General features: G+C 33.0%; 104 protein-coding genes, 1 tRNA gene, 1 rRNA gene, 1 other RNA gene, 2 pseudogenes and 2 riboswitches (1 of these 111 running past the window's edge). Of the genes and pseudogenes, 81 read left to right on the top strand and 28 right to left on the bottom strand.

What is annotated here, in order from left to right:
* Positions 1–1319: the 3' portion of a YhgE/Pip family protein gene (locus tag ER639_RS04235; RefSeq protein ID WP_129064524.1), read on the top strand. It extends 133 nt beyond the left edge of the window; the window shows 1319 of its 1452 coding nt (coding positions 134–1452); its start codon lies beyond the left edge, outside the window; it ends in the stop codon at positions 1317–1319.
* A gap of 205 nt (positions 1320–1524) precedes the next feature.
* Here the strand turns inward: ER639_RS04235 and ER639_RS04230 are convergent, their stop codons facing one another.
* Positions 1525–1899 (bottom strand): MFS transporter permease, encoded by a 375-nt coding sequence (locus ER639_RS04230; RefSeq protein ID WP_129064523.1) that lies wholly within the window; start codon positions 1897–1899, stop codon positions 1525–1527.
* A gap of 99 nt (positions 1900–1998) precedes the next feature.
* On the opposite strand from ER639_RS04230, the gene ER639_RS04225 reads away from it, so the two are divergent.
* A complete protein-coding gene (locus ER639_RS04225) occupies positions 1999–2574 on the top strand; it encodes a TetR/AcrR family transcriptional regulator (protein WP_164993358.1) in 576 nt (191 codons plus the stop codon).
* A 98-nt stretch (positions 2575–2672) separates the two neighbouring features.
* Here ER639_RS04225 and ER639_RS04220 read toward each other — a convergent pair whose 3' ends face one another.
* The gene (locus tag ER639_RS04220; RefSeq protein ID WP_129064521.1) at positions 2673–4109 is read right to left on the bottom strand and encodes a protein adenylyltransferase SelO; all 1437 of its coding nucleotides are present in this window, start codon (positions 4107–4109) and stop codon (positions 2673–2675) included.
* Between the two features lie 277 nt (positions 4110–4386).
* On the opposite strand from ER639_RS04220, the gene ER639_RS04215 reads away from it, so the two are divergent.
* The 8 genes from ER639_RS04215 to ER639_RS04180 all read left to right on the top strand — a co-directional run bounded on the left by ER639_RS04215 (position 4387) and on the right by ER639_RS04180 (position 13673).
* Complete coding sequence (locus ER639_RS04215; protein ID WP_129064520.1) at positions 4387–6714, top strand: MSCRAMM family protein; 2328 nt, start codon at positions 4387–4389, stop codon at positions 6712–6714.
* Complete coding sequence (locus tag ER639_RS04210; protein ID WP_129064742.1) at positions 6707–8149, top strand: SpaH/EbpB family LPXTG-anchored major pilin; 1443 nt, start codon at positions 6707–6709, stop codon at positions 8147–8149. Before ER639_RS04215 ends, ER639_RS04210 begins: the two co-directional genes overlap by 8 nt.
* 74 nt (positions 8150–8223) lie before the next feature.
* Positions 8224–9102, top strand: coding sequence for a class C sortase (locus ER639_RS04205; RefSeq protein WP_129064519.1), 879 nt, complete (start codon positions 8224–8226; stop codon positions 9100–9102).
* A 153-nt stretch (positions 9103–9255) separates the two neighbouring features.
* A complete protein-coding gene (locus tag ER639_RS04200; RefSeq protein ID WP_129064518.1) occupies positions 9256–9735 on the top strand; it encodes a pyrimidine dimer DNA glycosylase/endonuclease V in 480 nt (159 codons plus the stop codon).
* A complete protein-coding gene (locus tag ER639_RS04195; protein WP_129064517.1) occupies positions 9735–10631 on the top strand; it encodes a TIGR01777 family oxidoreductase in 897 nt (298 codons plus the stop codon). The genes ER639_RS04200 and ER639_RS04195 overlap by 1 nt, the downstream gene beginning before the upstream one ends.
* A complete protein-coding gene (locus ER639_RS04190) occupies positions 10618–10998 on the top strand; it encodes a YbgA family protein (RefSeq protein WP_129064516.1) in 381 nt (126 codons plus the stop codon). The genes ER639_RS04195 and ER639_RS04190 overlap by 14 nt, the downstream gene beginning before the upstream one ends.
* A 207-nt stretch (positions 10999–11205) precedes the next feature.
* The gene (arcD, locus tag ER639_RS04185; protein WP_129064515.1) at positions 11206–12627 is read left to right on the top strand and encodes an arginine-ornithine antiporter; all 1422 of its coding nucleotides are present in this window, start codon (positions 11206–11208) and stop codon (positions 12625–12627) included.
* 164 nt (positions 12628–12791) lie between these two features.
* Complete coding sequence (locus ER639_RS04180) at positions 12792–13673, top strand: SDR family oxidoreductase (RefSeq protein ID WP_129064514.1); 882 nt, start codon at positions 12792–12794, stop codon at positions 13671–13673.
* Positions 13674–13830: 157 nt separating this feature from the next.
* Here ER639_RS04180 and ER639_RS04175 read toward each other — a convergent pair whose 3' ends face one another.
* From ER639_RS04175 to ER639_RS04165, 3 genes are all read right to left on the bottom strand, one after another.
* Positions 13831–14541: a M15 family metallopeptidase gene (locus ER639_RS04175; RefSeq protein WP_129064513.1), complete on the bottom strand. Its 711-nt coding sequence runs from the start codon at positions 14539–14541 to the stop codon at positions 13831–13833.
* Between the two features lie 63 nt (positions 14542–14604).
* Positions 14605–17220, bottom strand: a complete 2616-nt coding sequence (gene adhE / locus ER639_RS04170; RefSeq protein ID WP_129064512.1) for a bifunctional acetaldehyde-CoA/alcohol dehydrogenase — start codon at positions 17218–17220, stop codon at positions 14605–14607.
* A gap of 482 nt (positions 17221–17702) precedes the next feature.
* The gene (locus tag ER639_RS04165) at positions 17703–18299 is read right to left on the bottom strand and encodes a PepSY domain-containing protein (RefSeq protein ID WP_129064511.1); all 597 of its coding nucleotides are present in this window, start codon (positions 18297–18299) and stop codon (positions 17703–17705) included.
* A 213-nt stretch (positions 18300–18512) separates the two neighbouring features.
* Here ER639_RS04165 and ER639_RS04160 point away from each other — a divergent pair, with 213 nt between their 5' ends.
* The 9 genes from ER639_RS04160 to ER639_RS04120 all read left to right on the top strand — a co-directional run bounded on the left by ER639_RS04160 (position 18513) and on the right by ER639_RS04120 (position 26173).
* Positions 18513–19013, top strand: a complete 501-nt coding sequence (locus tag ER639_RS04160) for an LURP-one-related/scramblase family protein (RefSeq protein WP_164993357.1) — start codon at positions 18513–18515, stop codon at positions 19011–19013.
* A 402-nt stretch (positions 19014–19415) separates the two neighbouring features.
* A complete protein-coding gene (locus ER639_RS12385; protein WP_205757688.1) occupies positions 19416–19847 on the top strand; it encodes a cytochrome c family protein in 432 nt (143 codons plus the stop codon).
* A gap of 10 nt (positions 19848–19857) precedes the next feature.
* Positions 19858–21732, top strand: coding sequence for a Sec-dependent nitrous-oxide reductase (gene nosZ, locus ER639_RS04150; RefSeq protein ID WP_129064509.1), 1875 nt, complete (start codon positions 19858–19860; stop codon positions 21730–21732).
* Between the two features lie 76 nt (positions 21733–21808).
* Positions 21809–22378, top strand: a complete 570-nt coding sequence (locus ER639_RS04145; protein WP_368665659.1) for a hypothetical protein — start codon at positions 21809–21811, stop codon at positions 22376–22378.
* Positions 22375–23670, top strand: a complete 1296-nt coding sequence (gene nosD, locus ER639_RS04140) for a nitrous oxide reductase family maturation protein NosD (protein ID WP_129064507.1) — start codon at positions 22375–22377, stop codon at positions 23668–23670. The genes ER639_RS04145 and nosD overlap by 4 nt, the downstream gene beginning before the upstream one ends.
* Entirely contained in the window at positions 23671–24471 is an 801-nt protein-coding gene (locus tag ER639_RS04135; protein WP_129064506.1) for an ABC transporter permease, read from the top strand. It abuts the gene before it with no gap.
* The gene (locus ER639_RS04130; protein WP_129064505.1) at positions 24464–25123 is read left to right on the top strand and encodes an ABC transporter ATP-binding protein; all 660 of its coding nucleotides are present in this window, start codon (positions 24464–24466) and stop codon (positions 25121–25123) included. The genes ER639_RS04135 and ER639_RS04130 overlap by 8 nt, the downstream gene beginning before the upstream one ends.
* 4 nt (positions 25124–25127) lie before the next feature.
* A complete protein-coding gene (locus ER639_RS04125) occupies positions 25128–25457 on the top strand; it encodes a FixH family protein (RefSeq protein WP_164993356.1) in 330 nt (109 codons plus the stop codon).
* A complete protein-coding gene (locus ER639_RS04120) occupies positions 25457–26173 on the top strand; it encodes a hypothetical protein (protein WP_129064503.1) in 717 nt (238 codons plus the stop codon). Before ER639_RS04125 ends, ER639_RS04120 begins: the two co-directional genes overlap by 1 nt.
* A gap of 32 nt (positions 26174–26205) precedes the next feature.
* Here the strand turns inward: ER639_RS04120 and ER639_RS04115 are convergent, their stop codons facing one another.
* Positions 26206–28497: a nitric-oxide reductase large subunit gene (locus tag ER639_RS04115; protein WP_205757687.1), complete on the bottom strand. Its 2292-nt coding sequence runs from the start codon at positions 28495–28497 to the stop codon at positions 26206–26208.
* A 240-nt stretch (positions 28498–28737) separates the two neighbouring features.
* A pseudogene (locus ER639_RS04110) lies at positions 28738–29127 on the bottom strand (Nramp family divalent metal transporter); the annotation flags it as partial.
* Positions 29128–29290: 163 nt separating this feature from the next.
* Here ER639_RS04110 and ER639_RS04105 point away from each other — a divergent pair.
* Both ER639_RS04105 and ER639_RS04100 read left to right on the top strand, forming a co-directional pair.
* On the top strand, positions 29291–29629 hold the full coding sequence (locus tag ER639_RS04105) for a PadR family transcriptional regulator (RefSeq protein ID WP_129064500.1): 339 nt from the start codon (positions 29291–29293) through the stop codon (positions 29627–29629).
* The gene (locus ER639_RS04100; protein ID WP_129064499.1) at positions 29619–30386 is read left to right on the top strand and encodes a hypothetical protein; all 768 of its coding nucleotides are present in this window, start codon (positions 29619–29621) and stop codon (positions 30384–30386) included. The genes ER639_RS04105 and ER639_RS04100 overlap by 11 nt, the downstream gene beginning before the upstream one ends.
* Positions 30387–30455: 69 nt before the next feature.
* On the opposite strand, the gene ER639_RS04095 is transcribed toward ER639_RS04100, so the two are convergent.
* Positions 30456–31793, bottom strand: coding sequence for a sodium-dependent transporter (locus ER639_RS04095; protein WP_129064498.1), 1338 nt, complete (start codon positions 31791–31793; stop codon positions 30456–30458).
* A 328-nt stretch (positions 31794–32121) separates the two neighbouring features.
* Here ER639_RS04095 and ER639_RS04090 point away from each other — a divergent pair, with 328 nt between their 5' ends.
* Entirely contained in the window at positions 32122–32478 is a 357-nt protein-coding gene (locus ER639_RS04090) for a hypothetical protein (protein ID WP_129064497.1), read from the top strand.
* 148 nt (positions 32479–32626) lie between these two features.
* Here the strand turns inward: ER639_RS04090 and isaB are convergent, their stop codons facing one another.
* Together isaB and ER639_RS04080 are read right to left on the bottom strand one after the other, a co-directional pair.
* Positions 32627–33118 carry an immunodominant staphylococcal antigen IsaB family protein gene (gene isaB, locus ER639_RS04085; protein ID WP_129064496.1) on the bottom strand — a complete coding sequence of 164 codons (492 nt, stop codon included), beginning with the start codon at positions 33116–33118 and terminating at the stop codon, positions 32627–32629.
* Between the two features lie 299 nt (positions 33119–33417).
* A complete protein-coding gene (locus ER639_RS04080; RefSeq protein ID WP_129064495.1) occupies positions 33418–34272 on the bottom strand; it encodes an NAD-dependent epimerase/dehydratase family protein in 855 nt (284 codons plus the stop codon).
* 460 nt (positions 34273–34732) lie between these two features.
* Between ER639_RS04080 and ER639_RS04075 the strand changes: the two genes are divergently transcribed.
* Positions 34733–36247, top strand: coding sequence for a M4 family metallopeptidase (locus ER639_RS04075; RefSeq protein WP_129064494.1), 1515 nt, complete (start codon positions 34733–34735; stop codon positions 36245–36247).
* A gap of 155 nt (positions 36248–36402) precedes the next feature.
* On the top strand, positions 36403–37251 hold the full coding sequence (locus ER639_RS04070) for a helix-turn-helix domain-containing protein (RefSeq protein ID WP_240663993.1): 849 nt from the start codon (positions 36403–36405) through the stop codon (positions 37249–37251).
* 179 nt (positions 37252–37430) lie between these two features.
* Here the strand turns inward: ER639_RS04070 and ER639_RS04065 are convergent, their stop codons facing one another.
* Positions 37431–38261: a YitT family protein gene (locus tag ER639_RS04065; protein ID WP_129064492.1), complete on the bottom strand. Its 831-nt coding sequence runs from the start codon at positions 38259–38261 to the stop codon at positions 37431–37433.
* 204 nt (positions 38262–38465) lie between these two features.
* Between ER639_RS04065 and ER639_RS04060 the strand changes: the two genes are divergently transcribed.
* From ER639_RS04060 to ER639_RS04035, 6 genes are all read left to right on the top strand, one after another.
* Positions 38466–38762 (top strand): HesB/YadR/YfhF family protein, encoded by a 297-nt coding sequence (locus tag ER639_RS04060; RefSeq protein WP_368665658.1) that lies wholly within the window; start codon positions 38466–38468, stop codon positions 38760–38762.
* A gap of 323 nt (positions 38763–39085) precedes the next feature.
* Positions 39086–40327, top strand: coding sequence for an arginine deiminase (arcA, locus tag ER639_RS04055; protein WP_129064491.1), 1242 nt, complete (start codon positions 39086–39088; stop codon positions 40325–40327).
* Between the two features lie 99 nt (positions 40328–40426).
* On the top strand, positions 40427–41446 hold the full coding sequence (gene argF, locus ER639_RS04050; RefSeq protein ID WP_129064490.1) for an ornithine carbamoyltransferase: 1020 nt from the start codon (positions 40427–40429) through the stop codon (positions 41444–41446).
* A gap of 69 nt (positions 41447–41515) precedes the next feature.
* Complete coding sequence (arcD, locus tag ER639_RS04045) at positions 41516–42946, top strand: arginine-ornithine antiporter (RefSeq protein WP_483306224.1); 1431 nt, start codon at positions 41516–41518, stop codon at positions 42944–42946.
* Positions 42947–43020: 74 nt separating this feature from the next.
* The gene (arcC, locus tag ER639_RS04040) at positions 43021–43965 is read left to right on the top strand and encodes a carbamate kinase (protein WP_129064488.1); all 945 of its coding nucleotides are present in this window, start codon (positions 43021–43023) and stop codon (positions 43963–43965) included.
* 9 nt (positions 43966–43974) lie between these two features.
* Entirely contained in the window at positions 43975–44670 is a 696-nt protein-coding gene (locus ER639_RS04035) for a Crp/Fnr family transcriptional regulator (protein WP_129064487.1), read from the top strand.
* A gap of 119 nt (positions 44671–44789) precedes the next feature.
* On the opposite strand, the gene ER639_RS04030 is transcribed toward ER639_RS04035, so the two are convergent.
* The gene (locus ER639_RS04030) at positions 44790–45908 is read right to left on the bottom strand and encodes an FAD/NAD(P)-binding protein (protein ID WP_129064486.1); all 1119 of its coding nucleotides are present in this window, start codon (positions 45906–45908) and stop codon (positions 44790–44792) included.
* 186 nt (positions 45909–46094) lie between these two features.
* Here ER639_RS04030 and ER639_RS04025 point away from each other — a divergent pair, with 186 nt between their 5' ends.
* The 11 genes from ER639_RS04025 (at position 46095) to ER639_RS03980 (ending at position 55984) form a co-directional block, all read left to right on the top strand.
* Positions 46095–46397 carry a hypothetical protein gene (locus tag ER639_RS04025; protein WP_129064485.1) on the top strand — a complete coding sequence of 101 codons (303 nt, stop codon included), beginning with the start codon at positions 46095–46097 and terminating at the stop codon, positions 46395–46397.
* Positions 46394–47212, top strand: coding sequence for a membrane protein insertase YidC (gene yidC / locus ER639_RS04020; RefSeq protein WP_240663989.1), 819 nt, complete (start codon positions 46394–46396; stop codon positions 47210–47212). Before ER639_RS04025 ends, yidC begins: the two co-directional genes overlap by 4 nt.
* 203 nt (positions 47213–47415) lie before the next feature.
* The gene (locus ER639_RS04015) at positions 47416–48993 is read left to right on the top strand and encodes an alanine/glycine:cation symporter family protein (RefSeq protein ID WP_129064484.1); all 1578 of its coding nucleotides are present in this window, start codon (positions 47416–47418) and stop codon (positions 48991–48993) included.
* 94 nt (positions 48994–49087) lie between these two features.
* Positions 49088–49813 carry an alpha/beta hydrolase gene (locus ER639_RS04010; RefSeq protein ID WP_129064483.1) on the top strand — a complete coding sequence of 242 codons (726 nt, stop codon included), beginning with the start codon at positions 49088–49090 and terminating at the stop codon, positions 49811–49813.
* Entirely contained in the window at positions 49813–50520 is a 708-nt protein-coding gene (locus ER639_RS04005; RefSeq protein WP_129064482.1) for a DNA alkylation repair protein, read from the top strand. The genes ER639_RS04010 and ER639_RS04005 overlap by 1 nt, the downstream gene beginning before the upstream one ends.
* Before the next feature lie 113 nt (positions 50521–50633).
* Entirely contained in the window at positions 50634–51776 is a 1143-nt protein-coding gene (locus ER639_RS04000) for an MFS transporter (protein ID WP_164993355.1), read from the top strand.
* Positions 51777–51894: 118 nt separating this feature from the next.
* Complete coding sequence (locus ER639_RS12495) at positions 51895–52020, top strand: hypothetical protein (RefSeq protein ID WP_255420562.1); 126 nt, start codon at positions 51895–51897, stop codon at positions 52018–52020.
* 15 nt (positions 52021–52035) lie between these two features.
* The gene (locus ER639_RS03995) at positions 52036–52272 is read left to right on the top strand and encodes a VOC family protein (protein ID WP_129064480.1); all 237 of its coding nucleotides are present in this window, start codon (positions 52036–52038) and stop codon (positions 52270–52272) included.
* Positions 52273–52451: 179 nt separating this feature from the next.
* A complete protein-coding gene (locus ER639_RS03990; RefSeq protein WP_240663988.1) occupies positions 52452–52748 on the top strand; it encodes a DUF485 domain-containing protein in 297 nt (98 codons plus the stop codon).
* Positions 52749–52752: 4 nt separating this feature from the next.
* Positions 52753–54300 carry a solute symporter family protein gene (locus ER639_RS03985; protein ID WP_129064479.1) on the top strand — a complete coding sequence of 516 codons (1548 nt, stop codon included), beginning with the start codon at positions 52753–52755 and terminating at the stop codon, positions 54298–54300.
* 295 nt (positions 54301–54595) lie between these two features.
* The gene (locus tag ER639_RS03980) at positions 54596–55984 is read left to right on the top strand and encodes an amino acid permease (RefSeq protein ID WP_129064478.1); all 1389 of its coding nucleotides are present in this window, start codon (positions 54596–54598) and stop codon (positions 55982–55984) included.
* A 112-nt stretch (positions 55985–56096) separates the two neighbouring features.
* On the opposite strand, the gene ER639_RS03975 is transcribed toward ER639_RS03980, so the two are convergent.
* A complete protein-coding gene (locus tag ER639_RS03975) occupies positions 56097–56906 on the bottom strand; it encodes a formate/nitrite transporter family protein (protein WP_129064477.1) in 810 nt (269 codons plus the stop codon).
* Between the two features lie 223 nt (positions 56907–57129).
* A riboswitch (TPP riboswitch) is annotated at positions 57130–57226 on the top strand.
* 85 nt (positions 57227–57311) lie between these two features.
* Between ER639_RS03975 and ER639_RS03970 the strand changes: the two genes are divergently transcribed.
* The 4 genes from ER639_RS03970 (at position 57312) to ER639_RS03955 (ending at position 61940) form a co-directional block, all read left to right on the top strand.
* Positions 57312–57896, top strand: a complete 585-nt coding sequence (locus tag ER639_RS03970; protein WP_129064476.1) for an ECF transporter S component — start codon at positions 57312–57314, stop codon at positions 57894–57896.
* A gap of 8 nt (positions 57897–57904) precedes the next feature.
* Positions 57905–59293 (top strand): ABC transporter ATP-binding protein, encoded by a 1389-nt coding sequence (locus tag ER639_RS03965; RefSeq protein ID WP_129064475.1) that lies wholly within the window; start codon positions 57905–57907, stop codon positions 59291–59293.
* Between the two features lie 5 nt (positions 59294–59298).
* Positions 59299–60090: an energy-coupling factor transporter transmembrane component T family protein gene (locus ER639_RS03960; RefSeq protein ID WP_129064474.1), complete on the top strand. Its 792-nt coding sequence runs from the start codon at positions 59299–59301 to the stop codon at positions 60088–60090.
* A gap of 914 nt (positions 60091–61004) precedes the next feature.
* Positions 61005–61940 (top strand): CAP domain-containing protein, encoded by a 936-nt coding sequence (locus tag ER639_RS03955; protein WP_129064473.1) that lies wholly within the window; start codon positions 61005–61007, stop codon positions 61938–61940.
* A gap of 775 nt (positions 61941–62715) precedes the next feature.
* Here ER639_RS03955 and ER639_RS03950 read toward each other — a convergent pair.
* Positions 62716–63171, bottom strand: coding sequence for an 8-oxo-dGTP diphosphatase (locus ER639_RS03950; RefSeq protein ID WP_129064472.1), 456 nt, complete (start codon positions 63169–63171; stop codon positions 62716–62718).
* Between the two features lies 1 nt (position 63172).
* Entirely contained in the window at positions 63173–63697 is a 525-nt protein-coding gene (locus ER639_RS03945) for a GNAT family N-acetyltransferase (RefSeq protein WP_129064471.1), read from the bottom strand.
* 86 nt (positions 63698–63783) lie between these two features.
* Between ER639_RS03945 and ER639_RS03940 the strand changes: the two genes are divergently transcribed.
* Entirely contained in the window at positions 63784–64902 is a 1119-nt protein-coding gene (locus tag ER639_RS03940) for a DUF418 domain-containing protein (protein ID WP_164993354.1), read from the top strand.
* Between the two features lie 13 nt (positions 64903–64915).
* The gene (locus ER639_RS03935) at positions 64916–65509 is read left to right on the top strand and encodes a YdeI/OmpD-associated family protein (protein ID WP_129064469.1); all 594 of its coding nucleotides are present in this window, start codon (positions 64916–64918) and stop codon (positions 65507–65509) included.
* 132 nt (positions 65510–65641) lie between these two features.
* On the opposite strand, the gene ER639_RS03930 is transcribed toward ER639_RS03935, so the two are convergent.
* Positions 65642–66847 carry a DUF819 family protein gene (locus ER639_RS03930; protein WP_129064468.1) on the bottom strand — a complete coding sequence of 402 codons (1206 nt, stop codon included), beginning with the start codon at positions 66845–66847 and terminating at the stop codon, positions 65642–65644.
* 81 nt (positions 66848–66928) lie between these two features.
* Positions 66929–67189 (bottom strand): metal-sensitive transcriptional regulator, encoded by a 261-nt coding sequence (locus tag ER639_RS03925; protein WP_129064467.1) that lies wholly within the window; start codon positions 67187–67189, stop codon positions 66929–66931.
* Positions 67190–67363: 174 nt separating this feature from the next.
* Between ER639_RS03925 and ER639_RS03920 the strand changes: the two genes are divergently transcribed.
* From ER639_RS03920 to ER639_RS03895, 6 genes are all read left to right on the top strand, one after another.
* On the top strand, positions 67364–69808 hold the full coding sequence (locus ER639_RS03920; RefSeq protein ID WP_368665657.1) for an FAD-dependent oxidoreductase: 2445 nt from the start codon (positions 67364–67366) through the stop codon (positions 69806–69808).
* Between the two features lie 266 nt (positions 69809–70074).
* On the top strand, positions 70075–71403 hold the full coding sequence (locus ER639_RS03915; RefSeq protein ID WP_129064465.1) for an MFS transporter: 1329 nt from the start codon (positions 70075–70077) through the stop codon (positions 71401–71403).
* Positions 71404–71528: 125 nt separating this feature from the next.
* Positions 71529–72998, top strand: coding sequence for a DUF6583 family protein (locus ER639_RS03910; RefSeq protein WP_129064464.1), 1470 nt, complete (start codon positions 71529–71531; stop codon positions 72996–72998).
* Positions 72999–73017: 19 nt separating this feature from the next.
* On the top strand, positions 73018–74163 hold the full coding sequence (locus tag ER639_RS03905) for an ABC transporter permease (RefSeq protein ID WP_164993353.1): 1146 nt from the start codon (positions 73018–73020) through the stop codon (positions 74161–74163).
* A complete protein-coding gene (locus ER639_RS03900) occupies positions 74160–75068 on the top strand; it encodes an ABC transporter permease (RefSeq protein WP_129064462.1) in 909 nt (302 codons plus the stop codon). The genes ER639_RS03905 and ER639_RS03900 overlap by 4 nt, the downstream gene beginning before the upstream one ends.
* Before the next feature lie 8 nt (positions 75069–75076).
* Positions 75077–75748 (top strand): ABC transporter ATP-binding protein, encoded by a 672-nt coding sequence (locus ER639_RS03895; protein ID WP_129064461.1) that lies wholly within the window; start codon positions 75077–75079, stop codon positions 75746–75748.
* Between the two features lie 2 nt (positions 75749–75750).
* Here the strand turns inward: ER639_RS03895 and ER639_RS03890 are convergent, their stop codons facing one another.
* A complete protein-coding gene (locus tag ER639_RS03890; protein WP_129064460.1) occupies positions 75751–76227 on the bottom strand; it encodes an SRPBCC family protein in 477 nt (158 codons plus the stop codon).
* A gap of 131 nt (positions 76228–76358) precedes the next feature.
* Here ER639_RS03890 and ER639_RS03885 point away from each other — a divergent pair, with 131 nt between their 5' ends.
* The 7 genes from ER639_RS03885 (at position 76359) to ER639_RS03855 (ending at position 83807) form a co-directional block, all read left to right on the top strand.
* Positions 76359–76739, top strand: coding sequence for an iron chaperone (locus tag ER639_RS03885; protein ID WP_483306223.1), 381 nt, complete (start codon positions 76359–76361; stop codon positions 76737–76739).
* A 201-nt stretch (positions 76740–76940) separates the two neighbouring features.
* Positions 76941–77699 (top strand): hypothetical protein, encoded by a 759-nt coding sequence (locus ER639_RS03880; RefSeq protein ID WP_129064459.1) that lies wholly within the window; start codon positions 76941–76943, stop codon positions 77697–77699.
* An 89-nt stretch (positions 77700–77788) separates the two neighbouring features.
* Positions 77789–78424: an FMN-dependent NADH-azoreductase gene (locus ER639_RS03875; RefSeq protein ID WP_129064458.1), complete on the top strand. Its 636-nt coding sequence runs from the start codon at positions 77789–77791 to the stop codon at positions 78422–78424.
* A gap of 234 nt (positions 78425–78658) precedes the next feature.
* Positions 78659–78757, top strand: a riboswitch (SAM riboswitch).
* Between the two features lie 68 nt (positions 78758–78825).
* Entirely contained in the window at positions 78826–79005 is a 180-nt protein-coding gene (locus tag ER639_RS03870; RefSeq protein ID WP_129064457.1) for a hypothetical protein, read from the top strand.
* A 48-nt stretch (positions 79006–79053) separates the two neighbouring features.
* Positions 79054–80082 carry an NADH:flavin oxidoreductase/NADH oxidase gene (locus ER639_RS03865; protein WP_129064456.1) on the top strand — a complete coding sequence of 343 codons (1029 nt, stop codon included), beginning with the start codon at positions 79054–79056 and terminating at the stop codon, positions 80080–80082.
* Positions 80083–80580: 498 nt separating this feature from the next.
* Positions 80581–82194, top strand: a complete 1614-nt coding sequence (locus ER639_RS03860; protein WP_129064455.1) for an SgrR family transcriptional regulator — start codon at positions 80581–80583, stop codon at positions 82192–82194.
* A 14-nt stretch (positions 82195–82208) separates the two neighbouring features.
* Positions 82209–83807: an ABC transporter substrate-binding protein gene (locus ER639_RS03855; protein ID WP_129064454.1), complete on the top strand. Its 1599-nt coding sequence runs from the start codon at positions 82209–82211 to the stop codon at positions 83805–83807.
* Between the two features lie 88 nt (positions 83808–83895).
* Here ER639_RS03855 and ER639_RS03850 read toward each other — a convergent pair whose 3' ends face one another.
* Positions 83896–85134, bottom strand: a complete 1239-nt coding sequence (locus ER639_RS03850; RefSeq protein ID WP_129064453.1) for an aminoacyltransferase — start codon at positions 85132–85134, stop codon at positions 83896–83898.
* Between the two features lie 120 nt (positions 85135–85254).
* On the opposite strand from ER639_RS03850, the gene ER639_RS03845 reads away from it, so the two are divergent.
* From ER639_RS03845 to ER639_RS03820, 6 genes are all read left to right on the top strand, one after another.
* Positions 85255–87024 carry a sensor histidine kinase gene (locus tag ER639_RS03845; protein ID WP_129064452.1) on the top strand — a complete coding sequence of 590 codons (1770 nt, stop codon included), beginning with the start codon at positions 85255–85257 and terminating at the stop codon, positions 87022–87024.
* Positions 87002–87724 (top strand): LytTR family transcriptional regulator DNA-binding domain-containing protein, encoded by a 723-nt coding sequence (locus ER639_RS03840; protein WP_129064451.1) that lies wholly within the window; start codon positions 87002–87004, stop codon positions 87722–87724. Before ER639_RS03845 ends, ER639_RS03840 begins: the two co-directional genes overlap by 23 nt.
* A gap of 138 nt (positions 87725–87862) precedes the next feature.
* Positions 87863–88276 carry an antiholin-like murein hydrolase modulator LrgA gene (lrgA, locus tag ER639_RS03835; protein WP_129064450.1) on the top strand — a complete coding sequence of 138 codons (414 nt, stop codon included), beginning with the start codon at positions 87863–87865 and terminating at the stop codon, positions 88274–88276.
* 1 nt (position 88277) lies between these two features.
* A complete protein-coding gene (gene lrgB, locus ER639_RS03830) occupies positions 88278–88985 on the top strand; it encodes an antiholin-like protein LrgB (protein WP_129064449.1) in 708 nt (235 codons plus the stop codon).
* A gap of 169 nt (positions 88986–89154) precedes the next feature.
* Positions 89155–89451, top strand: coding sequence for a hypothetical protein (locus tag ER639_RS03825; RefSeq protein WP_129064448.1), 297 nt, complete (start codon positions 89155–89157; stop codon positions 89449–89451).
* A 150-nt stretch (positions 89452–89601) separates the two neighbouring features.
* Entirely contained in the window at positions 89602–92289 is a 2688-nt protein-coding gene (locus tag ER639_RS03820; protein WP_129064447.1) for a YhgE/Pip domain-containing protein, read from the top strand.
* A gap of 209 nt (positions 92290–92498) precedes the next feature.
* Here the strand turns inward: ER639_RS03820 and ER639_RS03815 are convergent, their stop codons facing one another.
* The 4 genes from ER639_RS03815 to ER639_RS03800 all read right to left on the bottom strand — a co-directional run bounded on the left by ER639_RS03815 (position 92499) and on the right by ER639_RS03800 (position 96756).
* The gene (locus ER639_RS03815) at positions 92499–93275 is read right to left on the bottom strand and encodes a TerC family protein (RefSeq protein WP_129064446.1); all 777 of its coding nucleotides are present in this window, start codon (positions 93273–93275) and stop codon (positions 92499–92501) included.
* A 221-nt stretch (positions 93276–93496) separates the two neighbouring features.
* The gene (locus ER639_RS03810; RefSeq protein ID WP_164993352.1) at positions 93497–94249 is read right to left on the bottom strand and encodes a YibE/F family protein; all 753 of its coding nucleotides are present in this window, start codon (positions 94247–94249) and stop codon (positions 93497–93499) included.
* The gene (locus ER639_RS03805; protein ID WP_129064444.1) at positions 94246–95343 is read right to left on the bottom strand and encodes a YibE/F family protein; all 1098 of its coding nucleotides are present in this window, start codon (positions 95341–95343) and stop codon (positions 94246–94248) included. Before ER639_RS03805 ends, ER639_RS03810 begins: the two co-directional genes overlap by 4 nt.
* A gap of 66 nt (positions 95344–95409) precedes the next feature.
* The gene (locus ER639_RS03800) at positions 95410–96756 is read right to left on the bottom strand and encodes a PepSY-associated TM helix domain-containing protein (protein ID WP_129064443.1); all 1347 of its coding nucleotides are present in this window, start codon (positions 96754–96756) and stop codon (positions 95410–95412) included.
* A gap of 249 nt (positions 96757–97005) precedes the next feature.
* Here ER639_RS03800 and lepB point away from each other — a divergent pair, with 249 nt between their 5' ends.
* From lepB to ER639_RS03775, 5 genes are all read left to right on the top strand, one after another.
* The gene (gene lepB, locus ER639_RS03795) at positions 97006–97590 is read left to right on the top strand and encodes a signal peptidase I (RefSeq protein WP_129064442.1); all 585 of its coding nucleotides are present in this window, start codon (positions 97006–97008) and stop codon (positions 97588–97590) included.
* 12 nt (positions 97591–97602) lie between these two features.
* Complete coding sequence (locus ER639_RS03790) at positions 97603–98046, top strand: DUF1801 domain-containing protein (RefSeq protein WP_129064441.1); 444 nt, start codon at positions 97603–97605, stop codon at positions 98044–98046.
* Between the two features lie 130 nt (positions 98047–98176).
* Positions 98177–98269 (top strand) — tRNA-Ser (locus ER639_RS03785).
* A gap of 131 nt (positions 98270–98400) precedes the next feature.
* Positions 98401–99498, top strand: coding sequence for a dipeptide epimerase (locus ER639_RS03780; protein WP_240663987.1), 1098 nt, complete (start codon positions 98401–98403; stop codon positions 99496–99498).
* Positions 99482–100456: a C40 family peptidase gene (locus ER639_RS03775; protein WP_129064439.1), complete on the top strand. Its 975-nt coding sequence runs from the start codon at positions 99482–99484 to the stop codon at positions 100454–100456. Before ER639_RS03780 ends, ER639_RS03775 begins: the two co-directional genes overlap by 17 nt.
* On the opposite strand, the gene ER639_RS03770 is transcribed toward ER639_RS03775, so the two are convergent.
* Entirely contained in the window at positions 100430–101170 is a 741-nt protein-coding gene (locus ER639_RS03770) for a serine hydrolase (RefSeq protein ID WP_164993351.1), read from the bottom strand. The genes ER639_RS03775 and ER639_RS03770 overlap by 27 nt on opposite strands.
* A gap of 160 nt (positions 101171–101330) precedes the next feature.
* Here ER639_RS03770 and treP point away from each other — a divergent pair, with 160 nt between their 5' ends.
* The 7 genes from treP (at position 101331) to recR (ending at position 108514) form a co-directional block, all read left to right on the top strand.
* Positions 101331–102785, top strand: a complete 1455-nt coding sequence (gene treP / locus ER639_RS03765; RefSeq protein ID WP_129064437.1) for a PTS system trehalose-specific EIIBC component — start codon at positions 101331–101333, stop codon at positions 102783–102785.
* A gap of 91 nt (positions 102786–102876) precedes the next feature.
* Positions 102877–104514 (top strand): alpha,alpha-phosphotrehalase, encoded by a 1638-nt coding sequence (treC, locus tag ER639_RS03760; RefSeq protein WP_129064436.1) that lies wholly within the window; start codon positions 102877–102879, stop codon positions 104512–104514.
* A 38-nt stretch (positions 104515–104552) separates the two neighbouring features.
* On the top strand, positions 104553–105290 hold the full coding sequence (treR, locus tag ER639_RS03755) for a trehalose operon repressor (protein ID WP_129064435.1): 738 nt from the start codon (positions 104553–104555) through the stop codon (positions 105288–105290).
* A gap of 100 nt (positions 105291–105390) precedes the next feature.
* An RNA gene (gene ffs / locus ER639_RS03750) (signal recognition particle sRNA large type) lies at positions 105391–105655 on the top strand.
* A gap of 269 nt (positions 105656–105924) precedes the next feature.
* Positions 105925–107577: a DNA polymerase III subunit gamma/tau gene (gene dnaX / locus ER639_RS03745; RefSeq protein ID WP_129064434.1), complete on the top strand. Its 1653-nt coding sequence runs from the start codon at positions 105925–105927 to the stop codon at positions 107575–107577.
* 20 nt (positions 107578–107597) lie between these two features.
* Positions 107598–107918 carry a YbaB/EbfC family nucleoid-associated protein gene (locus ER639_RS03740; protein WP_129064433.1) on the top strand — a complete coding sequence of 107 codons (321 nt, stop codon included), beginning with the start codon at positions 107598–107600 and terminating at the stop codon, positions 107916–107918.
* Positions 107918–108514 (top strand): recombination mediator RecR, encoded by a 597-nt coding sequence (gene recR, locus ER639_RS03735; RefSeq protein WP_129064432.1) that lies wholly within the window; start codon positions 107918–107920, stop codon positions 108512–108514. Before ER639_RS03740 ends, recR begins: the two co-directional genes overlap by 1 nt.
* 46 nt (positions 108515–108560) lie before the next feature.
* On the opposite strand, the pseudogene phnE (ER639_RS03730) reads toward recR, so the two are convergent.
* The 4 genes and pseudogenes from phnE (ER639_RS03730) to ER639_RS03715 form a co-directional block, all read right to left on the bottom strand.
* Positions 108561–109304: pseudogene (phnE, locus tag ER639_RS03730) on the bottom strand (phosphonate ABC transporter, permease protein PhnE); the annotation flags it as partial.
* 59 nt (positions 109305–109363) lie between these two features.
* Positions 109364–110146 carry a phosphonate ABC transporter, permease protein PhnE gene (gene phnE, locus ER639_RS03725; protein WP_129064430.1) on the bottom strand — a complete coding sequence of 261 codons (783 nt, stop codon included), beginning with the start codon at positions 110144–110146 and terminating at the stop codon, positions 109364–109366.
* On the bottom strand, positions 110146–110919 hold the full coding sequence (phnC, locus tag ER639_RS03720; protein WP_129064429.1) for a phosphonate ABC transporter ATP-binding protein: 774 nt from the start codon (positions 110917–110919) through the stop codon (positions 110146–110148). The genes phnE (ER639_RS03725) and phnC overlap by 1 nt, the downstream gene beginning before the upstream one ends.
* A gap of 85 nt (positions 110920–111004) precedes the next feature.
* Positions 111005–111937 (bottom strand): phosphate/phosphite/phosphonate ABC transporter substrate-binding protein, encoded by a 933-nt coding sequence (locus ER639_RS03715; RefSeq protein ID WP_129064428.1) that lies wholly within the window; start codon positions 111935–111937, stop codon positions 111005–111007.
* Positions 111938–112172: 235 nt separating this feature from the next.
* On the opposite strand from ER639_RS03715, the gene ER639_RS03710 reads away from it, so the two are divergent.
* The 3 genes from ER639_RS03710 to ER639_RS03700 form a co-directional block, all read left to right on the top strand.
* Entirely contained in the window at positions 112173–113690 is a 1518-nt protein-coding gene (locus tag ER639_RS03710) for a DNA-binding protein (protein ID WP_129064427.1), read from the top strand.
* Positions 113691–113793: 103 nt separating this feature from the next.
* Entirely contained in the window at positions 113794–114645 is an 852-nt protein-coding gene (locus tag ER639_RS03705; RefSeq protein ID WP_129064426.1) for a patatin-like phospholipase family protein, read from the top strand.
* 495 nt (positions 114646–115140) lie between these two features.
* Positions 115141–115343 (top strand): 16S ribosomal RNA (locus ER639_RS03700); the annotation flags it as partial.

Below are 115343 nucleotides of genomic sequence, written 5' to 3'. Positions count from 1 at the left end.
ATTTGCCTATTGCGATTGTGAATAATGATACAGGTGCAAAGATTCAAGATAAAGAAGAAAATCTAGGTGAAAGAGTCATTAAGAAACTGAAGAAAAATGATGATTTTAAATGGGAGTTTGTAAACTCTAAAGATGCAGTTAAAGGGATTGAAAAGGGTCAATATTTTGCTGTGATTGAGTTTCCTAAAGACTTTTCAAAATCCGCTTCAACAATGCTCAATCCACACCCTAAACAAATGGAAATGCACGTTAAGACAAATCCAGGATATAGCTATTCTGGACAAAGTATTGGGGATAAGAGTATCCAAGCTGTTAGGGACAATATTTCATTGTCATTACGTGAAATTTATTTAAAGAAAATTTTTGGTTCGTTGAAAGATATGCGTGGTCAATCAGAAACGCTATCTGATAATTTGAAGAAGATGCAACAAGCAGATGTTAAACTTGCAAATGGCTCACAACAAGTGGACAAAGGTTTAGCACAAACACAAGCTGCAGTGCCACCATTACAAAATAATCCTGCATTTTCGCAATTGATATTGGGTTCTAACCAAGTGACGAATGGATTAAATGAACTAGCATCAAATACAGATAAAATTACTAAAGCAATTGATAAATCACTGAAACAAACAGATAGCTTATCATTTGATGAGGCGAATGCGATTGCTATTAGTGATCCAGTTCACACTGTAGCACACAATGTGACGGAAGTTAAAAACTATGGGCAAAGTTTTGCGCCGTATGTTTTGAGTTTAAGTTTGTATGTTGGTGCGGTTGCATTTGTGACGATATACCCGGTTGATAAAAGGGTTGGGGATTCAAGAAGTGCTGCGAACTGGTGGTTGAATAAACTAGGTTTAATGTTAACGCATGGTTTATTGCAAGGGATTCTATTATCGGTATTTACGCAATATGTTATTGATATTGAAATTGCGAACCGAGGATACTTTACATTGACGTTAGTAGTATGGTCAATTGCAGCGGTACTTATTGTATCGTGCTTAGTTGCGGCTTTCGGTAATATTGGTAAGTTCCTAGCTATTATATTATTGATTTTACAACTTGGTTCAAGTGAAGGTACATTCCCAATTCAATTAACCAATCACTTCTTCCAAAGTATACATCCATTCTCGCCGATGACGTATGTCATTAAAGCATTGAGAGAATCAATCTTTGACTTTGAAGGCAGTGTGCCGATTAATGAAGCGATTATGATTATTGGTGCTATCGGACTAGCATTTGGATTATTATTATACTTTGCATATCTAGGCCGATTGAACATAAAAAATATTCGACTGAATACACGTGATTTGGATTGATCATATAAAAGCCAATGCTCAGTTTTTGAGCATTGGCTTTTACTGTTTTTCCAAATTTACTATTTTGTTCATCGCTATGGCTATCCAACTGATCATAAATACAGGGAGGCATATAATACTTATAGGCGAGGTATAACATTGTGGCATAAAAAAATCAGACTGTATAGAACATACACTCTGAAATGTATCATTGATGAGGTAATATTTAATTGACTTCGCTTTGTACAGACAGTTTATTTCTAGTTGCAATCATTGTCATAATGATGATGCCGCAAACTAAGATGGCAATACAATTAATCATATATGCACGATCAATGGTCATAATAACATTTGTTCTGAACCAATTTTGAAATGGTAATCCTATACCGAGTAAACAAGCGAAAAATAATAATTTAATACCGATATGTTTACCTTTCATCTTTTTAATTGAATGATTTACGAATAATCTTAAGTAAGCTAAGCCACATCCTAAAACTAAAAATAATAATATGAATTTAATTGATTCTGGTTGAATCATTATTGCGTATCCTACTAATAATATTGCAATGATAGTGAAACTGATAAATGATAATTTCTTCAAAAATGACCTTCCTTTCAAATAGTGATATTATCACTATAAAGAGAATTCATTATCAGAGCAATGAACAAGTAAATGAGATTTGTTGAATGGAAGGTTAGTATGGAAACTTATAATCAAATGAATGAAGCAACACAAAGAAAAATACAAGAGACATTTATTCAATTAATACAAGAGAAGCCATTTAAAAAGATAACGATTCAAGATATTTCAAGTTCAGCGGGTATCAATAGAGGGACTTTTTATCATCATTACCTAGATAAGTATGATTTGGTGGAAAAAATCATCCAAACAACATTGGAAGATTTGGAAAATCATTTAAACAATATTGATGTAAATTTGTTATTAGATGATATGAATAACAATGGTTCTGATGTGTATTGTAAAACCATCTTTGATTTTATCGATGGACATAGAGACTTATTTGTAGTGCTACTTCATAACGATTTGCCGTACCAATTTGAACATCATTTGAAGTTATTACTCATTAAACAATTTAAATTAAGTAGTATGTCGCTCTTTAAAGAGATTGATGTACCAGAACATTATATCGCGAACTTTGCAGCATCAGCATTACTTGGACTGATTGATGAATGGCTAACACAAGACATGGAAACATCACCAGAAGCGGTGTCTACCTATTTCTTTAAAATCATTCAATCTTTGCGTAGTTTATAAAAAAGATTAGGTCATCTTATCCATAGAGACCTAATCTTTTTTGTTTTTATGCTTTTGTTTTAATATCAAAATAATTTCATTCTATTATCTTTAACACTTTATGTCCCACAGTAAGTTTGATAGACACGTTCACTTGGTGGAGCGGGGTTAAGGTACTGCGCATCATGGTCGTCGCTAAATGGATTTGTAATGGCTGATAGTAACTGTATTAACTTTGTATCATCATTTGCTAAAACCATGTCACTTAAAGCCTCTTCTACTAAATGATTTCTTGGGATTACTGCTGGATTTACAGATTTCATGAGTGTATATGAATCAGTAGATTGATTTTGATTATCCATAGAATTGAGCCATTCCTTGTACCATTGTTGAATATCGTCGTGTTTAAAGAATGATTGGTTTTTAAATGTATTGGTTGCAAGTGCTCTAAATGTACTTGTGAAGTCTAGGTGGTGTTTTTCAAGTATTGCTAATAAATCAATGACCAGTTGGAAATCTTGTGGGTTAATATTTTCGAAACCAATCTTTTGTCCAAATCGCAATTGATATTGTTGTACGTACGTATCTTGATAGGCTTTCAATGCAGTTTCTGCATATTGAATGGCCTTTGTTTCATCTGAATCAATTAATGGAATCAATGTTTCTGCAAATCGTGTTAAATTCCATAAACCAATGCCAGGTTGATTGTGGTAAGCATATCTACCTTGGTGATCAATAGAACTGAATACGGTAGAGGGTTTATAAATATCCATAAATGCACATGGACCATAGTCGATTGTTTCTCCGCTGATTGTCATATTATCAGTATTCATCACACCATGAATGAATCCAACAGCTTGCCACTTTGCAATCAATGCAGCTTGTTGCACAATAACTTTATTGAGTAACGATAAGTAAGGGTTGAGGTCATCCGCGCATTCTGGATAGTGACGCTGTATTGCGTAATCAGCAAGTACTTTAATATTATCCTTGTCTTCTGTACGGACAGCATACTCAAAAGTACCAACACGTAAATTACTCTTTGCGATACGCACAAGCACAGCGCCAGGTAATACTGTTTCACGGTAAACATCTTCACCAGTTCTTGATACAGCAAGACTTCTCGTAGTAGGTATATTTAAATGATGCATCGCTTCACTAATGATATACTCACGTAACATCGGTCCAAGTGTTGCACGCCCATCTCCACTTCTAGAGAAGATCGTACGACCTGATCCCTTTAATTGAATATCAAATCGCTCGTTGCCTTCAGTAACATGTTCCCCTAAAACATGCGCACGCCCATCACCTAACATAGTGAAATGACCAAATTGATGACCCGCATATGCATGAGCTGCAGGTGCACTGCCTGGGAATTGCTGATTACCAACCAAATAATCAACATGATTTTGTATATTTGAATCTATATTAAGTTGTTCAGCTAGTGAGCTGTTGAAGATAACAAGTACTGGATTTGAAGAGGATTGTGGTTCACATTGTTCGTAAAAGTCATCAGACAATTTAAGAAAAGTGTTATCAAAATTAAAATTAAACATATAGACCTCCCTTATATGCTTTTCATTATACTGATAAATAAATAACATGTTCAAATAAACGAACAATAAATATTATTCGATGAAAATAGATAATATTTAATTGAATAAAAGTGTATTAATTAAATTTTAACGAAATATTAATTCTAAAAGTTAATTGTATAAATTTTATGAATTTATACATATTTACAGTTAAATACTTACATTTAATAGATAATATTGTATAATAAATGTGAAAATATAGTGTGATATTTATTGTTAATTGAAAAAGGAGGTGTCAATGATTAAACTGGCAAAATATACGTTTGTAATTTGCCTAATTTGCTGTTTATTGTGTACTTCATTTGTTAATTCTACATCAATCTCTGCAAATACATTAGATGACCAAATGATTAGCGTTAAATATGTGTCACAGAAAGATAACGTTGTAAATTGGTCTATCACTATTAATAAAACAATGACTATACCTAAAGAACAAGTATTAAAACTCACTTTATCAAAGGGACATCGATTAACTTTAGATACTATTAAGCAGAAGTTACTAGATCAAGGTGTTTCCATTCATTCAACGTCAGATTCGAATACCTTTGAACTTCAATTACTTGAAAGTTATCAACCGCACGCGATTGATATTGAGACCAATATTGATGATGCGAATCCTTCAGATTTAAAGCTTGAGTTATCTACTACTATGAACGGGCAATTGATACAATCATCAGATATCATGCACCGTCTTACGAATGTAACGGGAGAATTGAAGTATGATGGCTTTCCGAGTGATACATTACCTACAACAGTCATTACATTAGTCAATGCTAGTACAAATGAAAGATTACAATCTATCAACCGAAATCAAGACGGTCAATTTGAATTTTCTAATTTAAGAATGTTCGATGATAGTGGTACCTTAATCAAATATCAATTGGATGCAACGTCGGAATCCAACGATGTTCAAGTCAGTGATAACTCCATCATCGTTAAACCAATGACTTCAAGGACTCAGTCGAGTACACTAGAAGACACTTCAACGCAGTCATCGAATCCATCAACATCAGAAGTCCCAAACGTAATAAACAGTACAACTGAGCAAACTACAACGACTACACCAACAACAAAAGCAATGCCGACAGATGGTGTTAGTTCTCAACCAGTGAGTGATGTGACATTAGTAGAGGAAGCACCTCAATCTATCTTATTTAGTGATGCATTAACAGGCGGCACTTTGCGAACTTTGACTGCACAAAGTACATACTTATCGTCTCCAATTAATCAAACTGTTTCAATTGGTACAAGTACGAGTGTGCTAGGAATAACAGGTACTATGAGTGCCGATCAAACTTATATCACTTGGGATGTTGTATTAGACTATCGAGCAACTGCTACAAAGAAGGTTTGGTACAACAACATAACGACGAGCCCAGGGATTTCATTACCAACATCTGTAACTTATTTAGTACAAAGTTCATCTGGTGGTTTAAGGGGAGGGACATTACCTGTTACGACAACTGGTGGATCAACATCGATTGCTTTAGGTAGTGTTAATAATTTAGATACATATCGAATCACATTTAAAACACCTGTCACAACACCAAACTTAAGTAAGTATACTTTGACAATTGGAGAACTAACTTACGATGAAATCGGTATACTTTACAACCGACCAGGTATTAGTAATAGTGTGACTAAGAAAACAGACACACCTACAATCAATACAGTTACTGTTTCAAGTACTACTGTTACAGGTACAGCTGAACCAGGTTCAACCGTTACGATAAAGAATTCATCAGGTGTTACTTTAGGAAGTGCAGTAGCAGATGCTTCTGGAAATTACTCTGTCCCGATTACACAGCAGCCGAAAGGAACAGTATTGCAAGCAACAGCTAATAAAACGAATCAAATTCAAAGTGATACAGCTACAACAACCGTTGTGGGGGAATTTCCATTTACGATTAAGAAGGTCAACCCTGGAGGGGTAGCACTAGCAGGTGCAACATTTAAATTAACAGGACCATATAACCTTACAGCGACGACGGATAGTACAGGATTAGCAACATTTACGAAATTAATTCCAGGGCAATATACATTGGAAGAAACAGTTGCACCGAGTGGATATGTAAGAAATACGACAACAAAAACGTTAGTTGTAGGTAATAATGGAGAGATAACTGTTGATAATGTAGCGATTAGCGGCAACTACCAATATGTCAATCAACCAATACTCGGTACTATTAAGGTGAATAGTTTAGACGGAATTACAAAGCAAATTATCAGCGGTGGCACATATCAATTGGTAGATGCGAATAATCAAGTGGTGAATACTTTAACAGTAGGGGCTACAGGAGAAATTATTTTTGATAAGCTATCACTTGGTGATTATACGTTAATCCAAGTCAAGGCGCCACCTGGATATAAACTAAGCAACAATAAGATAGCATTGTCTGTCACATCAGATACACCAGTAATTTATGATCACTTACAGTATCAATTTGTATTACCACAAACAGGCGGGTTAGGACCTATTCTGTTTTATGTACTTGGTACCATATTGATATTGACTGCAATCATATATCGCTTTACACAAAAAACAAGGAGGCACCATCATGTCTAGGAAATTTTTATCGATTTTAATTATTTTTACATTTTTACTGAGTTTATTACCAATGAATGTACACGCAGCAACTGTGAATACAAATGTAACCATTCATAAAATAACAGGAACAACTGAACATCAAGCAACATTTGGTGAACTTACAAACACAACACCACCAACAGGAGATCCAATCTCTAATATTTCATTTACGTATTGGAAAGTAACTGAAACACAATTCAACACAATGAAGAATAGTCCAGGAAGTTATCAAACAGTTGATCAAGTGACTGCACTTGCTGGTGCACCAGTTGGAACGACTGCTAAAACACAAGCTGACGGTACAGTAACAGTTAACGGACTTGCCGAAGGTTACTACTGGTTTATTGAAGATCCATCAACAGCTGTAGCAACATCAAACGCTGTACCATTTGGACTTGATTTACCTGTAACAAATGAAGCGGGTACAGGATATATTACAGATTTACACGTATTCCCTAAGAATACATTAGAAGCGACACCAATAATTGATAAAGATGTAGTAAGTGACGGCAATAAATCAGCAACATTTGACATTGGTCAATCATTTGATTGGTTAATCCAACCTACAACACCAAAAGGGATTAACGAATACACTAAATTTACTGTAACAGATCAATTAGATGCAGCATTAACGTTAAGTGATCCAAGTAAAATTACTGCAGCAATCGGAAGTACGACACTGACGCCAGGAACAGATTTCAATGCAACATATGATGCAGGTACCAGAAATTTAACAGTAGATTTTACAACTGCAGGTCTTCAAAAGATTGGCAGTACTAACCAAACAACAGGATTAACAATTACAGTACCTACTACAATTAATAACCAAGCTATTATGGGTAAAAACATTAGCAATACAGCGAAGCTTTTATACGATAATGGACATGGAACAACTGGAACAGAATCAATGGCAACACAAGATAACCCTGAAGTACATACTGGTGGAAAGAACTTTGTTAAAACAAATGGTTCAGGAACAAATTTACAAGGTGCCGAGTTTGTGGTGAAAAATGAAAGTGGTCAATATTTACAACAAGACAGTACAACTTTAGTGATTACATGGGGAGATAGAAGCTCTGCAACAACATTTACTTCTAATAGTAATGGTCAATTTGAAGTGAAAGGTTTAGCTTATGGTAACTATCAAGTTGAAGAAACTAAAGCACCAACAGGTTATACAATCCCAACGAATCCATTAACAGCCTTTACAGTAGATTCAACTTCTTACTATACTGATGCAACTGCTGTAACAGATGCAAGTACTGCAGCAACAGCAACACCGTTAGAAATCATCAATAAACAGTCATACATTCCGAACACTGGTGGTATCGGTACAATCATCTTCACAGTAGTAGGTGTGTTGTTAATGTTAACAGCAATCGTATTATTTAGAAAAAGAAACAAAGCTTCATAATATGATTAACAATTAGCAGAGGCATGCATGAAATTCATGCTTGCCCTGTTTTTTTATATTTGAAAGGTGATAAGATGTCAGATAAACATAAAAAAAAGCATCGTTTTTCAAACTTAATATTTTTTCTCATTTTTTTACTTGGATTATTAATATTGCTATATCCATTTTTTACGGCAGTTTATTATGATTATCAATCATCAAATGAAGTAGAAGATTTCACAAAAGGTTCTAAAACATTATCCGAAAAACAAATCGACAAACGCATTCGACAAGCAATGGCATACAATGCAACATTAACAAATAATGAACCATTAAAAGATACATTTACATCACAAGAGAAATCAGAAGGGCGACAGCTGTATGCAAAAATGTTAGAAGTAAACGAAAAGATTGGACATGTTGAAATTCCAAAAATTCATCAAGATTTACCTTTGTATGCGGGTACTACAAATCGAGTATTACAAATTGGATTAGGTCATTTAGAACATACGTCTTTACCAGTTGGAGGACCTTCTACACATGCAGTCATTTCTGGACACCGTGGATTACCGGATAAGAAAATGCTTCGAGATTTAGATGAGATGAAAAAAGGAGATATGATATTTATACACAATATTAAAGGGATACTTGCGTATAAAGTAGATCATAAAGAAGTAATCAAACCAACAGATTTTGAAAAGCTAAAGATAGAAAACGGTAAGGATAAGGTAACTTTATTAACGTGTACACCATATATGATTAATTCTCATCGATTGATTGTAACTGGACATCGTGTGCCATATACACCCGAAATTGCTAAACAACATGAAAAAATGCAAGACCCATGGTGGTATCGATTTATGTTTGTTTATTGGAATTATTTAATCGGATTATTGATTGTACTGATTTTGTACTTGTTATACAGATTATATAGACGTTATAAAGAGAAAAAGGAAGAGCAAAGAATAGAATGATTTAACTGTTTGAAAACATACGCGAAGACTTATAAAATATTAAAACTGATTTTGTAATTTTACATCCTAGCATTATATCGTTACAATGTTTCATTATTTATAAAACGTGTAGTATAAATATAAGGTCGATTTTTATATTTGTAGAGGTTATGTATGCAAATTTTTCAAGTGAGCAAAAGTCATATTGAGAGTGCGAAGTATCTAGATAATCGTCGGTTATCAAAGCAAGTGTTAGAATTGTATCAAATCATAAGGGTTTGTCTAGCAGAATTAAATATTATTGTTGGGAATACAAGGTATTTGAGTCATCCTATCGTAAAACATGTTTTCAATGATGGATACCCTTATGTCATTGATTGTTTTGATATGTTGAGCATCATGAATGAAGAGCATATCCGTCGAGGTGGTAAGCGTTCTGTTTCATTTAAGGAAGATATTCAATCATTAAAGCAATTGATAGAAACACATCAACATTTGTTTAATGATAAACCGTTACCTCCTTATTATGTTTATGGCGACGAAAAAATATATGGAGAAGCGGCTTATGATTGTTATAAGTTGCTACTTAATGAAAAATGGCAAAATGATAAGATTGCACCGAGATGTGGTGTGAAGATTAGAGAGGGTGATTAATGATGAATTATTTAGTTACTGGTGGTACGGGATTAGTTGGTAAGAAACTTGTTGATGCTTTGAAAAAAGATAACAAAGTTTATGTACTGACAAGAAGTGATTGTACTAATGAAGCGAATATATATTATATTAATTGGACTAATGAAGAGTTTGAAAAGTTGATTCCGAATATTGATGTTGTTATTAATCTTGCAGGCGCTTCCTTACAACATCGTTGGACAGCGTCACATAAAAGAAGCATTATGGAAAGTCGTATTAAAACAACTAATCTTTTGTTTGATTTATTTAAAGATAAATCAGCACCGAAAGTGTTATTCAATGCCAGTGCTGTTGGTTATTATCCACCTTCAAAGTCTATTGTTTATAGTGAACAGGATACGTTTTATCCACATGATTTCTTAAGTGAAGTGGTTTTTAAGTGGGAAGCTACAGCGAAAAAATTTGAATCGATTGGTACACGTGTTGTATTAGGTCGATTTGGTGTTGTCTTCTCTAATGAAGGAGGTGCATTGCCTATGATGGTGAAACCTTATCAATACTATATTGGTGGAAAATTAGGTGATGGGAAGCAATTGATGAGTTGGATTCATATTGATGATTTGATTCAAGCCATCTTATATATAATACATCATGATATCGATGGTGCGGTCAATTTAACGAGTCCAGAAGTCTTATCGCAAGATGAATTAGGCAAACATATTGGCAATGTACTTAATAAGCCTCATTATTTACCTGCACCATCATCAGCACTTAAATTGATATTAGGAGAACAATCGGATATGGTGCTAAAGACTCAAGGTGTTTTACCACAAAGATTAATGGACGCGTATTTTAATTTTGAGTACCCAACAATTCAGTTGGCTTTAGAAGATTTGGTGAAATATGAAGGGGAATAAACAGGCGGAATTATTATGGGCTAAGTATAAGTATGAAGTCATGTGGCACAGCCAAAAGCATTATCTCGCCATTCGAGAAGTGTTGAAACAAGAAGTAGATATTAATGACATACAGACCTTAATAGATGATGCACTGGTTATTAAACCAACTAAAGGTTCGATATTGAATACATTTGATCATTTGTGGGGATACTTTAAGAAAATATGTGAAGTTGATGAAAAACAGCAGTACTTAGCATTGAAAGAAAATTTTATGAATGATGAAGCAGCAGCAAGTGTATTGATTCAATTCATTCAAAAGTTAAGTGTACGTTATAATGTTGCTTATTTATTAAATTCAAGTTTGTTATTTAAGTTTGATAAATAGAGACTGTGTTGTTAACAATGCAATGTAAGCATTAAGCGTTATATAATACGATTAAATCAAGTTATCATGGGGAATAGCTTGATTTATTTTATTTTTGTAAACGCTTTAAAATTTTGTTGTTAATCATAAAAATTTGACTATAATATATAAGGTACGTCTAAATGGGGTATAGTTGTGTGATGAAATAATTTTTGTGGAGTGGACGTTTTGAATAATAATGAAAAGAAATTAGGTTTATTTGCGCTTGTCGCAATGGTGATTGGTTCGATGATTGGTGGGGGAGCATTTAACTTAATCACAGATATGGGTGCAAAGTCTGGTGGTTTATCCATCATTATTGGTTGGATTATTACAGGTATCGGTATGATCGCACTCGGTTTAAGTCTTCAAAATTTAACACGTGTGAGACCTGATCTTGACGGTGGTATTTATAATTATGCTAAAGCTGGTTTTGGTGACTATATGGGCTTTAACGCCGCTTGGGGTTATTGGTTTAGTACATTACTTGGTAACGTTGCATATGGTACGTTATTAATGACGGCACTAGGTACATTTTTTCCGATGTTTGAAGGTGGGAATAATATCCCAAGTATTATTGGGGCCTCGCTTCTTTTATGGAGTGTATTCATCTTAATTTCAAAAGGTGTAAAAAATGCAGCGATTGTTAATATTATTGTTACCATTGCAAAGCTGGTGCCTATTTTCGCTTTTATTGTAACGATGATTGTGGTATTTAACTTCGATACGTTTAAAGCTGGATTTTATGGTATGACAGGTCCACATAAGAATACATTCAATTTCTTTGATACAATGACACAAGTGAAAAGCACAATGGTAGTTACAGTTTGGGCATTTCTCGGTGTAGAAGGTGCAACAGTTTTTTCTAGTCGTGCGAAGAAAAGAAGCGATGTTGGTAAAGCGACTATTATTGGTTTAGTGAGTGTGTTGATTATTTATATTATGATTACATTGCTCGCTCAAGGTGTGATTTTACAAAGTAAAATTGGTGAGTTAAGCAACCCGTCAATGGCAGCGGTGATGGAGCATATTGTTGGTAAATGGGGCGCACATTTTATTAATATCGGGTTAATGATTTCGGTAATGGGTGCTTGGTTAGGTTGGTCTTTATTATCAGCTGAAGTACCTAACTTAGCTGCAAAAGATGATATCTTTCCAGAATGGTTTGGTAGAGACAATAAAAACAATGCACCTGTGAATGCAATGTTGGTCACATTCATTATCATTCAAGCATTTTTCATCTCATTACTGTTTACAGATAAAGCTTATCGATTTGCATTCAGCTTGGCCTCATCAGCCGTGTTATTACCGTATGCATTTAGCTCTTTCTATCAGCTAAAGTATAGTATCCATAAGAAGTTATCAAGCAGTCAAATTGTTATTGGTGCAATTTCTTCGATATATAGTATATGGTTAATCATTGCAGCGGGTATGGAGTATTTATTATTAATGATGGTATTATTTTTCCCAGGCATATTTGTATATTGTCGTGTTCAAAAGACACATGGCAGAACAGTGACGAAAGTGGATAAAATCATTTTCGCTGTGTTAAGTGTACTTACAATGGTTGGTGTATACTATATGTTGAGTGGTAAAATCACTATCTTCTAATATAACAATACGAAATTTTAACATGAAAATAATATAGAAGTTAAGCACTAGCAAGAGATTAAAGTCATTCGGAAAAGCCGAATGGCTTTTTTATTGCGCGGGAAATATTAATGAATGATTTTTGTTTGAAAGGGTAAAGTAAATTAATAATTTATTTAGGAGGAATGATGATGAATAACCCTATTAATAAATACTTTAATGAAAGTTTCGATAAACAGCCTCAAGAATATCCAGGCATTCAAAGTAAGATGACACCTGTACCAGACTGTGGTGAGACATCATATAAAGGTGCTGATAAATTAAAAGGTAAAAAAGCGCTGATTACTGGAGGGGATTCAGGTATCGGTCGAGCTGCAGCCGTTGCTTACGGTAAAGAGGGGGCAGATGTCGCAATCAATTATCATCCTGATGAACAATCAGATGCAGAAGAAGTAAAAGCAGTTATAGAGGCAGCAGGTCAAAAATGCGAATTGATACCTGGAGATCTTCGTGATAAACAATTTGCAATAGATGTGGTCGAAAAAGCCCATGAAGCATTAGGTGGATTGGATATATTGGTATTGAATGCAGGTATGCAACAGTACGAATATGACATCGAAAATTTAAATGAACAACAATTACGTGATACGTTTGAAGTAAATGTATTTTCAAATGTATTCTCAATACAAGCAGCGATGAAATATTTAAAACCAGGTGCGAGCATTATCATTACAAGTTCAATTCAAGGCGTTAAGCCGAGCTTACAACTTGTGGATTACGCAATGACGAAGAGTTGTAATATCTCAATGACAAAATCGTTAGCAGCACAATTAGGACCAAAAGGTATTCGCGTAAATAGTGTTGCGCCAGGTCCAATTTGGACACCGTTACAAATTTGTGGTGGTCAACATCAAGATAAAATTCCTGACTTTGGAAAGAAAGAACCGTTACAACGTGCGGGTCAACCTGTTGAGTTAGCTGATGTATATGTATTACTAGCTAGTGATAATGCAAGTTATATTACAGGGCAAGTATATGGAGTTACAGGTGGATCACCAATCAATTAATAGATGGTAAAGTCGTTTAAATTATGATGAAAGTTTTGGAATAGAATATTAAAATTTATATTAAATATACAAGAAGATCAATAGATTTATATATACAGTAAATACAAATAAAAAAGTGGTTATCAGCCTTTTTGACTGATAACCATTTTTTTATTTGTTAATAATTACAGATAACACCTTGTACTTTATGTTTACCTGCTTTTAATCGTTTTTTACCTTGTATGCCAAAGTATTCTTCTAATGTTACATTATTTTTCTTAATACGCGTTGCATGTGATGGACCAACATAACGGATATGCCATGGTTCGTACATAAAACCAGTGATTTTTTCTTTGCCTTTTAAGTAACGAATAATGAATCCAAACTTATGTGCATTTTGTTGTAAATACTTTGATGCACGTGTGTATTCGAAAGCTGTAGTTAATGTGCCATAATTTGTGCCATCTTTTATATCCATTGCAAGACCTAATTGATGCTCACTTGTACCTGGTTTTGCTGAAATACGATTGGCATATGCTCGCCCATATGAATAAACGTAGTTGTTATATAAATATTGTTGCGTTGCATAGGATCTAAAGCCATAAGCACCTGGTTGTCCTACAACATCTAATACAATTCCTTGTTTTTTTGCATCAGCTTTCATTTTCTTATACATGCTGATCATTTTTTTGTTTGCACCTGGATTATGGTTTTTAGACATAAAGTATTGTTTGTTGGCAATTGGAATCGAATTAATTCTTGAAACAGCTTTGTGACTTACAGTGATTTCACATGTCTTATTCACCTTTTTAGCTTGTACATCATGGGTTGGTACGATTGCCGTGAGTGATACTAAAGTAACTAGCGATAATTTAGTAAATGTGTTCATAAGGATGCTCCTTTATGGTATCTTTAAATACATTATACTAAATTTTGTTAAATTTTACGATGTTTATTGTTGATAATCAAATGCTGTTTGAATAATGCCTTTTAATTCGCTAATTAATGGTTCTTTAGGGTTTGCTGTTGTACATTGATCTTCATATGCAAGTTCTGCCATTTTATCGATTGTTGAAGCAAGTACTTCTTCTGTTACACCTTGTGCTTTTAAGTTCATATCAATACCGATAGATTTACCTAATTCATATACAGCTGTAGCTAGTGCTTCTACAAGTTCTTCTGTTGTTTCACCTTTTAAACCTAAGAATCTAGCAATGTCTGCATAATCAGTGTGTGCTCTAAAGAATTCATATTTAGGGAACAATGCATGTTTTTGTGGATCTTTCGCATTGTATCGAATGACGTGTGGTAATAAAATGGCATTTGTACGACCATGTGGGATACCATATTCGCCACCAATTTTATGTGCGATTGAGTGTGTAATACCTAAGAACGCATTCGCGAATGCCATACCTGCCATTGTAGAAGCGTTATGCATTTTTTCTCTTGATAATTTATCGCCTTTTTCAACAGATTGTTTTAAATATTCAAATGTTAATTTAATTGCTTGTAAGCTTAAGCCTCTTGTATAGTCTGAAGCCATAACAGATACGTAAGATTCAATAGCGTGAGTTAATACGTCCATACCAGTATCTGCAGTTACACTTTTAGGAACACTCATTACAAATTGTGGATCAATGATTGCAACATCAGGTGTTAATGCATAATCTGCTAATGGATATTTTACGTGTGTTTCACTGTCTGTAATGACTGCAAATGGTGTAACTTCTGAACCAGTTCCTGAAGTAGTTGGGATACAGATAAATTTCGCATTTTCAGGTTTGCCAATTTTATATGCACGTTTACGAATGTCTAAGAATTTTTGTTTTGCGCCAAAGAATGATGTTTCAGGGTGTTCAAAGAACATCCACATTGCTTTAGCAGCGTCCATTGCTGAACCACCACCAAGTGCGATGATTGTATCTGGTTTAAAGTCCATAATGATTTCTAGCCCTTTATAAACAGTATTTGTAGATGGGTTTGGTTCAACATCACTAAAGATTTTTACTTGCGGTTGGATATTTCTTCTTTGTAACACTTCTTGAACGAGCTTCGCATAGCCGAATTCAACCATGCCAGGGTCACATACAAGCATTACACGTTCTACTTTTTCCATTTCAGCAAGGTATAGTAAAGAATTTTGCTCGAAATAAATTTTTGGTGGTAATTTAAACCATTGCATATTGTTACGACGTTTCGCAATCGTTTTGATGTTGATTAAATCTTGTGATGATACGTTATGAGATACAGAGTTTTTACCGTGAGAACCACAACCTAAAGTAAGTGAAGGGATTAACTCATTGTACATATCTCCAATACCACCAGCAGCTGATGGTGAGTTGACTAAAATACGACATGCTTTCATGCGTAAGCCAAATGCTTTTTGTAATTGTTCATCTTCAGTATGAATCACAGCAGTATGTCCTAAACCACCTAAGTTAAGCATGCCTTCACATAATTTAAATGCTTGTTCAGTAGTTGCCGCTTTCATCATTGCAAGAACTGGTGATAATTTTTCACGAGATAAAGGATAAGCTTCACCAACGCCATCTAACTCAGCAATTAAAATTTTAGTGCCTTCAGGAACTTTAATACCAGCAAGTTCAGCAATTTTCATTGCAGAAGATCCAACGATTTCAGGACGAACTGCGTATCTACCTTCATTCATTACAGCTTTTTCAAGTAATGGTAATTCTTTTTTTGTTACAAAGTAGCATTGATGTGCAGCAAATTCTGCTTTCACTTCTTCATAAATGTCACTATCAACAATCACTGCTTGCTCAGAAGCACAAATCATACCATTATCAAATGATTTAGAAGCAATGACGTCATTTACAGCACGTTTAATATGAGCTGATTTTTCGATATAAGATGGTACGTTACCAGGACCTACACCAAGAGCAGGTTTACCAGTAGAGTATGCAGATTTAACCATGCCAGCGCCTCCAGTAGCTAATACTAATGCGATTTTCTCGTGATTCATCAGTTGTTGTGTTGCTTCTACAGATGGTGTTTCAATCCATTGAATCGCATGAATTGGTGCACCAGCTTTAACAGCTGCGTTTAATACGACTTGTGCTGCTGCTTTTGAAGATGCTTGCGCACTCGGATGGAAAGCGAATATGATTGGGTTACCTGTTTTGATGGCAATCATCGCTTTAAAGATTGTAGTTGAAGTCGGGTTAGTAGTAGGTGTTACACCACAAATGACACCAACAGGTTCAGCTACGTAAGTTAAACCTTTTTGAAGATCTTCACCAATCACACCAACTGTTTTATTGTCTTTAATTGAGTTCCAAATGTATTCAGATGCATATAAGTTTTTAATGGCTTTATCTTCATAAACACCACGACCAGTTTCTTCATAAGCATGTTTTGCTAGACTCATGTGATGTTCAACAGCTGCCATACTCATTTCATGAACAATATGATCAATTTCTTCTTGAGTTTTTGTTGCAAGTACACTTAATGCCACTTGTCCGTTTTCAGCTAAAGTATCGATCATTTGTTTTACTGTAATTTCTTGTGCTAACACTTCTTGTTCTTTTTTTTCTAATACTGCTACCATTGTAATGTCCTCCTATATGAAAACTTATTTTTGTTTGTGAATCATTTCACAAGTAATATAATACAGAATTTTAAGTGGGTAAATAGTTTAGCGACAGGTGATTTATAAATGTGACAGAAATGATAAGGGGAATAATGGTAAAAAAGAAGTGAATTTGTGGAAGCGTATGCAAATGCATATAAATATGACTTTTTGAATTTCATTAAAGTTTAAAAAAATCAGATGATTATTAAAATAGAGATGTACTGCTATTGTGATGAAAAATTACCAACGTAATCATCGTACTTTGCATACGCTTACAAATTTGAAGGAGCATCACAGAACTAAAAAAAAATTATAAAAAATAAACTTTGTGATTTAAATCACAAAGTTTTGGTTTGATTAAGGTATAAAAATATGAGATTTGGTTACTATGATAATAAAAATGTCTAAGCCCTTCTAACTATTAATGTAACTTAAATTTATACAACGAACTATCGAATTTATTTTTCAGTAGAAAGTAATTTTAAGTTTTTTGCATCAAATTCAAATTCTTTTGTTGTGCCATCTTTCTTCTGCAGCTCTAAACTATACTTATATGTGCCATCATCATGACTTAATGACCACTCTTTTAATTTACCGTCGAATGATTTTTTAGCGACAGCAAAGACTTTATCTATAGAAGTAAATTGTCCATAGTCAAATGTCTGTTCATTTTGTTCAATTTTATTATCTGTTTCTTTATGAATAACTTTGTTGTTGTTCGCATTAATCTTGATTTCATGTGATTTTTTCTGTTTGTCTATAATATTCACATCATAAATCCATTGATTGTTGTCTTTTTCAAAACTAATACTTTCTAATGCACCTGAAACTTCTTTTTTAGCAGTTTGAATCGCTTGTTCAGGTGTCGTTTTGATATCCTTTAAGTCAATCACTTGTTCATCTGAAGAAGACACATTTTTAGACGTACTATCTTTTGTTGTTGAAGTAGTCTTTGTATCTTCATTAGCTTTCTTACTATTAGTGTCATCACCATTATTACAAGCAGCTAAGGCTAGGGCAGAAGATAATAATAAACTCAGTACTTTAAATTTCATATATATTCCTCCTCTTTATCTCTATGTAAATACAATTCCCTAACTACATAGCCCAAAACATTTTGGGCAATTTGTTAATAGTGATGAAAAGTTATCAAAAGTAAAAGAACTTGGCAATATTTATCAAATGATTCACCATCAAATGCGATAAACTAAATTCATATTTTCAACGAAGATGAATGCAAATAATAAATAAAAAACGGGGTGTTTCATGTGAAATTGTATGCTAGAGAAAAAGTATTTTCGTTTAAAGGCAACTTTGATATTTTCAATGAATATGAAGAACCTGTGTATCATTTAGAAGGCGAGTTAGATTTATTAGGAAGAAGAAAGTTACATTTAATTCAAGATGGACGTGAGCTTGCTTTTATTAAAGAAAGAGGGGCCGCATGGACAACAACAATCAATGTGTTTGTAGGAGATAAAAATACTTTAACCATTCGTAAGAAAGCATGGGCCTTTAGACCAACATATCTTATCGATGGAGAAGATTGGATTGTTAAAGGCGACTTCATGCATTATAACTACGAAATTAGAGATGCATCAAATCGTGTCGTTGCAAGAATTGCGAAGAAATTAATCAGCTTTAGCGATAAATTTGAAATCGACATTATCGATCCAAATGCGAATATTGTACATATCATTAGTGTTGTCATGACGATACACACAGACATTCAAAAAACAAGAGCAGCTGGTGCAAGTGTGAGTGTATAAATGGGTGAAATACTCTTAATTTAAAAGAGTATTTCACTCTTTTTTTATTTTACTTTCACATTAACGCTATTTATTCTTATTTTTATACACCTTTTTAAATAATTTTTTCTCATATCAAATTACTCGGATTAAATACATTGATTTAATGTATTTAACATTTAGATTGTGAATCTATAAATTGTATTGTTAACAACACATCGATTTGTAATGTGAAACAATACAAGATATATTCATTATTACGAATAAATATACTGAAAATATTCAGTTTATAAAACTGTAATTAAAATTACAGTTATTTTTGATAAAAAAGCGTGATTAAAGTCACATTTTTGTAAGAATCAATTTGGTACACTTAATGCGAATTAAACATGAATTCAAAATGTATCTTTTAGGAGGGATAGCATGAAAAGTAATTGGAGTTACTTGATTTTAGGGTTTTTATTAACTTTTGCACTAGGTTCAATTGTCATATTAGGCACAAGAACATATGAACCTGTAAAAAAAGAAGTCGCGAAAACTGAAGAAACTACTGCAACGAAAACAACTAAAGAGAAAGAAACAACATCTGCTGCAGCAGGATCAGCTAAAATCTTTGAAAAGAAAAACTGTATTTCGTGCCACAGTATTTCAAAATTAGACTTGAAAGGAGGTACTACAGGACCAGATTTATCTATAGCGTTTAAAACAGTTGAAGGTAAGCATGGTAAACCAATTGAGGAATTTTTAAAATCACCGTCATCGGCAGTTATGAAAGGTGTTATTAAAGACAATCCTTTATCAGACAAAGAGCGTCAAGAAGTGCTTAAAGCATTAAAAGAGGCATCAGAAAAATAGGGAGGTAATTATTTTGAAAAAGTGGATATACAGCATTGTCGGTATACTTTTCGGCCTACTTGTTTCAATTCTCTTATTTGCAGATTTAACGCCGGGCAACAAAGGCAATAATGAAGAATCGTCAAGTGCAAATAAAAGTAATGCAGAAAAAGTATACGTTCCTTATGGAAAGAAAGACGATTATTACATGTTTGCATCGGGTGGACATTCTGGGCAGTTATTTGTTTATGGACTACCTTCGATGAGAAAAATCAGAACAGTACCTGTATTCACACCGGATCCTGCAACGGGTTACGGTTTCGATAAAGATACTAAAAAAATGCTTGGTGGATATACATGGGGAGATTTCCATCATCCTGCTAACTCTGAAACAAAAGGTGACTACGATGGTAAGTTCTTATTTGCCAATGATGTAGGTAACAACCGTGTAGCAGCTGTGGATTTAAAAACATTCCATACAGCTGACATCATGAAATTACCGAATATGGGCGGACCTCACGCAGGGGTGTTTGTAACAGAAAATACAGAGTACATTGCGTTACCAACTAGATTCGCAAGACCAATTGGAGATAAATACGCATCTTTAGATAAATATAAAGAAGAATATAAAGGTGTTGTATCAATGGCAAAATTTGATCAAAAGAAAAAGAAATTTTCTTTAGATTATCAAATGGTATTACCACCTTGGAGTTATGATTTATCAGATGCTGGTAAAAAATCAAGTTCTGATTGGATTGTAATGACGACATACAACACAGAATTTGCAACTACAAACTTAGAAATTAATGCTTCACAAAAAGATAGAGACTATGTTGTAATGATTAACTGGAAAAAGCTGGCGCAAGCTGCTAAAGAAGGTAAAGGTACAGTAGTGAATGGTGCGAGAATGATTGACCCACGTGATGTTAAAGGTTCAATTTATGCTATTCCAGTAGCAAAATCTCCACACGGTGTTGATGTTACACCAGATGGTAAATATTTTGTGGCAGCTGGTAAATTAGCACCAATTATGACTGTATTCTCTTTTGAAAAAGCATTCCACGCTATGGAAAAAAATGATGTTATCAAAGAGGAATTTGGTATACCAGTATTAAAATATGAAAGTGTTATGGAACGTGAAGTAGATCCTCCAGGTGCTTTAGGACCATTACATACACAATTTGACGATAAAGGTAATGCTTATAACACAATGTTTATCTCAAGTGAAATTGTAAAATGGAATTACAAAACTGGAAAAGTCATTGATAGAACACCAACTTACTATTCACCTGGACATGCATCTGCAGCAGAAGGTGATACAGTAAAACCAGATGGAAAATGGATTGTAGCATTGAACAAACTTGCTAAAGATAATTTCTTATCTGTTGGACCATCTCATCCAGAATCAATGGACTTAATTGATATTTCAGGAAACAAAATGAAACACGTTATGACTGCACCAGTGGATCCTGAACCACACTATGCACAAATTGTAAAAGCAGATAAGATAAAACCAATCAATGTCTATGAAAAAGATGAAAAACGCCCATTCTCAATATGGAGTAAAAAAGATGCACATATTGAACGTAAAGGTAATGAAGTCCATGTATATGGTATTGCAATGCGTTCAAAATATGTATTTGATGCTAAGGCTAAACGTCCAGATGAGGTAACAGTTAATAAGGGAGATAAAGTTTTCTTCCATATTACAAATATCGATTTAGATGAAGATATAACTCATGGATTTGGTATCAATGATTATGACTTGAACTTTGAAGTCCAACCAGGACAAACAAATACATTGGAATTTGTAGCAGATAAAGAAGGGACATTCCCAATTTACTGTACAAACTTCTGTTCTGCGTTACATCAAGAAATGAGTGGCTATTTACTTGTTAAGCCATAAACATGAATAAGGTGGGACATAAGTCTCACCTTTATTTGTATTTATCGCGACAGATTAAGAAGAAGGAGCGATTATTATGCGTGGTAAATTAAATTTATACAGCAGAGTTACTTTGGTAATTGCTGCAATTACAATGTTTAGTACATTATTTATGCCATGGTGGAAAATGAAATTCTATGCACCACAATATCCAGAAGGTTTAAATATCATTGTTCATCCCAATACTTTGAAAGGTGAAATTGATATTATTAATGGTTTGAATCATTACATCGGTATGAGTGAATTTAGTAATGCTTCATTCCCAGAACTGAAATATTTTCCAATTCTCGTTGTTGGATTTACAATTTTATTATTAATTGCCGCATTTATTAGAAAAAAAAGCGTACTTTTAGGTTTAATCATTATATTTATTTTTAGTGGTGTATTAGGTTTATGGGATATGTATCGTTGGTTACATAAATATGGTACTGAACTTGCACCAAACGCACCTATTAAAGTTGATCCATTTGTTCCTCCAATTGTTGGTAAAAATACTTTAGCTAATTTTACAACATATTCTAGTTTCTCTATCGGTGGTTATTTATTATTTGGCGTATTTATTTTAATGATTATTGCATATGTATTGAGTTTTAAGGAGTCAAAATGATAAAGAAGGTCCTTAGTACATTATTTATCCTTAGCTTTATTTCATCACCAGTATTAGCGAGTGAATTACAAGATAAAATCAATCATGCTAAATCTGGTGATGTAATTGAACTAGATAATAAAACATACCACGAACGTATTATTATAGATAAGCCAATCACATTAAGTGGCCAAAAAAACACTGTCATTGATGGGGAACATAAAGGAACAGTAGTAAAAGTTAAATCAAAACATGTCATATTGAAAAATATGACAATTAAAAATAGTGGACGATCACGTAGTAGTGCAATGGAAGCATCCTGTGTACGTAATATGGAAAGCCACAACCAATTTATAAATTTAAAGTTGCATACATGCTACCATGGTATGTATTTAAATATTGGTGATGATACAAAAGTTATTAACAATGATATAACAGGTTATTTGGATGGAAACACAGGTTCTAAAGGTTATGGTATCTATATAAAGAAAACTAATGGCAACCTTATTAAAGGAAATCAAATTAAATATTCCCGTGATGGCATATTCTTTGAGTACTCTAATGATAATAAAATTTATAACAATAAAATATTTAAAACAAGATATGGATTACATTACATGTATTCAAACTTTAATACTTTTAAAGGTAATGAATTTATTGCAAATATTGGTGGTGCTGCAGTCATGCATTCAGACAATATTGTATTGAAAAATAATAAATTCTCTTTCAACCAAGGGTCACAGGCATTTGGTTTAATCGTACAAGGTTCTAGAGATATTGAAATAAAAAACAACGAATTCCATTTGAATCAACGAGGGCTTTATATAGAACAATCAACATTAATTAATGTTCACGACAATGAATTTTTTAATAATAAAGTAGGGATGGAAATATGGGATTCTGCATCTGAATTAACCTTTACGAAAAATAAATACAATGAAAACAAAGTACCTGTAGTATTGGTAGGTAAAAGTAATAATTTGCATTTTAATAAAAATAAAATAGGTAACTATTGGCAAGAACCTGTATTTGATTTAAATCAAAATGGTGTGGGAGATACACCATATAAACAAAGCTCAACACTAGGTACATTGTTAAAAGAAAATGAACTGGCATATTTATTTATTAACTCACCAGCGATTAGTATTTTTGAACGTGGTAACCGATTATTAAACCCAAATATTTCAGTCATTGAAGATGATTTTCCACTGATTCAACGCCAAAAAGGTAATACAATCTTAATGGGCGGTATTATATTCGCACTTATGGGGATAATCATTTTTGTAATACGTAGTAGAAAGAAGGTTAAGTAGATGCACTATATTATAAAAGAATTTTTAGAATCATATCGTTCAAAAGGTATTTGGATTATGATGGGTATCTTATTTTTGACATCTATTTTTATACTCAGTGTCGCTAAAAGCTATCCTGTTGAATTAGGTTTTGAAACATTTCTACTTAATCTATTTGATATGAACATGCTAGTTTTACCTATTTTAGCCATCTTATTTAGTGGATTGAGCTTATTTAATGAAAAAGAGTCAAGATCTATGCAAATACTATTAACAAAAAAAGAATCTAAGTTGTCATTTTTATTAAAGAAAACTTTGGCAATACATATTGTTTTAATTATTAGTTATTTGATTTTACTGTTTATCTTATTTAGTTTATCTAAATTATTATTAGTAGTAGATTTTAAAGCAATTTTAATATTTGTTGTGAGTATGTCTACATTGATTCTTATTTGCAATCAACTGGGTATATTAATTGGTAAGTTTTCAAAAACTAAATTGGAATTAATGACTTTTTCAATCATTGCTTGGTTTATTCTAGTAATTTTATTAGATTTAGTCTATATGTTTAATATTCCAAGAGTAAACTATGATAATGCATCAATATTTGGATTTTTATATTTTATCGATCCACTACATACCATTCGTTTATTTTTAGAAGAACAATTAGGTTTATTTTCAATGAATAATTTAAGTGCCTTATTAACGAGTGTCATCAAATTTAGGCCTACATTATATATGGGATTAACGATTGTTATTTGGCCAATTGTACTATTCTTATTAACTTGGTTAATTCCAAATAGAGGTGATATCAATGATTAAAGTAACACAATTAAGTTATTCATATGGATCAAAGAAAGTATTAGAAGATATTAATTTTACCGTGGGGCAAGGTGAAAAGTGTGCACTTATCGGACGAAATGGTGCAGGGAAATCAACTTTGATTAAGTTAATGCTCAACATGGAAAAAACAAAAAAAGGTACGGTATCATTTAATGAACAGTCCAACCAACAAGAATCATGGAAAACCTTTGTTAGTTATTTACCTGAAAAGTTCAAACTATATCAATCTTTAACACCGATTGAAAATTTAGTATTCTTTAACCGTCTAAATCCAACGCAACAACCTATTGAAAAAATAGAGTCTATATTAAAACAAGTATCACTATTTGAAGATAAAGATACACCCATTCATCAGTTTTCTAAAGGGATGTTGCAGCGTTTAGGATTAGCGATGATTTTATTATTTGATACGGATATTATTATATTAGACGAACCGACCTCTGGTTTAGATCCAATTGGTAGAAATGAAATTTTGTCATTGATTAAACAAATGGAAGACAAGACGGTATTACTAAGTTCACATCATTTTGAGGAAGTAAAAGAAATTTGTACACATGTTTTAATGTTAGAAGATGGTCATATTTCAAAAATGGATATCGCAACATTTGAACATCAATATATTAGGGGGTAAACCAATGAAAAAAGTACTCGTATTACTTTCAATGTTGTTGTTTTTAACAGCTTGTAGTAAAGACTATTCTGTCAAGGTGACAGAAAAACCAAAAGCAATGCAAGACGCACCTTTTACTGTTCAAATTAAAGAGAATAATAACGCGTATCAAGATTATAAAGGTAAAGCAGTTTTTAAAATGAAGGGTATGGATCATGGTACAATTGAAGCACAATTAAAACATGATAAAGACGGAGAATATCACAGTAAAGTTAATTTACCAATGGCAGGTAAATGGACAATTTCATTTAAGGATAAAGCAATCGATAAGACGATTGATATAGATGTTGAATAATGAAAAAAAATATTGAGAGTATCATTATAGGGTTATTGTGCTTCGGGATTACGATATTAATTGCTTTTTTATTATTTGGTAACCATGAGAAAAAATCAGAGCAACACGATACAAGTGATACAAATGTTGCATCAAAAGATAAAAAAGATGAAATCAAAACAGTAAGATTGTCTAAAGGTGCTGTTTTACAAGTAAATGATAAAGCATACAAACAAGAAGACATTGATTTTTTAGCAAGTATGCAAAAAGCTCAGATTCAAAAAGAACAAATGAAACATAAAGATGATAAAGATTATGATAAATCATTTTATGAACAGAAAATCAAAGATCAATCATCGGATAATTTACAATTTCAAAATCGAATTGAACTGGATACTGTAACAGATTTAACAAAACAAAAAGGTTATAATGTCTCAGATGAACAATTAAAAGAAGCGGTAAATGCCTTTAAATCAAATTTTAAAGATACAGAAGCTTATAAAAGTATGCATCATCAACTAGGTGAGGATGTGTTCAATAAAAAATTAAATCAATTAGTATATGATTTTGAAATGCGTAAAAGATTAATTCAAGAAATAACAAAGATTGTAAAGGCGGATCATAAAGGCATTAAAGGACAAGAACTGGACTTGGAGATTAGAAAATACTTTGAAGATTTATATAAAGATGCAATGAATGATATGGAAATTGCCACTAAATATTCAGCACAAAAATAAGGGAAGTGATCATCACTTCCCTCATTTTTGTGTTATTTAATTTGAGCTTTTTTTAAGTTTCTAAATGCACCTACAACGATGAATAATAAGATGACAACACCTACAGTGAAGATGATATCCCATGGCATTCTACCCCACATGATTGCTGACACAATAGGTTGATGGTAGAAGTCTATTAGTCGAGCATGCCAGTAGCCATTTTTTAATGCATCTTCTAATTGAAGATATCCTGCAGGAATTAATGTGGCAAATACCATACCAGCAAGACCGATATTTAAACACCATGCAGCTATTTTAACCCATTTTTCTACTTTAGCTGTCCAATATGATTTCTCAGAAATGTTTCTAATGACATAAAGTAATATAGCAATTGAGAACATACCATAAACACCGGCCATTGATCCATGTGCATGTGCAGCTGTCCATTGTGTACCGTGTTCAAAATAGTTGATTGCTGGTGCATTGATTAAGAATCCTAAAGCACCTGCACCAATGGCATTCCATAATCCTGTTGATGCTAAGAAGATAAATGTACCTTTATAAGGAAATTCGATATTACTATGTTTGTATAAACGGTAATGTGAATATGCTTCCCAAACAAGTAAGCATAATGGAACAACTTCAAGTGCAGAGAAACATGCACCTAATGCTAGCCAAATTGAATGATCACCTTGCCAGTAATAGTGATGTCCAATACCTACAACACCTGTACCAAGTAGTAAGATTAATTGGAAGTACAATGCGCGTACTGTAGAATGAGAAGTTGTTAATTTCATATCTACCATAAGGAATCCTATTAATATAACTGCGAATGATTCAAAGATACCTTCAACCCATAAGTGAACAATCCACCAACGCCAATAATCTGCAAAAGTAACATGAGAGTCAGGCATAATAAATAATGACGCTAAGTAAAAAGCAGGGATTGCGATTGAACCTACAAATAATAAACCGATTAATTGTTGTTTATCTGTTTTAGCATTCACTTTACTTTTTAGTGCTGGGATAAGACCACGACATAAAATAAATACCCAAAGTAGCATTCCTATAATGAATAGTATTTGCCAAAACTTACCGATTTCAATATATTCGTATCCGAAGTGGCCAAATAACCACCATCCATCATTGACGATACCAAGTGTACTGCCCCATTCTCCTAACATACTTCCAACAGCGACAATAATAAGTGCAACAAATAATAAATCTACAAGCTTACCTTGATGCTTTGGTTCGCGACCAAGGACACGAGGTACAATATAAATACCAGCAGCTAACCAAGTTGTAGCAACCCAGAAGATAACAAGTTGTAAGTGCCACGTTTTAGCCATTGTGAATGGGAATATTTTTTGTAAAGGTATACCAAAGAATTCATTCTCAACATAGTAATGTGCCATTAATTCTCCGAGTAATATTTGTACTAAGAATAATAGCATGACGATAACAAAATACTTCGCTGTTTTACGTTGACTCGGTGTTATTGCAACATCGGGGTCTATAGTTGGTAATGAACTTTCATCTGAGTATGTTGGCTCCATATCAAATTCATATTTACGTTGGAAGTAAATAATAATCCCTAATCCACCTACAAGTAATGCAACTGAAACCGCTGACCAAATAATTGCTTCACTAGGCATCGTATTACCAGCATCTTGATCGTATGGCCAGTTGTTTGTATAAGAGAAATCTCTATCAGGTCGGTTGGTAGAAGATAACCACGCACCCCAGAAATAGAAGTTACTTAAATGTTTAATTTTATCACCTTTAACCATATAACCATTTGTTTTAAATTGATCAATCATGTTTTCGGGTAAACCAGCTTGATCTGGATTATTAATAAATTCTTTTTGATAGTAAGATTGTATATATTTTAAACCAGCAACTTGTGCATCAGTTAAAGTTAATGTTTCATTTTCTTTTGAATAGCGATTGATTCTAATTTCATGTTTTACTTTACCTTTAATACCTTCTTGTTGAAGTTCATTCAATGATTTAAACGGCTTATGATATAGCTTTTTACTATAATAATCATGCATGCCTATTAAATAATGATGAAGTGTTTCAGCAGTATAATCAGGTCCTAAATAAGAACCATTTCCTAAGTATGAACCGTAATCAGTAAGTCCGTATTTCTCGAAGATAGCTTGACCACTAATTAATTCGGATTTAGAGACTAAAGTATTTCCTTTAGAATCCACGATTTTAGCAGGTCTAGGAGCTTCATTTTTAAAAACAAGGAATCCTCCTACTAATAAGATAGAGAATACAACAATAAGTGTACTCACTAATATGCGCATCAGTTTTTTATAAGATGATTGATGATTCATCATGTTCCCTCCTAAATGATAATGATTATCTATGCAAGAAACATGTTACGCCTCATGAATATTTTTTCTAGAGGAAAAAAAGGTTGTTCAAATATTGGTCAAAAAGTTATTACGAATTTTAAACATATATCTAAAATATATGTTTAAAATGAAAAAATCGTGTAAATTTAAGATACGATGGGGGAAGACTATATAAAAAAGAGAAGATAATGGCGAGCATAGCCATTATCTTCTCTTTTTCTATATATTTATCAATGTTCGATAGATCAAAAATACATTTAATAAACATAATATTATCGTGAGTATCCATGCAACAACACTCATCCATTTAGGATTGATAAACTGCGCACCCATGATCTCTTTATTATTAGTCGCAATGATTAATGGAATAACACTCAGTGGTAATGAGATGCTTAAAAATACTTGTGTGAAGATTAACAGTTCTTCAATTTGTCCGGCAAGTGTACCAGTAATGGTTGAATTTTGTCCGGACGCGAGTAATGCAACAGAAAATAATGTACTCATAATAGCACCACCAACGATATGCCCTAAACTGCTATATCTTAGTGCATCATAAAGCGTATAGAAATGGCCGAGCTCTTGGTTTGTCCCATAAAATAAAGCCTCACCTCATAAATTAAAGTTATAACCACCTAATATTTTTTATTTATTATTTACTGGATTAAACTAGGAAGTAAATCAACTAACTTATAATATAAGATAGTTGACAAGATGTGAAAACTATACTATCTTATATTGTAAGATAGCTATCTGAAGTACGAGGAGGAGTCGCATGTCAGTTCATGATCAAATGATGAAAGGGTTATTGGATGGCGCGATTCTAGGTTTAATATCACAAGGTGAAACATATGGATATGAAATCCTAGAGAAATTGAAAGAGAATGAATTCCCAGAAATCAGCGATGGAAGTATTTATCCTGTTTTATTGAGATTAGATAAGAAAGGTTATGTTGCTACTAGAATGGTTAAGTCTGATAACGGTGGTCCAAAAAGAAAGTATTATACGATTACTGAATTAGGAATGAATGACTTAATGGAGTTCAAAAAGAAATGGAAAGATTTGAATTTAGGAATGAATAATTTAATGCGAGGTGTGCAAGATGTTGAGTAATGAATCAGAACACTTTTTGTTGCAACTTAGAATGGAGTTAATGTCGAAAGGTAAGAAAGACAAAGATATAGAAGCGATTGAAGAAGAATTGAGAGATCACTTATATGAAGCAGAATCGCGTGGGGAAAGTATCGACAGTATTACCGGTGGTTCAGTAAAAAGCTATATAGACTCTTTATCTAAAGAAATGCCTTTTGATACGAGTATGATATGGTTTGGATTTTTAATGGTCGTATCATGTATATGTTTCTTTACAGTTCCAAATATGATTGCTGGAACAGCAGATTTATCTGTTGAGTCCATTATATATTACGGGATATTGATGTTCTTTATTGCACCATTAGAACTATGGGCCATGAAAAAGATTATTGTGAAGTATGGGGATAAAAGAAAAACATATATATTGACTGGAATTGTAGCAATAAGTTTGTTGGTTTTTTGTTTGATAGGAGAATTTCTCCTTAGAAACATTAATCAACATGAATTAGTATCTTTAAATAACCATGTCAGCTTTTATTTAGGCATAGGAATAGCAGCACTATTTATTCTCATTTGTGTACTCGTTAAGTATTGGTTTTTTATTGGTGTGATGCTTTATACTATATTACCGGAGCTTATTGCCAAATTATTTGTTTCTGATGATCCAAAGAGTGAAGAATATGTCACTGCTTCGGGAATTACAATGACTATATTAAATGTGATAGCAGGTACATTGTTTATTCTTTATACAAGAAGACAGATGAAAGAAAACTCATAAAATCAAAGACGCCTAGGCTATGATGTCCTAGACGTATTGTTGTATGGAATTAATGTAGATCATCAATCATTATTTAATTAAAGAATTGATAAATACAATCACAATGACGATTGGAATGAAGTATTTTAACAAGAAGATCCACAATTTAAATAGTTTTTCTTGGTAGGGTTGTTTCACGAATTGTTCGTATTGTACGTGTTTATCTAATACATAGCCAGAGAATATCGCGAAGCATAATGCACCGATTGGTAACATGATATTTGATACTAAGAAGTCCATGTTATCAAAGAATGTTCCTTTTAAGAATTTCATCGATGCCATTGGTCCAAATGATAATGCTGATGGAATACTTACGATAAATAAAGCGATAGATACGAGTAGGACAGCCATTTTACGTTTCTCGTTCTTTTGTTTTGTGAAGTTAGAAACATTTATCTCAACTAAGTTGATTGAAGATGTAATGGTTGCAAAGAAAAACAATAATAAAAATATCAAGTAAAATAAATTGCCTAAAGGTAAGTGATCAAATACGTATGGTAATACGATAAATAATAATCCAGGGCCTTGTTCGTTTGCGATGCCTAATGATGCTGTTGCTGGGAATATTGCAAGACCGGCTAACAATGTTACTAAAATATTTAAACCAGCGATTGTGCCTGATGATGCAACTAAATCTGTTTTCTTACTAATATAACTTGCATACGTTAACATGCCCCCAAACCCAACTGATAATGAGAAGAATGATTGGCCTAATGCAAATAATATACTTTCTTGATTCAATTTTGAAAAGTCCGGTTGTAAGAAATATCGAACACCTTCTATTGCATTTGGTAATGTTAATGATCTAACAATGATAATCATAAAGAATATAAATAAGAGTGGCATCATTATTTTTGATGCTTTTTCAATACCGCCTTCAATGCCTTTGATAACGATAAATGCTGTAAGTGCAATAAAGCATAATGCACCTAATATTGTGTTTGTTGGATTAGAAATAATCGTACCAAATAATTGTGCATAGTCTTTCGTTGTCGCTCCAGTAATCATTACTTTGATCGTACGCATGATGTAAATTAAGATGAATCCACCAATGACACTATAAAAACTCATTAATAAAAATACACCTACATTACCAAAATGACCGATAATATTGTATTTCTTATTACCTGTTAAAACACCAAATGCACGTGTACTGTGTGTTTGACTTGCAGTCCCCATCACAAATTCACTTAATAATAAGGGTAGACCGATTAATACGGTAAATAAAATAAAGACAAATAAGAATGCAGCGCCACCGTTATCTGCCATTACATAAGGGAATTTCCACATGGCACCAAGACCTATTGCTGACCCTGCACTTGCAAGAATAAACCCTAACTTTGAATTCCATGATTGCTTTTGACTCATTGTAAATCACTCCTTTAATTTATTTCCAATAAAAAAGAGACCTATATACAATAGGTCTCCATTCAATAGAAAATAAAAAGAGACCTATAGTTAAAGGCCTCTAAACCGATAGAAGCCGTCATAGATACTTACATCTATAACGGACATAGAGTAAGTATTAAGACAGCTGCCACCAATTATTTAATTGTAAGTTTGCGTATGTCATAACACTTACTCCTTTTCTTTATTAGAATTGATATCATTCTAGCAGTGAAATTGTATTGTGTCAAATACATGATGTCACTTTTGCATGATATAATACATTTATCAAGATATAGGAAGTGACAAAATGACTTTAAAAACGGCATTAGATCAAGTGTTTCAGACTGAAGATAATCAATTGTTAGATGATGACGTGATTAATGGTCGTATGTTTGAAATCATTAGAAGATTATCATCTGATGAGGCGTATGCATTAATAGATGAAGCGGTACAATATTTATTGAATGCACAAGATAGCAATGTAATTTATCATACGATTCAACTGATTTCGAGTTTGTACGGTATTTCTGGTACGACGGAATTAACGGAGTTATTTGAAGCAAGACAATCATACATCGATCGCTATGTTGAACGTTACGGTGATAAAGCATGTAATGATGCGTTGAAGATGTTAAAACGTGATTTAAATATTGCTAAGATTTAGCGAAATAAATTATATTTTTCGTAATATCAGCGGAACAAAAGCAGCAACTACGATAAAGAACCTCACATTCATCCAAAATCAAAAAACGATTTTGATTCATGTGAGGTTTTTACTTGTTGCTGAGCGCTTTTGTCCCAGCCTCAACATATTAACGATTACCTAAGAAAACGTGTGATGCATATCCATCTTCTACTGAGAAGATGACATGTTTACCGTTAACGTTGTAATCGTATTGGTTTGTGAATTTAGTATATTTCATAGGATATTTACCATAAGCTTTTTTGACTGCTTTTAAAGGTAATGAGTGATTTAAATAAAAACTTACACTAAATGCTGTTTTTTTATGGTTATAAAAAGTGAAGTAATGGTCATGAATGAGTTTACCTTGCATTGTTTTCATTTTAACACCTTTTACTGATGCTAAATCCATTTTCACATTATTGAATGTTACATTGTTATGTTTTACAGCTGTAATGAAGGCATTTGATAACAAGAAGTTCGCTTGATTATCAATGCTGCCGTGGTAAACGTAATAAGGTTTAATCGCAGCTTCTGCTGTATTAGGTTGTGTCATTTGAGCGATTGTTAAACCACTTAATAGGATGTTCATTGATAAGAATACTTTAGCGAATTTTTTCATTGTTATGACCTCATTTCTTTGATGTCTCTACTATAAACCTTTTTTATTAACATTACAATAGTGTTACAAATGTTTCTTTATCATTTCTTAATTATTTCTTGTTTGTTACTCTCGATTTATAAATAAGGATAATATTCGTTGTTTAATACTGATTAAAATTGAATAAAAGATGTATATCTATTCGTTCGTGTCCTTCTGAAATAAACAAAAAAACGAGCTTTTATACTCGTTTTTGTCAGATTTATAGGTTTTAATATTGAATGTTTTACATTTCATTGTTATATCTTAAATTGAATTTATTATTTATTTTCAAAACCATCTTTCCAAGTAGGGTATTTTAAAGTACCTAATTGTTTTTTAAACTTCTCATTTGAAGCACCACGTTCATACGATTCAGCTTTCGTAACATTAATATCCGGTTTCTCTCCAAGCATTTCTGCATATTCATTTGCCCACTCATCATATTTAACTGGTGCATCGTCAACTACGTTATAAATACCTGGTTCAAAATTAATTGCATCTAGTGAAGCTTGTACCGCATCATCTAAGTGAATGAATGAGATGAATCCATCATGTACATGTAAAGTTCCATTGTAGAAGCGGTTATGAATCATACCATTTTTACCATACCACGTGCCTGGTCCATATAAATAGCCAAAGCGTAATATGACATGATCTGGTATGCGTTTTGTTTCTTTTTCTAACGCAACAACGCCATCTACGGTTGCTTTACGACTTGATTCTGTATTGTCTGTATCTAATGGTGTTTCTTCAGTTGCAAATCCCGGTCCGGGCGCATAAGTGAATGCTAAACTTTGTGCAATCATTTTAGAAACATTATTTTGTAATGCTGCATCTACTAAGTTTTTTGTACCTTCAATACGTACTTTAGCATTATCTTGCATATTAACTTTCTTTAAATCTGTGATTTGGTTAATCACAATGTCAGGTTGAAAGTCACTGATAGCTTGCATGACTTGTTGCTTATCTAAAATGTTACCAACATAACCCTTTACTCCAATGTCAGCTAACCGTTGCTTACCTGTTTCTGATGTCGTTAATCCTGCAACTTCATAATCCATTTGTACTAAACGTTCACATAAAGGATAACCAATTAAACCGGTTGCACCTGCAATAAATATTTTCTTTGTCATAATAACACTCCTAGTTGTTTGGCTTTAATAGTTATATATACCCATTAAAGTGAGGCATTACACAAATTAAGGAGCGAGTCGTTTATCATATATGAAAAAACATTGAGGTCGACATCATTTTTCTTTTTGTGCTGAATACTGTTATGTTCATGATTTGATAAGTGAGATAAAATTAATTAATTTCATATATGATAAAATTTCAGAATATTTAATTTTCTGGTGTATGATGATATCAATCATTGAAAAGGAGGAAACAATCATGAAATTAAAATTACAAAGATTAATGACTTTCGGCTTAGGAATTTTAATTGTTGTTACTTTAGATGATTCAATCTCAAACTTAGCGAACTTACGTTAATGATCAATAAAAATTAAGCATTCATATAGAGAGAAGTAATGCTTATTTTTTATACACTTTTTTAACAAAAACCAACCTTAAAAAGAGAAATGGAGTGTTTTTATGTCAAAGAAAGTTTTAGTACCATTAACATTATCGGCTGCATTACTAGCAACGTTAACACCAACGGATGAAACGTTTGCTAAGCAAAATGAATTCAAACAACAAAAATTTGAGCAAAAGGTTAATTCTAAAGCTGAAGCGAAAAGTGCTTTAAAGGAAGTTAAGGGATTAAAAAATTTATACAAGCATTATGAAGTTGTAAAAAGTCATAAAGATGATTTAGGTTTCACGCACTATACATTACAACCTAAGAAAAACGGTAAATTTGCGACAAATAAAGAAGTCAAAGTACACGTTAACAAAGCAGGTAAGGTTGTATTGGTAAATGGTGAAACAGATGCAAAAGAAGTTCAGCCAACAAATACTGTAACGCTTGATGAAAAATCGGCAGTTTCAAAAGCGTTTGAAGCGGTAAAAATTGATGAGAATAAAGCATCTAACTTAAAAGATAAAGTCGTTAAAAAAGCTAAAGTTGAAATCGATGGTAACAAAAATAAATACGTTTATAGTATTGAATTGATTACTGTAGCACCTAAAATTTCACATTACCAAGTCAAAATTGATGCAGAAACAGGCGATGTCGTTGAAAAGCTAAACTTATTGTCACATGCTGCAACAATAGGTACAGGTACGGGTGTATTAGGTGATACAAAAACAATTAATATTAACTCAATTACAGGTGGATATGCTTTAGAAGATTTAACGCATACAGGTAAATTATCTGCATACAGCTATAACGATTCAACAGGTCGTTATAATTTAATTACAGATACAGATCGTTATTTCACAGCATCTAATCAACGTGCGGGTGTAGATGCGAATTACTATGCTAAAAAAGCATATGATTATTTTAAAAATGTACACAACCGTGATTCATATGATAATTTAGGAAGCCCAATTTCATCAATTGTACATGTTAACTCGATTGATTATATCGACGATAACCGTAATAATGCGGCATGGATTGGTGATAAAATGATTTATGGTGACGGTGACGGACGCGTATTTACTTCGCTTGCAGGTGCAGATGATATTATTGCACATGAGTTAACGCATGGTGTAACACAAGAAACAGCTAACTTAGTTTACCGTGACCAATCAGGTGCTTTAAATGAAAGTATTTCTGATGTATTTGGCTACTTTGTAGATAGTGGCGATTTCTTAATGGGTGAAGACGTTTATACACCTGGTGTGTATGGTGACGCACTTCGCAGCATGAGCGATCCAACGAAATATGATCAACCAGCGCATATGCGTGACTATGTGTACACATCATCAGATAACGGTGGTGTGCATACGAACTCAGGTATCCCAAATAAAGCGGCTTACAATATCATCACTAAGATTGGTAAAGCCAAAGCAGAAAAAATTTATTACAGAGCTTTAACAAATTACTTAACATCTACATCTAACTTTGCAGATGCTAAAGAAGCATTCTCGCAAGCTGCATTCGACTTATATGGCGATGCAGTTGCTGACGATGTTTATGCAGCATGGACTGCAGTAGGTGTTTAAAACTCCCCCTTCATATACTTGAGCGCTTCGGCGCTCTTTTTTATTGCTACAGATTTATTATTTGAGTAATATAATTTGACCATGATTGTATTCGTAATTAATTCGGTTTATAGTTATGTATTATAGCGCTAAAAGGAGATGGTCAAGTGAAATATATGGGAGAGATTGTTAGAAACTTTAGAATATCCAGGGGACTGACGTTAAAAGAAGTCTGCTCAGAAAATTTCTCAGTGGCTCAGTTATCAAAGTTTGAGCGCGGTGATAGTGAAATAACGTTTAGTAAGCTATTAATCATATTAGAACGAATGAACATCTCTATGGAAGAATTTATGTTTTCGTTAAAGGACTTCGAATTAGGAGATTTAGAATTATTATTACAACAGTTAAATCAACATCATTTATCTCAAAATATAAGACAATTAGAACGCATGATAGAACATGAGGATAAATTATTTCATGAAACGCAAAATAAATACCACCACTTAAACAGTATTATGATAAAAGCTATGTTACAAGATGTAGATACAACATTTTGTGTGAATGAAACAGAAAAAGACATCATCACAGACTATTTACTTGGAACAGATGAATGGTGCTATTATGAAATGATTTTATTTGCAAACACCATTCATTTATTTAATACCAATATGTTAGTGATGTTATCAAAAGAAATGGTCACTAAAACGGTGTACTATAAAGAAATTGGTAAAAATCGAAAAATATTAATAAAAACATTGATTAATATTACTATCATTCTATTAGAGAGAAGAGCATTAGCAGAAAGTTTAAAGCTAATGAAACAAATTGAAAGATTGATTAATAAAGAAACATATTTATATGAAAAGAATGTTTTTATGTATGTGAAAGGCTTTTACTATTATCAAAAAGGGGATATTGAAACAGGTAAAAGCATGATGCAAGAAGCAATTCATATCTTTGAAGTATTAGAAAGTACAAACTTAGCAGAAAATTATAGAGAACATTATAAACAAATAACGGGATGAGGACGGGACAAAAGCGTTCAGCAACAAGTAAAAACCGAACATAAGCCAAAATCGTTCTTTGATTTTGAGTGATTGTGAGGTTGTTTACCGCAGTTGCTGCTTTTGTACCGCTGATAATACGAAAAAGGGTTGAGACAAATTATGCCTCAACCTTTTAGTTTACATATGTCCCATATATTTTATCGTTTCGCAAATTGTCCGTGTACTTCTGTTGTTTCATAAACGTTGATGAAGCAATTTGGATCGATTTCTTTTGCGATACGTACGGCGTCTTGTAGTTCATATCGCGTGAGTACCATCATAATCATCTGCCCAGGTTTGTTCGAATAGCCACCTTGTGTATCAACTATAGTCATGCCACGATAGATGTTTTCGATATAAGCTTGTTTAATGGCTTCTCCTTTTGTTGTAATGACGTTAATGGTTAATTTGATATGTGCGGTAAAGATGGTATCTATCGTTTTACCTGTAATATAAATTGAAAGTAATGTCATTAATGCAATATCCCAACCTAAAAAGAATCCTGAACACATTACGATAATACCGTTAAGGATGGTCATAATCAGTCCGATTGAAATATTGCTACGTTGACTGATTAGCATCGCAACGATATCCATGCCACCTGTTGTACCTGAATATTTTAAAATAATGCCTACACCTAACCCACAAAGTACCCCACCGAAGATGACGTCAACAATAGGTTCTTTAGATATTTGAACAACAGGTATAAGTGTTAAAAATAAACTGATGAACCCAACACTTAATATGGTATTGATCATGATGGAACGTTGTAATTTTAAAAATCCTAATATAACGAGTGGTAAATTCAGTAGTAAGTTAATGAGTCCTGTATCTATTGAGAACAGGATATGAAAGAGTAAAGCTAAACCGCTGATGCCACTACTTAACACACCATGAGGGATTAAAAAGAAATTAAAGCTTATGGCTGTGACTAATGAACCGATGATAGTAATAACAAGTTTGAATAGTGCATGATCTTGAAGTTTCATAGTTTCTCCTTTACGCGTGAAATGATACCTAATTGATTAAATTATAGCAATTACATGTGTGTTCGGATATATTCCGTTCATATCTCGAAATATTTTGATAACTTAATAATGGTATAGAAGTTAAATCATCATGTGTGCAAGTGTACCTGAATTTGATTTATAATAAGAATATATCGATATATCGTTATCAGGAGGAAGTAAATTATGATTAAAATTAATATCAGCGAAGATGCTTTAAAATGGTTCAAAGATGAAGTTGAATTAGGTGAGGGTAGTAAAGTACGTTTCTTCTCCCAAATCTATGGTACGAGTAAGATTCGCGAAAATTTTTCATTGGCATTTACAATTGATCCTGATGATGAAGAAGCAGCTTCAAGTGTTACAGTGGAGGGTATTACGTTCTATGTGAATGAATCGGATTTATGGTTCTTTGATGGACATGATTTATTTGTATTATATGATGAGAAGTTAGATGAAGTGACATACGATTATAAGAAATAATTGAATAAACTGCATAAGCAATTTTGATAAAGATGATATCTCTAAGGAGGTATCATCTTTTTTTATTTGATATTAGTTGGAACCCTGATATATCAAGGCTTTTTTTGATGATATGAGCATTGCTTTATTATGCTAATAGTATAAAAAATACACGCATAAACATTAATATTCAAAACTTTGCATAACAATACAAGAAAGTGTAAAATGTACTATTTTTTCTGTGAAATTTCTCACAAAAATTATGTGCATCTCGCCATGATACAAAAATGGAAGCGCTTTTATAATAAAGACATAAGGAACAAACAATAAGGGAGGAAACAAAAATGGTAAAACGTACAATCAATGTCACAAGTGAGATCGGAAAACTTAAAACAGTCTTATTAAAACGTCCTGGCAAAGAGTTAGAAAACTTAACTCCAGACTATTTAGGTGGTTTATTATTCGATGATATTCCGTACTTACCAGTGGCACAAAAAGAACATGATCAATTTGCACAAATCTTAAGGGATGAAGGAGTAGAGGTCCTTTATTTAGAAGATTTGATGACTGAAACAATTGCAGATGAAAAAATTCGTCGTCAATTTATCGATCAAATCTTAGAGGAATCTCAAAAAACAACTTTAGGTCACGAAGAAGAGTTAAAAGAATACTTTGCTAAACTTTCAAACAAAGAACTTGTTGAAAAAGTAATGGCAGGTGTTCGTAAAGATGAAATTCGAGCAAAAGGTAATCGTTTAGTAGAATTAATGGATGACCGTTATCCATTCTACTTAGACCCAATGCCTAACCTTTACTTTACACGTGACCCACATGCAAGTATTGGTAATGGTGTAACAATCAACAGAATGTTCTGGAGAGCACGTCGTCGTGAATCAATGTTTATGGATTACATTATTAAATACCATCCAGACTTCAAAGATTCAGAAATTCCTGTTTGGTTAGACCGTGATTGCCCATTCAACATTGAAGGTGGAGATGAACTTGTATTAAGTAAAGAAGTATTAGCAATTGGTGTTTCAGAACGTACTTCTGCACAAGCGATTGAAAAATTAGCACGTTCATTATTTGATGATCCAAATCATGCATTCAAAAAAGTCGTTGCTGTAGAAATTCCAGTATCAAGAACTTTCATGCACTTAGATACAGTATTCACAATGATCGACTATGATAAATTTACAATTCATGCTGGTATTCAGAAAAAAGATGGTCAAATCAACTGCTACATTTTAGAACAAGATGAAAACAACAAAAAAGAAGTTAAAATTACACATCGCACTAACTTAAAAGAAACTTTAGAAGAAGTATTAGGTATTCCTGAAATTGAATTCATTCCATGTGGTGGAGGAGATCCTATCATCTCAGCGCGTGAACAATGGAATGACGGTTCTAACACATTATGTATCGCACCTGGTGTTGTTATTACATACGATCGAAACTATGTATCTAACCAATTACTTCGTGATAAAGGTATTCGTGTAATAGAACTTACAGGTAGTGAACTTGTTCGTGGAAGAGGGGGCCCACGTTGCATGAGCCAACCATTATTCCGTGAAGACTTAGAATAATAAATTCAATGTTTGGGGCAAAAGCCCCAAACATTCAATAAAGATACGAAGAAAAACTTGAACAACACATATTCATACAAAAGTATTGGAGGAATTAACATGTTAACTGGAAAATTATTAAGAAAAGATTTATATGGACGTAACTTCTTAAAAGAAATTGATTTCACACATGATGAATTTTTATACTTCATTGAACTTGCTGAAACGTTAAAAGACATGAAGAAAAAAGGTATTCCACATCGTTATATGGAAGGTAAAAACATCGCTTTATTATTTGAAAAAGCATCAACTCGTACACGTTGTGCATTTACAGTAGCAGCAATTGATTTAGGTGCACATCCAGAATACTTAGGTAAAGATGATATTCAATTAGGTAAAAAAGAATCTGTTGAAGATACAGCGAAAGTATTAGGACGTATGTTTGATGGTATTGAGTTCCGTGGCTTCTCTCAAGATGCTGTTGAACAATTGGGTGAATTTGCTGGCGTTCCTGTATGGAATGGTTTAACTGACAAATGGCATCCAACTCAAATGCTAGCTGACTTCTTAACTGTAAAAGAAAAATTCGGCAAATTAGAAGGCATTACATTTACTTATGTTGGGGATGGCCGCAACAATGTAGCGAATTCAATTATGATTGCAGGTGCTGAACTTGGTGTTAACGTTCGTATTTGCTCACCAAAATCTTTATTCCCAGACCAAGAAATTATTGATCTTGCAAAACAACGTTGTGAATTAGATGGTGGTACTTTAATGATTACTGATAATGTTGAAGAAGCGGTGAAAGGTACAGATGTTATCTACACTGACGTATGGGTATCAATGGGTGAAGAAGATAAATTTAAAGAAAGAATTGAATTATTAACACCATATCAAGTGAACATGGACATGATTAAAATGACTGGCAATGATGATGTATTATTCTTACACTGCTTACCAGCATTCCATGACACAGAAACAATTTATGGTAAAGACATTAAAGAAAAATATGGATTAGACGCAATGGAAGTAACAGACGAAGTATTCAGAAGCAAACATTCAAGAGTATTCGATCAAGCAGAAAACAGAATGCACACAATTAAAGCGGTAATGGCAGCATTATGTGGCGTAGAGAAATAATGTTTTAGAGATTCCCTGTAAAGGAAGCATACGCTTCCTTTACGCCACATGTGCCTTAATAAGGAGGGAATGATCATGGAAGAACATGCAAGTAAAAAGTTAGGACTATTCGCACTGATTGCGATGGTAATCGGGTCAATGATTGGTGGAGGCGCATTTAACCTAATCAGTGACATGGGTAGCAGTGCAGGTGGCTTAGCGATTATTATTGGGTGGATTATCACTGGTATTGGGATGATCGCACTCGGATTTAGTTTCCAAAACTTAACGACTATGGAACCGGATTTGGATGGTGGTATCTTTAACTACGCTAAAGAAGGTTTCGGAGATTATATGGGATTTAACTCTGCGTGGGGTTATTGGGTAAGCGCATTTTTAGGAAACGTCGCTTACGGTACATTATTAATGACTTCAGTAGGTGTATTTATTCCAACGTTTAAAGGTGGTAACAATATTCCAAGTATTATTGTTGCATCAATATTACTATGGGGTGTACATTTCTTAATTTTACGTGGGGTACAAAGCGCAACATTTATTAATACGGTTGTTACAATTGCAAAAATGATTCCAATCTTTGTATTCATCGTATTATTAGTAGTTTCATTTAACTTTGATACATTTATGGCTGGTTTCTATGGCATGACTAAAGGTGTATCAAATGGCTTTGACTTTGGTAATGTAATGAGCCAAGTTAAAAGTACAATGTTAGTAACATTATGGGTATTCATTGGTATTGAGGGCGCAGTAGTCTTCTCAAGTCGTGCAAAAAAACGTAGTGATGTAGGTAAAGCAACAGTATTAGGATTAATCAGTGTATTGATTGTTTATATGTTAATCACTATTTTAGCGCAAGGTGTGATTGAACAAGGTAAAATTGCTGATCTTGCAAATCCTTCAATGGGTACTGTAATGGCAGCAATTGTTGGTAAATGGGGTGCATACTTCATTAATATCGGTTTAATTATCTCTGTATTAGGTGCATGGCTAGGTTGGACTTTACTTGCTGGTGAAGTGCCTTACTTAGCAGCGAAAGATAATTTATTCCCTGAATGGTTTGCTAAAGAAAATGAAAACCATGCGCCAGTAAATTCATTATTAATTACTAATATCTTAGTACAACTATTCTTCTTAACTTTAATCTTTACTGATAAAGCCTATAACTTTGCATTCAGTTTAGCATCTTCAGCAATCTTGATTCCATATGCATTCAGTGCGTTTTATCAAGTGAAATACTCTGCTGAACATAAACTCGGAGGCAAACAATTATTCATCGGTATCATTGCAAGTATTTATAGTGTTTGGTTAGTATATGCAGCTGGATTAGAGTACTTATTATTAACAATGATTCTTTATTTCCCAGGAATTATGGTGTACCAAAAAGTCCAAAAAGCGAACAACAAACCAATTACGAGCACAGATAAAATATTATTTGTTGGTTTAACAATATTAGCAATCATCGGTGTTTACTTTATGGTTAGTGGTAAAATTACAGTATTTTAAAGCATCCAAGGAAATAAAAATATAATTAGCTGAGGCGAAAGCCTCAGCTCACATGTTTAAAGGAGGTAAATACAATGATTAATAAACGTGTCGTGATTGCATTAGGCGGTAATGCGATTCAAACTGGAGAAGGTACTAGTGTTGCACAGCAACATGCGATTGAGGATACAGTGAGTGAATTAGAAAAATTCGTGATGAATGATGTTGAAGTCATCATTTCTCATGGTAACGGACCACAAGTTGGTGCCATGTTAATTCAACAAAAAGAAAGTGACTCTGAACGTACACCAGCAATGCCATTAGATGTATGTGGTGCGATGAGCCAAGGTATGATTGGCTATTGGTTCCAAAACGCAGTATCAAAAATGTTAGATCACTGTCATTTAGAACGTAATGTAGCAACAATTTTAACGCGTGTAGAAGTTGATCCAAATGATGAAGCTTTCCAAAATCCAACTAAACCTGTTGGACCATTCTATACAGAAGAAGAAGCTAAAAAAGAAATGGAAAGTAATCCAGGTGTGACATTTAAAGAAGATGCCGGACGTGGTTGGCGCAAAGTCGTTGCAAGTCCACATCCAATCAATATCATCGAAGCACCGATTATTAATGACTTAGTAGACCACGGCAACATTACAATTTCTTGTGGTGGTGGCGGTGTGCCTGTTGTTCGTTTAGAAGAAGGTTATCGTGGTGTAGAAGCAGTTATTGATAAAGACTTTGCAAGTGAAAAATTGGCAGAATTAGTGAATGCTGATATACTTTTGATATTAACAGCAGTAGATCATGTATATATTAACTTTAACAAGCCAGATCAAAAAATGTTAGAACGTGCAACAGCATCAGAATTAGAACAATACATTAAAGAAGGTCAATTTGCAAAAGGCAGCATGTTACCAAAAATAGAAGCAGCATTAGAGTTTGTTAATAGTGGCGAGGATAAAAAAGTCATTATTACCGATTTAAAAAATGCTTACCGTGCGTTTGAAGGAACTGCAGGTACATTAATTACTAAATAGGAGACCGTCATGATATTAAGTGCTAAAAGCAATTCGCCGTTATTTGAATATAAAGTAAAGCAGTTTGCAGATTTCATTAAAGCAGAGCGCGCAGAAATCGAAGAAATTAAACATTACTTGTATTATAAAGATGTCCCTAAAGGTCAGATCCTCTATCAGCAAGGAGAGCCGTCTGATAAATTATTTATGCTATTACATGGCTATTTAATGTTAGAATCGACAAATGCTGGAGGAAATGAAATGGATGTTTTCACACATCGCCCTCAAATATTACCTTTATCTTCTTTATTTGTACAAGGAGAATATCGACAAACAGCTGTAGCAATGCATGAAACACAAGTGCTTTATTTTCAAAAAGAGGCGTTAGAATATTTAGCGAATAAATATCACCACATCATGATTCATTTATTTAAAGAAATGAGTCGTGTGATGGAGTCTGAAGATAATCGAATGATATTGTATGCAAGTCGTTCGATTGAAGAAAAGGTAATCCAGTTGTTGCTGTATTTAGGTAAAGAAATTGGACATGAACATGACTTATATTATCGTGTACGTAATGTAATTAACGTAACACAATTAAGCCGTATGGCATGCATTTCAAGAGAATCAATGAGTAATCAAATTAATAAATTAAAACGTGCGGAACTATTAAATATTGATGGAGATCACTTAGTCATTATGAAAGAAATGATTGAGAGATTATAAAGTTTCGTGTGAAACGTAAGTGTTGGAACATCAGTTTTCAACATAAACAAAAATAAAGAACCAATAAATCACTTTTGATTTATTGGTTCTTTATTTTTTTCTTTTTCTAGTTTAATTTTCTATGCAATAGATGCAGCAATGATTTGAGATGCTTTTCTACCACCAATGATGTTGCGTGACATTGGACCAAGTTCAAGCTCAGCAAGTGGTCCCGCAACAAATACATTGTCGAACCATTCTAAAGTAGGCTCAACAATTGGATAGCCACATGGTGCGATGTTTGGATTAAAATGCTCGATGATTTGTTTTAAAAATGGGTCATCTGTAAGTTGTTTAGAACATCCTGTTGTTAATGCGATTTTATTGTAAGAGATATTTTTGTTTGTTGTTTGAATAGATGATTCATTGACTGATTGAATGTCGTCTTTAATAATCGTAAGTAAATTATTTTGTTGTAAATGTAATAGTGATTGTTTTAAATGCATTGGCATTGAGCCACTATGACGTGCCTCAGTAATGATTTGACGTCGTTCTTTATAGTCTTTCGCATTTTTTAATAGTGGCGCATTTTTAGGGCCTAACCATCCACCGTCAGCATCTAATTCATGTACACGAATATCGTGACGCATAATCAATGTAACAGGGTGTGTTTTTGTCAGTTTACGTACAGTATGTGCTGCTGTTATACCGCCACCAATAACAACATCGATTGAATGGTCTAATGGTTGATTATAATCAAAAACATGTGTAAATCTATTGTTATCAACATCTTGCATAAACTCAGGAATATGATGAACATGAATCATCCCTGTCGCTAGGATAACTTGCTCTGTTTTGTAAACACCATGTTCTCCTTGGATATGATAAATGTCGCCTGCTTTATGAAGTGCCATTGCTTTATCGTAGATATGACAATCTTCTAATTGATAAGATTTAATTTGATCATGTATATGCGTATTAAACATCTCAAGTTGAGGGCGTTTATAATAGCCACTGAAGCCTTGTGCATATTGGTTAAGTTTCGCATATTGCTTTAAATGAAAAGGATTTGGATGTACGTGGTGTACACTCGTTGAACGTAAATATTCCATTTCAATTTTATTCGTAATCGACATCCATTGATGACAATATGGATTTGGGTCGATAATACGTAGCGTTTTTGTCGTCGCGACTTTTTCATCTATTAACTTTAAGGCTATTGTGACACCTTGAATGCCACCGCCGATAATTGTAATCATACTATTTCCTCCACGCTAGATTTATTTTTTCCAATAAACTGTATTGTTATAAATCAATATTATAATACTTATGTCACCAAAACGTAAATATTACGATTTGAATAATGGAGAAATAGCAATAAATGTTATGCATTTCATATCATTTTATATTATGATAGTGAGGTTAATTGATAAGGAGGTGAGCGTATGATGGATTGGTTGTTAAGTGTATTAAGTGATGAATGGTTTGTAATGTATATTGCATTTAGAATGTTGCATTATTTACCGATAGTGATGACTTTGATTTATATATATATGCATATTAAGACAACGGTAAAGGTTCAAAAGTATACAAGGTCTACAAAGCAAAAACATCAAAAAGCACCGATCATATTGAGAGACGCTCCGCTCTTAAAGTGGCGTCGCCAAGCGCTGCCCAAACTATCTGATGAAACCCATCGTCCTAGTTTCTTAAATATAAAAAAATTACAAATGGAGGACGTAAAGTGAAAAAGTATTTATTAGGATTATTAGTTGTATTGCCATTATTTTTAGGAGGATGTGGGCCACAAGATAATGGTTTATTTCATAAAACATTAGTAGAACCGTTTATCGCAATGATTAAATTTTTTGCAGGATTTTTTGGTAATAGCTATGGTATGGGATTAATTATTGTGACATTAATTGTACGTTTTGTCGTAATGCCATTCATGTTCTATTCATTCAAAAAGCAAAAGAAAACACAAGTAAAAATGAAATTGATTCGACCAGAAATGGATGCAATCAATAAGAAAATTAAATCTGCAACAACTCAAGAAGAAAAGACACAATATACTCAAGAAATGATGCAATTGTATAGAAAGCATGATGTAAGTCCAGTGAATATGGGATGTTTACCAATACTGATTCAAATGCCAATTTTAATGGCATTGTATTTTGCAATATCACATAATCCAGAACTTGCGAGTCAAAATTTCCTGTGGTTTAACTTAGGAACGAAAGATTTAACGATGACGATTATTGCTGGGGCAATGTACTTAGTGCAATCACTATTATCATTAAAATATATGCCAGCACCTGATGAAAACGACAGTGATATGGCAAAACAAATGAATAGTCAAATGAAAATGATGGTATTTTTAAGTCCAGCAATGATTTTATTTGCAGGATTAAACATGCCTGCTGCATTGCCATTATATTGGGCTGTAGGTGCGGTCGTATTGATCTTACAGCAATATTTATCAAATAGATATTTCAACTATCATGAAGATGAATTAAAACATGAAGTTGAAGAAGAAGAAGCAAAATTAGAACAAACTAAATAGTACATAAGGTTAATAAGGATGAAGCATTTCATGATGCTTCGTCTTTTTGTTTTTTATTATGTTATTCATTGTAAAAAAATCTTATCTATTATAAATAATCAGAATAATTAGAAAACTCCTTGAAAAAACGCTTTTGAATATATATAATAAAAAAAGGTTTAATATTCAAATGATATTCAAAAAATATGCAAAGGGGTATGTATATGGAAGGGATTGTGAGTTTCTTAAATGAAATTGTTTGGAGTAAACCACTTGTTTACGGTTTACTACTGACGGGTATCTTTTTTTCTTTGATGATGCGCTTTTTCCAAGTACGTCATATCGTTGAAATGATTCGTTTGATGTTTCAAGGGGAGAAATCACCAACGGGTATTTCGAGTTTCCAAGCAATTGCATTATCTTTAGCTGGTCGTGTTGGTACAGGTAACATCGTCGGTGTATCAACAGCAATTTTCTTAGGGGGACCAGGTGCAGTATTTTGGATGTGGATGACTGCATTTTTAGGTGCAAGTTCAGCATTTCTTGAATCAACACTTGCACAAATTTATAAGCGTGAAGAAAATGGTGAATATCGTGGGGGTCCAGCTTACTATATCGAGCAAGGTATCAAAGGTGGATTTGGACGCATTTACGCCATTGCGTTTGCGATTATTGCAGTTGTTTCAACGGCGTTATTATTACCAGGGGTACAAGCAAATGCGATTTCTAGTTCAATGAAAAACGCATTTGGTGTTAATCAATGGGTAATCGCAATTATTTTAGCTGTGATTTTAGGTTTAATTATTTTTGGTGGCGTAAAATGGATTGCAAATGTTGCGACAGCAGTCGTACCATTTATGGCAATGGTTTATATTGGTATGGCACTTTTCATTATTGTTTTAAATATTGATAAAGTACCTGGATTATTTGTATTAATCTTTAAATCAGCGTTTAACATGGAATCAGCATTTGGCGGTATTTTTGGTGCGATGATTGAAATTGGTGTAAAACGTGGATTATACTCTAACGAAGCAGGTCAAGGTACAGGACCACACCCTGCAGCAGCTGCAGAAGTTTCTCATCCGACGAAACAAGGTTTAGTACAAGCTTTCTCTGTTTATGTCGATACGTTATTTGTATGTTCAGCTACAGCTTTAATTATTTTATTATCAGGAACATTTAATACAACTGACGGTACGACAAATAAAGATGGCACACCTCATTTAATTCATGACGGTGGTATTTATGTTGAAGCGGTAGATGGTTCGAAAGATGTTTCAGGAACAGCAATGTATGTTCAAGCAGGTATTGATAAAGTGTTACATGGTAGTGGCTATAAATTTGATCCTTCATATTCAGGATTTGGTTCATACTTTGTAGCGGTTGCTTTATTCTTCTTTGCCTTTACGACAATTTTAGCTTACGCATATATTGCAGAAACGAATATTTCTTATTTAACACGTAGTAAAAAAGCAAGTGTTACAAAACTTTGGATGAATATTACAAGGTTCTTGTTAATAGTAGCGGCTGTTTATGGTGCGGTTAAAACAGCTGATGTTGCTTGGGCGATGGGTGATTTAGGTGTAGGTACGATGGCATGGCTTAACGTCATAGCGATTTGGATTCTACATAAACCTGCAATTAAAGCCTTGAAAGACTTTGAAAGACAGAAAAAAGAAAAAGGATCAGGAAAATATGCTGTATATCATCCAGATCCGAAAGAAGTACCGAATGCAACGTTCTGGTTAGTAGATTATCCAAAACGTTTGAAAGAAGCACATTTTGATGAAAGTCAACATTAGAAAATAATAAATGATTGTTAGGAACTGGGCAAAATTGTCCAGTTCTTTTTTTCATATTTGATATACTAAAATAAATAGAATATCGGAGGCAAATATGAAGATAAAATCACCTAAACCTATCGTGTTAGAAGGGAATAAGCATGCGGTATTGTTATTGCATTCATTCACCGGCACAGTTCGTGATGTTAAAAGATTAGCAGAAGCTTTAAATGAAGTTGGATATACGGCAGTAGTGCCTTCATATCCTGGGCATGGTTTACCTATAGAGCAATTTATTCAATGTGATATAGATGATTGGTGGCAAACAGTTGAATCAACGTATTTAAAACTTGTCGAGACTTATGAAACTGTTGCTGTGATTGGTGTTTCATTAGGAGGATTATTTACTTTAAAACTGGCAGAAAAGTACCTAATCAAACGTACTGCTGTCATGAGTGTACCAATGAAGAAAGACTTAGACGGTTTGAAAATGCGTTTAGCACAATATGCTAGTAGAATGTATCAAACATTCGGTATGCAATTTGAAATGGCAGAACCGAATACTGGTCATATTGAAGCCTATACGGAAAGTATTCAAAAATTCATTTCGATGATTGATGACATTATGAGTCAACTTGATCAAATTCAAGGTGAAGTGATTGTGATGTATGGTGATAGAGATGATATTACATATAAAGAAAGTGCTGAATACATTCATCAGCACCTTAAAAAGAGTGTATTGCAAGCATATGAAAATAGTGGGCATTTAATGACACATGGTCAAGATAAGCAGGAAATTACACAAGAAATAATTCGTTTTTTAGGTGAGGGGGATAACTAATGGAATTTAAAGAAGTCATGGATAATCTTGAGGCATTAGGTAAAGAACGTACGAAAAAGATTTATATGTCAAATGGTGCAGTCGAGCCATTATTTGGTGTGACGACAGGTTCTATGAAGCCCATGCGTAAAGCCATTAAGAAAGACCAAGCTTTAGCAGAGCAATTATATGAGACAGGTAACTATGATGCGATGTATTTTGCAGGGGTGATTGCAGATCCTCAAGCAATGACAAAAGCAGATTTCAACCGTTGGATGGACCAAGCTTATTTCTATATGATTTCTGACTATGTCGTAGCGGTGACACTCTCAGAATCTGATATTGCACAAGAAGTGGCAGATGAATGGCTAGATCATCAAGAAGCATTGCATCGTTCAGGTGGTTGGTGTACATATACTTGGTTATTAGGCCATCGAAAAGACGACTACTTCGATAAAAACAAAATTATGTCTTTAATGCATCGTGCAAAACAAGAAATAAATGATGCACCAGAACGTGTCCAAATTGCGATTAAGAACTTTATTGTTGCAGTAGGTGTGTCTTATTTACCTTTACATGAAGAAGCCATACAGATTGCCCAGGAAATAGGTGTAATTGTAATAAGAAAAGATACAAAAAAACCAGGTCAACTTGATGCATTGAGTGAAATCAATAAAGCAGTTGAGAAAGATAGAATAGGCTTTAAACGTCGTTATGTTCGATGCTAATATTTACAAAATCAAAAAACACGTTATAATATTGTTGAATAGGTGACAATGAAAATTGTTGGCATTATGCAGCGCCTTCCATAATGGAAGGTGCTTATTTTTTTGGAGGGAACATGAATAAACAACTCATATTATTAGCAGTACTTACTTTTTTAGCAGGATTAACAGAACTTGTGTTATCAGGCATATTACCGTATATCGCTCAAGATTTTAATGTGTCAATACCAGTAGCAGGCAATTTGATTACGGTATTTGCAATCTGTTTTGCAATTGCTGGACCGATTATTATGGCTTATACAGCACATATGCAAAAGAAAAAGTTGTTAATAGGCTTTATCATTTTATTTATTATTGGCAATTTAGCTAGTGCTTTTAGTACGCAATTTTGGATGTTAATGGCATCACGTATGTTACTAGCGGTTTGCGTATCTATGCTTATTGGATTTGGGTTATCACTAAGCGTCCGTGTAGTTGAGGAAAGTTATCAAACAAAAGCCATTAGTGTCATTATGATGAGTATCAGTGGTTCATTGGTACTAGGGATTCCACTTGGTATTTTAATTACAGAGTATTTTGGTTGGCAAATGATATTTATTGGTACAAGTATATTATCTGCTTTGATTCTCATATTGATTGTTCTGTTAATGCCAGAAATCTCGGGGATTAAAACGGCGTCATTTTTTAAACAATGGGGTGTGCTAAAAGACAAACGTATTTTTTATACACATATGACATCGTTTTTATTTTTTGTAGGTCAAAGTACATTTTATATGTATTTAACGCCTTATTTAAATCAAGTGGGCTACCAAGCGGGTACAGTGAGTTTATTGTATTTAACTTTTGGTGTGAGTGGTATATTGGGTAGTGCGCTAGGTAGTACTTTTGTAGAAAGATTAGGCATTCAAAAGACGATGATCAGCCTATTAACCATTTATGTATTTGTGATGTTATCTTTTATAGTGACACATCATATATTGATATTACTCGTTATTAGTATGATTGGATTTGGTATGTTAGGTTGGGCATTAAACGCACCAACACAAACACGTTTAATACTTATTAATAAAAATAGTGCAGGATTTAATCAAACCTTTAGCACATCATCTACTCAATTTGGTATGGCGTTAGGATCGATGATTGGTGGGATGATTATTGCCAGTGGAGTTTCTATACAAATGTTGACCATTGTTGGTGCAGCGATTGTATTTTTAGCTTTAATTGCGATTATCTATTCTTTTAAAAATAGTGAAATATAAAAATGTATGGAAAAGTGGTATTGTAAAGGATAATTTACAAAATATTCGTGAAAAAATAATAATCGTCCTTTACAATATATTAGTGAATAATGGAATTAAAGAGAGTATAAGTAAGCATATGATTAATTCTATGTGGTTTAATATTGCAGTGTCTGATATCAAAAAAAGTGAAGCTTTCTATAGTGGCATGGGCTTTAATATTAATAAAAATCCAGAAACTGAAGCTGTGATGTGTGCGTTTTAGGTTGGTGCAACGGTAATGATTATGGTTGAACGTAGAGAACTTGAGAATGTAACCAATACGTTTGCTCAGCCACGTAAAGGAGAAGTACTGATTTCAATATCTGTAGATGCAGATGAAAAGATTGATGAATTGGTAACATTAATTCCAAAATTAGGTGGAAAAGTAGTGAAAAAAGCAGAGCATGTGAATGGGTTTTATAGTGCAATGTTCGAAGACTTAGATGGTCATTTAATTAATATTATTTCATGTTAATGCAATTAAAAATTAAAAGGATATGACATACAAAAATGAAAGGCTCAAGACGCTATGTCTTGAGTCTTTTTTATTTCTATAGTGGAAGCGCTATCATTAAATATTGACAATATTCTGACAATTTAATAACCTATAAATAGTTGTATATTTACAATAAATAAACAAGGGGGTTGGATATTGTGTATGATTACAATAAAATAGCGCAGAGTGAAAATTTTAAATCATTAGTAAAATCTAGAAATCAATTTATCTTTCCATTAACACTATTTTTTATTGTTGCAACACTACTTTTTCCAATATTAACAGGATATACAACGATTTTAAATACCATTGCATTTTGGAATATTTCCTATGCTTGGTTGTACGCTTTTTTATTATTTGTCATGGTTTGGACGCTTGTAACTTTGTATATGCGTAAGGCTAAGTCATTTGACATAGCTTCTGAACAAATTATTGCAAACCATAAAAGGGGGTAAATAAATGAATAGTACGGTTATTGTCATGTTTTTATTTTTTGTAAGTTTAACATTGATCATTACTTATTTCGCATCAAAAAGAACCAATTCGGCAAGTGATTTTTATACTGCTGGTGGCGGTCTTACAGGTTGGCAGAATGGTTTGGCCATAGCAGGAGATTATTTATCTGCCGCATCATTTCTAGGTATAGCGGGTGCTATCGCTTTATGGGGATTTGATGGCTTCTTTTATAGTATCGGTTATTTAACAGCCTATTTAGTCGTTTTATATATCGTGGCAGAACCACTAAGAAATTTAGGGAAATATACGTTGGCTGATATGATTGCTGCAAGATTTGAGTTAAAGAAAGTCCGTGCAACTGCTGCGGTATCTTCTATCACAATCGTAATATTCTACATGCTAGCACAACTTGTTGGTGCGGGAGCATTGATTCAATTATTATTCCACATTCCTTATACTTGGGCAGTAATTATTGTAGGTATTATGATGACGATTTATGTGTTATTTGGTGGGATGACAGCAACAAGTTGGGTACAAATGGTGAAAGCAGTGCTATTAATGATAGGGACTATTATTATTTCATTTTTAGTATTGATGCATTTTGATTTTAGTATTTCTAAAATGTTTGGTGCGATGCACAATATAAAGTCACCAGAATTAAAAAGTGATTTTATTAATCCAGGATCACAAGGTAAATCACCTTTAGATAATATCTCATTAATAATTGCCTTACTTTTTGGGACAGCAGGGTTACCACATATTTTAATGCGTTTCTTTACCGTAAAAGATGCAAAGACTGCTAGAAGCTCAGTCATGTGGGCAACATGGATTATAGGTATATTTTATATATTAACCATTTTCTTAGGGTTCGGAGCGGCGAGTTTATTATCAAAAGAGGAAATTATTAAAGCCAATCCAGCAGGTAATATGGCGGCACCACTGCTTGCAGATAAATTAGGTGGAGATTTGTTGATGTCATTTGTTTGTGCAGTAGCATTTGCAACCATCCTTGCTGTTGTAGCAGGGCTTGTTTTATCAGGTGCATCAGCTTTTGCACATGATATTTATGGCGAAGTGATTAAAAAGGGAAATGTAAGTGAAAAAGAACAAATGAAAGCAGCAAAAATTGCATCACTTGCAGTGTCAGTTTTATCCATTATTTTAGCGTTATTTGCTCAAAACTTAAATGTCGCATTCTTAGTTTCTCTAGCATTTTGTGTCGCAGCAAGTGCGAATTTACCTGTGATTGTATTTACAATATTTTGGAAAAGGTTCAATACACAAGGTGCGATTATTGGTATGGTTGTTGGTGTAGCAACATCATTAATATTGGTAGCATTAAGTCCGAATGTGATGAATCCAGCAGGTACCGCATTTATTAAAGCAGACCCAATATTTCCATTAGCAAATCCAGCATTATTCTCTGTACCAGCAGGATTTATTGCTGCATTTTTAGGTACTTATTTAGGTAGACAAGAATCACAAGAGAAGTTTGATGAAGTAAAAGTTAAATCGGTTACTGGTATTGCAACTTCTGAAGTGACACATTAACCACATAGATTAATTTACTTATTATATTAATAAAATGAGTTGTGCAAATATATAAAATATAAAATATTGGTTATTTCACAAACTTTCGATTCTTTTCATCCTTATATTAACAATTTAAAGAACATGTTGTAAAATAAAGCCTTGATTTTACTAAGGGAAAACCCTAATATTTCAACAATTTTACGCATTAAAGCGAAAACGCTTTCAATGTGAAGTGAGTTATAGTATAATTGCTTTGTTGAAAAAATTCTGAAAAGAAATTGTTATACTTATATAAGAGAGAAGGATGAAAAGAATGGAAGAGAATCATTTACAACGTGGTCTAAGTTCAAGGCAAGTACAAATGATCGCACTTGGAGGAACAATTGGAGTAGGTTTATTCATGGGTGCATCTAGTACGATTAAATGGACAGGGCCATCAGCTTTACTTGCGTATTTTGTTGCAGGTTTGTTTTTATTTTTAATTATGCGTGCTATGGGAGAGTTGGTTTATTTATATCCAACAACAGGTTCATTTGCTGAGTACGCAAGTGACTACATTCACCCTTCAATGGGTTATATTACTGCTTGGAGTAACATATTCCAATGGGTAACGGTAGGGATGAGTGAAGTTATTGCTGTTGGTCAGTATATGCAGTATTGGTGGCCAGATTTACCAAGCTGGGTTCCGGGTGTTATCGTTATTGTTACTTTGACTTTAGCGAACTTAGTATCTGTTAAAGCATTTGGTGAATTTGAATTCTGGTTTGCAATGATTAAAGTTGTAACAATTATCTTAATGATTGTTGCAGGTTTCGGATTAATTTTCTTTGGTTTAGGTAATAATGGACAAGCAATTGGTTTAGGTAATTTAACTGAACATGGCGGTTTCTTCCCTAAAGGCATCTTAGGATTCTTCTTTGCATTATCAATGGTAGTCGGCTCTTATCAAGGGGTTGAGTTAATTGGTATTACAGCAGGTGAAACGAAAGATCCACAAAAGAATATTGTTAAAGCAGTAAACGGCGTTATCTGGCGTATTTTAATTTTCTATATCGGTGCAATTTTCGTTATCGTAACAGTTTATCCTTGGGATCAATTAGGTAACGTAGGTAGCCCATTCGTAGCAACATTTGCTAAAGTTGGTATTACAGTTGCAGCTGGTTTAATTAACTTCGTAGTTATAACAGCAGCAATGAGTGGATGTAACTCAGGTATCTTCAGTGCGAGTCGTATGATTTTCACTTTAAGTAATAAAGGTCAAATGCCAAAGATTTTCTCTAAAGTTATGAAAACAGGCGTACCTTTCTATGCAGTATTAGCAATCTCAATCGGTATCTTTGTTGGTGTTATTTTAAACATCGTATTACCTATGATTGTAGACGGTTCAGAAAATATTTTCGTTTATGTTTATAGTGCATCTATCTTACCAGGTATGATTCCATGGTTCATGATTTTATTCAGTCAAATGTCATTTAGAAAAAGACATCCTGAATTATTAAAAGATCACCCATTCAAAATGCCAGGCGCACCATTTACAAACTGGTTAACTTTAGGGTTCTTATTCTTAGTTTTAGCAGGTATGTTAATTAATGCAGATACACGTGTATCAGTAATTATTGGTATCGTATTCTTATTAATTATGGAAGCAATTTACTTCTTACGTGGACACCATCGTGAAGAAGCAGCTTTAAAACAAAAATAATAAAGTAATAAAATAATAAACAAAAAAGAGTTTGGGTTTTCGAATAAAATCGAATATCCCAAACTCTTTTTTATTTGTTTTACTCGGTGCTGTACGCATTTTAACCGTTTTATTAGTCTCGTGTGCCGTTTAAATATGCAAAGTATAAACCAATTAAGATACCTCCACCGATATAGTTACCAATGAATGCAAATACGATGTTTTTAAGTACATCGATCCAAGATGCACCGTCAAAATTATAAAATACCATACCAGCGAATAATCCAGCGTTGTAAACAACGTGTTCATATCCCATAAATACGAAAATGATAACGCCTACTGCAATAAAGAATGTCTTTGTTAAGCCTTCTTTAAACATTAACGCAACTAATATACCGATATTGATAAAGAAGTTACAGAAGATACCTTTGATTAAGATGGATAACCATGTAGAGTCTACCGTTTTAACTGTAACTGTTTTTGTAAGTGCGGCAATCATTTCTGGTGTCATGACTTTAGTACCATACATCAAACCGAATAATACGAATCCACCTAAAATATTTCCCAGGAAACAATATAAGAATAAAGTCATTGCTTTTTTAAATGTAACTGTTTTGTAGTAAAGTCCAACAGTAAAGAACATAAAGTTACTTGTTAATAACTCTGCGCCTGTAATAACAATGAATACGAGGGCGATACTGAATGAAATGGCGCCAAGTAAATTAATTAGCCCAGGATTATTAGCACTTGCAAATTGTGTTTTAACAGCGAGCATGAGTACTGTCATGATTGAAAGTAAGAATCCTGACATCATCGCGCGTAATAAATAGCGAAATGGTGTTTTATCCATCATAACTTCTTTCATTGCGACAGATCCTACGATACCTTCGACGATTGGTTTTGTTGTGTACGTGTCTTCAATGGTCTTAACTGGTTTTTGCATAAGAACACTCCTTATTTATGATTAATCTCATTATAAAACAATAGATAAAATATATCATATATTTATACAAGGAATATTGGAATCTGTTAAGTTTGTTATAATGTTCATAAATGAAGTTGTTTTTATTTGAATTTGTGATGTACTTCACATATAATGATGTAAATTATATTCATCTTGACTTTAAATTGTAAGTTGGTTAAAGTATGTTTAACAAATAAATTAATTAACGCACTAGGGGTGTTTATACTGAGACGAGGAAACTCGAACCCTTTGAACCTGATCTAGTTGATGCTAGCGTAGGAAAGTGCTTATAAGTCATTGCATTTTTTGCAATGTTTCTTTATATGCCTTTTTACACGCAGCTCAATTTCAGAGTTGCGTGTTTTTTTAGGAGGAAATGGAAAAATGAAAGTTTCGAAAAAAGGGTTAACGTTATCAGATGTTTTAGTGACGGTAATGGTTGCAGTTGTTTTTGCAATCATTTATAACTTATGTTGGTTACCATATGAAATGCTACAACCTATAGGGCTTCACATTGAGCAATTGATGTATGGTATTTGGTTTATGGCGGCAATTGTTGCTTATTTAATCGTACCTAAGATGGGTGTTGCGTTACTTTCTGAATTTGCAGCTGGTGCTGGTGAAACGATTGTTATGGGGAAATTCGATATTCCAACATTTGTGTTTGCATTTTTACAAGGTTTAGCTTGTGAAATTGTTTTTATGATTTTTAAATATCAATCTAGAACTGCAATGGTTTGTATTTTAGCAGGTGTTGCTGCAGCTTTAATCAGCTTACCGATTGACTATTTCTATGGTTACATGGGAGAAGTTGCCGCTTGGAATTTAATTTTGTATATCGTGTTCCGTATTATTTCTGGAATTGTTGTTGCAGGACTATTGTCATACCTTATTGTAAAAGCATTAGAGAAGACAGGTGTTACAAGATTATTTAGTCCTGTTTCAAAAGAAGATTATGATGCACTGTAGGCGATTTTATGTTAAGTGTTAAAAATTTAAGATTAAAATATCCAGGAACAAAAACTAAAATATTTGATGGCTTAAACATTGAAATTCAAGATAAACAAAAGGTGCTATTACTAGGGCCTTCGGGGTCTGGTAAAAGCACATTATTAAATGTGTTAAGTGGGATTACACCGGATTTAATAGATTTACCGATGAAATATGATGCCTTAGAAGTAAGAAAAGATTGTGGTGTGATTTTCCAAAATCCAGACAGCCAATTTTGTATGCCTAAAGTTTATGAAGAGTTGGCTTTTATTCTAGAAAACAGAAATATTAACCGTAATGAAATGGATTATTTGATTCATGAAGCTTTACAAAAGGTTGGTTTGCAAGTTGATAAAGATCAGAAAATCAATCAATTGTCTGGAGGAATGAAACAAAAATTAGCAATTGCAGGCACGTTATTACAACAGTCTGATACGTTATTTTTAGATGAACCTACAGCGATGTTAGATGATGATGCGACAAAGCAATTGTGGGAATTGCTACGTATACTTTGGCAAGATCAGACTGTTTTAATTGTTGAACATAAAGTTGAACATATTTGGCAATATGTAGATCGTGTGATTTTGATGAACGAAAATGGTGAAATCATTCATGATGGAACACCGGTAGAGATATTATCTCAATATGAAGACATATTAACTTCATACGGTGTTTGGCATCCAAATGCTTGGCGTAATGCTCCGAGCAGCAGTGTAAGACCAAACCCTAAAGTAAAACATCATTTGCAATTAGAAGATGTTGTTACAAAAAGAGCTAAAAAAACGTTATACCACCTATCATCACTTACCATACAAAGTGGTGAATGGGTGGTATTAACGGGTAACAATGGTACAGGAAAGACGACGCTACTTGAGTCAATGATGCAGATGACACCTTATGATGGTCATATGTATTATAACAACCAAACCCTTTCGACAATTAAACAAGTGGCGCGTCACCTGTACTTGGTTTACCAAAACCCAGAATTACAATTCATCCAAAATAGTGTTTATGATGAGTTGTTTATTCATTATGCACATCAAGATAGAGAAAGTGCACATAACCAAACTTTAAAAATGTTAGATTTACTACAACTGACACATGTTCAAAACCATCATCCTTTTGAATTATCTATGGGACAAAAGCGTAGGTTAAGCGTGGCAACTGCTTTATCGACAAATGCAGAAATGATTTTATTAGATGAACCGACATTTGGTTTAGATAGTCACAATACATTTCAACTTATTGAACTTTTTCAAGAACGTGTAAATGCTGGGCAAACCATTATCATGGTCACGCACGATCAAAATATCATTAGCCGTTATCCAACAAGGCATTTGCATGTTGATAACGGGAAACTTTATGAAGTAGGTTGAGTAACATGTTTGAATTATGGAAAGTAAGACATACTTTTATGGATGACGTTAATGTCATCACTAAAATGAGTTTAGGAATAGCGCTGTTTTTCTTTGTCATTTTTATACATCGATTTGATTACATGGTATATCTAGCATTACTGATGCTTATGTTTTTATATATGTTTTCTGGCGCTAAATTTAAAGTAATTACCATCTTTGTATTAATAACCTCATGCTTTGCCGTAATGTCTTCATTATTTATGATATTTTATGGATCAGGACAGAATATATTATTTCAATTTGGATTTATCAAAATATCAGAAGAAAGTTTACTTAGAGGGTTACATTTATCGCTAAGAACAATGACGGTGAGTTACTTTGGATTAACCATTGCATTTACGACTGAAGTGGTGATGGTATTTTATAGCTTAATGCAACACCTAAAGCTCAATCCCAAGTATGCTTATGCATTTATGGCAGCGATTCGTATGGTACCGATTATGTTTGAATCATTCTTTCAATTAAGAAATGCGCTTAAAATGCGTTATGCCATGATGGATAAACAGCATAGCAATGCATGGTTAAGAATTAGACATATTTTAATACCGCTATTAAGTCAAAACATTAGAACATCCCACCGCTTATCTGTAGCGATGGAGAAAAAGGGATTTCATGAAGGTAAAAGAACATATTACTATTATGCACCTTTTAGCTATAAGGACATTATGCTGGTCTTTGTACTATTAATAATGATTTTATTGAGTTATTATTTAGCGATGAATATGCCAATATCAAACGTAGCGGATGTGAGGTAGTCTTAAAATATACTGTTATTTAAGGTATATGGTCTATTAAAGTAGGCCATACACTTTTTGGAGATTGAAAGATTGATTAGTATAATAGAAGAAAAAGTGGGCGAGATGTTTAACTTAACATCTCGCCTTTTTTTGTGTTCAAAAGTTAACTTTATGTTTTATTAATGTTATAAACAGCTAAAAAAATTTAAAATATCATCTTGATAAATGAATAAACCATTTGAAAGTAAACAATATGACAAATTGTTAAATGTTAACTGTTGTTGAAAATTCGTTCAAAATGATAAGAAAAAATGAATCAAAATAAGTACGATTTAGAGCTGAAATAACCGTTTTTCGACCTTATCTGTATTTAAAACGTATACAAGTTGAAAAATGATAAAAAAACTTTCATTTTTTAAAATTTTTTTGATCTGTTAACACTGATATATAAAATATACTAAGTTAACACTGTTAACTCAATTTTAAATGTTAAATTCCAAAAAATAGGTTAAATTTTTGATAGTTTACATCTGTTAACATATAAAAAATATAGCATTTGATTTATTAAGTAAAAAAGAAAAATCACTTCATAACAATATATTGCGTTAGAGGCTTTATTTATAAGATTTCATAGCGTTTTCACTAATTAAACATTATTTAAGAATAATAGTTTTCGCATAAAAAATACCTAAAAATCTGTAGATACAAGTATTTTCTGATATTAAATCTAATACAATGTAAATTTAACACTGTTAAAAACCCTTTAACATAAAGGGTTTTTGTTAATTTGTTATATAAAATTGTTAAAAGATAAAAATCGCAATCTTATTTATAATCATTATAAAATACAAACATAGATTTCGTTTTCTATATACGTATAATTAAATTTGTAATTAGGCGAATAACTAAAAATACTAAGGGAGTATACGAAAATGAAATCATTAGCGAAAATCATATTAGCAAGTTCATTACTACTAACAATGGGGTTAACAAATCAACATGAAGTAGATGCTGCTAAAAAAACGACAGTAGTAAAAAAGAAAGTAGTTAAAAAGTCAACAGTAGTAAAAAAGAAAGCACCAAAAAAGATTATCTCAAATAGAAATATTGTTAGAGTAGGAAGTAAATTTAAAGATGGTCGCTTTAATACAATGAATTTAGATGCTAGTCAGTCATATCGATCAGGTTTAAAATTATGGACTGGCGATACTGTTGAAAGAGTGATTATCAGAAACAACGTATCATTTGATCGAGCTGCCAGAGAATCAGATAATGCAAAATACAGAAAAGCTCAAAATGCTAGTTTACGTAATCAATTAATTGTATCAAGTGCTTCAACTGGTTCTGTATACGCACCAATGAAATTGAATTATGGTACACAAGAAGCATTCAATAAAAACGTTATTTTTAACAACAATAAATTCAATCAAGATTTATTAAAATTAGTAAACACAGAGCGTCGTGCAAAAGGTTTACGTCCATTATCATACTCATCAGCATTACAAAGAGGTGCTGATACTCGTTCCACAGAATTAGCGCAATACGGACATATCTCAGTGGATGGTATTCCTCACGTACGTTTAAATAAAGCAAGATTTTCTACAGCATTCGATGTGCCAAGAGCAATATATACAGTTGGAGAAAATTCAGCAATGAACTTCTTCCGTGGCAATCCTTATGAAATTGTTTCAGAGAAATATATGGCTGAAAAATTCTTTGCACAATGGAAAGCATCTTCAGGACATTATAAAAATATGATGCGTTCAGACTACAAAAAAATGGCTGTATCAATTAAAATTTCTCAATTCAACCGTATTGAAAAGGGTCGTTATAGCTACATTTTCGGAACACAAGCATTCAGCAGATAATATATAGATAAGCAATTAGTAAATTAAATTTCATAGTCTCCCTTAGTCCGCCTACTAAATGACAAATGAAATGAACCAAGTGCATTTTATAATGTATTTGGTTTTTATTTTGTAAAATTGCTAAAGAAATATGTTAACAATTTGTGAAATCCATAAACGTTAAATAGATGTTGTTAAATATTTTAGTTGATAATAATTTTAAATATCAAATGTAAACATATGTTTGAAATCAAGAACAACAAATGTTGTTTAACTATATTAGAATAATTAATGTTTTTATGAATTTATGAGATTTTAAGAGAGGTTATTGTAAAAATGTTTAATAAAAACATAAAACACGCCATATTTCAACAAATTGTCGTCTTTTATTTTTGTTGAACATGTATTAAGATGAATTGTGTGAAAAATTAATACGCACTAATGTTTTTATTATTTACATATAACTAAGAAGTTGATGTTTTGAAATTGAAGGAAAGAAATTAAGAATATTAAATACCGAAATAGTGCATATTAGTTTTTATTTTGAGTGTACTAGAAGCAATATAAAAATTCACAAACTAAATCATTAATAATGAATGGGAGTTATGAAAAATGAACTTAAAACAAATGACAACAAAATCACGTAATTCATTCCCAATGGATATGAGTAATACTAATGATGCTGACGATAACTTCGAGGATAGTCAGCGGGATGATAATAAACAAAAATAAAATGCATTATAAAAAGGTATAAAGCAACATCGATTTCGATGATGTCTTTATACCTTTTTTAAATTTAGTAAAGCTTAATATGCCAATCGGATTGATCTTTCTCATAGTAAAATTCAGAGCAATCAGGATTTATAAATAGTTGATACATTTCTAAAAAATCATTGGCAAGTGTATAAGAATTTAAATCTTCTTTGTTAATCCAAAATACATCGCCTTCTTCAGAGGGTTGTATATCACCTGAATATTGATTCGTTTTATAACATAGTACGATATAGCGTTCGTTATTTTCAGTTTCAAAATGTTTAACGCCACATAAAATCGGATGTTTGATATCCAGTCCTGTTTCTTCTTTAACTTCTCTTACTACGGCATCATGGAAGGACTCGCCAAATTCTACATGGCCTCCAGGAAATGTGATGCCCGGCCATGATTTTCCTTGTCTATTTTGGACAAGGATATGACCTTTGTCATTTTCAATCATACACATATTTGTTGTGATTGTTGGTACGGCTCTTGTCATATTATTCTCCTTTTAGTAAGTCTTTTTCCATAATGTAATCCGTTTGAGCATCGTGACCCATCATAAATGTATGTTCATCTATTTGTTTAAAGCCTTTACTCTTATAGAAGCCAAGTGCATTTTCATTTTTCTCCCATACACCTAGCCAAATTTTAGATTTTCCTTTTGATTTTGCGATGTTTATTGCTTTTTCATACATGACTTTGCCAAGGCCTTGCTTTTGGTATGAATTTAGGACATAAATGCGTTCTATTTCAAGGTGTTCGTCGCTCATTGGTTCTGTTTGGGCATCCCTTTCGTTTACCTTTAAATATCCTGCAATTTCTTGATTGACTTTGATGAAATAGAATTGAGAATAAGGATTGTTTAATTCATTCGTCATTTTATCGTCTGTGAATGCGTCTTTTAAGTATGCGTCCATCACTGCATCATCATTTTGTGGTCTGAATGTTTCATCGAATGTTTGGTACGCAATTTGTTGTAATGATTTTAGGTCGTCAATTGTGCAAGATTTCATCTCTATCATATTATTGCCTCCGTGTATGTTATTTATGATTACAAATAGTATATCATGGTATGATATTGATAAGTATTTTAACGAAGGGGATGGCTATGCAACGAATTATGAGTTTGGATGTCATGCGTGGTTTGAGTATATGTGGCATTCTATTTATGAATATTTTAGGGTTTCATTATTTGAATGTTTATTATGAGCCGTTTATTTATTATGATAACCGTATTAGCAGATGGTTGTACAAATTAAATGAAATATTTGTGTTCAATTCATTTTATCCAATCTTTGCATTTCTCTTTGGTATCGGGCTTGCGATAATGTTTCGTAATACACAATCAAGAAATGAAAATACACTATGGATTATGTACCGTAGAATTATTGCGATGTTACTATTTGGTGCATTGCATGGTTACTTATTATTTTATGGTGATATTATGAATGCATATGCAGTAATGGCGTTGTTTGTCATACCATTATTGTATTTACCGAATGTTATATCAATTATTGTTGCATCAATTTTAGGCATAATAGGTTTATTATCTTATGTTGCAACATATTTTATGACGGATTCAGGCGGTGATTTCATATCAGGAGCAAATGAAACTGTCTTATATCAAGCGATACAAGATGGTAACATTCGTGAAATCGTCCATCAAAATATGATGGAATTTAATGCATCCAATGCTTTAACGTTCATCGGGATTATTAGTAATGTCATCACATTATTACCTTTCATATTATTGGGAGTCATTTTATTTAGAAGTGGTGCACTTTCAAAAATCACTGCACATAGAAATATCAGTATGATCGTTGCAGCTCTAGCTACAGTGATAGGATTAGCGATTAAGTATCATGGTGTGAAGGGACAAATTACGATGACGCAATCGCAAATCTTTTTATATTATGGAGGTTCGATGTTAAGCGTTGGTTATTTTATGTTTGTGACTTTAATGTGTGAACATCCACTTTTACAAAAGATACTTAAACCGTTTCAAAATATGGGCAAATTGAGTTTTACGTTATATATTATGCAAAGTATGATTATGTTTATAATTTTTTATATTTGCAAAGGTTATGATCGAATACCGATAGACTTTTTATATTGCTTAGCTGGGCTTATTATCATCATGCAGTTGTTATTTAGTCATTTCTACTTGAAGCGATTTAAAATGGGGCCATTAGAATTTATTTGGCGTAAAATCACATATTTAAAATAAAGAGGTATAAAAAATGGATAAAGCAGATAAACTACTAAAAATAGAAGCGTTTTTTGAACGTAAAAGACAATGGAAAGAAGAATATAATGCGTTAAGGGCAATCATACAACAATTCGATTTAGAAGAAGATTATAAGTGGATGCATCCATGCTATACATTGAAAAATAAAAATGTAGTATTGATTCATGGCTTTAAAGAATACGTAGCGTTGCTGTTCCATAAAGGTGCGTTAATTGAAGATACATATCAATTATTGATACAACAAACTGAAAACGTGCAAGCAGCAAGACAATTACGCTTTAAAAGTTTAGAAGAAATACAAGCTCAAGAAACACAAATTAAATATTACATTGAACAAGCGATTGCAATAGAAAAAGCAGGCAAGAAAGTTGAAATGAAAAAGACTGAGCAGTATGAATTACCAGTGGAATTAGAAGATAAATTTAAAGAAGATCCGAAATTTGAAGTAGCATTTAAATCTTTAACACCAGGAAGACAAAGACAATATATTTATACGATTTCACAAGCGAAACGTAGCGCAACGCGTCAAGCGAGAGTAGAAAAATATTATCCACAAATCATAGCTGGTAAAGGATTGAATGATTGATGAAATCAGAGGGAGGCTGGGACATAAGTGTCCGCCGCAAACAAAGACCGAACAAAACGTATAAATCGCTTTTTGATTTATCGTTTTTGTTCAGTTTTTGTCGTAGTGGCAACTTATGTCTCACCTCTTTATTTATGTGTATTGACCGAGGAATATACCCATAGCAGTACCAACATAATTGCCGATAATGTAGCCTAATGTCCCAACAACAAGAATAGGTCCGATTAGTTTTGTCCAACCTTTAGCAATCGCAAGGGCGGCAGCTGTAGTAGGCCCACCAATATTTGCGTTAGATGCTAGCAATATCTCCTCTAAATCAGCACCGATTATCTTACCTGCAATCAGTGATATTAATAAGTTCATCATAGCAATAATGAAGACAAATACTAATAATAACGGTGCATTTTGAATGATTAATGGGATTGACGCCGGTATTCCTAGTACGAAAAAGAATAAATAAATCAAATATGTTCCAAATTCTGAGCTGCCATTTAAGCGTTTAAAGAATTTAGGGAATAACAGTAACAGGATAAATGTAAAGGTTGTTAATAGTAAATATTTATCTGTAAAAATGCCTCTAAATATTTCCAACGGGATATTATGTTTACTTTCTGGAATGATTTTCATTAATAGTTCTGAAAGTTTAAATGAAATCGCCACGATGAAAAAACTTGCACCAAAATTTAATGCAATATCTAATAAAGATATTTCTTTTCTGCTGAAATAATCTTCTGCACCATTATGGTGAGATGCCTCTACTTCATCAATGTGTGGTGTAGAGAATTTGTTTTTAATAAATTGAATTGTCGGTATTGTCATGAGCGTTAAAATAAATAAAGCGGTCATTAAGTTGTCTGCAACTACTGCAGCAGAAATTATATCCTTAGGTGGATTGAATTTTAATGCCATTGCTGCAAAGTTAACACCACCACCAATATAGCTAGCGCTCATCATGGCGCTTAATTTTTCTAAATGTGGAATATGATTGTGTAGTAAGAAGAATGCGATAAGTGTCCCAGCTACTGTACCAACAGAACTCAGTAAAAATATCCCGAGAAGTCTGCCGCTTTCTTTCCAAATGGCTTTAATGTCAATTTGAAACAATAACAATGGTAATGCGAGTGGAATGATAAAGCCCCACACTTGATCGTAGACTGGGGAAGCAGTCGGAATGATATTAAAATTAGATAATAATAAAGCGAATATTAAAGCAAGTATAGCTCCGGATAGTTTTGCTGCCCATTTAAATTTAAGTTCTAAGTAAATGCTTAAGCTGCTGAAAATAACAATAATAGCCCATAAACTCATTGTATCTTTGCTAGAAATAATCGTATCCATTGAATACCCCCATAAAAAAAGATAAATTAGTAAGTTAATACTAATTTATCAGAATTATCTAAAAATATTCAAGTTTTAATATTATCTACTTTTAATTAACAAGTTCACTGCCTCTTTTACAAGTTCGTCGGTGTCTTCATTATTTTTTACATTTTCTTTCACACATTCTGCAAGGTTTTCGCTGACGATAACGCCAATCAATTTCTCGATGCCACTTCTTGAGGCGCTTAATTGTGTCACGACGTCTTTGCAGTCTTTATCTTCTTCCATCATTTTTAGAATACCATTCAATTGCCCCTGTAGACGCTTTAAACGATTGATTTGTTTAGTAGTGTATTGCATATGGGCTCCTTTCTATTACTTGTTTTTTATTTCTCTCTCTTTTTATTATTCCACTATTCTATACCCCATCGGGTATTTGTGTCAACTTTATGAAATACCGTGCGGGGTATTTGACTTTGATTATATATACTGTTAGGATACCCCTATAGGTATTTAATTTGAGGAGGAACGATGATGAGAAAAATCGTTATTATTGGTGGCGTTGCTGGTGGTGCCAGTGCTGCAGCACGTTTACGTAGATTGAATGAAGATGATCAAATTACGTTATTAGAGAAAGGTCCGTATGTGTCGTTTGCAAACTGTGGTTTACCTTACTATATCGGTGATGAGATTAAGGATCGAAATAAATTATTAATTCAAACCCCTGAATTAATGAAAGGTCGTATGAATTTAGATGTACGAGTAAATACAGAGGCAGTTAACGTTGATCATGAAAGTAAGCAAGTCGAAATTCGTGATGTAGTAAGTGGTGAATTAACGCATCTTGATTATGATGTATTGATTATCTCAACAGGTGCAAAACCAATTATTGTACCGATGGAAGGTAAGGATCAAAGTCATGTGTTTACGCTGCGTAATATTCCTGATATGGATAAAATTAAAGCATATGTTAATGATAACAATGTAAAAACAGCAACTGTTGTTGGTGGAGGATTTATTGGATTAGAAATGGCAGAAAACTTACATGCATTAGGGATTCAAGTGAGTTTGTTTGAACGCGGTCCACAAGTGATGCCAAGTATTGATGAAGAGATGGCAGCTATGGTGCATTCGCACATGCTAGATAAAGGTGTGGATTTGCATCTTGAAGAATCTTTAACTGCTATTGGAAAAAATACTGTCACAACAAGCAATGATGAAGTAATCAATGCAGATATGGTTATTTTAGCTATCGGTGTGTTACCTGAATCAAGTTTAGTTAAAGGCATTGTTGATTTAGGCATTAAAGAAGCAATTAAAACAAATGACACATTTGAAACAAGTGTGAAAGATATTTATGCTATAGGTGATGTAGCAGAAGTGACACATAAAATCAGTGAACAAGATGTTCATATCCCACTAGCATGGATTGCAAATCGTCAAGGTCGATTATTAGCAGACCACTTGAATGGAAAAGTGATTGAGCCCCTTAAACCAATTGGGACTGCTATTGCTAAAGTATTTGATTTATCTGTTGCGAGTGTCGGATTAAATGAAAAAGCATTGAAGGCTTTAGGAAAAACATATCACGTATTACATACTACTGGCCAATCACACGCCGCTTATTACCCAGGTGCAACACCAATGACCATCAAAACAATTTTTGCAGAAGATGGTACAATTTATGGGGCGCAAATTGTTGGACGTAAAGGCGTAGATAAACGTATCGATTTAATTGCGAGTGCGATGACATTTAATCAAAAAGTAACAGACTTACAACGTATTGAAGTGGCTTATGCACCACCGTTCTCTAGTGCGAAAGATCCTGTCAATATTATTGGTTATGCCGCTGAGAATGTGTTGTCTGACGGTATGAGATTAGTGCAAGTGACTGATGTTCATGATTTTGAAGGTGAATTAATCGATGTACGTGAACAAGTAGAATTTGAAGTGGGTCATATAGAAGGCGCCAAGCATATTCCACTTGGAGAATTGCGTGAGCGTTTAGATGAAATTAATACAAATAAAGAAGTACTGATTTATTGCCAAGTAGGACAACGTGGTTACAATGCACAACGCATTTTAGAAAATGCGGGTATTCATGCTAAAAATTTAGATGGTGGTTACAAATTATATCAACAAGTTTATGGTGTCAGAAAAGAAGTAAAGCCAACTGTGAAAGTTGATGATAATGTTGCTAAAATTACAGAAACACATAATGTAACGAAAAGATTCGTTGAAGCAAGTGGATTACAATGTCCAGGGCCATTATTAAAAGTGAAAGAAAACATCGACCAAATGCAAGATGGTGATGTGTTAGAGATTCATGTAACTGACTTTGGATTCTGTACGGATATCGAAGCTTGGGCGAAAGCGATGGGGCACACAGTGTTAAGAAATGAAACGAAACAAGATCGTGTAGAAGTTGAGATTCAAAAAGGGCTTCACCCAGGAAATAAAATACCATTTAATGCATTAAATGATGCAAACGGCTATCAAATGGTTGAAAATAAAAATGGTGCGACAATGGTTGTATTTAGTGGTGATTTAGATAAAGCATTAGCGTCATTTATTATTGCTACAGGTGCAGCTTCTTATGGTAAAGAAGTAACGATGTTTTTTACATTCTGGGGATTAAACATCATTAAAAAACCAGGTGTAAGCATTAAGAAAGAAGGATTAGATCAAGCATTCTCTAAAATGATGCCAAGCCATGCAGGGAAATTGCCTATTTCTAAAATGAATATGGCAGGTATGGGTGCACGTATGATTAAGCATGTCATGAATAAAAAGAAAGTAGATTCATTAGAAGTGATGATTGAAAAAGCACAAAGTATGGGCGTAAAAATGATTGCATGCACGATGAGTATGGACATTATGGCGGTAACAAAAGATGAAATCATCGATGGTGTGGACTTTGCAGGTGTAGGTGCATATATCGGCGACACAGAAAAATCGAATTTAAACTTATTTATTTAGATTATATTTAGATTTTGTAAATTTAAAAAAACAACCAGTAAATTCTTGTATACTACAAGTGATTTGCTGGTTTTTTGTTTTACAATTTTGTTTTTTAAAGGTGTAATTCATTAGTTGTTTTATTATTAGTTAATAACAAAAATGTTTTAAATTTTATAGTTAATTACTATTATTAAGGCTTTTATGTTAAATTGGTATTTGTCTAATGTTTTTAAATGATATTAAATGTTGATTATTAATTTGAAAATGGATGTGGATAATATTTTATGAAAGAACATTCTAGGAGAACGAAATTACGTTCTGATATAAAAATGATGTTGAGTTTACCAGTCTTTAGTTGGGCTTTGTATGACTTCAGTAACACAATTTTTTCTGCTAACATTACGACACTTTTCTTTCCTCAATATGTTACGGATGTTTTTGGTAAGGATCCTGTTACTGAACAATTGGCATCTACTTGGATTGCCTATGCATCAAGTATTGCAGCATTATTATTAATTGTATGTTCACCTTTAATGGGTGTTTATATTGATCGGACTCAAAAGAAGAAAAAGTGGGTTGTGATATTGAGTTTAATTGTGTTTTTATGCACGTTTTTAATGGGTATGATTGATGGTTTAGACTTGTCTCAGCAAGTTTTTAGTGTTCCTTTATCCATGTTTTTAATAGTCGTTTTATTTACCATTGCGAAATTTATGTATAATGCCGCTTTGATATTTTATGATGCGATGATGAGTAACTTAGCACCTAAAAAGCATCATTCTGTGCTATCTGGTTTTGGTGTAGCACTAGGGTATTTAGGTACATTGTTTGGTGTGTTGACTGTGATGTTTTTAGTTGGTACTTCTGATGCTGGGAAAACATTTATACCAACGGCCATCATGTTTTTAATGTTTAGTTTACCCCTATTTTTCTTTACAAAAGACAAACGAATGAATGTAAATGATAATATTTCCAAAACGACTTTTAAATCGGGTTATCAAGAGATTATTCAAACGTATAAAGAAGCGAAGCATCATAAAGCGATTTATTTATTTTTAATTGTATATTTCTTTTTAAATGATTCATTGGCAACTGCGATTAGTATGATGCAACCATATGCAACAACGGTTGTGGGATTTTCTGGTAAGGGGTTTATAGGCATTTTTATGATAGCAACCGTATTTAGTGTAATTGGTGCGTTTATATTTGGGTATATTGCTGAACATGTGAGTTCAGTTGTAGCGATGTTATATGTTGCATTTATATTAATGACAGCGTTGATACTCGCGAGTTTACCGTTACCACAATGGACATTTTATATTTGTGCTATTCTATTTGGTATTGCGATGGGATCGATATGGGTGATTTCTAGGACGTTAATCATTGAACTTGCACCTGAAGGTAAAGAAGGGCAATTTTTCGGTTTATTCTCAATGAGTGGTAAATTATCAGCCGTTATTGGTCCGTTTATTTACGGTACAATAACTTGGGCATTGAGTGATTATGGTCCGCTCGCAAGTCGTGTGGCAATTTTATCTTTATTAGTAATGGCAATCTTTGCTGTGGTAGTACATATGAAAGTGTTAAAAGAGGTAAAGCAAAATTACACATAATTTTAAAAATGTTAAATAGGTATTGAAGAACCTTAAAAAAACCTTAAAATTTGATTTTATTATTACAATATCTGTATTAGTTTGATATATTAGTAGAGAGATCAACATAAATAGGAGGCATTACTATGAAAAAAGGTTTGATTATCGGTATTATTGTAGCATTATTGGCTTTAGGTGGAGGTGGTTATGCGGCATATAACTTCTTTACAAACACACCTAAGAATTTGTACTTATTGAGTGAACAACAATCTATGAAATCATTAAGTGAATATGTTGAAAAACGTTATCCTGAAGAAATGAAATTTCAAAAAGAAATGAAAGATAATAGTTATGATACAACATTAAATATTTCAGCAGATATTCCTGAAACATTGCTAGAATCAGCAAATGTACCAAAGTCAGTAGTTGATGCTTCTTCAATTCAATTCCATATGGCACATGATCCAAAGGCTGAAAATTCTATTCTAGCATTCAATCCAACGATTGCAGATGAGAAGATTGGTAGCTTTGAATGGCATGCAGATAATAAAAATCAATATTTCATGTCTCCTTTATTTGAAGCAATTTATAAGGTACCTAACGATAAGATAAAATCAACATTTGAAAAATTATCAGGTGGTTCTACAGATACTAAAGGTTTAACAAATGATTCATTAAACTTAAACCGTATTTTAGGTAGTCAAATGACATCTGAAGATTTAAATAAGATGTATGAGAAATATACAAAAGTAATTGTTGATGAGTTAAAAGACGATCAATTTAAAAAAGATAAAGAAAAAGTTGATGTTTTTGGAGAAGAGAAGAATTTAGATAAAGTAACATTAACGTTAAAGCCTAAAGAAGTGAAATCATTAATCATCAAAGTATTAGAGACAGCTAAAGATGACAAAGACTTAATTAAACAATTTAACGTTCAAGGACAAGAAAAAGAGTTCAAAAAAGGTATTGAAGATGCATTAAAAGAAGTGAAAGATGGTAAAGAATCTGACTTCCCAGATGTAAAATCAACAATTTATGTTGATGGTAAAGACATCTTGAAACGTGATATTACATTTAAAGCGGATGGTAAAACAACAAATATTGTTGGAACTAGCAAAATCGATGACAACATTCAAATCGATTATTCATTCAAATCAGATGATAAGGAAGTTGCAACATTTAAAGGTAGTTCAAAAGGAAAAGATGATGCAATTAAAGACGATTACAAATTTGCATCTAAAGATGAAGCGAATCCATTTGATTTATCAATCGTGAATGACAGTAAAAAATCAGACAATAAACGTACAGATAGTGGTAATGTTGAAGTGAAGTCTGGTATGAATGGTGCGTTTAAGTTTAACTTTGTAAACAAACTAGATACAGACGCTAAAAACAATACACAAAAACAAAAATTAGAAATTTCTACGGATCTTCAAGGTGAAACAATTAAAGTAATGTTAGATGGAGATTCAAAATTAAAATCAGATGTTAAAGTAAAAACAGATAATGCGAAAGATTTAAGTACAATGTCTGATAGTGATTTAGAAAAAATTCAAAAAGAAATAGAAGAAAAAGCGACAAAGATCTTCGAAAAAGTAGGTAAAAAACTTAAGTAATTAAAGGAGTGTGATGGATATGAAGACGTTAAAACTAATTCATATCCATCACGCTTTTTTGTTGAAAAAATGGCATTTATTTTTATATATTTTACTATTTATTCTCGTTCTACTAGGTGGTATTCACCTTTTAGAGAAAAACCAAGAAAAAAGTTTAGATATAGGTGTTGTAGACTTAGATCAATCTAAAGAGTCAAAAATTATTCTTAGAGTAGTAACAGCAGGTAAGCTTGGTAAAGATATTCATATTCAAAATATGTCTGAGAAGAAGGCACTAAAAGCATTAAAAGCACATCGTATTGATGGGTATTATGTTTTTAAAGAAGGGATGACGAAATCATTCTACAAAACTAAAAAAATGCCAATTGAAGTGATTACTTATGATGAAAGATCGATTGAAAGTGTCATGATTCATCAATTAACGGAGTCTGTATTTTCTAGGTTAATGTCTTCAATGAGTGGCATGATAACTTATATGAAACTCAATGAATCAGCATCTGAAAAAGAAATGTTGACAATGATGACGGATATGCTCATTACAGGGCTTGATCGCAATGCGGTATTTAATAAAGAACAAGTTGTCGTATACGATACACTCGGTTATATCAAGGTGAGTGTCTATGTACTATCAATCATTTTATTTTATATGAGTATGTCTCAAATATTGAAGATGAATACTTTTGGTAGTTTGTCTCACCGATTAAAGTTAATTCATTTTAGTAAAGAAAAGATGTTACTTACTAGAAGTATAATGAGCTTGTTTTACACTGCTCTTTTTACAATTGGGATTACATTTTTATTGATTAAATTAGGCTCACCATTTGAATGGTACAATATCACATATTTATGTATTGGGTTAATACAATTACTCTTATTCATATGGATGGTGAGTGTTTGTATTGAGTTACAGCAATCATGGGTACAAATGCTGTGTAAAGTGGTTTGTGGGGTGCTTATTTTGACATCTGGGTTACTGATTCCGACGATTTATTTCACAGATGCATTGCATTGGATGACGAATCAACCACTTCAATATATATTCTCTTATTTACTTGAATTATTACTCAATAACTATATTATTGATTTGCCAATCATGTGTTATTGGCTACTTTTAATTGTATTTCTCTGGATGGTAATTACATTTGTTTGGAGGTATAAAAAATGAAATCATTGTTCTATTTAATTGCCTACAAACAAAAGTTGCGTTTAGTGATTTTTGCTATCTTACTCGCTCTAACGTGTGTCATATTTGCTGGTGCGAAGCATTATGCGCAATCAGCGGTAAAAATACCCATCGCCATTCAGGATTTAGATAAAAGTGAAACATCAAAAGCTTTAGTAAAGACGTTAAAAGAAAATAAAACATTGAATGTGAAAGACTTAGAAGATGATGATGCTTTTATTGAAGATGTAGTTAAGAAAAAAACGGCTGTAATCAGTTTGTCTATTCCAAAATCATTTGAGAAAAATTTAAAAAAGCGACAAATTCGTAAGTCGGTTCAATTATATGAAAAAGGGGATTTTGTAAGTACGATTGGTGTTGAATTGATTAGTAAAACATTCTTTGAATTGCAAATTCCTTATATTATTAAGCATTATGAAATAGAACATCATGATTTAAAGGTCATTAAACAATATTATAAAGATAATAAACCGAAAGATGTGATTTCACATAAAGCAAAGTATCATTCAACTCAGTCTATCCAAATGGGATTATTATTATCAATAATTCTATTAGTATCTTTAGTACAGTTATATTTCAATCGCAACATAGCACAATTTGAAGTTTTAAAAAGAGTTTATTTCTTTCAATATACAAACATCCTATTACCTATCATTTATACATTAGTTAATGCAATGATAATATTTGGAATATTTTTTATAGGAAGTTTGTGGATAGACGGGCAATTAAACTTTCAATTTTATTTAGTCAGTTTATTGTTTATTTTGTGCCATACTTACTTTGTGTGCTTATGTTTAATTAAAATAAGAACGTTGAGTCATCGAACATTTATTGCAACAAGTTTTACATTCATGTTAGCGTGTTTTGTTATATTTATTCAATTGTAGGTGATGGAATGATTTTATTAGAGAATATAGATAAACGTTATGGGAAAAAGGAAGTATTTAAATCATTTTCAACAAAATTTGATGACAATAAAATTACCGTTTTGATGGGGGAAAATGGGGCAGGTAAATCGACATTACTCAATATGATTACGACGGTTGAAAAGCCTGATAATGGACATGTATTATATGATGGTAAAAAAATGAAACGACATGAAATTAGAAGAATGGTCGGTTTTATTCCCCAGGAAATAGCGTTGTTTACGCATATGTCGGTCGTGGAAAATATTCATTTTTTTAAATCATTACACAAAAATCCAATTAGTGATGAACGAATCCAATCATTAATGGATCAATTGTATTTGACGGATATTCATCAGCCAATTGAAAAACTATCAGGTGGAACAAAACGTAAAGCCAATATTTTAATAGGATTGTTAGGAGACCCAAAAATTATTGTGCTTGATGAACCGACAGAAGGTATTGATATTAAAGCACGTTTTGAAATTCACCAACTGCTCAATAAATTAAAGAAAAACCGCTTATTAATACTCACAACACATCATTTAGATGAGGTTATTAATTTAGCTGACCATATTAAAGTGATTGGGAAAGACCCATTTTACCAAGAAATATTAACAAAAGAAGGTTTAGCGTTTGAAGTGCTTAAAAATAGCAATTGATGCTATATTTCAAAGTCTTTTAAAACGCCATGTAGTATATCTTGTTCTTTATGAAATTTAGACATATCAAGTGGCAAAGGTTTGCCTGTTTCTGAAATGTGTTTAATGTTATCCATTTGACATAACCACCCTGTAAAATCTTTGACTAGCATGTCATATGAGAGAGGCATGACTTCGGTTAATTTCAATTCAGCAAAACTTTGGTGATCAATAACTTGTAAAGTAACCGTACCTTCACCCCAAGTGAAAGCAATGGTATTATTTGTTTCATCTAAAACAGACATTTGAATGGAAGTATTGTCCATATTAAACAAAAGGTACTTCTGCCCGCCTTCTTGATGAAAAGAAAGTTGTGGAAACCATTGTTGAATCCCTTGAGTAGTATTCAAATACGACATGATTGTATCCACTTTAGCATTTATTTCTATAGAGATTAATTGCGTGAAATGCAAATCTGTTTTTTGGTAGCAGCGCTTCATTAAGAACCTCCTCAATGTTATTTAAATTAGAGTAACATATTTGTTGATTGCAATTAAAGTGAAAATATATAATAATATTAAACTTTCTATACGATTGATGGTGGAAGTATATATTTAGAAAGAGGGATGTTATGTCGGTTATCACTGTTTTTTCTCCATTTTTAGAAAAAATCGAGAACGAAAATCATAAAGCGCAACTATTAGAAGTTTTAGAATATATAGAAGGAAAATTTCCTGAACTTGAGCCTGTTGTGAAATGGAATCAACCTCTGTTTCAAACTCATGGCACATTCATCATCGGCTTTTCTACTGCAAAAGCACATTTTTCAGTAGCACCTGAAAATGTGACAATGGAAAAATTTTGTGATCGTATTGCTGCAAATGGGTACTCTCAAACAAAAGGCATGTTTAGAATAAAGTGGTCAGATCAAGTAGACTATAATTTACTTCATGATATGATAGCTTTTAATATTGAAGATAAAAAAGATTTCGACTTATTTTGGCGTAAATAGTCGAAATCTTTTTTTGTTTTTTCTATTTTATTATTTTTTAATATATGAATCTATACTATCTTTTATATAAAGTTGTAAAAAATGTAAAATTTGTATTAAGTTATACACTATGCAATTGAGTTGAAAAGCAAATACGGTATAATTATATAAGGGTAAAAGAATATAAAATAAAACTGATATATTTGGATGGTGCATTCAACGATGAATTTGCATTTTAAATTACAAGCATTTCATCATCAATTTCCACATATTGCAGCTAATGATGATATGCTTAAAATTGTCAAGGCCTTGCTTTTGACAGGTGGAAAAGTAGATGATGTCCACTTTATTACTAACGCAAACGAAAAGATTATTATGGAGCTATATCAATGTTTAAAATTAAATCACTATTTTGAAGTACTCTCTAACCCTATAACAGAATCTTTAATGCATTTAAAAGAAACAGCCAAAAAGAAGATTACTAGAAAAGAAATGGCCGTCTTTTTACAGTCACGTTTATGCGATGAAAATGAAGATATCGAAGTGATTCATTTAAGATATAACGTGCTTACATGTCGATTAAATGGCACTCTTAAAACGGTTTACTTTTGTTCTTCGAAAGATTATGAATTTGATAAAGAATGTGCTTTGATCAATACAAAGCGTATTTCTGCGTGGCATAAAAGTAGTTATGAACAATTAACGAAGTATGATTACTATGCATTTTTAGTAAAGTTAGATGATAAATCAAATTTTATTTCAAGGTATGAGGATAATATTGAAGGTATTTTATTATCTAAAGCACAGGTTGAAGACTGGATGCTAAAAAAATCGGCGAAAAAAAGTGGTATCATTAACTTTTATATTGATTACCTTCAAAAATCAAATTCCAATGAAATGATACGTATTGTTGATGGTAGAAATACTGGTATTTCATTATTAGAATACTATCACAAAGGCTTCGATTTAGTAACTGATTAATTAAATCTTGCAAAACATTTGCATTTTTTGATCTCTATAAATATAATAAGTATATCGAATATATTTTATATACCAAAGGAGATTACATCATGGCAAAAGTTTTATACATTACAGGACATCCAAATGACGCTTCAGTTTCATATTCTATGGCAACAGGTGAAGCATTTATTGAAAGTTACAAAGTAGCAAATCCAAGTGATGAAGTAGTACATATTGATTTATACAATACTTTCATTCCTTTAATTGATAACGAAGTATTCGCGGGTTGGGGTAAATTACAATCAGGTGAAGGTTTTGAAACATTATCTGAAACAGAACAACAAAAAGTTGCACGTTTAAATGAATTAAGTGATGAATTTGCGGCAGCTGATAAATATGTATTTGTTACACCGATGTGGAATTTATCAGTACCAGCGATTGTTAAAGCATACATTGATGCTGTAGCAGTAGCAGGTAAAGCATTTAAATATACTGAATCAGGTGCAGTTGGTTTATTAACAGATAAAAAAGCTGTATTAGTACAAGCACGTGGTGGTATTTATTCAGAAGGCCCAGCAGCAGATTTCGAATTAGGTAACCGTTACTTAAAAACAATTTTAGGTTTCTTCGGATTACCAAGCATCGAAGAAATTATTGTTGAAGGTCATAATGCTGCACCAGATCAAGCAGCATCTATTAAAGCAGCAGCTATCGAAAAAGCAACAGCATTAGGTAAAACATTCTAATATTGAGTGAAAGAGGTTGAGTCATCATATGATGATTCAACCTCTTTTTCGTATTATCAGTGGTACAAAAGCAGCAACTGCGGTAAAGAACCTCACAATCACTCAAAATCAAAGAACGATTTTGGTTCATGTTCGGTTTTTACTTGTTGCTGAACGCTTTTGTTCCGTCCTCCTTTTTTATTTGAAAATATTACGCAGTTTTTGTATGATAGTAAGAACAATAAAATAGCTTATTTCTTATTTAGAGCGAGTGGAGGGATTTGGCCCGATGAAACTCCAGCAACAGGCAATTGCACTGTGCTAATTCCAACAAGGGAACTTGAAAGATAAGAAGAACTCATGAGGCGCTTCTTTATCTAAAGATGGGCTATTTTTTTATAAATAAAACAAGGAGTGATTTCATGAGAACAAGAAATGACATTTTATCTGATTTACTATGGGTGAGACAATGGCGATTTGAAGATGCACAAAAGCAAATAACTATAGAAAGACGATTATTAAGGGAACTGAGAGAAATAGAAAAGAAGTTTCAAATAGTAAATAGTACTTGCAATCACGAAAGCAAAATAATTAATAAATAATCTGTAATGGCTTAAAATGAAGGAAGAACATACTTAGGAGGCCGAGTTATGGAACATTTATTCACACCTTATGCTTATAAAGGATTACATTTAAAAAATCGTATCGTCATGCCACCAATGTGTCAATATAGTGTAACAAAGGAAGATGGTGTAGCAACGGATTGGCATTTTCAACATTATGTAAGCCGTGCAGTAGGTGGCACAGGTTTGATTATTGTAGAAATGACAAATGTGGAACCCGATGGACGTATTTCGAATCGCTGCTTAGGTTTATGGAATGAAACACAGCGTGATGCATTAAAGAAGATTGTTGATGCTGTGCATGCGCACGGTAGCAAAATTGCGATTCAAATCGCACATGCAGGTAGAAAAGCTGAGAATGCAGAAGTACCTGTATCAGCATCTGATGTTCAATTTGATGAGCATTATCGTAAACCTAGAAGTTTATCAACAGATGAAGTTAAGTTGATGGTAAAAAAATATCAACAATCTGTAAAATACGCTGTTGAAGCTGGTTTTGATGCTATTGAAATACACGGTGCTCACGGCTATTTAATACATCAGTTTCATTCGCCATTAACCAATAAAAGAGCAGATGAATATGCAGAGTTAACACGATTTGGTACAGAGGTTATCCAAGCAGCAAAAGCTGTAATGCCAGAAGATATGCCATTGATCTTTAGAATATCTGCTAAAGAATATGTTGATGGCGGTTATGATGTAGATACGGCCATTGCGTTATGCAAAGCGTATGAGAAAGCAGGGGCTGAAATATTCCATATTTCATCTGGTGGAGAAGGTCCAATTGGTTCAAGAGGAAAGCCTGGCACACATGCAGGTTATCAAGTACCATTAGCGCGTGCAGTTAAACATGCGCTTAAAGTACCTGTTATTGCTGTAGGCAGATTAGATGATGCACAGCTTGCCAATGCAACTATTGGAAATGAAGATGCGGATATGGTAGCTGTAGGCCGCGGTATGTTAAGAAATCCTTATTGGGCTTTAGAAGCCAATGCAACTTTAAACAAAATAAATCAACAAGAACTTGTGCCAAAACAATATTTTGCAGGATTTTAATTTAAAGGTTATTTCTGTACATATAAATAGCGATATAGTAAAATAAGTATAAATGATTGTATTGTTATTAATAGCGTACAATATAAGGAGTGAACATAATGACTGAACAAAATTCAGGTTCAATTTCAGGTAAAGTAACTGATAAAACGACAAGTACGATTTCAGGTCGTGTTAAAGACGCATCAGAAAAAGAAAATAAAAAAGAAGACAAATAGTTGAAGTTTTAATGCACCTATACATTTTATGTAGAGGTGTATTTTTTATCATAAAATATCAAAATATTTAAAATTTTATTATATAAATGTTCATTATTTTGTTAAAATATTATTGAGTAAATCATAAAACAGAAATATTTTATATTAAGTACTATTGAATCGTTAAATGTAATATTAGGTAAAAATATGTAGATTTTCATACGAAAAATGATATACAATATAAGACCATACTTAAAGCCTTACGCATTTAAAAAAGAATATAGAACCGAAGTAGGCGAATAAAATGATTGATGAAAAAGTATTAAAACTGAATAATTACTTGAAAAACCATGAATTCAACCGTACTGAAGTTGCCAAATTATTAGATATAACAGAGAGGCAACTTTCTAGACTATTGAAAAAATGGGAAGCAAGCGGCTATATTAAGCATTCTACGGGAATCGGACGTGGCAATCGTTCGATGGTTCAAATGCAATCGAATATTGAACAATTGTTTATCAATCAAGTACTGAATGAAATTAAAACACTTTCGTTAGAAGAAGTAGAGGATTTAATGCAATTACCATTATCTGCTTTCTCAAAGAAAATCATTCTTACATATGTTGAAGATGGTATTTACAAACATGCAAAAACAGTGCAAGATGACCAACCAAATGTACTTGTAGATTATTTATATCGTATTCCTAAAGATTTTGATCCTTTACAAGGTGTAGATGTAGCAGCTTCTGTAATCATACAAAATATTATGGATAGATTATATGAGTATAATGATAAACAAGAAATCACTTCTCGAATTGTTGCTTACGATGTATGGGAAGAAGATGGCTATAAGATACTCATTAATAGAAATCATTATTTTTCTAATGGTCAGCTATTAAATGCACAAGATGTTGTAACGTGTTTGAATCGTTTATTTGAGCATCCTTTGTACAAACATTTGTATGAAAATGTCATTAAAGCAGAGGCGCTGACGACATTCTCATTAAAAATTTATACAAAAAGAAAAATGGCGAATATTCAACTATTATTAATGGATTCCGCAGCGAGTATTTATAAATGTATTGATGATGTATATTATGGAACAGGTCCATTTTTTGTCCATAAAGTAGAAGATGAAATGATTGTGTTAAGAAGAAATGAAGCATTGCTAACGAATCCTGCTGAATTATCGCAATTATATATTGTTAGTGACCGAGAAATGTACATGGAATTCTTTAAAGAACACAATATGATTAAAGGAACTGATAAAAACATTTCATTTGTAAATAATATATTGTTTAACCCGAACACGACATTGTCACTAAATGATCGAAGAAAACTATGCCTTTTAATTATTGAATATTTTGAAAAAAGATTTGCGAATAATACTGAATTATTTATCCGACTTTTTGATGATATCAAAGATTATTTAAGTCAATTTAACTTGGAGAATTATCGTATTGAAAAAACAATTAAACTGCTTTACGTTAACTACATTAATCCTGAATTAAAAAATATATATGAACATCTGATATTCAGTGGATTAGATATTGAAAGAGTGAATGTGTCGTTTGATGAGTATACAAAAACGAACCTTAATGAATTTGACGTGGATTTCATTTTCATGATAGAAAACATTGATATCAATCATTATTTCTTTAATATGTTACAAAATTCTAAGTTAAAAGATTGGTATACAGATAATCCTGAATCGAGAATATTGATGACTTTATTTAACGAGAAGCATAATGCTTATTGGCATTATGCAGAAGAGAAGCTTGGGCGTTATCTTATTGAAGAAATGCTTTTTCTACCGTTAATTTTAGGGTATAGAAAATATTATTTACCACAACAATTTAAGTCAAACTGTGCAGGAGCGAATCAGTTCTTTGATTATAGTAAAGTCTTTGTAGTTTAGAAGGGAGGGTCTTTGTGAATAAACGATTATTGTTGTTAGATCGTTATTTAGAAGAGGATAATCCGACACTAGATTTAGCAACATATTTAGGGGTTTCTAATAGACAATTAACGCGTCTATTAAAGCATTGGTCTGAAAGTGGCTTAATTAGTTATACAGCAGGATCTGGACGTGGGATTAAGAAGCAAATAGATATTAATGTGGATATTGAAAAAGAATTATTCCATTATGTTATCAATAATAAAGATAAATTATCGATAAAAGAACTTGAAGAATATTTGGCATTGCCATGGCATCCAGAATCTATTAAGGTCATTTTGGAACTCATTGAAGAAAGTAAAACGCCTGAAGATGAAGAACATCGCATTTCCATTATGGATTTCGTTTATGGCATCCCTAATAAGATACATCCTTTTTATACGAAAGATATTGTAGGTACTCAGGTTAACTTTCAAATCTTTCATACGCTATATTGTATCAGTGACACAGGGGAAATTGAGTATCAATTGTTAAAGTATGATGAATGGATAAACAATGAGTTACACATGTATTTGAAGAAAAATGTGTATTTCTCAGACGGTAGTAACTTTACGGCGCACGATGTGAAGTTTTCTTTGGATCAAATCAGAAAAGAAGGCGCGTATCAAAAATTTCTCGATGCAGATATAGAAGTGGTAGTTGTTAATGATTATCATGTGAAATTGGTATGTCCGACTTATAGCGATATATTAAAGTACACATTAACGGAGCCATTTGTATCGATGGTTAAAGTCGTTGATGGAAAGGTTATTGGTACGGGTCCTTATTATTTATATAAGCATACGCCTGAAGAAATAGAATTACGTGTAAATAAATTTTATAATCGTAAAGTAGATGTTACAGTCATTTATTTTATTGCCAACCTATCTAAATACTTTGATTATCACACGAAAAAGTATAAACACACTGTATCGACAACCTGTTATTCTGGTACGGACTTTCTATTATTTAATCCACTGCACAAAGATTTAACGATTGAGCAACGTGCTTTTGTGAGTCGTGTGGCAGTGGCTACATTTTATAATCATCTAGATTTTCATACGTATTTATATAAGTGGTTGAACCATAAACCTCAAGAGATGCTTTTAACAGTGCCGAAATTTGAAAGACCACTTGTCATTTTGGCGGACCGTTATACAAGAAAGAAACTAACACAATTGTGTAATGCATTGGCAACATACGGTGTTGCAGCAGAAATTAGAGAAATAGATCATGAACTCTATATAAATAGCCATTTAACAACGTTTGATTGTGACTTAGTATGGATGTCTGAGAGTTATCACCATTTACAACCGTATAAAACATTTAACTTACTTACTCATTGTAAAGTACATGAATGGTATGAGGTTGAAGAGAAAGGGAAAGCTTTCTTAGAAACAATGTATCATAAAGAAGATGCTAAAGATGTTAAAGGTCTTGCGGAAGATTACTTAAATTACTTAGAGTCGTCTTATTATATGATTCCTTTAATCGAGAAACATCGTAAATTCATCGTGCCAACGCATATGACTAATGTTAAAGTGAAGCAATACGGGATTATTGATTATAGTCACATATTGTCTAAGGATTTGTAGGTTATTACAGCTTTTATTTTGTGAATAATGAAAAAGAGTATGAGCAATCAATGTGTGATATTGGTTGCTCATACTCTTTTTACGTATTTTATTTTTGTTTCATTTTATATAATTTATAGAAGAACGGTTTTAAAGGTTTTTCGAAATCGCCGATAAATTCATCTACTTCAGCGTTAAATCCTTTTTTGAATTTAATAACACCAGCATCTGTTGATGATTCAGAGAAGTCTCCACTTACCCCGTAGAAGTTATAATAGTCTAAGCCTAATGACTTTGCGTATTTAATCATTTCCCACATCATATTGTACGCACCCATGAATTGATTGTACTTTGGATTTGACCCGCTTGATAAATAGTACAATTCATGATTATTGCGGATATACAACGCACTTGCTAAGTTTAATATATCGCCATCTGTAGCTTTTAAAGCTTTAATGTCTTCGATTTTTTTCTTTTGATTATTAACAGCTTTCTCTAATTCAGCGACTTTATTTCTTAACTTTCTAAAGTCTGGATTTTCATCTAATTCAGCTTTATGTTTATCATAATCAGCTTGCTTTTTCGCAAGGTCAGCTTCAAGTGTAGCTAAATGTTCATTTAAATCAATATAACTTAAAACTAAACGACACTTGTCTTTGTATATCTTTTGCATTCTTACAAAGTGATCATAACCCATGAATGAGAAGCCATGTTTGTCTTTTGCCATATTAAATAATTCAAAGAATGTTTCTGTTTCATCGATAGATAAGTCACGTAATTTAACGCCCATTTCGATAGTTTTGTTAATATTTCTACGTGTTTTATATTCCATTGCCTTTAATAAATCAGCTTCTGATTTGTCTTTTAAGTTCAATACCGATAAAAATCTTGCTTGAGAGTCCATTGAATAGCCGACTGAATAGCCTTTGTGGTGATATCCTAAAGCTTCTAAATTTTGAATAATATCTTTATGTTCAAATGTTTCTGTAACATTACCATCGTGATCACGCTTTTGGATAACGATATGTGGATCAACAAGTACGAATAAACCATTTTTCTTTTTGAGATATGCTGTTAATCCGTTGTAGAAAGTATCAACAAGTGCTTTATTGTGATGATCCATTACTGGACCGCGATGAGAATAATAATAGTTAAAGAATTTAAATACTTTAGCACCAGTTAATAAACATGCTGCAAGTACAGTGTCTCCATCTTTAACGCCTACAAGATGTACAGGTTCATTATGATCCATTTTATAATCATAATGGTATTGCATTTGTGTATAGTGACTAAAGTGTGTGTTTACGAATTGCTCGTATTCAACGACATTCAATTCACAAAATTTCATAATAAAAATATCCCTTCTGACTTCAATTGTAAGTTGATTATACCAAAGTTTTCACGATTATACATAAGATAAAGTAAAGTGTTGGTGTATAATGGGACATATTAGAATAGGGGTGCTTTAATGTTTAGTTTATTTATTTTGTTGGTGGAACGTTTAGGCATTATTATTTTGCTTGCTTATATCTTGATGAATATTCCATATTTTAAACGCATTATGGCCAATCGAAGTTCGTGGTCGACTAAAGTTAAACTTGTGGTGGTCTTTGGGATTTTCGCGATGTGTTCGAATATTACAGGAATTGAAATTAGACATAATCATATCATTTCCAGTCAAATCTTCTTACATATTGAACGAGATGCATCGCTGGCAAATACACGAGTTTTGTCCATCAGTGTTGCTGGGTTGATTGGTGGCCCATTTGTAGGTATATTTGTCGGGTTAATATCTGGGATATCGCGATTTATGATTGGTGGTAAAGATGTCTATACTTACATCATTTCATCAGGTGTTATAGGCTTGTTGTCAGGATTCTATGGTTATTTAAGTTTACGTAAGTCATCATACCCAACGATTAAACAAGGTATTATTATTGGAATTGTTTTAGAAGCGGTACAAATGATTTGTATCATTTTATTTGCAAGTAATACAGCAAATGCGATTGAATTAGTAAAGTTTATTGCTTTGCCTATGATGTTGGTTAATAGTTTAGGGACAGCAATTTTCTTGTCCATTATTTTATCAACGATTGAATTAGAAGAGAGAATGAAAGCCATTCAAACACAAGATGTTTTGAATTTAACCAATGAAACACTGCCTTACTTTAGAAGTGGACTAACGGAGAAATCGGCACAACAAGTAGCACAAATTATTAAAGATACAATGAAAGTATCAGCGGTATCCATTACGAACAAAACAGATATTCTCGCACATGTCGGTGCTGGCAGTGATCATCACACCCCTAAGAAAAAAATTATTACGGATTTATCAAAGGATGTTATTAAAACAGGTAAGATGAAACATGCGCATTCAAGGCAAGAAATAGGTTGCTCACATCCAGGATGTCCGCTAGAACGTGCGATTGTTGTTCCGCTCGAATCGAAAGATGAAGTTATTGGGACGTTGAAGTTTTATTTTACAGAACAACGCGATTTAACGATTGCTGAAAGGAATTTAGCAGAAGGCTTGGCGAAGATATTCTCGAGTCAAATTGAACTGGGTCGTGTCGATATACAAAGTAAGTTGTTGAAAGATGCTGAAATCAAATCATTACATGCACAAGTGAATCCGCACTTTTTCTTTAATGCCATTAATACTATTTCGGCATTGATACGTGTTGATGCGATGAAAGCACGAGAATTATTGTTAAGCTTAAGTCATTTCTTTAGATCTAATTTGCAAGGTGCAAGATCTAACACGATTACGGTTGACTCTGAAATTCAACAAGTAAAAGCTTATTTAAACTTAGAACAAGCAAGATTTCCTGAAAGGTTCAATGTGTCTTTCTCTATTGATCCAACTTGCTTGGATGAAAAAGTACCACCATTTTTGATTCAAATATTAGTTGAGAATGCGATTAAACATGCGTTTCAACATAGAAAAACAGATAATGATGTACTAGTACTTGTTGAAAAAAATAATGAAATGCTACATATTAAAGTACAAGATAATGGCTTTGGTATTGATCAAGCCAAAATTGAGGCGATTGGAAAAACACCTGTTGATTCAACTTCAGGAACAGGTAGCGCATTAGAAAACTTAAATCGTAGGTTAATCAGTTTATTTGGCACTTCAAGTGCACTACATTTTAATACAGGGAACAATGGCACATTATTTTATTGCGATATTCCGATAAGAAAGGATGAAACAGATGAATATATTAATCACCGATGATGAGCCATTAGCGCGCAATGAATTGAGTTATTTATTAAATGAAATGGATGCTGTTGAAAATGTAGATGAGGCAGACTCTATAGAGAGTACTTTTGAACAATTGCTACAACATCAATATGATTTGTTATTTTTAGATATTCATTTAATGAATGAAAGTGGTTTAACTTTAGCTGAAAAGATTAATAAAATGAAGCAACCACCACTTATTGTGTTTGCAACTGCGTATGATATGTATGCTGTAAAAGCATTCGAATTGAATGCCATTGATTATGTATTAAAGCCTTTTGAAGCATCAAGAATAGAACAAACAGTGGTTAAAGCGCAGAATTTATTAAAAGATAAATCTGAAGTGATTGCACCAGTTATGAAAGTAGAGAACATTTCGATTCAAGTAGACGATAAAATTTATGTATTAAATGTAAAAGATATTATTGCTGTATCGGTCGAGCAAGGGCATCTCATGATTAATACGATTAAGGGTGACTACTTGATCAATGACACATTGGCGACTTTTCAGAAGAAATTACCTGAAACATTATTTCTGAAGATTCATCGTGGGAGCATCATCAATAAAGAACATATTATTAGTGCTGAGCCTTGGTTTAATCATACGTTTCAAGTGAAACTGACAAAGGATATTAAGTTACAAGTTAGTCGTTCATACATTAAAGATTTCAAGAGTCAAATCGGATTAAAATAGTGAAAAATAATGAAAACATTTTAACTGCTGAATATTGCATTTCAGCAGTCTTTTTTTGCATTTCAGAATGAAAGCGGATTCAAAATGTAAATTTCGTTGTATAGTAAGGCTACGATAAAGAACGGGAGGTCATTTAAAATGACAGAAAAAAAAGCAGCAGTTAAAACGTACACATTTTTACACCAAGTTACAGTGATTGCAGTTATCATGATCATTTCAAAAGTGCTTGAAGGATTGAGCCCAATTCCAATGCCAGCATCAGTAATCGGATTAGTATTATTGTTTGCAGCACTTTGTACAGGTATTGTGAAATTAGCACAAGTTGAAACAGTAGGACAAGCATTAGTGAACAATATTGGATTGTTATTCGTTCCAGCAGGAATTTCGGTAGTGAAATCATTACCAGTCATTGCACATAGTCCAATTTTAATTTTAGGATTAATCTTTATTTCAACGTTATTATTACTTGTATGTACGGGTGTATTCTCTCAATTGTTAATGGGCAAAGACAAAGTAGAACGCACAGTATTAAAAGAAGTGGAGGCAAAATAATATGGATAAATTAATCGATTTAAGTCTTAACTCAATTTATTTCGGTATTTTATTAACAGTGATTCCATTTTGGATTGGTCAAATTTTATTTAAGAAAACTAACGGATTCTTCTTATTCGCCCCATTATTTGTTGGTATGGTTGCAGGTATTGCATTCTTATACTTAACAGGAATTTCTTACGATACGTATTTTAAAGGTGGATCTATTGTACAAAGTTTCTTAGAACCTGCAACAATTTGTTTTGCAATTCCTTTATACAAACGTCGTGATATTTTACAAAAATATTGGTTACAAATCTTTGGTGGTATTACATTAGGTACAGCAGCAGCGATTTTTATGATTTACTTAGTAGCAAAATTATTTATGTTAGGACATGATGTGATTGCATCAATGTTACCACAGGCAGCAACAACAGCAATCGCGTTACCTGTTTCAAAAGGTATCGGTGGTATCCCTGAATTAACTTCTTTAGCGGTTATTTTAAACGCAGTGATTATATACGCATTAGGCGATAAGTTATTAAAATTCTTTAAAATTTCTAACCCAGTTGCGAGCGGATTAGCTTTAGGAACTGCAGGACATGCAATGGGTGCATCAAAAGCGCAAGAATTAGGTGAAACAGAAGCATCAATGGCAAGTATCGCACTTGTAATTGTTGGTGTAATTGTTGTGGCAGTTGTACCTCTACTTGCAAACATCTTATTATAATCGGTATTACATTATTTCACATATTGTTGTTAAGGGGTGGAAGCCTTAATAACCAAAGCATTGCCTAATGGTGATGCTTTTTGTTTTGTAACAAAATAGGGATACTATGAATTTGTACGATAAAATGATACAATCCAATACATAGAGATTTCGATTGGGAGACGAATATATGGAAACGATAGGCTTTGGTATACTTTTATCAATCTTAGGATTAAGTATTTATTTATTTCAAATTGATTTATTGGTTCAAGGATTTAGTAAGAAAGTCATTATCGATAAGCCTAAACTGTGCCGTATTGGAGGTTTATATACACTTTTTCCAATTGGACTATTATTTATTTTAATCAGTAATATAGATGATCCCAAAATTTATTTTTCAATTCTTTTATTAATACTTATTATTTTAGGTTTAGGTATTTTATTAGTAGATATAAAGTGTACACAAAAGCAGACAAAACATCATTAGTATGTTCTGTCTGCTTTTTTCTTAAACAATTGAATTTACAACGTGCATTTGTTATATTAGTAAATGTTCTAAAAATAAAGTGCTAATAAAACACTATAAAAATAACATAAAAATAAAAAATAAATTATATTAATATAAGGAGATGGGGAGTTGAAACTACCATTTAAATTGTTTTTACATGATTTAAAAAATATTCGACGCACACCGTCGTTTATTATATTATTAATTGGCTTATCAATACTGCCTTCTTTTTATGCTTGGTTTAATTTGAAATCCTCTTGGGATCCTTATTCTAATACTAGTGGCATAAAAGTTGCTGTAGTCAATCATGATAAAGGAACGACATTTAAAGGAAAAGACATTAACGTCGGTGATTCACTTGTCAGTGAATTGAAACATAACGATAAATTTGGTTGGGTATTTACGGATGATTTAAAGCATGCGAAACATGAACTGCGATTAGGGCATTATTATGCAATGATTCATATCCCTAAAAACTTCTCAGAAGACACAACGAGTATTTTACATAAGCAACCTAAACGCGCCATTATTGATTATGAAGTCAACCAAAAAATCAATGCAATTGCACCAAAAATGACCAATGCCGGTGCGACGCAAATTACGAAATCATTAAATGAAAAATTTGTAGATATCGCAACGAAAGCATTATTAAAAGAAAGCAACAAAGTAGGGTTAAAACTACAAGATAAATTGCCTACTTATCGTAAAATTGAAAATGCGGTTTATGAAGCAGAAGCAGCGATTCCTGAAATGGAAAAATTTAAAGAAAAAATCATTAAAATTGATCAACACCAAAACGATATTACAAAGTATTCTAATGAATTTTATCAATTGGCGAACTATAAGGATAAAATTAATCAAGGTGCAAATAAATTGGTGATTGCCAACGAGCATGCTGGGGATATTCAAGCTGCAGGAAATATGCTGGTAAAACTAAACAACAATATGGATACAATTGAATCTGCATTGAATAAAGCAGGTCAAATTGAATCAAAGTTCCCTGAAATCAATAAAGCCGTGCAAACAGGTATAAAAGCAACGAGTACTGCAAATGCAGTATTGAGCAAATCTCAAACGAAACTCGCACCTGTTCATGAACTCCTTGCGCCGGTGGATACAAAAAAACAATCCACAGAAAAAACACCAGAAATTAAAAAACCGGATTTGTTGCCGGCGAAAGATGCTTTATCTGAAGGATTAATGGCCTTAGCACAATTAACTGGTGAAGTTGCAAAAAGTCAGCAAGAAGGATTGTCCCAATTATCAACATTGGTAAACAGCAAGCCTGCTGCTAGTGATACATTGACAAAAAATTTACAAGCTTATCAAACACAATTGAATCAAACCATTCAATTCAATGAGCAGCTGATTCAAATTTTGAATGAAAGTAGCAAACAATTAGGTGATTTATCAGCGATTACAAAACAGTTAAACGCGACCAATCAAATACTTAAAACGCTAAATAGTGATGTATCTAAAGCAATTACAGCAAGTCAAAATAATCAAAATGTAACTATGAATACTGATAATATCCAAGCAGCGAATAATCAACTTGATGCATTACAAAAGTTTGCGAATCAAGAAATGCCTCAGTTATTAACAACTGGTTTAGATTCGTTGGATCAATCATTGGAACACATCGCTTCAAAAGTAAGTGATGCAAGTAAATTTGTAAATCAAGTTGATGATATCTTATCGAATGCATTGACATTATCTCAATCAATGAATCAAACGTTAACATCATTAAGCGAAGTGCTGCCTGGTATGGAAGCCACATTTACGAGATTAAATCAAACAGCACAAGAAAACTTTCCAACATTTAAATCTAAGGTGAATAAAGCTGCTGGATTTGTACAGAGTGATTTACCAAGCGCTTTAGCAGATTTGAATCGAATCAGTTTATTTGTTCAACAAGATTTACCGGGCGTAATGAATAAGTATGATCAAGCTTCAAGTTTACTTAAAAGCAATTTGCCTGAAGCACAAAAGAAAATTCATGAACTGGCAATATTTGCACAACAAGACTTACCTGGTATCGAAAAAGATATTAAAAAAGCAGCAAACAAGTTTAGAGAGCTTGATAAAAAGGATAGTTTAGGTAAGTTAATTAAATTGTTAAGAAATGATTTAAAAAATGAATCAGATTATTTTGCAGAACCAATCAAATTAAAAGAAACACAAATATTCCCTATACCAAATTACGGTTCAGCAAGTGCGCCTTTCTATACAGCTTTAGCACTTTGGGTAGGAGCATTGTTATCTTGTAACTTATTAACAACTGAACTGAAAGATAAATCACAACAAGGACTGTTTAAATTAAAAGACGTATATTTAGGAAGAATGATATTATTCCTTATATTAAGTGTCTTACAGTCAAGTATTGTTGTGTTAGGTAATTTCTTTATATTAGATGCTTACGCAAAACATCCTGTTTATAACTTATTGTTTGCAGTATTTGTCGGCTTAGTATTTACGATTATCGTCTATACAATGGTAAGTTTATTAGGTAATATCGGTAAAGCGTTAGCCATCATCATTATGGTATTACAAATTTCAGGTGGTGGTGGTACTTTCCCAATTCAAGTTACACCACATTTCTTCCAAATGATCCATCCATTCTTACCATTTACGTACGGTGTTGATTTATTACGTGAAGCGGTAGGGGGCATCGTACCAGAGATTGTCACTAAAAATTTAACCATGTTGTTCATTTTTGGTTCGGGTGCATTGATATTTGGATATCTTTTAAGAGAACGATTTGAACCGATTAAACATGGTTTCTATTCAAGAAGTAAAGCAAGTAACTTAGTAGAATAAAAAAGAGGACGGTACAAAAGCGTTCAGCAACAAGTAAAAACCGAACATGAACCAAAATCGTTTTTTGATTTTGAGTGATTTTGAGGTTGTTTACCGCAATTGCTGCTTTTGAACCGCTGATAAGAGGACGGTACAAAAGCGTACCGCTGTTAATACGAAAAATAGGTTGAGACATTAAATTATGTCTCAACCTATTTTTATTTGAATAATTAAGCTTTATGAGCACGTTTACTAGTAAACCAACCGATGGCTAAAATGCTAAGTAATACTGCCCAGAAGATGATTTGCCATAAACCTGAATGTGGGAAGTCATGTGGTAATACATTAATTTTCTCATGTGCTAATACTAATACAACTAACTTAATACCAATCCATCCAACGACACCAAATGCTGCGGCTTCAAGTCCTGGATATGTTTCTAATAATTTAACGAAGTATGTTGCGGCAAATCGCATTAATACAACACCTAACATACCGCCAATAAACATTACCGTAAATTGACCAGCGTTTAATCCTAAGAAATCAGGACCGACTTTTGGTAATGTCACCGCAATGGCAATGGCAGCTAACATTGAATCGATTGCAAATGCAATGTCTGCACCTTCTACTTTTAAGACCGTCATCCAGAAACCGCTTTGCTTTTTATCATTTGCTTCTTCAGCGATATCAGGAACATTAGGGTCGTTTGCATGATTTTTCTTTTTGAAATATTGATACAAACTTTTAATAGACATAAAGATTAAATACGCTGCACCAAGTGCTTGTATTTGCCAGTAGTTTGCAAGAATTGTGATGAAAAATAATGATGCTAATCGGAAAACAAATGCACCGACTAAACCATAAAATAAAGCTTTCTTACGTTGTTCTTCAGGTAAATGCTTTACCATAACTGCCATTACGATGGCGTTATCTGCTGCTAGTAACCCTTCTAAAACGATTAAAACTAATATAACCCATAAGTACGAAATAATGATACTTGGATCCATTAAAACACTCCTTTTGTTTTGAATACAAAAAGACCCATGCCGAAACAATGGCATAGGTCTCACTAAACAAGATGTTCCATATTACCGGAATTGCTTCGTATTGACGATAATATGCTTAGAGTTACTCCCCTATAGGCGTATATGTATTCTTTAATTTTTAAATTTAAATCCTTAACGGATACATTTACTGTAACATGGCACATATCCACTTCTTTTGATAATTATTGCGCTCTTGTAATTAATCGGCTAGCAATGATACAAGTTAATGGTATTGCGATACAAACGGCAATACCACCAGTTAAGATAGTAATAACCTCTTCAGCAAATACTTTCGTGTTTAAAATCATTTCAAAACTATAATGTAAATTAAAGAACCATATTAATAATGTCATATAACTACCTAAGTATGCGAAATAAAGCGTATTTGTCGTTGTTCCTAAAATGTCTCTTGCAACAAACATACCTGATTTAAACAATTGGAATGACGTCATATTTGGGTTATGTTTAAAAATCTCTTGCATACTTGTTGCGATAGATACAGAGATATCAATAATAGCGCCAAGTACACTGATCATGATCATAAATGCAGTAATTTGAACGAATGATAAACCGATATTAAGAGAATATGTTGCGATATCGTCACCTTCTTCCATTGCAAAGCCTTCGATATGCGTATAATGTATCGCAAAATATATCAAAGGTAACAGCACAACAAATGTTAAGAACGTACTCAGTAATGCGACATGGCTCTCTCGATTAAAGCCATTCGTAATCAATATGTTAAATGCGCCCATAATGATGATAAATAAGAAGATTGTGACGACGATATTAATTTTAATACTGATAAATATAATGGCTAAACTGAGTAAGCAAATATTGACGAAGATGCTTAAGAAAGCTTTTAAACCATTTTTTCGCCCAACTGCAATCATCAATATGAAAAGAATGATGGTTAGTAAAGTTAAAGTTGTCATTGTGCACGCTCCCTTGTGAAGAAATAAGCACATAAATAAATGGTTACTGGAATCGCTAGGACAATACCAATACTACCTGTGATGGCTCTATTAATTTCGAGTGACCAATGAATATAAAAGGAATGATTAATTGGTGATAGGTTACGTAAATATAAAATAATCATCGGAATACTACCACTTAAATAAGCAAAAAATAAAATATTAGTCATAGGTCCCATAATATCTTTACCAATTTCAAATCCTGATTCAACCAATGCTTTTCTTGTTACATTTTTTTGAGTCATTTTAATCTCATAAAGTGCTGACGTAATCGTAATAGCGATATCCATAATGGCACCAAGTGACCCAATTAATATCGATGTTAGGAAAACCGTTTTCGGTGCAATCGTTAAAAATGTCATGGTTTCATAACGAATACCTTCTGCATCAGTAAGGACAATCGCTAGCTGTACAATAATAATTGTTAAAGTAGTACCGATGAGAGTACTTACTATGGCAACCTTTGTCTTTGTATTGTAGCCATTGGTTAATATTAAGGTAATGATCGTTGCAATAATAACGGCAATAATGGCATAGCCAAACAATGGAATGGTAGGGTAATGTTTGTATAAAAATAATACAACACCTGACATGATGATATTTGTCACAAGACTTAGTAAAGACATCGCACCTTGCAAGAGTCCTACCGTAACGATTAAGAATATAAATAAACTTAATAAAGATACAATCACAGTATCGCGTTTCGCTTCATCAATGGATTTTAAATCTTTAGATAACAGTACTTTGTTACCAACATCATATTGATGGCTATAAGCTTTACTTTTCATAAAAGTATTTTTAATATGAATGATTTGATTATCTCTGTTGGTTACTTTTAATGTTAATTTTTCTGTATATTGAATGTCTTTGTTTTTAACTTGATCGACTGTTTTATGTTCAGATGTAATCTGACGTTTGATGACTTCGCCAATGGGAGATTGGTAGAAGTGGTCATTATACATCGTAAATATGATTGAACCAATCAATGTGACTATCATTAGTACATAGGCGATTAAAGTAGCTGGTCTTAACAATTGATATCGTTTTTTATTCATAATTCACAACCTTATAAAAAAAATAAAGGGCATGTGCCCATGCCCTTTATTATAAAGTATTCTAAGTTAGATTGCATATTTCTTTTTAGTGAGGAGTAAAATCAATTCTATAATTCCAATAGCAATCAGTGAGAAGCCGAATAAAGGCATTAATATACCGAGTAATCCTAATGATACGGCAAAGAACCATAAAAATTGTTTGTATGGTTGTGCTTTCGGTGCTGAGAGTGCACCTTTTTTCTTTCTCATTAAATAAATTTTAATACCATACCACATCACAACAAGTATCATACCTGTAAAGATTAAGTTTAATATCTTATTTGGCCATCCAAATAAATGTCCTTCATGAAGTGGGATACCCACCGCATAAACTTTTGCTAAAATACCATAATCATGGTAGTCAAAAACAGCAAGTTTGTTTCCTGAATATTGGTCAAGATGTATTGTTCTTTCTTTAAATGGACTATCATCAAGACCTGTGACCCCTGTACTTGATCCTTTTGTTACAACGTAAGTGCCTTTTTTGTCCATAGGCACGATAATACTGTAAGGCTTTTTGAAACCATCTTCTTTGGCTATTGAAACGATTTCTTTAACAGGTAATTGTGTTGCTTCTTTGGCTATTGAAACGATTTCTTTAACAGGTAATTGTGTTGCTTCTTTGTGCTTTGAATCTGTGTGTTCTTGTCTTGAAGCCCAAGGAATTTCATTGTTGGATACAGGTGGTGTTCCTTTCGCGTGAGGATATCCAACGACGCTGTTATGAACTGCAAATTGATATAGTTTTTGTCCCATAAATTCTGACCAAGGTAATCCAGTAAAAATTAATAATGCCAATGGAACACTTAAAATCATTCCTAATATCGCATGTAATTTCGCAGCATTTTTGCGTGTAATTTTAGATTCGCCTTTACGCAAGTATTTACGATATAACGTCATAAAAATACCAGTAATAATCATGAAAATAGCCCAGCAACTTGAAAGCTCAACCATATATTTAACCCATGAATTGCCTGTAAGTAAGTTAGAGTGCAATTCTCTCGTAATATTGGAGAATAACTGAAGCGGTTCGATATCTCCTTTAATTTGGTTGTGATGATCTAAAAAAACAATTTTTGAAGCATCGTCAGGACCCATTAATGTAACACGTGTGTTGTAATCTTCTTTTAAGAAACTCACTTTCATAATGTGATAACCCGGATGTTTTTTCAATATATCATTTAGACCGTCATCTAATGATTGTTCAGGCTTTGATGTTTGTTCAAAAAATAAGTCATGATTCACTTTGTTTTCAACTTCAGGATAAAATAAATACATGATACCAGTGATACTTAAAGTGATAAGTAACGGTGTAATAAATAATCCGGCATAGAAATGCCAACGCCAAAATACATTGTTAAAATATTTTTTCATTGTTTAACCCCATTTTTCACAAGATAGAATTATGATAGCAGTATAATAATGATTGTGAATGTTATAATTGTGAAAATTCATAGTCGTAATTATTACGAAAAAAGAAACGATTAAAAATGAAGCACATATTTCAAAATTTCGACATTGAATTTTATTTGAAATTTTAGTAGAGAAATAGGTTATTACTTTATTAAAAATATGCAATTGTTTAAACTTAAGATATTTAAAATATAAAATTTGGAGGATGGAATGAAGTCGATTATTGAATGGATAGTATCCATTATTGTAAGTATTGTTATCGTTGTAGCCATAAATACTTTTATTATACAAAGTCATCAAGTAAGTGGGGAATCGATGTCACCAACATTTAAAGATGGTGATAGAGTCATTGTTCAAAAGTTATTGTACGGTGAAAAGCATATTCAACGCGGTGATGTGATTGTATTTCAAGCAACAAAAGAGAAACGCTATATTAAACGTGTGATTGCAACACCAGGAGATACAATGCGTTATGAACATGACCAATTATTTGTTAATGGTAAGAAAGTAAGTGAGCCATATTTAGATGCCAACAAAAAGAAAAAAGATGCAGAAACAAATATGATACAAAATATCCCTTTAACTGAAGACATTACTGTAGCTGAAATGGCTAATTCAAATGGTAGTAAAACAGTGCCTAAAGGGATGATGGTTGTAATGGGAGATAATCGACAAAATAGTACGGATTCGAGAGATCCGAGATTAGGGTTAGTACACGAAGACAAAATTGTAGGGAAAGTCGTTTTTAGATATTATCCTTTTAGTACATTTAAATATGACTTTGATACACATTAAGGAGAGAAAAATATGATGGAGATTGAAACATATATTGCATCCATCCCACCAGAGAAAAAAGATGCCTTTATTACTTTGATGGAGAAGATAGATGCACATATTCCTAAAGGCTTTGAAAAATGTATACAGTATAACATGGTCAGTTATGTCGTCCCTAAAAGTACATATCCAGAAGGCTATCACTGTAACCCAGAACAAGCCTTACCGTTTTTATCAATCGCCGCACAAAAATCACATATTGCCGTTTATCATATGGGCATCTATAGTGATGAAAGTTTGCTAAATTGGTTTAAAGAGGAATACCCAAAACATATGACAACGAAATTAGATATGGGCAAAAGTTGTATTCGATTTAAAAATCCTAAGAAAATACCATATGATCTCATGGGTGAATTAGTAAGTAAAATGACAGTAGAAGATTGGATTGGAAAATATGAAGCGAATAAGCCGAAATAATTTGAGTTAAATAGATCTTTTTTATCTTTATCGCAACATAAATTTCTATTTGTAAAATAATACACTTTTTATTTTGATAATTCCGTTGACACGTATTGAATTATAGGATATGATTAATCTTGTCTTATTTGGAGGAATACCCAAGTCCGGCTGAAGGGATCGGTCTTGAAAACCGACAGGGGCTTAACGGCTCGCGGGGGTTCGAATCCCTCTTCCTCCGCCATTATTTTTAAACCAAGACTAATAATATATACGACCTGAGTTTTCAGGTCGTTTTTTTTATGCTTTAATATAAATATAGAAAATTCTGATTATTTTAACATTATGGTGAGCAACAAGAATGGAGGGGGCAATTTGGCTGAGATTAAGGATGTCGAATTGAAGTACGTTTTGTCTGATTTGAAGGCACCGTTTAAAACAGCGTTAAGAGAAATATCAGTCATTGAAAGTATTTATGTATTTGTTCATACAGATGATGGCTTGGTTGGTGTTGGGGAAGCGGTTCCTACGCCTGTGATAACAGGTGATACGGTTGAAGGGATTGTTGCAGCAATTAAATTGATGAGTAAAAAGTTGATGGGTCAAACGTTAAGTCCTTTACTACTACAAGTGATTCAACAATCGTTGGTTGGTAATTCAAGCGCGAAGGCGGCCTTAGATATGGCAATTTATGATTTACTTGCCAAAGAGAAAGAAGTCCCTTTGTATGTGTATTTAAACAGCACGTATTCATCGCTTGAAACGAGTCATACAGTGAGTTTGAATCAAGTTGAAACAATGGTCAGTGATGCAAAGCAATATATAGAAATGGGTTTCAAAGCATTAAAAGTAAAGTTGGGTAATGATATTACCTTAGATCAATCGCGTATTCTTAGCATACATCAAACTGTTCCAAATGCATTGTTAAGCATCGATGCCAATCAAGGGTGGAACGAAGATGAAACGAAAATGATGATTGCTTTTCTTAAAGATAAAAATATCCATATCGATGTATTAGAACAGCCAGTCTTTCGCAAGGAATATGATGCAATGCATCGATTAAATAAACAAAGTGATATTCCTATTATGGCGGATGAATCATTATTTGATCCATATGACGCAAAACGTTTAAGTCAACAAGGTATTCATTTCTTTAATATAAAGTTAATGAAGTCAGGTGGTATATTTCCCGGGTTATGGATTGCTAAGATTGCATTAGAAAATGGTGGCAAATGTATGGTAGGTAGCATGATGGAAACTCATGTTTCGTTGACTGCTGCTTATCATTTCGCGTGTGCAATTGGTGCATATAAAGTAGACTTTGATGCACCTTTTATGTTGAAAGAGAAGCGTATTGCAGGTGGTATACAGTACGATATGAATCAAGTGTATTTAGAAAATAAAGATGCTTATGGTTTAGGAATAGATGTGATGAAATTAAAGGAGTTGTGTGCTGATGCAAAAAGTTTGTAGTGTAGCTGTTGGGACAATTTGGTCTCATCCTGATAAAGCAAGAGACATTGATGAACTGGCGTTATCAAATCCAGTAAATATTCAAAAGTGGTTACTATGTTTAAATCTAGAAGAAAAACAGTCTTTTTGTGAAGAGTTGAGAATTGATACACAAGTACTTTACGGTGAACGTGTTGAAGTGATAGAAGAGATTGGTGAATGGAGTAAAGTTGTTTGTATTGATCAGCCTTCAAAAAAACATGAATTGGGGTATCCTGGGTTTATTAAAACAAATCAATTAAGTGATAAAAATGTACGAGGATTTAGTAAATATGTACGTATTATTGCCCCGAAAGCATTGGCGTATCGAGTGAATGAAGACCAATTTGACAAGCAATTCACACAACCCCTTATGCCATTATCATTTAATACCGTACTGCCGTATTTATCAACGGAAGAAGCAAGTAATATTAATCATTTCGAACAACATTATATAGTAGATAGTCCACATGGCAAATTGCGTATTAATGCAAATGATTGTGTGATTCAAGCTGATATGGTTACAGGTCGAGATGATCGCTTTAGTAAATTGTATGATGCTGCAAAACAATATATCGACTTAGGATATCTTTGGGGCGGCATGAGTAGTTATGGTTATGATTGCTCAGGCTTTGTATACCAAATGTATCGACATGTTGGTTATACATTACCAAGAGATGCAGATGAACAGTATCAAAGTACAATGAAAGTGGAAAAGAAAGATTTAATACCAGGTGATTTGGTGTTCTTTTCAAATGAAAAAGACATTGAAAAAATATCGCACGTTGGTATTTATATAGGTAGTGGAATGATGATACATTCTCCAAATACACCTAAATCGATTGAAGAAGTCACAATCGATTCAGGTTATTACAATGATACATATGTGGGTGGCAGTCGAGTATATGAAAGTTTAACGCATCAATTGAGGGAGACTTAATCCAAACGTATGGAATGCTTGATGTAAAAGTGGTGCATCATCACCTGTTGTTAAAGCAACAAAGGTTGCGATACTATCCTTTGTTCTTATAATGCCTGCTTCGTGGAATACAGTACTTAAATCACCCGTTTTAGTACCGATTTCCATCCACTCTGTCGCGTTATATTGTTCTAAATACATTAGCGTTTTGTCCTTACATAATTGATGTTTCATGATGTCGAACATTTCTTCAAAGTGAGGATGTTGAATGATGTTATCTAATAATAAATTCATGTCATGCATAGAAGTGAAGTTGTCTTTGCCTTCACGTATGGCATCAAAATCCATCATTTTTCTTTGAAGTTTTGTTTGGGAAAGACCGATAGACTGCATAAATTGATTCAACTGTTCAATACCAATCCATTCAATTAAAGTGTTCGTCGCTAAGTTATCCGATAAGATGATCATTAACGTAACTAAATCTTTAACAGGATAAGACTTCTGTGTTAAATAAGGTGTGACACCTGCACCTTCAACAGCAGTGTCTAACGTTAACTGAAGATTTAAGTCGTGATAACGTTCAGAAAAGATGTAGTACATGATAGGCACTTTAATTAAGCTCGCTGATGGGAATAGTTTGTTTTTATTATAGTGATGTATTAAAGTGTCGTTCTTTTTAAAAGAGAATGCGATAAAATCATTATTTGATAAAAACAAATGGTTAGATAAAGTCATATTAATACCTCCTTGAAATAGCGAAAACCTTACTGTTGCAACCATTCTAACATAAACTGAATAGTAAAAAAATTTTCTTTGTAAACCTTTTCAGAAAACCTTTACAATCTTGTATAGACAGTTTATACTGTACACAATAAGATAAAAGGAGATGACTCATATGGCAGTCTCAAGAGATGAAGTAAGAGACATAATCTCTGCTATTGGAGGCAAAGAGAATGTTTCTGCAGCAACACACTGTGTAACGCGATTACGTTTAGCATTAAAGGATGATTCTAAAGTTGATAAAGTAGCTTTAGACAAAATTAACTTAGTAAAAGGATCGTTTGCAGCAAACAACCAATTTCAAATTGTCATTGGACCTGGTACTGTAGATGAAGCATATAAAGTATTTGTAGATGAAACAGGTGTTGGAGAATCATCAAAAGAAGATGTTAAAGCCGCAGCAGCTGAAAAAATGAATCCGTTGCAACGTGGTATTAAAACATTAGGGGATGTATTTATTCCGATTTTACCAGCCATTGTTACAGCCGGTTTATTATTAGGTTTAAACAATGTATTAACAGCTGGTGGTTTATTCGGTAAAGAATCTCTTGTTCAAATGTTTCCTCAATTAAAAGACTTAGCTGAAATTATTAACTTTATAGCAGCAGCACCATTTATTTTCTTACCAGCATTAATTGGTTGGAGTGCAATGCGTGTATTTGGTGGTAGCCCGTTATTAGGTTTAGTATTAGGTTTAATCTTGTGTCATCCGGGACTTGCATCTCAATATTCATTAGGTAATGCGGAAACTGGAGAGTTAACAAAGATTCCACAATGGGATGTATTTGGATTAATGATTAATAAGTTAAACTATCAAGGACAAGTTTTACCGGTATTAATCGCTGCATGGGTTTTATCAAAAGTAGAGAAATTCTTAAACAAACGTGTACATGACTCAATTAAAATGTTAGTAGTTGGTCCTGTTTCATTATTATTAGTAGGGTTCTTGTCATTCGTACTTATCGGACCAGTTGCATTGTGGTTAGGAACTGTAATTACAGGTGTTATCACAGCGATTTTCGCTAAAGCTGGTTGGTTAGGTGGGTTAGTATACGGATTAGTATATGCACCTTTAGTTATTACAGGTTTACATCATATGTTCTTAGCTGTAGACTTCCAGTTAATGGCGTCTAAATTAGGTGGTACTTATTTATGGCCAATTTTAGCAATTTCAAATATTTCTCAAGGATCTGCAGCATTTGCAGCATGGTTTATTTATAAAAAACGTAAAATGGTTAAAGAAGAAGGCTTGGCTTTCACATCAACAATCTCAGCGTGGTTAGGTGTTACTGAACCAGCAATGTTCGGTGTAAATATTCCATTAAAATATCCATTTATTGCGGGTGTGATTTCTACAGGTATTGTTGGTGCGATATTCGGTTCACAACAATTGCTTGGTAAAGTGGGTGTTGGTGGATTACCTGGTATCATTTCTATTAATGATCCATTCCGTGGTACTTTCTTAATTGGTATGATTATTGCGCTTATCTTACCGTTCGTATTAACATTAGTGTTCTCTCGCTTCGCTGCTAAGAAGGGTGAAGAGGTTAAGGAAATTGTTAAGGAATAATTGAATAATACATACATCAGCGTTCAACTTGTAAATACAGGTTGAACGTTGTACACTTTAAGTATCAAAAAAACGTGAGGAGTTTTATATTATGGCAATCTCTGATTGGAAAAAATCCGTTGTTTATCAGATATATCCGAAATCATTTAATGATACAACAGGGAATGGACATGGAGATATTAATGGTATTATTGAGAAGTTAGATTATTTAAAGATGTTAGGCATCGACTACATTTGGTTAACTCCGATTTATCTTTCACCAATGAATGATAATGGATACGACATCAGTGATTATTATGAAATTAATCCAGACTTCGGTACTAAAGAAGACTTTAAACGTTTATTAGATGAAGCGCATGCGCATGGTATTAAGGTGATGAGTGATATTGTTATCAATCATACGTCAACTTCACATCAATGGTTTGTTGAAAGTAGAAGTTCTAAAGATAGTCCATATCGCGACTATTATATTTGGAAAGATGGTAAAGAAGGAACACCACCTACTAACTGGGAATCTAAGTTTGGCGGAAATGCTTGGCAGTTAGATGAAGAAACGAATCAATATTATTTACGCTTATTTGATGTTACACAAGCAGATTTAAATTGGGAGAATGCATCTTTACGTAAAGAAATTTATGACATGATTAATTATTGGATTGATTTTGGTATGGATGGCTTTAGGTTTGATGTGATTAACTTAATTTCTAAAGGTGAGTTTAAAGATTCAGATAAGATTGGTAAGGAATTTTATACAGATGGTCCAAAGGTTCACGAATATCTTCATGAATTGAACCGAAATACTTTTGGAGATATTGAAGGGTTTATGACGGTTGGTGAGATGAGTTCTACGACGATTGATCATTGTATTAAATATACAAATCCAGAGCGTCAAGAATTAAGCAGCGTGTTTAATTTCCATCATCTTAAAGTAGATTATAAAAATGGTGAGAAATGGACGAAAATGCCGTATAATTTTATTGAGTTAAAGCAAATCTTATTTAAATGGCAATTAGGCATTCATCAAGGTAATGGATGGAATGCGATTTTCTGGTGTAACCATGATCAACCACGTGTGGTGAGTCGTTTTGGTGATGATTCAACTGAAGAAAATCGAGTGAAAAGTGCAAAGATGCTAGCGATTTCGTTACACTTCTTGCAAGGCACACCATACATTTATCAAGGTGAAGAAATTGGAATGACCAATCTTTATTTTGATGATATTAAACAATATAGAGATGTTGAATCTATCAATGCTTATAAAATTATGTCTGAAAATGGATTTACAAATAAAGAAATATTAGATATATTACAAGATAAATCGAGAGATAATTCACGTTCTCCTGTGCAATGGGATGAAAGTGAAAATGCTGGATTTACGAGCGGGACTCCTTGGATTGAAGTTGCTTCAAATTATCCAACGATTAACGTAAAAAGTGCTTTAGAAAATAAAGATTCTATTTTTTATACATATCAAAAATTAATTGAATTACGTCACAATCTAGATATCATCACATATGGTTCAATCAAACCATTATTAGAAACGCATGAACAATTATTCGCTTATGAAAGAGAATTGGATGGCAAAGTATTAACGATGTTAGCAAATTATAGCGACCAACCAGTCGCTATTCCAGAGGACATCGATACAACTGGTGAAGTATTAATCAACAACTCAGAAGTCTTTACTCGTGAACTTGAACCATTTCAGGCCGTTGCGATTCTTAGATAATATCTAACTTGTGTAGTACTTATAACGGAGGTAGTACTATGAACAGCAATAAATACAGAAAGATTTATCAAGAATTAAGTGGAAAAATATTAAATGAAGAATTTAAGCAAGGGGATCAATTACCGTCTGAGAACTTATTGGTTAAGAAGTATGGCGTTTCAAGAGAAACAGTACGTAAAGCATTAAGTTTATTACAAACAAATGGTTTTATCCAAAAGTTAAAAGGAAAAGGTTCGGTTGTTATTTATAGCCAATCAATGAACTTTCCAGTATCTCAATTGATTAGTTTTGAGGAAATCAAACGTTCATTAAACATGGATTACAATACCGTTGTAGAAGCATTTGAAGTTGTTGAAGCGGGTGATTATCCTAAAGTACAAGAAGCTTTAAAAGTAACGGCGAATACAGAATTATTTAGAGTCGTTCGTTCAAGAAGAACGCATGATAAAGTAAATATTATCGATTGTGACTTCTTTATTAAAGAAATGATGCCAGCTTTATCTAAAGAAATTGCATCGCATTCAATTTATCAATACATTGAGCAACGATTAGGTTTAAACATTTCATACTCTAATAAAGCCATTACATTTGAACCAATGTCGGATTATGAATTAGAATTATTCCAAGAAGCGACACCGCCGTATGCAGCAGTTGTAAGATCGGTTGTTTATTTATCAAATGCAACACCGTTCCAATACAATGAATCAAAGCATAGAGCAAGTGAGTTTAAATTTGTTGATTTCTCTAGACGTATTACAGACAAAACAAAAGCTTAATGTAAAAATACATAATATTTGAGGTGAAGGGTGATGTAACTTGAGTACATCATCCTTTTATACTTGCACAAGTATTTGAGTTATAGTATGATTATCTTTGCCGTGCTAAGTGGGGAGGTAGCGGTTCCTTGAACTTGAAATCCGCTTATGCAAGACCGAATTCTCTTCTGAGGATTGTAGGTTGTGAGGTCTGCCCTGAATACGTAGTGTTGAGAGAGCGGTCCTAACCAATATGAACCCATGAACCATGTCAGGTCCGGAAGGAAGCAGCATTAAGTGGTCATTCGTATGTGATTGGGGTAGCCGTTCTTGAGCTGTCGACTTAGGTAACGCTTGTGTCTACACTTCGAAGTTGAGATGCACGGCTTTATTTAATAAATAATAATCGTGAATATATATACACCAAACATATTGTTTGGTGTTTTTTTTGTATCTTTTTGTACTAAATATATGAATTAGTCTATCACTATACATAAATTCAAATGTATAACTACAAAAGATAATTATGTGGATGATAGATATAATCAATTAAATAGCTATGATTTAGAATAAGGCGTTTTGTCTTATCCTTTTTTATATGAGTTCGTTGTTTTTCTTGTTATAATATTTATATTATGAACATTGGAGGCGCCTGATGAGTTATCAAGCATTGTATCGTGTGTTTCGTTCTCAATCTTTTGAAGAAGTTGTTGGTCAAAAGCATGTCACAACGACATTAAGAAACGCGATTATAAAAAATAAAATTTCACACGCTTATTTATTCAATGGGCCACGTGGTACAGGTAAAACAAGTATTGCGAAAATTTTTGCCAAAGCTATTAACTGTACTGAGAGTGATACAGGTGAGCCTTGTAACCACTGTCCAACATGTATTTCAATTACGAATGGTACAAATTCAGATGTGATTGAAATTGATGCTGCGAGTAATAATGGTGTGGATGAGATTCGCAATATTCGTGATAAAGTAAAGTATGCTCCTGGTGAGTCGAAGTATAAAGTGTATATTATTGATGAGGTGCATATGTTAACGACAGGTGCATTTAATGCGCTTTTAAAGACGTTAGAAGAACCTCCTGGTCATGCAATCTTTATTTTAGCAACGACTGAACCGCATAAAATCCCTGCTACGATTATTTCTAGATGCCAAAGGTTTGACTTTAAAGCCATTTCAACACCTGATATTGAAGCGCATTTAGCTTTTATATGTGATAAAGAATCAATTCCATACGAGCAAGAAGCATTAAACTTTATTGCAACTGCAGCAGAAGGTGGTATGCGTGATGCTTTAAGTATATTGGACCAAGCGATTGCTTTTGGTGCTTCAAATTTAACGTTAGATCATGTATTGAATGTCACAGGTAGTATTGGTAAGAAGGAATTAATGCAGTTGATGACATTTATTATCAATCATGATGTTAAATCAGCATTCCAGTTGTATCATCAATTCATTTCAGATGGCAAAGAAGTATCACGTTTGGTGAATGATTTAATCTACTTTATTCGTGATGTGATCATGGAAAATGTGACAGGACAAAAGTCAGATGAAGCGATTTATCAATTGGATTTAGATGTACTTTATGAAATGATTGATAAGATTAACGAAACGCTTGTTTCGATGCGTTTCTCTGTTAATTCTAATGTCCACTTTGAAGTGTTGATTGTGAAGTTATCAGAGCTTATTAAGCGTAAGGGTAAAAAAGTTGTTCCACAGGAAACAGCAATTTCTCCAGAGTTTGAATCGCGATTAAAAGCATTGGAATCTAAAGTGGCGTCAGGTACTCCTGCTAGTGCACCGACACCTTCAAGAAAAGTAGATAAATCACCTAAAAATAAAAATGCTTTTTCAATCCGTCAAATTGAACAAGTGTTGGACAATGCAAATCGAGAAGATTTGAATTACTTAAGAGAAAATTGGCATGTCTTAATAAATCATGTGAAAGAGAAACAAATGAACGGCTTAGTAAGTTTATTGAATCATTCAGAGCCTGTAGCAGCAAGTAGCACACATGTATTAATTAAGTTCAAAGAAGATATTCATTGCAATATGGTAAACAAAGATGATACAAAAAGAGCAGAGATTGAATCGATTGTATACACAATTATTGAAAAACAAGTTAAAATGGTAGGTGTACCTGACTCGCAATGGCTTCAAGTGAGACATGCTTATATTGAAAATAAAAAGCAACCACAAAAAGCCGCTCAAGTTGAGCAACCTGTCGTACAAGATGATGGTGTTGGTATGCTTGAATCGATGTTTGGTAAAGATACGATTAATATTATTGATTAAATTTTAGGAGGAATTATATTATGCGCGGTGGCGGAAATATGCAACAAATGATGAAACAAATGCAAAAAATGCAAAAGAAAATGGCTGAAGAGCAAGAAAAATTAAAAGAAGAACGCATTGAAGGTACAGCTGGTGGCGGTATGGTTACAGTTGTAGTATCTGGTCATAAAGAAGTGATTGATGTTGTCATTAAAGAAGAAGTAGTAGATCCAGAAGATATCGAAATGTTACAAGATTTAGTATTAGCAGCTACAAACGATGCTTTAACAAAAGCAGACGAAGTAACAGCACAACGTTTAGGCCAACATACTAAAGGATTAAACATTCCAGGGATGATGTAATGCATTACCCAGCTCCGATTTCAAAGTTAATGGATAGCTTTATGAAGTTACCAGGTATTGGCCCTAAAACAGCAAGTCGTTTAGCATTTCATGTTTTAGATATGAAAGAAGATGATGCAATGAATTTTGCGAAGTCGATTGTTGATGTCAAACGTGAGTTAACGTATTGCTCGGTTTGTGGCCATATCACAGATACAGATCCATGTTACGTGTGTTCGGATCAATCAAGAGACAGATCAATGATTTGTGTGGTTGAAGAGACGAAAGATGTTATCGCGATGGAGAAAATGCGTGAATATAAAGGTTTATATCATGTATTACATGGCGCAATATCGCCAATGGAAGGTATTGGCCCTGAAGACATTAATATTTCATCGTTATTAACACGATTGAAGGATGAATCTGTTACAGAACTTATCTTAGCAACCAATCCGAATATTGAAGGTGAATCAACAGCGATGTATATTTCTCGACTTGTTAAACCTATAGGTATTAAAACAACACGACTTGCACATGGTTTACCTGTCGGTGGTGATTTAGAATATGCAGATGAGGTCACTTTATCGAAAGCAATTTCGGGAAGAACAGAAATATAAAACAAAAAAACTTGCGATTTTAATTTTAAAATCGCAAGTTTTTTATTTATACTAATTTCTTTCGAATCATGCCAGAGATGGTATCAACAATAATAACCATAAGTACAATACCAATTAGGATAATCCCTACACGATCCCAAGTACGTCCTTGTAAAGCGAATATTAAAGGTGTACCAATACCACCCGCACCGATTAATCCTAGAATAGAGGCGCTTCTTAGATTGATTTCAAAGCGGTATAGCACGAATGAAATAAATGCCGGTAATACTTGTGGTACGATTGCAAACATAAGCGTCTTTGTTTTATTGGCACCTGTTGCGGTTAAAGCTTCGGTTGGTCCCATATCTAAATTCTCCATATCTTCAGCGAATAACTTTCCTAGCATCCCAATAGAGTGAATACCGACAGCTAATACACCAGCAAACGCCCCTGGCCCAACAGCTTTAATAAATAATAAAGCCATAATGATTTCTGGGAAGACACGAATCAAACTTAAAAGAAACTTACTCACTTCTGATAAGAAGCGGTTAGAGATATTTCTTGCTGATAGAAATGCAAATGGGATACATAGTATTGCGGAAATGGCTGTACCTAAAAACGCGATTGCAAATGTTTCTAATAACCCACGTAATAAATCTTCTCCTTCAGGCATGTAAATATAACCCGTATCAGGATGGATAATGCCTTTCCATATGTTAGAGATGATTTCTAAAGACTTTTCTTTAATTTCTATTTTCGGCATTCCGCTGAAAGCCCAAATGTAAATAAGTAAGAGTACAATTACTAATAAAACAGTACGAATGATGCTAGGGACCGATGATTTAGGTTTAATATGGTCATAATTTTTCATTATAATAATTTCTCCCTCACTTTCGTACTTAAGTAATCAATCACCATTACGATTAATAATGTAAAAATAATAATGGTTGTTACTTTAGGATATTCAAAATAGCCAAGTGTTTTGTCATAAAACAATCCAATACCACCAGCACCTACTAAACCAAGTACTGCTGCTGCACGGATATTAATTTCAAATGTGAATAATACGAATGATAAATAAGGTGCAATGGCTTGAGGTAACACACCAAATGTCACCCATTTAGATTTGTTTGCACCTACAGCTGTCATAGCTTCTAAAGGACCATCGTCAATATTTTCAAGAGATTCATAAAATAATTTAGCGACAATACCGAATGATAGTACTGTTAATGCAAAGATACCTGGTAGTGCACCAATACCGAATACAGCAACAAATATAGAAGCAAGTAGTAAGTCGGGAATTGTACGAATGATATTTAAAAACAATCGTACAGGAAAGTTAATCCATTTAGATTTGAAAACGTTACTTGCTGATAATAGTGCTACTGGTACAGCGAGTAACGAACCAAAAGTTGTACCTAAAATAGCCATACGGATTGTATCGAGCATAGGATCAACAATTTCTTTGAAATATGACCAATCAGGTGGTAACATTTCTTTTACTAAATTCATCATTTCTGGTGCGCCGGTAGATAAACTTGCTATACTAAAGTTTGTTTTAAAGCCACTCCAAATTAATAAAACAATGAAAAGCAGTAGTGTAAATGCAGTTTTTAAGCGCCCGTTTGTTTTTATTTTGGGTGTTGTTTGCATTATTTCACCCCCATCAACTCATCATCTTTAATCTCACGACCGTAAATTTCAGAGAATGCTTGATCTGTAGCCTCTTGAACAGGACCATCAAACACAATTTTACCTGCACGTAAACCAATGATACGTGTTGCATACTCGCGTGCTAAGTCAACAAAATGCAAGTTTACAATAACAGTGATACCAAGTTCTTGATTGATACGTTTTAAATCGTCCATTACTTGTTTTGTAGTTAATGGATCAAGAGATGCGACAGGTTCATCAGCTAAAATAATTTTTGGTTCTTGAGCAAGGGCACGTGCGATAGACACACGTTGTTGTTGTCCACCTGATAATTCATCTGCACGGCTGTATGCTTTTTCTACAATATTGACACGGTCCAAAGCTTCAAGGGCAATTTGCTTGTCCTTTTTAGGGAATAAGCCAAGAATCATTTTCCATGTTGGATGATATCCAACGCGACCACTTAATACATTTCTGATGACTGAAGAACGTTTCACAAGATTAAAGCTTTGGAATATCATACCGATATCTCTACGCATCATTAATAATTTATTACCTTTAGCTTTAGTGATTGATTCGCCATCGATTGAAATATCACCTGATGAAATTTCGTGTAATCTATTTATTGAGCGAAGTAAAGTTGATTTACCAGCACCCGATAAACCAACGATTACAATAAACTCTCCTTGATTAATACTTAAATTAACATTATCCAAACCTACGTGACCATTTGGATAAACTTTATTAACATCTTTAAAAATGATTTGAGACATAATGCCACTCCTTATGATAGAAAAAGCTAAACTCAAGTGGTGAGTTTAGCTTGATGTAATTCTAATAGTTTAATCGTACGTTACCTTATTTTTTAACCTTTTTATCGTACTCACGAATAATATCGAATTTTGAATCATCTGATTTCACATAACCTTCGTGTGAGTATACCTCTTGGATGATTTTGTGTCCTTCTTTATCTTTTCCAATTTTGATGAAAGCATCAGTTAATTTCTTTTTCCACTCATCTGTCATATCAGAACGAACAGAAATTGTGTCATTAGGGATTTTTTCTGTTAATTTTACGATTTCAGTATCTTTGAATACATTTGGTTGGTCTTTTTTCACGATGTTACGTGCATCTTGGAAAGTAACTGCAACGTCTACATCACCATTTAATAATGAAATAACAGCTTGGTCATGACCTTTAACAGTTGTTACTTTCATATCTTTTAATGGGTCGATGCCTTCATTTTTTAAATCAACTGCTGGGAATACATATCCTGCTGTTGAAGTAACATCTTGCATTGCAATCTTTTTACCCTTCATGTCTTTTAGGCTTTTAATATCTGAACCTTTTTTAACGATGAATTGAGATTTGTAGAAATCTACTAATTCTTTAGTAGGTGATCCGTCGTTATTAACACCGAAACGTTGTGCTTGTAATAATACGTCTGCAGCTTTTTGATCATGAGCTAATACGTATGCAGTTGGAGGTAAGAAACCAACATCTACTTTTTTTGATTTCATTGCTTCAACGATTGTGTTGTAGTTTGTAGAAACAGAAACTTCTACTGGGATACCCAATTCTTTTTTAAGTAATTTTTCTAATGGCTTAGCTTTAGCTTCTAAAGTTTCAGCGTTTTGTGAAGGTACAAACTGTACTGTTAACTTTTCAGGTTTGTAAGAACCACCTTTAGCATCTGATTTAGAGTCTTTTGAATCATTAGAACCACAAGCAACAAGTAATGATGCTGCAGCTACAACAGGTACTGACGTTTTTAATACTTTTTTAAACATAATAATCTCCCTTAAAATTAGAATGTGAATACAAATCTATAATACCAAATAATGTACATAAACAATACATTTATTTTGTAAACTTTAGGTAAAAAGAATGTAAATATTTAGTATATCTATTCATACAATTTTTACAAAAATTAAATATTTCGCACAAGTAATTTTGTGTAGAATATACATGTATATGAACGTTGTAAGTGTAAAACCTATTCTAGAACTAAAGAGGAGACAAAACATGTTCAAAAAAATTGGGATAACTTCATTAGTAACACTTGGTTTATTAACAAGTACATCATTTGCAGAAAGTTACAAGGACATAGCACCAGAGATATTGCCGAAAGTATCTAATCATAAAGAAGTTCTAGTCGATAATACACATGGACAAACTGCGGGTGCAGCGGACTGGGTTATTGACGGTGGATTTTCAGACTTTGCTCAAGGAATGGCGAACCAAGGATATACGGTTAAAGAATTAAGAAAGAATACTGCAATTACATATGAAGATATTAAAGATTATGAAATCTTTGTAATACCAGAAGCGAACATTCCATTTAAAGCAAGTGAACAAGCAGCGATTTTAAAGTATGTTCAAAAAGGAGGTAGTGTATTTTTTATTGCAGATCACTACAATGCAGATCGTAATTTAAATCGTTTTGATTCTTCAGAAGTATTTAATGGCTATCGAAGAGGAGCGTTTTTAGATCCAACAAAAGATATGTCAGCTGAAGAGAAAGCATCAGAAAAAATGCAAGGTGTAACAAGTTCAGATTGGTTATCTGCGCATTTTGGTGTTCGTTTTAGATACAATGCTTTAGGTGACCTTACAGCAAATAACATCGTTAAAGGTAAAGATGGATTAGGTATTACAGAAGGCGTGAATAGTGTAGCGATGCATGCAGGTTCAACAATCGCGATTACTAAACCGAATATTGCTAAAGGATTAGTATATTTACCGGACGGTTTAAGCGAACAGAACAAATGGAAGCCAGCAGTTGACCAAGGTGTTTACTTTGGTGGTGGGAAAAAAGAAGGTGCTTATGTTGCTGTAAGTAAAGTTGGCTTAGGTAAGGCGGCATTTATAGGTGATTCATCTTTAGTGGAAGATAGCACACCTAAATATTTAAGAGAAGATAGTGGGAAACCAAAGAAAACTTATGATGGCTATAAAGAGCAAGATGATAAAAAATTACTAGAAAACCTTGTGGATTGGTTAGGCACTAAAGAAGGTTATAAAAGTTTCAAAGGCAAAGTGACATTAGATGAAAAGTCACCTTTATTACCTTTTGAGAAACCGGAAGTATCAACTGAACCACAAAAAGAACCGTGGGCAACACCGAGTCCAAGTTATAAATGGTATGACACTTCAACTTTTAAACCTGGCAGCTATGGTTACGAAGGAAAAGTCATAATTACACCAACAAATGACCAATATGACTTTGAAGTAGGTGACATTCAAAATGGAACCCCATTTAAAACAACATTAAAAATTAAAGGATTACAACCCAACGCTACTTTAAGTGGATTTAAAGTAGGTATTTATCAAGCGGGTGGCAATCAAATTGGTTCATTTTTAATCAATGGTACTTGGAATCCAGTAGGTTATAGTTCGGAATTTGATATTAAAACTGATGATGAAGGTAACGCAGTTGTCGAAATTGAAAGTAAAACAACTGCAGATATTACTGGTGAAGCATTTATCAGATTGAAGCAAGGTACAAAGACGCTTTATACTGAAAGCATCTCAATTAAATAGTAGGATAAGCACACGTGAGTATAAATCAAGCGTGTGCTTTTAATTTAATGTAAAATAGTGAGTATTAGTCGGAAATAGGATTCGATGATTTAGGGGTGAAACTATGAAATCATGTGGTTTAGTTTTAGAAGGTGGCGGTATGAGAGGTATTTATACTGCAGGTGTGTTAGATTGTTTTTTGGATAACGAAATTTATTTGAAATATGTTATTGGTGTATCAGCTGGTGGTAATATGGCGGCTTCTTATTTATCGAGACAAAGAGGACGAAATAAAAAAGTCAGTATCGATTTTTTAGATGATAAACGCTATTTGTCGTTGAATAACTATATAAAAAATAGAGAGATGTTTGGAATGGACTTTCTGTTTGATGAAATTCCAAAAGTGCTAGCACCATTTGATGAACAAACATTTCAGCAATATGATGGCGAATATGTGGTTGGTTGTACAGACTGTGAAACAGGACAACCGATTTATTTTAATTTGCCATATTTAAAAAATGATTTATTAACGATTTTAAGAGCATCAAGCTCGCTGCCATTTATGGCACCAGTCGTGGAGTACAATGGTAAAAAATTATTAGATGGTGGTATTGTTGATCCAATACCATTACGAAAAGCACAACAAGATGGCATGGTTAATAATATTGTCGTATTAACAAGACCTGAAGGATATACTAAAAAAACAAGTAAACTCTCAAAATTATTTAAAGTAAAAGGCTATAAAAAAGTTGATGAAGCGATTCAAAAAAGAGCAGGGCACTACAATGAAACATTAAATTTTATTGTTCAACAAGAGACGTCTGGGCACGCTTTAGTAATTAGGCCGTCTAAAGATTTAAAGGTTGATAGAATGGAAAAAGATAAAAAGAAATTAGAAGCACTTTATGATTTAGGATATCAAGATGCACTCAAACGAATAGAAAAGATACAAAGTTTTATTAAAAAGCAAAAGTAAACGATAGATTCTAAATGAATATATTAAAGACATATAATAGGAAGAAACACATTTTCAATGGACAAGTTGGAGAGGTGTTTCTTATTTTTCGAAAAAACATTGATGAAAGTGTAATTTTTATGCTTGTGGCAGGTGTTGAAACCCTGTATAGTTATATCTTGTCCGGCAGAGATGCGGGCAACAACAAACGAAACTTATAAATAAAATCTTTTCGGAAGTGTAAAATTGATACTTGATAAGCGGTTGAAAAGAGCGTAATATTTATAAGGCAGCCACGAGATAACAACAAGCGAAACGAAAGAGTGTAAAACTTCTTCAAAATAAAGCTTGACCAAAGGTTTTAAACCTGGTAAAATTGTTTCTTGTAGCAACAAAAAATGAACATTGAAAACTGAATGACAATATGTCAACGTTAATTCCAATAATTTGAGTGAACTTAGTTCACTCCCAAAGAGTGATTGGCTTAACCAATCAAGAGCTTATATCAAGCAATCTTTCATGGAGAGTTTGATCCTGGCTCAGGATGAACGCTGGCGGCGTGCCTAATACATGCAAGTCGAGCGAACGGACAAGAGTGCTTGCACTCTTTGATGTTAGCGGCGGACGGGTGAGTAACACGTGGGTAACCTACCTATAAGACTGGGATAACTTCGGGAAACCGGAGCTAATACCGGATAATATTTTTCTCTGCATGGAGG

The organism is Macrococcus sp. DPC7161, assembly GCF_004117835.1.
GTDB lineage: Bacteria > Bacillota > Bacilli > Staphylococcales > Staphylococcaceae > SDSC01.
Note: the sequence above shows the minus strand (reverse complement) of the source record. Positions and strands in the feature narration are given on the sequence as shown.

Bases quoted from the DNA above. Each gene is read 5' to 3' on its own strand.
- ER639_RS03740 (WP_129064433.1), top strand. From the start codon at position 107,598: ATGCGCGGTGGCGGAAATATGCAACAAATGATGAAACAAATGCAAAAA.
- ER639_RS04025 (WP_129064485.1), top strand. From the start codon at position 46,095: ATGATGGATTGGTTGTTAAGTGTATTAAGTGATGAATGGTTTGTAATG.
- ER639_RS04145 (WP_368665659.1), top strand. From the start codon at position 21,809: ATGCGTGGTAAATTAAATTTATACAGCAGAGTTACTTTGGTAATTGCT.
- arcC (WP_129064488.1), top strand. From the start codon at position 43,021: ATGATTAATAAACGTGTCGTGATTGCATTAGGCGGTAATGCGATTCAA.
- ER639_RS03850 (WP_129064453.1), bottom strand. From the start codon at position 85,134: ATGAAATTTTGTGAATTGAATGTCGTTGAATACGAGCAATTCGTAAAC.
- ER639_RS04095 (WP_129064498.1), bottom strand. From the start codon at position 31,793: ATGAGTCAAAAGCAATCATGGAATTCAAAGTTAGGGTTTATTCTTGCA.
- ER639_RS04000 (WP_164993355.1), top strand. From the start codon at position 50,634: ATGAATAAACAACTCATATTATTAGCAGTACTTACTTTTTTAGCAGGA.
- ER639_RS04065 (WP_129064492.1), bottom strand. From the start codon at position 38,261: ATGAAACTTCAAGATCATGCACTATTCAAACTTGTTATTACTATCATC.
- ER639_RS04105 (WP_129064500.1), top strand. From the start codon at position 29,291: ATGTCAGTTCATGATCAAATGATGAAAGGGTTATTGGATGGCGCGATT.
- ER639_RS04100 (WP_129064499.1), top strand. From the start codon at position 29,619: ATGTTGAGTAATGAATCAGAACACTTTTTGTTGCAACTTAGAATGGAG.
- ER639_RS12385 (WP_205757688.1), top strand. From the start codon at position 19,416: ATGAAAAGTAATTGGAGTTACTTGATTTTAGGGTTTTTATTAACTTTT.
- ER639_RS03770 (WP_164993351.1), bottom strand. From the start codon at position 101,170: ATGACTTTATCTAACCATTTGTTTTTATCAAATAATGATTTTATCGCA.
- lepB (WP_129064442.1), top strand. From the start codon at position 97,006: ATGAAGTCGATTATTGAATGGATAGTATCCATTATTGTAAGTATTGTT.
- dnaX (WP_129064434.1), top strand. From the start codon at position 105,925: ATGAGTTATCAAGCATTGTATCGTGTGTTTCGTTCTCAATCTTTTGAA.
- ER639_RS04075 (WP_129064494.1), top strand. From the start codon at position 34,733: ATGTCAAAGAAAGTTTTAGTACCATTAACATTATCGGCTGCATTACTA.
- ER639_RS03890 (WP_129064460.1), bottom strand. From the start codon at position 76,227: ATGAAGCGCTGCTACCAAAAAACAGATTTGCATTTCACGCAATTAATC.
- ER639_RS03715 (WP_129064428.1), bottom strand. From the start codon at position 111,937: ATGTTTAAAAAAGTATTAAAAACGTCAGTACCTGTTGTAGCTGCAGCA.
- ER639_RS03900 (WP_129064462.1), top strand. From the start codon at position 74,160: ATGAAATCATTGTTCTATTTAATTGCCTACAAACAAAAGTTGCGTTTA.
- ER639_RS03775 (WP_129064439.1), top strand. From the start codon at position 99,482: ATGCAAAAAGTTTGTAGTGTAGCTGTTGGGACAATTTGGTCTCATCCT.
- ER639_RS03870 (WP_129064457.1), top strand. From the start codon at position 78,826: ATGAGAACAAGAAATGACATTTTATCTGATTTACTATGGGTGAGACAA.
- lrgA (WP_129064450.1), top strand. From the start codon at position 87,863: ATGACAGAAAAAAAAGCAGCAGTTAAAACGTACACATTTTTACACCAA.
- ER639_RS03710 (WP_129064427.1), top strand. From the start codon at position 112,173: ATGTTCAAAAAAATTGGGATAACTTCATTAGTAACACTTGGTTTATTA.
- ER639_RS04225 (WP_164993358.1), top strand. From the start codon at position 1,999: ATGGAAACTTATAATCAAATGAATGAAGCAACACAAAGAAAAATACAA.
- ER639_RS03875 (WP_129064458.1), top strand. From the start codon at position 77,789: ATGGCAAAAGTTTTATACATTACAGGACATCCAAATGACGCTTCAGTT.
- ER639_RS03980 (WP_129064478.1), top strand. From the start codon at position 54,596: ATGGAAGAGAATCATTTACAACGTGGTCTAAGTTCAAGGCAAGTACAA.
- ER639_RS12495 (WP_255420562.1), top strand. From the start codon at position 51,895: ATGATTAATTCTATGTGGTTTAATATTGCAGTGTCTGATATCAAAAAA.
- ER639_RS03975 (WP_129064477.1), bottom strand. From the start codon at position 56,906: ATGCAAAAACCAGTTAAGACCATTGAAGACACGTACACAACAAAACCA.
- ER639_RS04165 (WP_129064511.1), bottom strand. From the start codon at position 18,299: ATGAAATTTAAAGTACTGAGTTTATTATTATCTTCTGCCCTAGCCTTA.
- ER639_RS04175 (WP_129064513.1), bottom strand. From the start codon at position 14,541: ATGAACACATTTACTAAATTATCGCTAGTTACTTTAGTATCACTCACG.
- argF (WP_129064490.1), top strand. From the start codon at position 40,427: ATGTTAACTGGAAAATTATTAAGAAAAGATTTATATGGACGTAACTTC.
- ER639_RS04135 (WP_129064506.1), top strand. From the start codon at position 23,671: ATGCACTATATTATAAAAGAATTTTTAGAATCATATCGTTCAAAAGGT.
- ER639_RS04060 (WP_368665658.1), top strand. From the start codon at position 38,466: ATGATTAAAATTAATATCAGCGAAGATGCTTTAAAATGGTTCAAAGAT.
- ER639_RS03845 (WP_129064452.1), top strand. From the start codon at position 85,255: ATGTTTAGTTTATTTATTTTGTTGGTGGAACGTTTAGGCATTATTATT.
- ER639_RS03995 (WP_129064480.1), top strand. From the start codon at position 52,036: ATGATTATGGTTGAACGTAGAGAACTTGAGAATGTAACCAATACGTTT.
- ER639_RS04205 (WP_129064519.1), top strand. From the start codon at position 8,224: ATGTCAGATAAACATAAAAAAAAGCATCGTTTTTCAAACTTAATATTT.
- ER639_RS04125 (WP_164993356.1), top strand. From the start codon at position 25,128: ATGAAAAAAGTACTCGTATTACTTTCAATGTTGTTGTTTTTAACAGCT.
- ER639_RS03940 (WP_164993354.1), top strand. From the start codon at position 63,784: ATGCAACGAATTATGAGTTTGGATGTCATGCGTGGTTTGAGTATATGT.
- ER639_RS03895 (WP_129064461.1), top strand. From the start codon at position 75,077: ATGATTTTATTAGAGAATATAGATAAACGTTATGGGAAAAAGGAAGTA.
- ER639_RS04005 (WP_129064482.1), top strand. From the start codon at position 49,813: ATGGAATTTAAAGAAGTCATGGATAATCTTGAGGCATTAGGTAAAGAA.
- nosD (WP_129064507.1), top strand. From the start codon at position 22,375: ATGATAAAGAAGGTCCTTAGTACATTATTTATCCTTAGCTTTATTTCA.
- ER639_RS04220 (WP_129064521.1), bottom strand. From the start codon at position 4,109: ATGTTTAATTTTAATTTTGATAACACTTTTCTTAAATTGTCTGATGAC.
- ER639_RS04195 (WP_129064517.1), top strand. From the start codon at position 9,735: ATGATGAATTATTTAGTTACTGGTGGTACGGGATTAGTTGGTAAGAAA.
- ER639_RS04130 (WP_129064505.1), top strand. From the start codon at position 24,464: ATGATTAAAGTAACACAATTAAGTTATTCATATGGATCAAAGAAAGTA.
- ER639_RS04200 (WP_129064518.1), top strand. From the start codon at position 9,256: ATGCAAATTTTTCAAGTGAGCAAAAGTCATATTGAGAGTGCGAAGTAT.
- ER639_RS03955 (WP_129064473.1), top strand. From the start codon at position 61,005: ATGAAATCATTAGCGAAAATCATATTAGCAAGTTCATTACTACTAACA.
- ER639_RS03800 (WP_129064443.1), bottom strand. From the start codon at position 96,756: ATGAAAAAATATTTTAACAATGTATTTTGGCGTTGGCATTTCTATGCC.
- lrgB (WP_129064449.1), top strand. From the start codon at position 88,278: ATGGATAAATTAATCGATTTAAGTCTTAACTCAATTTATTTCGGTATT.
- phnC (WP_129064429.1), bottom strand. From the start codon at position 110,919: ATGTCTCAAATCATTTTTAAAGATGTTAATAAAGTTTATCCAAATGGT.
- treR (WP_129064435.1), top strand. From the start codon at position 104,553: ATGAACAGCAATAAATACAGAAAGATTTATCAAGAATTAAGTGGAAAA.
- ER639_RS04180 (WP_129064514.1), top strand. From the start codon at position 12,792: ATGATGATGAATAACCCTATTAATAAATACTTTAATGAAAGTTTCGAT.
- ER639_RS03880 (WP_129064459.1), top strand. From the start codon at position 76,941: ATGAATTTGCATTTTAAATTACAAGCATTTCATCATCAATTTCCACAT.
- ER639_RS03865 (WP_129064456.1), top strand. From the start codon at position 79,054: ATGGAACATTTATTCACACCTTATGCTTATAAAGGATTACATTTAAAA.
- ER639_RS03960 (WP_129064474.1), top strand. From the start codon at position 59,299: ATGTTTGAATTATGGAAAGTAAGACATACTTTTATGGATGACGTTAAT.
- ER639_RS03885 (WP_483306223.1), top strand. From the start codon at position 76,359: ATGTCGGTTATCACTGTTTTTTCTCCATTTTTAGAAAAAATCGAGAAC.
- treP (WP_129064437.1), top strand. From the start codon at position 101,331: ATGGCAGTCTCAAGAGATGAAGTAAGAGACATAATCTCTGCTATTGGA.
- arcA (WP_129064491.1), top strand. From the start codon at position 39,086: ATGGTAAAACGTACAATCAATGTCACAAGTGAGATCGGAAAACTTAAA.
- ER639_RS04115 (WP_205757687.1), bottom strand. From the start codon at position 28,497: ATGAATCATCAATCATCTTATAAAAAACTGATGCGCATATTAGTGAGT.
- ER639_RS03915 (WP_129064465.1), top strand. From the start codon at position 70,075: ATGAAAGAACATTCTAGGAGAACGAAATTACGTTCTGATATAAAAATG.
- ER639_RS03965 (WP_129064475.1), top strand. From the start codon at position 57,905: ATGTTAAGTGTTAAAAATTTAAGATTAAAATATCCAGGAACAAAAACT.
- ER639_RS04010 (WP_129064483.1), top strand. From the start codon at position 49,088: ATGAAGATAAAATCACCTAAACCTATCGTGTTAGAAGGGAATAAGCAT.
- ER639_RS04035 (WP_129064487.1), top strand. From the start codon at position 43,975: ATGATATTAAGTGCTAAAAGCAATTCGCCGTTATTTGAATATAAAGTA.
- ER639_RS03790 (WP_129064441.1), top strand. From the start codon at position 97,603: ATGATGGAGATTGAAACATATATTGCATCCATCCCACCAGAGAAAAAA.
- ER639_RS03945 (WP_129064471.1), bottom strand. From the start codon at position 63,697: ATGATAGAGATGAAATCTTGCACAATTGACGACCTAAAATCATTACAA.
- ER639_RS04030 (WP_129064486.1), bottom strand. From the start codon at position 45,908: ATGATTACAATTATCGGCGGTGGCATTCAAGGTGTCACAATAGCCTTA.
- adhE (WP_129064512.1), bottom strand. From the start codon at position 17,220: ATGGTAGCAGTATTAGAAAAAAAAGAACAAGAAGTGTTAGCACAAGAA.
- ER639_RS03705 (WP_129064426.1), top strand. From the start codon at position 113,794: ATGAAATCATGTGGTTTAGTTTTAGAAGGTGGCGGTATGAGAGGTATT.
- ER639_RS03805 (WP_129064444.1), bottom strand. From the start codon at position 95,343: ATGAATAAAAAACGATATCAATTGTTAAGACCAGCTACTTTAATCGCC.
- ER639_RS03825 (WP_129064448.1), top strand. From the start codon at position 89,155: ATGGAAACGATAGGCTTTGGTATACTTTTATCAATCTTAGGATTAAGT.
- ER639_RS03920 (WP_368665657.1), top strand. From the start codon at position 67,364: ATGAGAAAAATCGTTATTATTGGTGGCGTTGCTGGTGGTGCCAGTGCT.
- ER639_RS04080 (WP_129064495.1), bottom strand. From the start codon at position 34,272: ATGACAAAGAAAATATTTATTGCAGGTGCAACCGGTTTAATTGGTTAT.
- recR (WP_129064432.1), top strand. From the start codon at position 107,918: ATGCATTACCCAGCTCCGATTTCAAAGTTAATGGATAGCTTTATGAAG.
- ER639_RS03905 (WP_164993353.1), top strand. From the start codon at position 73,018: ATGAAGACGTTAAAACTAATTCATATCCATCACGCTTTTTTGTTGAAA.
- ER639_RS04215 (WP_129064520.1), top strand. From the start codon at position 4,387: ATGATTAAACTGGCAAAATATACGTTTGTAATTTGCCTAATTTGCTGT.
- treC (WP_129064436.1), top strand. From the start codon at position 102,877: ATGGCAATCTCTGATTGGAAAAAATCCGTTGTTTATCAGATATATCCG.
- ER639_RS03985 (WP_129064479.1), top strand. From the start codon at position 52,753: ATGAATAGTACGGTTATTGTCATGTTTTTATTTTTTGTAAGTTTAACA.
- ER639_RS03970 (WP_129064476.1), top strand. From the start codon at position 57,312: ATGAAAGTTTCGAAAAAAGGGTTAACGTTATCAGATGTTTTAGTGACG.
- ER639_RS04090 (WP_129064497.1), top strand. From the start codon at position 32,122: ATGACTTTAAAAACGGCATTAGATCAAGTGTTTCAGACTGAAGATAAT.
- isaB (WP_129064496.1), bottom strand. From the start codon at position 33,118: ATGAAAAAATTCGCTAAAGTATTCTTATCAATGAACATCCTATTAAGT.
- ER639_RS04015 (WP_129064484.1), top strand. From the start codon at position 47,416: ATGGAAGGGATTGTGAGTTTCTTAAATGAAATTGTTTGGAGTAAACCA.
- ER639_RS03810 (WP_164993352.1), bottom strand. From the start codon at position 94,249: ATGACAACTTTAACTTTACTAACCATCATTCTTTTCATATTGATGATT.
- ER639_RS03860 (WP_129064455.1), top strand. From the start codon at position 80,581: ATGATTGATGAAAAAGTATTAAAACTGAATAATTACTTGAAAAACCAT.
- arcD (WP_483306224.1), top strand. From the start codon at position 41,516: ATGATCATGGAAGAACATGCAAGTAAAAAGTTAGGACTATTCGCACTG.
- ER639_RS03840 (WP_129064451.1), top strand. From the start codon at position 87,002: ATGAATATATTAATCACCGATGATGAGCCATTAGCGCGCAATGAATTG.
- ER639_RS04120 (WP_129064503.1), top strand. From the start codon at position 25,457: ATGAAAAAAAATATTGAGAGTATCATTATAGGGTTATTGTGCTTCGGG.
- phnE (WP_129064430.1), bottom strand. From the start codon at position 110,146: ATGCAAACAACACCCAAAATAAAAACAAACGGGCGCTTAAAAACTGCA.
- ER639_RS03950 (WP_129064472.1), bottom strand. From the start codon at position 63,171: ATGACAAGAGCCGTACCAACAATCACAACAAATATGTGTATGATTGAA.
- ER639_RS04210 (WP_129064742.1), top strand. From the start codon at position 6,707: ATGTCTAGGAAATTTTTATCGATTTTAATTATTTTTACATTTTTACTG.
- ER639_RS03925 (WP_129064467.1), bottom strand. From the start codon at position 67,189: ATGCAATACACTACTAAACAAATCAATCGTTTAAAGCGTCTACAGGGG.
- ER639_RS03910 (WP_129064464.1), top strand. From the start codon at position 71,529: ATGAAAAAAGGTTTGATTATCGGTATTATTGTAGCATTATTGGCTTTA.
- ER639_RS04070 (WP_240663993.1), top strand. From the start codon at position 36,403: ATGGGAGAGATTGTTAGAAACTTTAGAATATCCAGGGGACTGACGTTA.
- ER639_RS03815 (WP_129064446.1), bottom strand. From the start codon at position 93,275: ATGGATCCAAGTATCATTATTTCGTACTTATGGGTTATATTAGTTTTA.
- ER639_RS04190 (WP_129064516.1), top strand. From the start codon at position 10,618: ATGAAGGGGAATAAACAGGCGGAATTATTATGGGCTAAGTATAAGTAT.
- ER639_RS03935 (WP_129064469.1), top strand. From the start codon at position 64,916: ATGGATAAAGCAGATAAACTACTAAAAATAGAAGCGTTTTTTGAACGT.
- ER639_RS03930 (WP_129064468.1), bottom strand. From the start codon at position 66,847: ATGGATACGATTATTTCTAGCAAAGATACAATGAGTTTATGGGCTATT.